This is a genomic window from Roseivirga sp. YIW32 (assembly GCF_057219245.1).
Genome location: NZ_JBXVVG010000002.1, coordinates 115,343 through 230,685 on the forward strand (window position 1 = coordinate 115,343; position 115,343 = coordinate 230,685).

The following is a 115,343-nucleotide window of genomic DNA, read 5'->3' on the forward strand; positions in this document are numbered from 1 at the left end:
AGTTTGATCGCCAAGGAGGTCCAAAAATTTTTCGAGAAATTTATCAGGCACTTAGGCAGAAAATCTCAGGGCTTTTAGGGGGGGGGTAAATTTTGTATGTGATCTTAGATAAATATTCAATAGACATATTTTCAAGCTCAATGGTTGCTCGAGTATTTGTTCAAGGAAATAGCAACCCATTTATTATAAGCACCATTTACGGCTACTTCAACGCATCCATAATCTTTTGAGCAAATCCTCTCTTCTGATCATCATCGAAACCAGCAAAATAGTTATGGGTCATTCGTATAGTCTGATGGCCGAGACTATCTTGGGCTACCTCCATGGATCCACCAAGGCGAACTAGATTAGTTGCGAATGAATGTCTGGCCCAATTGAAACTTAAGGCGTCTGTTATACCGCAGTCTTGCGCTAGCACTTTAATATGCTGATTGACAAATCTCGTAAGATTCTTAACCTTTCGGCTTATTTGAGCCTCGTCATCACTAGTACTAATAAAGTTGAATAAGTAAATGGACGTTTCTCCTTGTCCATACTTCTCAATAAAATATTTCGAGAAATCAGTAAGGTAAACAGTAATGGGTCTTAGGTTTCCTTTTGAGGTATTTTTTGTTTTTCCTCTGTAGAAGACAATGGTTCCATTAATAGAGTCTAAATCTGTTTTTTGTAATCTAACAAGATCATTCATGTTAATTCCATTGCATACATAGGAGAAAAACCACAGGTCTTTTGCTTTTTGTTGCTGATCCGTTTTTGGTCTAGATCCAAAAAGTATATTTAATTCGGAGTTGTTCAGTGCTTTTTTCTTGCCACTTTGATAAGGGATTTGGTATTTATATCTACCAAATGGGAAAATCTCTGAATTAATATCCTTGCTGTGTATTGCGTGATTGAATGCAGTTCTTAAGTCCCTCAAATAAACACCAACCGTATTTTTCTTAAGGCCTCTTTCATTTATCATAAATGATTCATAGCGATTTAAAAAAGCAACTGTAATTTCTTGAAATAAGAATGTATGAAAAGGTCTTCTTAATTTTTTAGTGGTAAAATCATTTAAGCTTTTGATAGATGACTTATATCCCTGAATTGTTCTATGACTACTGCCTCTTTCAAGTTTTTCACTGATCATATTTTCAAAATGATAAACTACGTTAGTACCTTGGTCTCTTTTCCGAAAAAGCCTCTTTTCAAACTCATCAAATGTGAAGGGGTCAATGCTATTAGCGACTTCTATAGCTCTCGTTTCTATGTACGTTAGCTTATATCTTAATTCCTTGTATTCTGACCTGGTCTTTTTAGATTGATAAGACTGAAAGTACTCGTTCTCATCCAGATCCAGATTAGTGCCAATTTGCTTTTGCCTACCCGAAAATGAATCATATACCGTAAGCTTTAAAGGATACTTACCGCTTTTCTTCCGTCTTCGTTTATCAAGGTATAAAGAGATACTGATCTGTGACATAAAATTATTTGCATACAATTTGCATAAATTGGTTGTTATTACCTAACAACAGTTGATAATAAACATTAAATTAATCCTTGTTTTTAGCCTTTAATGGGCTTTTTTGTTATTACTTACAAATGCTTATTAGTGAAATATTCTGACTGTTAATCAGAGGGTCCTTGGTTCGAGCCCAAGAGGAGGAGCAACTTATAATGACAAAACCGTTATACTATTATAGTGTAACGGTTTTTTGTTTACGTCGATTGAACTAAGGAATTATACATTTAATTGTTTTCCTTTAATTCATCCTATATATCATGGGAGTCATAAATAATATTTAATTTTGCAACATAACGAAAGAGTTTAATTACAAAATTACTTTTACGCTATTAGAAATACCTTTGAACAATTTCTTCTATGTTATTGAAGGTTATTTTAAAAGATATCTATCAGAATTATCTATGAAATTAAGATCAAACTGCCCTTTAAATATTTTTTTAGATCTCGTTGGAGATAAATGGTCTTTATTGATTATCCGAGACATTTTTATGGGAGCAAATACCTATTCTCAGTTTCTGAAATCTCCCGAGAAAATAGCATCAAATTTACTTGTTGATCGACTTAAAAAGCTTCAATCATACGGTATTCTGAATGTTATTGCAGACAAACAAGATTCCAAAATAAAACACTACTATCTTACTGAGAAGGGCATTGACCTGTACCCTATTTTGGCTGAAATGATGAATTGGACCCAAAAGCATATAAAGGTTGACTTTCATTCTTTATCTGAGGAAATGCTAAGTGAGATAAAGCAATTGGAAGCCCCCAAACATTCCGAAAATTATAGAAAAAAATATCGGGTTAAATTGGAAAAATTACTGACCGAAAATCAATAAATAAGCTATCCTAATCCTGCGCAGATTCAATTTGACTTTCTAATTTCCACTACTTATTAAAAGGAATTTTAATAAATCAATTATGGTAAGAAGGAATGTCTAAGAATATAATGTTGCATATTTAAATAATAAATGTTAATCTTACATACAACTTCTAACCATCACTTTCTCATGAACAATTTACCCTTTTCAAGTATTGGACCCTACTCCGATTCGTTTACCTCTACTACCGTATTATCTCGAATGATTGAAGGCATAGGTTTTAGATTTTATTGGGCAACCGAAGGCCTTCGACAAATTGATTTGGATTATAAGCCTTGTGAAGATGGGAGGTCCAGCTATGAAAACATTGAACATATATCCATGTTAACCGATGCTATCTCAGATGCATTCGAAGGAAGAATTTATGATTTCTCAAACCAGAAATCTGGATTTGAAGATTATCGCAAAAATACTTTAAACAATTTGGATGCAATTTTTAAGGCCCTTAAGGAAAACTCTGATCTCTCAAAAGTGAGTGTGCGATTAAATATGAATGGTGAGGAAGTTGTCACCCCCTTTTGGAATCTTATCAATGGACCATTCTCGGATATAATTTATCACACAGGACAGGTAGTTGCCTTTCGTAGAATTAGTGGTAATCCTATAAATCCAGGTGTAAATGTCTTTGTAGGACAAGTTATGTTGTAAGCTGTCTTATTGATATTTAAATAATTACTAACTAAAAAATTAAAACTATGAGTATTAAAAGAGGAAACATTGGTTTTCATGTATCATTTGTAGTGCCAAACGATGCTACAGAAAGAATGGATCAGTTTATAGCAACACATGAACAGTTTATGCGGGAGACTCATCACCTGTCTGGTGATCAAGAACCCGTTATTTTATCTTATTCTGTATTTAAATCCCCAGAATTCAACAATCCTTTCGATCCCTATAGTGGTGAAACAGGAAACACTCTTTATGGTTTAACTGAAATATACAGTGGGCCCGAAGGTGTACAAGCACATATGACTTTAGGTCAGCAACGCGAAGCAATGTTTGCCGAGCTAGTGGATTTAACAAACACTTACTGTGTTGCCGGTCTTTTAGGGGCACCAGTTATTGCGGCAATGGAATAATTATATAGCAATGAACTTAGTAATAAAAGGAAAATGTACATCAAGTTATGCTGCTGTGCATAAAGACTTTATCAAACTCTCAGAAACAAGAACTCAATGTTGTGACGAATCGAAAACTACAATCAGTAAAATAGATGAAAATAATTTCATTGTTCTCATGTTTGATGTGGACATGAGTAAGTTGAAAGAATTATTATCTACTCCTGAAAGAGATGAAGTAATAAAACTTAATGGAATCTCAAATGAGATGTTTCAATTTTCACCTTTAAGTTAGCCTCTAAATAATTCATATCAAACCTTATAAAACCATATAATTATGAAAGTAACTGTACTTTATCCTCAGCCGCTTAATCAAGAAAAATTTGAATCAGATTATAATGCTCATCTGAAATTTCTCCATGAAAAAACAGGGATACCAACTGATGTAAAGCCGTACAGCGTTACTAGATTTTTATCTGGTCCTGAAGGCAAAGCACCGTTCCATCTAATGTTCATCATGCCATTTGAATCGCAAGAACAACTTGAAAAAACAATGTCTTCCACTGGTATGCAGGAAGTAGCCGCAGATGCAACTAGAATTTCAACCGGAGGTGCACCCACAATTTTGATAGGAGAAAGTATTTAAATCACTGCAGGTTAGGTTTAATGTTATACTCTTCAATGGTAGTAAATTTTAGTATTTCTCATTAGGAAAAACCAACTTCAATTAGCCAAAAGAATAAATAAATATGGAAAAAAATGTTACTAAAGTAAGAGCACATGATGCTATTGTGGGAATCTTGTATTTAATCAGTGCTGGCTTAACCCTATACACTTCTAACTTGAACTTTGTGTGGATCGCGGTAGCAGTTGGTGGACTTCAACTTATCAGTCCAATAACAAAATTCTGCCCAGTGTATTTCATCCTTAATAAACTAATGCCAAATACTGAACCTATTCAGAATGGTAAGTAAAACTTAAGTCACAAATAGAAGAAGTTGTGCTGCAACTTTGAATAATAGGGGGAGCAACTTATAATGACAAAACCGTTATACTGTTATAGTGTAGCGGTTTTTTTATTGATTTAGCCCCAATGTTTCTTGGATTAGGCTTCGATAATTATCCTGAATACCGGCGGTTAAAGCTGACTTGTCACCAATGTCACCGAGTTGAGATATCGAAGGCATTTCAGGGTTTTGGCCTCTTAAGTTCTTATCGCTCCAAATAATCAACTCCATAATGATAGGTGCTAATTCAATTCCTTTCTCAGTGAGTAAATAGATGTTCTCCTTTTGATTTTGAGGTAATTTCTGCTTTGTCATCAACCTATTTTCCTCCAACCACTTCAATCGAGAGGATAGAATGCCCGGAGCTATTCCCTCTTTAGATTCAGAAAATTCCTTAAAGGTCTTCTTACCTCTTGTTAGCATATCCCTCATAATTAACAAAGACCATTTATCTCCTATAATATCCAACGCAGATGCAATCGGACATGTTGATCGAAATTCACTTCTCATAATATTACTACTATTTTGGTAGTTAAATTAAGATTGCCTATATTTACTACTTAATTAATAGTAAAAATAAGAACTTTAAATGAAACTATCCAAACAGAGGGTACTTATAACGGGTGGTAGTTCAGGAATTGGACTGGCACTGGCAAAAAAGTTTTTGGAAAACGACAATACTGTAATTGTTACAGGGAGGGACGCGACCAAACTTGAGAATATAAAATCGTCTCATCCACAAATACATACTTTCCAAAGCGATGTTACCGATGACGCAGATGTTAGATTACTTACAGATGACATTCAAGAAAAATTTGGAGGTATTGATATCCTTATCAACAATGCGGGAATAATGAACTTGGTAGATACCGGGAATGAACTCAACGATCTTAGCAAACAAATGCAAGAAATTGAAATCAATTACAATTCACCTATTAGAGTCTTACACTACTTCCTTCCACAACTTAAAAAAAGTAAAAATGCTGTATTGGTGAATGTTTCTTCGGGTTTGGCGTACGTTCCCTTTGCACAAGCTCCTGTCTATTCTGGCACCAAATCGGCTTTGCACTTTTGGACTTTAGGCATTAGACCGCAGCTCAGACAGCATAATATCAAGGTAGTTGAGTTATTACCCCCTGTTGTAGATACTCCTTTAGCTCATGGGGCAGACATAGCAGATGACGATAACTTAAAACCAATGCCTCCCAAAAAATTAGCTGATATTTTTTGGAGAGACTTTGTAAACGGTAAGGAAGAAATTACCCCGGGTATTTCCAAACAGCTCAAATTAATGAGTAGACTCGGCCCCAAGTTCATATTTAACCAATTAAATAAAATTCCAATACCAAGAAAGAAGTAAAATCAATTATAAAAATTACAGAATGGACAATTTCACAATCATTAACCTTCAAGCATTAGTCGGCACAATCGCCATTATATTAGGATTTAGATATTGGATACACCCACGTATCACGAAGCTGCCCATCAATCAAGCGCTCCTTCCATTAGTTTTTCTCAATACATTCAGATACCTCGGTCTCTCCTTTATGGTCAAAGAGCAGTTCTACGATGGTTTTCCTCAGGATTTTCTAACAACTGTAGGGCTACTTGATTTTACAACGGCTATTCTGGCGATTATCTCATTAGTTGCATTGAAGAATAAATGGCGTTTTGCCATTTTGTTGGTGTGGATCTTTAATGTCGTTGGTTTTGGTGATTTGATTACCGCTTTCCCACAATTTTTCGGATTAAAGCTTTACGATCAAGACTTGGGCTTCATATGGCTGATGTTTATTACCTATGGCTTAGCCGCATTCTTGAGTCACATTTATATTTTTATCAGACTTTTCAAAAACCTTAAAACGAAATGATTCTTTAACCTAATTCACTAAAAGATATAGTTGTGCTGCAACTTCTATCAACAGGAGGAGCAACAGAAAAGCCCAGCACTAAGTGTCGGGCTTTTTGTTTTTCTTAGCCCATACACCGATAAATAGTGCGGGTTATATGATAATGTTGCTGGTAGACGTTTTAATAACTTAGGTACCCAAACCCTTAGTTAAGATGATTTCTGATTTTAAACTGATTACTCTATCCTCAATAATACTATTAACGGCGTTCTCTTGTCAAAAAACGAATGATTATAGAACCGCTCTTGATCATGCCTATGCTTGTCAAGATGTCTTAGGCCCTCTGCCCAATTTCAGTTGTGCTGATGCTATTATAGTACCGACCACCAAAAACGGAACCCCTGTAACCTTTGGGCCAGCTGGAGACGAAGGAGCCGGTAGTGCCAACCCGAACGATTGCGACTGTCCTTGGGCATTCGGTTTGGCTTGTCAAACAGGCAATAAAGTGGGTCGTTATTCCGGGCTCAATGCAAATGGATCAGAAAACAGCGATGTAGTTTTTATCACCTTTTGTAGGGATGGAGGATTGGGTGTAATTGGGCACAAATATTCCACCGGCGAAACCTGCTTCTTCTCCATACTTGATGGGCAAGACAACAACAACCCTCCTGGCGTTAATGACGCCAATTATAATGATGGGTGGATGTCTCCCTCCATAGTAGCGCAGGACAATTGTCAGAACTGTCATATGGCGAGTCCATTTTTGCATACTCCTGCAGTTGATCAACTAAGAAATCCAAACGACACCTCCGAACTGTTGGTTCCAATGACCGGTAACGGTCCCTACTCTATAATAGGCCAAGAGTTTTCACAACCACACGCTACATCTATACAAAACTCGTGCACATCGTGCCATCGGCCTCAGTGTACGCAACACTTCGAAAACTACCCTCTTGATGAATTAGTAATGCCCCCTCCGTTTGAAAACGCTACTGACTTTGACCATAGCTCAATTTCTAAGGCAGATCGTCAAGCACTCAGAGATTGGTGTCAAACCTTGAACTTATAATCGTGCTCCAACTGTAAACAATAGAGAGAGCAGGTAGAACAAAGCAATTAACAGAACCTAAGTCTTATTCCCTACTTAAAAAGCTTGTTTTAAAGGGTTCTTAAACCCACTCTTTAGTCTCAGTTTAGGAAGGCGTTATATTCGATTATTTAGTACGCTTTATCTCCTTTCTAAAGTAAGCGTATAATTCCCTGAAATTCCAGCCCTTACTCCACCGTCTGTGTAGGTAAAGGTAAATACCAAGCGACTAGATGATTGTGATTGAATGTTCAGTGTTTTTCCTTCGGATAAGACCAGGCTATTCTTACTTTCGGAGCCCCAGCCCCAAGTACCACTGGCACTAAATAAGTCCCCCGCATTACTCGTGCGGTATATTTTGTCCTGACCATTGGTATCACTGTCAAGGCTAATCTTAAAACCAACAAAGTTCAAAGAACGGTCTACCCCGTCAACTATAATCCCTCCTCCTGCAGCTGGCAAGTACCAATCGCCATTCAAAGCCAAAGCTTCTTCGTCTACAGGAATAGGATCAGAGCCTCCACATGCTGATAGCATGACTAGTCCTATCAATACTATAATAGAATGCTTCATCATTGACTTCATTATTTATTGATTATAATTTTCTTGATTTGCCTACCCTTGGAGCTGTCTATGAGTAACAAATAAATACCCGTTTTATAGTTACTTACATTGACGGACAACTGTTTTTCTTTAACCTCTTTGCGCTGCCAGAACAGGCTCCCTCCCATATCTACCAAGCGCAGCTTCGCTACTGCTGCAGGTGAATTAGAAAGATCAATGTTGAGCACATCACTAGCTGGGTTAGGATAAACCTTCACCTCTTCAGCATCTAGATAAGCATCGTCTATGCTTGTGACCAATAGTCCTGCACCTGTTAGGTTGATCTCTTCCACTCCGTTATTTGAAGTGATTGTCATTACCCCTTCATAGCTCTTAGCCTCAACAGGGGTAAAAGTAATTGCTAGTGATTCTGACGATCCGGCCGCTACACTTATGGCGCTCTGGTCGATGCTGTATCCTTCAGGCATGGTGATTCCCTCAATATTCAAGGTACCACTTCCAGTGTTTTCCAATAATAAACTCTTCACCTGTTCATCTCCCAAAATAAGTTCATCGAAGTTTATAGTTTCAGGTAGTGTGTAAACAGGGCCTATCACGGTAATAGTTCTAGATACTTCAACTGCAGCATTGCCACTAGCATCACTCACGTTGTAAGTAACAGTATACGTACCTATAGTTGAAGTATCGACATTATTAACAGTTACAATATCATCTGTAATATCACCATCATAGTTATCAGATGCAGTTGCCCCAGCATCATTGTAAGTTGTTCCTACTTCAATATCAACGGTAGCACTTCCAGTTAAGGTAATCACAGGAACCGTGGTGTCTACTACATTGACAGTTCTTGTAATCTCAACAGCATCATTTCCTGATGAGTCTCTGACATCATAGGTGATAGTGTAGGTTCCTACAGTTGAAGTATCAACATTATTAACTGTTACGATCTCATCTGTAATATCCCCATCATAATTATCAGATGCAGTAGCCCCCGCATCATTGTAAGTTGTTCCTACTTCAATATCAACGGTTGCATCTCCTAATAGTGAAATAACTGGTAGTGCAGTATCAACTACTTGAACGGTTAGTATAGACGAAATTTCCGTTCCGGAGTTATCGATAGCAATATAAGTAATGGCGTACTCACCAAGCCTACTCGAATCAACAGTTCCCAAATATGATACATCTAGATCGGTGTAAGCATCAGATGCTGTCGCGCTCGGGTAATTAAACTCATCACCTACTTCAATTTGAACTGTATTTCCACCAGAGATTTTTATCGTAGCATAACACTCTTTAGAATCGCCAGATATATTCCAACCTAAATTACTTATGATGAAGCCTCTTTCTGACGTGGCTATACAATACTTTAAACCAGACACAGCAAAAGATTGATTCTTAGGTAGAGCTTCGCCGTTATTGATTTTTTTAGAGAAACCAATTAAAAAATTATCATAGTTAATAAGAGACATTCCCGAAGAAGTTAGAAAACCACTCATATCTGTTGCGCTTGAGAAATCCCAATTACTTATATCTTGATCGAATACGTCTGCGCCAGAAAATGATTGATTAAAATTTGAGACATTTGCTACATCCCAAGAGGAGATATCAGAATTAAATAAATCTGCATTGTCAAACATTCTGTACATGTCTGTATTACTAGATACATCCCATGATGAAAGGTCTTGATCAAAAACGCGTGCCTGCAAAAACATTTCTCTCATATTTCTTACATTGGAAACACGCCATGCTGATATGTCTTGGTTAAAGTTCCAGTTTGTATGAAACATAAAAGACATATCCTCAACATTAGATGTGTTCCAAGTTGAAATATCTCCGTCAAAATTATTGGCTTCTCTAAACATGCTACCCATGCTTGTGACATTAGATGTATTCCAACTATTTAAATCTTGGTTAAAACTTAAAGCATGAAAAAACATACCAGCCATGTTCGTGACATTTGATACATCCCAACTATTTAAAGGTTGATTAAAGGATTCGGCACTCCTAAATGCACTGCTCATGTTAGAAACATTTGAAACATTCCAAGAGGAAATATCTTGATTAAAGGATTTGGCCAAATAAAACATTTCTCTCATTGACGTAACTTTTGAAACATCCCATGAACTAATATCCCCATTGAAATTTTTAGCTCCAGAAAAAACGAATTCCATATTGGTAATATTAGAAGTATTCCAATTATCTAAATCTTGATTGAAGGAATCTGCACCAACAAACACATTCTTTAGACTAATTACCTTAGAAATATCCCAATCATTTAATGGCTGATTAAATGAATCTGCATTGTAAAAAATCTCTTCAATATCTGTAACATTCGAAATATCCCAATCACCAATCGGTTGATTAAAAATATCTGTTCCCGAAACAAAACCCTTTAGAGATGTAACATTTGAAACATCCCACTTTGAAATATCAGAATTAAATGAATTCGCATTAGTAAACATAGAGTTCATTGTGGTAACAGATGATACGTCCCAATTACTAACATCTCCACTAAAGGCTTCAGCTGAGGCAAAAGTGTAAGACATGTCACTAACACTAGAAACATCCCATTTACTAATGTCTTGATCAAATTCAAGCGCAATCATAAAAAGTCTAGACATATCAGTCACATTAGAAGTGTTCCAATTATCCAATGGCTGATTGAATACTTTTGCCTCGTAAAACATGTGCGTCAGAGAAGTGGCTCTAGATATATCCCAATTATTTAATGGCTGATTAAATGAAATTGCCGTTGCAAACAATAGATTAAAATATTTGATGTTACTTACATCCCAATCTTTTAAAGGTTGATTAAATGCAATTGCGTTATTAAAAAAACCACCAATTCCAGGTGCAAAATTTAAACTGCCATATCCTCTTTGCTTATAAACTGCATCATTATCAACCCTTGATATATCCCATGAATTTACCTTTTGATTAAAATATCTTTGGTTACTAAACATTCCAGTAAAGTCTTTTACATTAGAGACATCCCAAGAGGAAACATCCTGATTAAAATTCCCACCGCAACCATTACATAAAGGGTCAATCAAAGATGTTGAGATTCCGGGAGTGTATTCAGCTGAAGCACTAAACATATATCTCATATTAGTGACATTGGAAACATCCCAGTTAGAAACATTACCATTAAATGCATCTGCATCTCGAAACATATAAAACATATCGGTTACCTTAGACACATCCCAGGCGGTGTAGGTTACCCCATCTGAATTTGTCACTTGCTGTGTATTAATATCTTGATTAAAAACAGAAGCTCTAGCAAACATTTCTTGCATGGATATAACATTTGAGGTATTCCATTTGTCTAGTGGCTGATTAAAACTCGTCGCAAAATTAAATAGACGATACATATCAGTAACATTTGAAACATCCCAGTCATTTATGTCATCATTAAATGTGGATTTTTTATAAAATAATTCTGACATATCAGTAACCTGTGAAACATCCCAGTCTGAAATATGCCCATAATAAGGGTTATTATCGGCGTCAGTAAATTGAGCTTGGTTAGGATTTGCTATCCACTGATCAACAGCTTCATAAATACTATTATTGGTTAATGCATCCTGAGAATACATTACGTAGGGGATCAAAATAAATAGAACCAGCAGATTTTTCATGAAAACAGTGTTTGATCAAAAGTATTAAAGTTGAGGTCTTTTGAGTTATGTAGTTGAGCCAATAATAATTGCTAATGATACAACAATTTCGATGTAGTTAAGCACTCTCCAATGAATAGACTCAATACACCAACATATAATTTTAATTATTGATTTTGATTTGTGCTGCCTTTTTTCAAAAATATATTCATCGAGTTATTCGTTTTTGGTGTGATGTGCTTTTTAATTATTATTCACTATATGTGCTTTAATCCTCTGCAAATGCTCCGATTCGTTAATTGAAGAAGACAGCTGGGGGGTAAGTAGTATTTTATTTACTTCCATCCTGAAGCTATTCATTTCTAACTTCACTTGAGATTCTGCCAAATACGTAGCTATTGATTTCTTTGAATAGAACCTACCGCTTAAAAATGACCCATCAAACCTTAGAATAGTGCTGCAGTTTCTTTCAAAACGGGAGTAAGTAAAATGATAAAAATGTTCTGCTATTATAGAGTAGCCTATTTTTTGAAATATTTCTATCAACCTAATACTATCAATACAGTGCATACTCGCTTTCCCCTCAAAATCCAGTTTCAATTGTGTTGATAATCAATTAATTGTAAGGACCTAAAACAATTTATTGTACCTTGATAGAAACAACTTAATTCAATTATACAATGAAACATTTCTTAATTATCATCACTTTAGTTTGGTCAAACCTTTCCATCGGGCAGGTTGCAACCTTAATGTACGTGGAGGTTTCAAACGACAACCAATCACGATTTGAAAGACTTGAAAAAGATTATTGGTCACAGATCGCTAAAAAAGGAATCGAAGAAGGAAAAATGATTGCATGGGGCATGCTCAAAGAAGTTTCTGTGCCGGGAGTTCACAGATATGTATTTGTGAATCTTTACAAGGATCTTAATCAATTAACAAATGGATCTTCAATTTGGAACCCTGAGGTTATTGGCATGAATTTCGAAGACATTGATACCAACGCGATTAAGACGATTCTTAAGGTTGACTATCATCAATTAGAAGGGGAAATTGTTGGAGATATGAAATACGTTATACACAACCATGCATCACCAAATGATCTTGAAGGTTTCGTGACAGAAAACCTTGAATTGTGGAAGCCTTGGTTTGAGGATAACATGAAGAAAAATAGAACGACACAAAAAAACTGGGGCATTGCAACAAAGATTTATCCCAGTGGAGATCAAGCAGGAAGTACCGCGATGACCCGAGATGGATTTGAAAATCTTGCTGATGCAATGAATGCTCTTCGTTATCAACCCGAAAATAACAGTACGTACGCTGCCATATTGGCTAAATCAAAGATGAGCGATTATCTACCCAATGGGTTTGACAAGAGAGTTATTTACGAATCGTTAATGTGGGTAAATTAAAGCATCACTTAATTCATTAATGGATTTACTTGTGTTGTACAACCTGACAGATTTGGGGAGCCATTGTAAAAAAGAGGTCAAAAATGACTTCTTTTTTATTTTGCCCCCTCTTTAAAATACATGAATTGCCTTCATGATAGATTTAATCCTTCGATTGAAAATATGTTTGCAACTCTCAAAATCGAATTTCATGAAGATGTAATCGGAATTTTTTTTATTTTGGGACAAATCCAATATTTATGAATCGATTGCCTCTTTTCTTGTTTTTAATACTCTTTTCTTGTGCTAAAGAGGAACCTGATGTCACACCTAGTGAAACTATTAAATATACCGTTTCTATAACAGCAAGTGAGGGTGGGACCGTAAATACAAACGGAGGTGAATATGAAAAAGGAACTTCTTTAACCATTAGTGCAACAGCCAATACAGGTTACGAATTTCAAATGTGGTCCGATGACAATTCTGATAATCCACGAGATCTCTTGATTAACTCCGATGTTGATTTAACTGCAAACTTTACTCCTGATGCTCCTCCTGAGTTTTACACTTCGTTTACCACGGAGCTTGATTTCGACTTAGGGGATCTGTCTACTGAAGATAAAGTGACAGGTTTGAATGGAGCACTCAACGGCACAATATCTGTGGTAAAGGGAGACTATCAACATTTACTTGTTGGAGGAACACTCTTTTTTCGCTACCCTAATGTCCCCTATGCACATTTTAGAAAAAAACGCAATGCATCAGAATGGGAATTTGTTGGCAGTCACGATATTGGATCAGGCGCACCAAGGTCAGTTGAAATTCTTAACTCAAACAAAGACCTAATTATCTCAGACTTTGGCCAAGAGCTTTCGAATGAACCATGGCCGGGCAACTATGTTTGGAAAGCAGAACTATCTGAGGAAAATGTGGTATTCAGTAAAGTCTCTGAAGACAAAGCTAAGTATCATTCTCTAAGCGTAGGTGATATTAATGGAGATGGTTTAAATGATTTAGCTGCCGCCTCTTGGGACGTTGAGCTAGCGGATTATGATTTCACTTACAGTGCTTGGTTAAATGAGACGAATAGCTTTCAAAGAATTTCAAACTTTATTGAGCCAAGCACAGGCCAATTACAAGCAGGAACTGCTGAGATTGGAGATTTTGACAATGATGGAGAAAATGAAGTTTTGGTGGCTCGATATGGTGGCAACGACCAAAATGGGGTCACGAACTTTAGTGTGGCAGCATATGAGCTTAACGAATCTTCAAACAACTATGAAATAGTTTACCTTGAAGGACCAGTAAATGGATTTTCAGATAATGACATGGGTTGCCCAGAAATGAAAATTGCAGATATAAATAACGATGGGATCAACGATTTCATTTTTTTTCTAGAAACAGCCACATCGGGAGCTATTGAAATATGGAAGGGCACTGGGAACAACAAATTTGATTTTCACAAGCACTTTGATTTAGCTGGTAAAATTACAACTTCGGGCTTTATATTAGAAGATCTAGACTATGATGGGGACTTAGATTTATTATATAATTATCACAGTTTTTACTCAGGAGAATCTGATGTCTTTACTGAGGTTGTCAATAATGGGGGGCACGGTAGAGTAAATTTAGATAAGTTAATGTGGTTCAATGATGGGAATGGAAATTTTGAGCCAAAAGATTTAGGGATAAATTTCTATGAGGAAGATGTTATGGGTTATGGATTTTGTCGACCTTTTATTCATGAGGACAAAATACATTTTATATTTCTTAAAGGCGGAGGAGGCCCAAACAATAACACCTACATTAAGGAGATAATTATTGATAGAAATCAATTGTAAATTAAAAATCTCGAAACCACCCAGAGAGGTTATGCATTTTGCAGTGAACAATTGAAAAGCGACTCATAAGCGATAACAAAAAGTGAGACGAAAAGCAAAACCCCAAGAAGACCCTTAAGATTTATATTGTGTGAAAACTACTTAGTGGAATCAGATGCCCGTAGAAGGGAAAAGTATTTTAAAATAACTGCGGGAAAGAAGGCACTCAAACTCATGTTAAGAGACACCCAGGAGATAATTGGATATAAAACAAAAAACTAATAATCAGATTATAAATCAGAGGTCAGCAGAAATGCTGACCTTTTTTCGTTTAAATTGATTCAAAATTAAATCTCATGAGAAAACTAGCACTTGCGATATTTATCATCCTACCTATCTACACCTTTGCTCAATCATCGAGCTATGAAGTCAAATCATATCTGGAAGAAGGAAATAAAGCACCAAACACGCATTACATCGGAGAAGCTTCGCTAAATAGTTTACTCAGAGCTGAGGGTGATCTTAATTATAATATCACCAAAGCTACGTTTAAAGCAAACTCAACGCTCGACTGGCATAAACATACTTCTCCCCAAGTACTGATCGTTGTCGATGGACTCGGCTATTATCAGGAAAGAGGAAAGGCGCCTTTAAAGATGAAAGTTGGAGATATAATCAAGTGCCAACCGGACACAGAACACTGGCATGCCTCGTCAAAAGAAAGCGATGTAACCTACCTGGCCATCTACAGCGGTGAAACGGTTTGGACAGAAGTGCTTTCTCAAAAAAATTATGATGCCGTAGCCAAAGAACTTAAGGGTAATTAACAAAATGGCTAGCAGAATTACGTGCACTTAAAGAAAAGGCCCATCTTCTGATGAGCCTTTTTTAAAGCTATTAAATTCCGCATCTATTCTCATTTTCCATTTGCAGCCTGTTTCGTTTTACTCGAAAGACTTTTAAAAAGAACAACTACTAGAAATAACCATGGGCTACCATGCAACAATACATCAAAGTAATCCATGGCTTCCATACCGACTCCACCACCAGCTAACCACTTGATCTTACCCCAAATGTGGGGCTCGGGGAAAAATGGGGCTAAACCCAGTGTAAGACACAGCAAAATGGCAAATCGCAATTGTGATTTCATAAATTCAATTTAAGCGTTTTTCAACTGGGCCTGATATTGGTTCCAGCCAAAAATACCACCTTTTAGGTTGTACAGCTTTTCAAAACCTTTCTTTGCCATAAGCGAACAAGCCGATTTACTTCTGTTACCACTTCTGCAAAAAACGATATACGTTTTATCTCTATCTAAGGCGTCTATATTTTGGGCGAAGGATGGATCGAACAGATTGATCAATTGACTCCCAGGGATGTCACCATCGGCCTTTTCTTCTGGCGATCGAATATCTAACAACACTGGCGATTCATTCTCCATCATTGTTGCGCAATGTACTGCATCGATATTATCGTATTCCTTTGAATTTGTAAATATTCCAAACATAATTTCTTCTTTATGAAAAAGAGAAGACCAAGGACCTTCTCTCTTCCTATACTCTAATTGTCTATTCTATAACTCTTTTTTGGCCAGATAAAAATCAACTCTTTCAATCGAATCATCGGCTAACCTTTCTTCCATTTCTTCCAAAGTCTTTGGCGGAGGAACAATAACCTTATCTCCTTTCTTCCAATCCAACGGCAGAGCCACTTTGAATTTATCTGATGTCTGAAGCGCTTCCAAAGCCCTCAAGATCTCATCCATATTTCGACCTACATTCAATGGGTAGTACATGACTAACCTTACTTTTTTCGCAGGATCAATAAAGAATACTGCACGAACGGCTGCAGTTTCGCTTTCATTAGGTTGAAGCATACCGTATAGCTTGGATACTTTCATATCGAGGTCTGCAATAATCGGAAAGTCAAAATACACACCAGTATTCTTCCTGACATTATCTACCCAACCTAAATGCGCATGAATGCTGTCGATACTTAAACCGACCAGTTCGGTGTTCAATGCATCGAACTCAGCTTTTCTGGTCGCAAAACCACTCATCTCTGTTGTACATACTGGTGTAAAATCAGCTGGATGCGAGAACATTACGACCCACTTGTCTTTGGCATAATCAGAAAATTTGATCATCCCTTTTGTGGTCATTGCCTCAAAGTCAGGCGCCATATCACCAATTCTTGGCATTTGTGTTGCGTTGTTTTCTATATTTGATTCCATTTGTTGTTGTTTTTTTGATACAAAATAAATGATCACTGTCCTTGCATGAGGTAACATTTGTTACGGAAGAAATCCTACAAAGAACATACTTCAGTCATTTATAAATCGTTGATGAGCATATGAAGCGCGTCGCTTTTTTCATTCTGATCTTTCTTTCTGCCGCATGCGCCAGTGTGCCAGACTTTATGGGACTGAATCAACCCGAGGTAGATAAATATGCTCCAGACATTTCATATGAAGAAGAGGTAACAGATACGCTTGCTGATGTTGACTTGAAGCAAAAAAAGAATGTCTATTACGGAGAACGGACAAGAAAAGCCTTTACCTCGCCCAACCCGAGCACCTACGAACTTTTCAACACCCTGAGAGAGCCCGTACAAGTAGATAATTATGTACAGGAGATCTTTTATCACGACCGTCAAGGCGACCGCATCGTATCGGTTGTAGGAAAGGGCCAAGTCTTGGAGAATGTACTTCATGGTCCTTATACCAAAGAGGTAAATGAGACTGTGGTGGAAAAAGGAATGTTCTACAAAGGCATGAAACATGAGATCTGGCTCATCCAAAACCGGGACTCCACTTTAGCCGATAAAGTACATTATCATATGGGCTGGTACCGTGACGCTGAACTCAGCTATTACGACGAGGCCAGCAAGAAAAAGCTGAAAGAGGTCGTTCCTATCCGCTATGGTAAAAAAGAAGGCACCTATTATTGCTTTTTTGAAAATGGAAAGATCGCAGTGAGGGGAAATTACTACTTCGATCAGAAGGTTGGCGTTTGGGAAGAGTTTTACAACATGGCCGTAACTGCCGTCAAACGAGAGATCCAATTCAAGCCTCAATTCTACATGGAGGATTTCTCACCCTACATTCGACGAGAATGGTCAAGAGCAGCACGCATGACCTATGAATCACCGAAAATCGGTCAATAAAAAGCATCCTTGAAATGGCTGATCTCCAGTCGGCCTTTTTGCTCCAAAATGGCGATCACATCAAATCGGATGTCACCAGTCCAATTTATTTCCTCTATGTATTGTTCGGCACCACGAATGATGGATTGTTGTTGGCCTTCAGAGACGAAGGATTCGGGTTGACCATAGGCAGCAGAAGTTCTGGTCTTTACTTCAACAAAAATAAGCAGATCTTGCTGTTGACAGATCAAATCGATCTCCGCCCTCTTGTATCGGTAGTTTCGATTCAACACATGATAGCCCTGTTCTTTCAGGAACGCCGCAGCATGGTTTTCCCCTTTTTTTCCAATCGATTGCATATGATGTGTGCCTTGAACACCTAATTTAGGGAATTAAATCTGCTAAATTCGACAGCTCATAACGAACCAACCATGCTAAACTCGATCAACCCCACTCAAACTAATGAGTGGAAAGAACTAAGCGCTCACTTCGAGCAAATGAAGAGTGTCCACATGAAATCACTCTTTCAGACTGACCCTACTAGATTTCAACAATTCTCTCAGTCCTTCAACGACCTCTTCGTTGATTACTCTAAAAACATCATCACCCAAGAAACAATGACACTTCTCTTAGACCTGGCCAAGGCCTGTAAGGTGCCTGAGAGTATTGACTTGATGTTTACTGGCAATGCCATCAATGAAACGGAAAAGAGAGCCGTTTTGCATACGGCCTTACGCAATAGGTCTGACCGACCTGTAATGGTGGATGGCCAAAATGTGATGCCCGATGTGCAAGAGGCCCTTTCCAAAATGAAAAAATTTGCAGACAAGGTCACAAGCGGTCAATGGACAGGCCATACCGGCAAGCCGATCAAAAACATCGTCAACATTGGGATCGGTGGTTCTGACCTTGGGCCTGTTATGGTGACAGAAGCACTTAAACCCTATGCAACACATGGCATCACTCCTTATTTTGTATCGAATGTAGACGGTACACACCTGGCCGAAACCTTGAAGCAAGTTGATGCAGAGGAAACTCTTTTCATGATCGCTTCAAAAACGTTCACTACACAAGAAACCATGACCAATGCAGAATCTGCAAAGGAATGGTTCTTAGCCTCAGGAGCTCAAGAAAAGGATGTGGCCTTGCACTTTGTGGCCCTATCCACCAATGCCAGCGCTGTTGCCGCATTCGGTATTGACACACAAAACATGTTCGAGTTATGGGATTGGGTTGGAGGACGATACAGCTTGTGGTCGTCGATTGGTCTAAGCATTGCCTGCACTATTGGCTACGACAACTTCGAAGAACTTCTCACCGGAGCTTTCGAGATGGACGAACACTTCCGAACAGCAGCGCTCGAAAAGAACATTCCAGTGATCTTAGCACTGCTTGGACTCTGGTATGGCAATTTCTTTGGTAGTGAATCAGAAGCTATCCTTCCCTATGACCAATACATGCATCGCTTTGCAGCCTATTTTCAACAAGGAAACATGGAAAGCAATGGGAAATACGTTGACCGATCAGGGGAAAAAGTAACCTACCAGACAGGACCTATTGTCTGGGGTGAACCGGGAACCAATGGACAGCATGCTTTTTATCAACTCATCCATCAAGGCACCAAATTGATCCCTTGTGATTTTATTGCGCCAGCCAAGAGCCACAATCCTTTAGGCGACCATCACCAGAAATTACTGTCCAATTTTTTCGCTCAGACAGAGGCCCTGATGAATGGGAAAACGAAAGAAGAAGTCTTGGCAGAGTTGAAGACCTCCGACTTACCTCCTGAAGAGATCCAAGCCCTGGCACCCTTCAAAGTCTTCGAGGGCAACCGGCCAACCAACAGCATCTTATTCAAACAGCTTACCCCAAGAGTTCTTGGCAGCTTGATCGCGATGTACGAACATAAGATCTTCGTCCAAGGTGTGATTTGGAATATTTATTCTTTTGATCAATGGGGCGTGGAGCTAGGCAAAGTGTTGGCAAAAAAGATCTTGCCTGAACTTACAGATGAGTCGGAAGTTCGTTCACACGACGCTTCGACCAACGGATTGATCAACATGTACAAAAAAATGAGAGCATAATGTCAGCGCAACTTTATCCATTAACATTCGACACCATCTACAAAGAAAAGATCTGGGGAGGTCAAAAAATAAAGACTGTTCTTGGCAAGGACTTTTCCCCTTTGAAAAATTGTGGAGAAACATGGGAGATCTCAGGCGTTCCCGGCAACCTCAGCAAAGTAGCAGAAGGCCCATTAAAAGGGCAAACCCTGCCTGAATTGATCGATCAATTCAAAGGGCAGTTGGTGGGCGAAAAGGTTTACGAGCAATACGGGAATGAATTTCCATTGCTGGTCAAGTTCATCGATGCTGCACAAGACCTTTCCATTCAGGTGCATCCTGACGATAAATTGGCTAAAGAAAGACACAACTCACTTGGTAAATCAGAAATGTGGTATGTTTTTCAAGCAGACGAGGAGGCCAAGCTCATCTCAGGTTTTAACAAGAACACCTCCAAAGAGGAATACCTGGCGTACTTGAATTCCGGTCGGTTGACCGAGCTTTTAAACGAAGAGGAAGTCGAAGCCGGTGATTGTTTCTACCTCCCGGCAGGCCGCGTCCATACCATTGGAGCAGGTCTTTTACTAGCAGAAATTCAACAATCGTCAGACGTCACCTACCGCATTTACGATTTTGACCGCACAGATGACCAGGGCAACAAACGAGAATTGCACACCGAAGAAGCGCTTGATGCCCTGGATTACAAACATCATTCGCAGTATAAAACAAGCTACGATCACAGCTTGAATGAAGCGGTACCATTAGTGAAATCACAGTACTTTCAAACCAATTTACTGGAATATACTACTGGCATTATCCGAGAACACTACCGCAAGGACTCCTTCGTGATCTATACCTGCTTTGAAGGAGAGGCAGAGATCCAAGCAATGGGGCAAACGACAAAAATACGAATGGGAAATGCAGTTTTAATACCACGAATTGCAGCAGATATTCATATTCGGACAAATTCTGGCTTTAAAATGTTGGAAACCTTTATGGCTTAATCTACTTTTAGTGCATGGCTGGAAAGAAGAATATGAAGAACTTCGAGGCCACGTTCTTAAATATGAAAGACGATAGCGTGGTCAAGAAGGAGTTTCTAGCACGAAATCATACTTCGGCCCTCCGAAAAGCGAACCGACAGATCACGAAATACGTTCGTGTGTTGAATGTTGAGCAAGTTGGAGATGGTCTGAAGGAAGCCTAATTTTGCGTGTGTTTAGGCGATGAGTGTTAGTGTATGAATTTTCATAGAAATAAGTCAGTTCAGGTAATTCATCTTGGCGAAGATGATTATCAGCGTGTGTGGGATTATCAAGAAGAGCTATTCAAAAAAACGGTAGATCGCAAGATCGCGAACCGTAAAATCGAAGACCCTCAAGGTCATTCTGTTACCGAGAACTACTTACTATTCTGTGAACATCCCCATGTCTATACCTTGGGGAAAAGTGGTGCGTTAGAAAACCTGCTCCTCGACGAGCAAGGTCTCAAAGCGCATGCCGCACAATTTTATAAGATCAATCGAGGCGGTGATATCACTTATCATGGCCCTGGTCAACTTGTGGCCTATCCGATCCTGGATCTAGAAAATTTCTTTACCGATATCCACCTCTATTTGCGCAACTTAGAAGAAGCTGTCATTCTCACTTTAGCGGATTACGGGCTCTCAGCTGGGCGTATTCCCGGACTGACCGGTGTATGGATCGATTTCGAAGAAGGCGCTGACAACCCGAGAAAGATCTGTGCCATGGGCGTTAAAAGCAGCCGCTGGGTCACCATGCATGGCTTAGCCTTAAATGTCAATACAGACCTCAGCTATTTTGGACACATCGTACCTTGTGGCATCGACGACAAAGCAGTGACTTCACTGCACAAAGAACTAGGAGAAAATGTCGCAATGTCTGAAGTTCAAGCTAAATTGACTCAGCATATCGCAGAGGTTTTCGATATGGACATCCACTATGAAGTCGAATAGATCCTTCATTATTCTTATCCCCCTTTTTCTTTTCCTGCTTTGGTATGGATTTAGTCCAACTCATTCTGATCCTGCGGTTTCTTTTCCATTGCACGAGAAGCATCACGGCATCTGTTGGGTAGCAGGCAGAGAAATGGTGACCGTCGAGGAATTACAAAAAGCAGCAGACCTCGGTGTCAATTGGATCTCACAAACGCCATTTGGATGGCAGCGCGGGCACGACAACCCCAGCATTGGCAATCAGATCGGCAGTACACAGGGCTGGTGGGGTGAACGAGACGAAGGCTTACGTGCTACCACTCAAATGGCCAAACAATTGGGCATTAAAACCATTTTGAAACCCCATATCTGGCTGAGAGACCAAGCTGGCAAATGGCGAGGGGAAATCGAAATGAAAACTGAGGAGGATTGGCTAGAATGGTTTGCCAACTACGAAACGTTTATCCTCCATTATGCCCAATTGGCAGAAGAAGAAAATATTGAGATGCTCTGCATCGGTACCGAATTGCACCGCACTTGTGTGGAAAGAGAAATGGACTGGCGTCAGCTCATTGCAAAGATCAGAGCCGTTTATTCAGGACAATTGACCTATGCTGCCAACTTTGCCGACGAATACGAAGAAGTCGCTTTCTGGGATGAATTGGACATGATCGGTATCCAAGGCTATTTCCCTGTAAGCACCAAGGAAAACCCTTCTGTTGAAGAAGTCAAAAATGGCTGGGAACAACATATCGCTCAGCTCGAAGCCTTCTCAAACCGATACCAAAAACCCATTCTCTTCACCGAGATCGGATACAAAAGCACGAAAGATTCGGGCATTGAACCTTGGCAGTGGCCTCAGCGGCTACCTTACGAAGAAAGAGAAGCCTTGCAGAGTGAAGAAACCCAAGCTAACCTTTACGAAGGCATGTTTGCCAGTTTGTACAACAAAGACTTTATCGCCGGTTTTCACCTTTGGAAATGGTTTCCGTATTATGAAGAGCGCATACAACGCTTCCGAGAAAGGTATCCAGAGCAGCAATACGTGGATATCGATTTTACCCCACAAGGAAAACAAGCAGAAGCTGTCATCTCAAAGTGGTATACTGCCGATCAATAAATTAAATTTGTGACATGAAGAAGGACATCGATATGCCCAAAGTGGCTGGCGTAAAGATCTGTATTGCCAAAAGCCATAATGACAAAGGCGAAAGCGATTGGGGCGTTTTCCTGATCAATAACAACCTCATCGCATTGGAGAACGTCATGATCGTCTCAAAAGGCTACGAGTCGAAAGAGGCCGATGCTCGTCAAACCTCGACCCTCCGTCATATGATCGAGAAGATAGAAGGCCAATCCATAGCCAAGGTAGAGTCCATCACACCGGAAGTGTTTGCATTCTTCAATGAGTTTTGGGTGAGTTATTATATACTCAATGAGCTCTTTGATAAAAAATTCATGATCACTCCTTTCAATGAATTTGAGCTCGAAGAGATTCCTGAACTTGAGCTAAATGGGCGACTAGCCAAATAACTCAATATTCCTTATCTTGAGGCATGCACACAAAACACCTCGAAAAACTACTGTTTCTCGACATCGAAACCGTAGCTGAACATGCGTCCTTTGCAGATCTCTCAGAACGCAAGCAACAATTATGGACCAAGAAGGCCTCCTTTTTAAAAGACAATGAAGGCCAAAGCCCTGAAGCTCTCTACAATCGGGCAGGGATCTATGCCGAATTCGGAAAGATCGTCTGCATTGCCGTTGGCTATTTTCATATCCAGGAAGCACGACTCGAGCTACGCGTTAAAGCCATTGCCAATGAAGACGAAAACGCCTTATTGACTGAATTCACGGCATTGATTGAGCAGCACTTCAACTCAACTGAAACTATTCTATGTGCCCATAACGGCAAAGAGTTTGACTTCCCCTACATTGCCAGGCGCTTGCTGGTAAATCAACTTCCGTTGCCTATCCCATTTCAACTCTCTGGAAAAAAGCCTTGGGAGGTGAAGCATCAAGACACCATGGAACTTTGGAAATTCGGGGATTATAAAAACTTCACTTCGTTAGACCTTTTAGCTGAGCTTTTTGATGTCAAGAGCAGTAAATCGGACATCGACGGTAGTATGGTCAACCAGGTTTTTTATCAAGAAGGGGACTTGGACCGCATCGCAACCTATTGCCAACGAGATGTGGCGGTACTCGCTCAGGTGTACCTGAAACTCACGCAAACCCCATTAACGGAGTCCTTGACAATTGAGCTCTTGTAAATAATGGCTTACTGCCCCTGTTCTTGTCTCTTTTCTTCCTAATTTTAACCATATCCAATCATTGAATGGGCCGAAAGAGAAAGCAACAACATCAGAAAAAAGAAGTAACCAATAAAGGATTTGATCAAATCAGTGCTGTTGTACTGGCCTTTCTTCAAGAAAACCCTGGCAGAGGGTATCAAATCAAGCAAATTCTAAAATCTGTTGGCGTCCGAGATGCCATTTCTAAGGGCAAAGTCACGGACGTGATCTTTTCCATGGCCGACCGTGGTATCATCAAGCGCCTGCGTAACGGAGCCTTTACTTCAGAAAAAGAATTAGAAACACTTATCGGTGTGGTCGATTCTGTCAATGCCCGTTTTGCATACGTTGTTCTTGAAAGGAAAGAAGGCGAAGAAGAAACCGAAGACATCTGGGTGGCCAAAGAAGACTTGCTCGGTGCCATGGACGATGATGAAGTGAAAGTAGTACTGAAGGCGAAACGACATGGCAAGCACCCTGAAGGAAAGGTTGTCGAGATCTTAACCCGCTACCGCGATGAATTCGTCGGACGTTTGGAAATGTCTACTCGCTATGGCTTTGTGATTCCTGATTTCAAAAAGATGTTTCACGACATCTACATTCATCATAACGATCTCAACGGAGCCAAGCACAACGACAAGGTGCTCGTTAAGATCACCCAATGGCCAGAACGCGATAAGAAACCGGAAGGCATCATAACGCGCGTTCTAGGCAAAGCCGGCGAGCACAATGCCGAGATCCATTCCATCATTGCCGAGTTCGGTTTGCCTTTGGAGTTCCCTAAAGAAGTAGAGCAAGAAGCCGAAACCATTCCCGACAAGATCAGTGCACAAGAGATCAAGAAAAGAAAAGACTTTAGGGACGTCACCACTTTCACCATCGATCCTTTCGATGCCAAGGACTTTGATGATGCCCTCTCGTTAAGAACACTGGCCAATGGGAACTTCGAGGTGGGGATTCACATTGCAGACGTCACCCATTATGTGGATACTAAAGGCATTTTGGAGGAAGAAGCACAAGACCGTGCCACGTCGGTCTACCTTGTCGATCGCACCATCCCTATGCTACCGGAGCGACTATCTAATGGCCTCTGCTCACTACGCCCCAAAGAAGAAAAACTGACCTTCTCTGCGGTATTTGAACTGACAGCAGAAGGAGAGGTCAAGAGCGAGTGGTTTGGAAGAACCATCATTTATTCAGACAGAAGATTTACCTACGAAGAAGCGCAAGAACGATTAGAGAGCGGTGAAGGCGACTTCCATGAAGAGATCAAGCAATTGGACGACCTCGCTAAAAAACTGCGGGCCAAGCGCTTCAAAGCCGGCGCCGTCAATTTTGAAACCGTCGAAGTCAAATTCAACTTGGCAGAAGACGGCACTCCGCTAGGGGTCATTCCAAAAGAGCGTAAAGATGCGCACATGCTCATTGAAGAATTCATGCTGCTTGCCAATAAAAAGGTGGCAGAATTCATCCATCACAAAGGAACGGAAGCACATCCCATGACCTTTGTTTACCGAACGCATGACAACCCCGACCCTGAAAAAATTGGCACCTTTGCCACTTTTGCCCAACGGTTCGGTCATAAAATGAATGTAGAAGGTTCGGGTGTTTCGCGCTCACTGAATAAGCTGATCGCAGAGATCGAAGGAAAGCCAGAACAGAATGTTCTGCAACAGCTTGCCATTCGTACGATGGCTAAGGCCAAATACACGACCGATCCTAAAGGTCACTTTGGCTTGGCTTTCGCTCATTACACACATTTCACTTCTCCTATTAGGCGTTACCCAGACATGATGGTGCATCGCTTATTGCAACATTATTTGAATAAAGGAAAGTCAGCCAACAAGGAAGACTACGAAGAGCTCTGTTTGCATTCTTCAGACAGAGAAAAACGAGCGGCTGACGCAGAGCGTGCTTCCATTAAGTACAAGCAAGTGGAATTTATGTCGATGGTAGAAGACAAGGCCTTTGCTGGTATAGTGAGTGGCGTGACCGAATGGGGCATCTTTGTTGAGATCACCGAAACCAAATGTGAAGGCATGGTGCGCATGACCGACATGACCGATGACTATTACGAGTTTGATGAACAAAACTACCGTGTCATTGGTAAAAGAAATAAGCGCATGATCTCTTTGGGAGATAATGTATTCGTTCGCGTGAAGGCTACCGATATCGACAGGCGAACCATTGACCTAATGTTTACCGAGAATGACGAAGGAGCTGACGCAGCTGATTGAGCTGATCAATACACGACTAGAAGAACTTTCTTACGGAGAAGAGCCTAAAGAACTTTACGATCCCATTTCCTACATCATGCGACTTGGCGGTAAACGGATGCGCCCGCTTTTGGTGTTACTGGCCTATCGTCTCTTTAAAGATGATGTGGAGTCGGTATTGGACGAAGCCATTGCAGTGGAGGTCTTCCACAATTTCACGCTCATGCACGACGACATCATGGATGAAGCGCCCATTCGTAGGGGACAACCGACAGTGCACGAAAAATGGAATGCCAACGTCGCCATTCTCTCTGGGGATGTGATGCTAGTCAAGGCCTATGACCTGTTACTCGAGGCGCCAGGCGATTTAAAACAGATCATCAAAGACTTTAACGCCTGTGCCGCAGGCGTATGTGAAGGGCAACAGCTCGACATGAATTTTGAGGGCTTGCCAACCGTGCCTGAAGAAGTCTACATCAACATGATTCGTTTAAAGACGGCAGTGTTGCTGGGCTATAGCTTGAAATTAGGTGCTATGCTGGCAGAGGCCTCTGCCGAGCAAGCCCAAAAACTCTATGATTTTGGCGTGCAGATCGGTATTGGTTTTCAGTTAAAGGATGATTTGCTTGATGTCTATGCCGACCAAGCCAAATTTGGCAAGCAGGTGGGTGGCGACATCATCGCTAACAAAAAAACCTTCTTGCTACTGAAAGCCCTAGAACTAGCCGATAGTCAGCAGCTCTCCGAACTCAATAGATGGCTACAAGCTGAAACCTTTGATAGCAGCGAAAAGGTCAAAGCAGTGACTGCGATCTATGATGAGATCGGTATCCGCGAATTGACCTTGGCTAAAATGGACGAATACTTTAGCAAGGGATTTAATGCCCTAGAGGACATCTCGGCGAATGAAGAACAAAAGAAGACATTGGTCGACTTTACCCATTACCTGATCAACCGAGAAAAATAATGCAGATCACCTATGCCTTGATGGCCCTCATTGGCATAGTGACCTATTATGCCTGGCAAAAGCCACTGGTACATCAACGCTTGATGCTCAACCCCTACACGGTATTTCATCAAAAACAGTACGATCGATTGATCACTTCGGGCTTTGTGCACAACAACGGCATCCACCTCTTTCTCAACCTCTTTACCCTTTACTTTTTTGGCGGTGCCATCGAGAAGATATTTGTCATTTATTTTGGAACGCTAGGCAACGTCTATTATGTCGGGCTGTTTTTATCCGCCGTAGCCGTTGCCAACCTGCCCACCTTCATTAAACATCGTCATCATCCGAATTACAATTCGCTCGGTGCTTCGGGTGGCGTTTCGGCCTTGGTGTTGGCTTTTATTTTATTCGATCCGCTACGCGACCTGTGCTTGTATGCAGTGCTCTGTTTACCCGGTTACATCTTGGGTGCTGTTTTCATCGCCTACTCCATCATCATGGGGAAGCGTGGCCAAGACAACATCAACCACGATGCCCACTTGTTCGGTGCCCTGTATGGCGTGTTATTTATCATTGTATTACGACCATCTACATTACAAAGCTTTATACAGACATTATTCTAAGCTTTTTAAGCGTTCATCGAAGCCCCATGATCATTAGGACCTATTCATGAATAGCTCATTAACATACAATTTCTTGCTTCTTAAATACAAAAGCTAAAATCTACTTTGATAATTCCCATCCTAGTTTTATTCTTGAAGCATATTATGAGAAAAGCGCTAGTACTCCCTTTCCTTATTTGCTGTTTGCAAGCATTTGCACAATCAACAAATCGGGCAATTATTTATGAGGAAGAATTCCTTGGAAAAGGCTTTATCGAAACCAATTTCATTGGTGGATATGAAGGTTATGCTTCCTTTTTCGAAAAGCGACTGATTTTCCCCGAAGCCTCATACAAAGACCAAACCGAAGGGCTTCTACTATTTCATTTCACCTTTAACCCGGTCAAAAAAACAATCAAGTACCAATTCCTCACTTTACTCGATAAAGAGATAGAGAACCAAGTAGCAGATGTTTTGAGTCAAATTGTATCGCAATGGAAACTATCTGAAGACAAGGAGTACAAGATCTATCAACCCATTGTTTATTCGATGCTACCCTATTACCCGGAAGCCTTCGAAGGCGAAGTGCCTGAAATACCTGTAGACCTGCCCTTGAAGTTTTTACAACCCTTCGTTCTGATCAAATCAAAACGAATTCCTGACAATCTCACGCTAGAGCTCTTAGCGGAACAAGAGGTAAGTGATAACAAGAAATCATATTATCAAAGAGCAGAAAGTGCGTTCAAACAATTTATCGAACGTGGCGAACATGAATCAGCCTATAAAGTACTGAATCAAATCATTCGCTACAATCCGTTAAATCGGGATTATTTATTGGCTCGAATTGCATTAGAAAAAAAGCTCAATATCAGACGATTCCAAGCCTACGATGCGGTGTTGCTCAAAGATTTTGTTGATCAAGCTGCCAACGAATACCTCTCAATAACGGGTAATTCAATGGTAAGCGCCTCATTTGTTGAACAAATAGAAAGTCCAACCCCTAGCCCAATGCCCAGCATCAGCAATACGACAGTCATTGAGGAGAATTATACGGGTGGCTTAGACGGTTTCGTTTATGATTTTACCTTCTATATTAAACCACCTGCCAAAAGATCCATCAATGGTGTGAGTTTTTTCAAAATCAATATCCCTATTGAAGGAGAAGCCAACTTGGAATTTTTAACCGACATAGATAAAGAAGTTGAGGACAACATCACCAAGGCATTTCAAGGAGGCAAGCAGGGTTGGCTAAAGCGAGACAGTGCCTATCACCAATATGTGGCTTGCTTTTACACGGACCTTCCCAAGTTTACCACCGCATTTGAAGAAGAGAACCCTGCTTATCGGGCAGTATTATTTTCAGGAAAAGTATTTAAGGTATACCTCAATAAGCCTGAAGAGGTATCCACCTTCATTTCTACTGGAATGGGTCCTGTTGAAAGAGAACAAAAGCTCAACGAATTCTTCAAACGTAAAAGAGAGTTAAGAGACTCATTGGAAAAGGCAGTTGATTACCGAGTTTACAATAACTACACAAGCGGCATTGAAGAGTACAGAGCACTTATTGCCGATGGCAAGACTAAAAAGGCCTTTAAAGCGCTGAACGCATTGATTCGACTCAATCCTTTCGAACGCTTCTTGGTAACAGAACGCATTCGTTTGGCTGAAGAAAACCCCAAACTAAATGAACACTTGGAGAAAGATAGAAAACTGCTAACAGCCATTAATGAAATATACAAGAATGCAGAAAGTAATGTTAAAATAGATAATTAATAACGCTCATGATCACAAAAAAGACCATAACCACTTTTCTATTCTTCCTAGCCCTTCTTATTCAATTCGATGTCAATGCTCAGGATCTTACATTAGATGATCTTTATGCCGGAGGTTCAAGCACATATAATGAAGTCACGAGAAGAACCTTAAAGTATCCAAGAACTCAATTCGGATCCGATGAGTTTGGTATTGTCATCTATGAAATCTCTGTGGATACTACAGGAAAGGTTACAGCTAAGATGTTGACTTATGTTAATGATGACTACGAGCAAAGTGTAGTAGACGCTATTCAAAAAACGGCAAGTGGCTGGATCGCACAGGACGAGGCCTACTCTGTTTATCAACCCGTTTTATTCAATCGAACTTTGCCTGAGGGCGGAACGCTTTATCCAGAAATCTCCACTTATCTCGAAAGTTTTGAGATGCCATTACTTGATATCATTCAGCTCTATGTTGTTGGAATCGTCCGTGAATCCATAAGAATTTCTTCTGTTTCCAGTACGTCAAGCAATGGAGAGGTGAGGAATAGCAGTTCGATCAGTCAAGGTCCCTCTTCATCAAAGATGACACAACTAAAAAGCCTTGAGGATGAAATAAAGAATTATCAGAAGCTAGAGAAACAACTTGAGAAGGCAGTGCAGAAAGAAAATGACAAGAAAGCATTTAAAGCATTGAATGAGATGATATTGATCAATCCTTTCGATAAAGACCTCATTTACCAAAGAATGTCCATTGCCATGAAATTAGGAGATGAAACTTATCGAGCTTATGACATTCCGTGGTTGAAAGCTTTAACCATCATGGAGATGGCTAAGTGAGCCTACTCTAATGAGGGAAAAAAGCAACTGCTATCGCGCGCCTGCCTTCCGCTGGCAGGCGCGCGATAACTGGAGTGAGAAAGCTTGTGAATAAAACCTTGAAGACCATAACGCTATTACTGATCATTTTCGTGGTTTACGGCTGCTCACATCAATCTGATGAAGAGCAAATCATAACGCTAATTTTGGATAAATCAAAGAACCCCAAGCTCATTAATCAAGTCACAAAATACCATGGGTCCGTGAATATTGCTTCATTATTCAATGACGACATTGCTAATAGCATCATTCAGGATTATGGAATTAACAATTACTTGACTGAAGAGGAGGTCGTGTATTTGACTTCACCCGAAACATTAGACTTTTTGTCCTCAAAAAATGTAAACAGGGGCCTTTGGACAGAAATTTTACAAAATGAATTGACCTTCGAAATTATTGATAGAAGTGCTGTCAATAACATTGCCCCTGACAAAAATCTCTACCCTCTTTATGCTATTGCATATCCAAGGTTTGACAAGAAAAAAAGTTATGCCTTTGTTTATGTAGGTTGGACAGAAGCTTTTGATGTGAGTGGTTCTATTATTTACTTCTTCAAAAATGAAAAAGGCAAATGGACACTTGTAAAGAGTTTTGAACAAGGTTTTAGTTAAGCCTAGGCTGGGGCGCGTTGGCAACGCGTGCGATTAACTTCGATATTACCTTCAGCCCTTGTTGGTGTTGTCACCAACAAGCATGCAGGGCTGAGAACCACTCTTTCTTTGAAACCTTAGGTTCTATCAAAACAAAAAACCCTGATCTCGAGAACTCGGGACCAGGGTTTTTCTATTAAGTACGTTATCAATTAAGCTTCAGCTACTTTACCTTCAAAAGGAACTACTGAAACGAAAGATCTGTCTTGTCTCCCTTTTTTGAACTCCACAACACCATCAGTCAAAGCAAACAAGGTGTGGTCTTTGCCCATACCTACATTCTTACCTGGGTGGTGAGTGGTTCCTCTTTGTCTTACAATGATGTTGCCGGCAATGGCAGCCTGGCCACCATAGATCTTGACGCCTAGTCGTTTACTTTCCGACTCTCTACCGTTCTTCGAACTACCGACTCCTTTTTTATGTGCCATGGTATTTTCTTATTTAGAGATTTTTTCGATCAATACTTTAGTGAATTGCTGACGGTGACCGTTCTTCACTTTGTAACCTTTTCTTCTCTTCTTCTTGAAGACGATCACTTTGTCACCTTTTACGTGTCCGATGATCTTACCAGACACTTTCGCACCCTTAACCTTTGGTGCACCTACTTCAACTTTACCTTCGTTGTCGATCAACATCACGTTGTCGAACTCTACGGAAGCGCCTTCTTCGCCCTCCATTAATGGAGCATAAACGAATTGGTCTTGCGTTACTTTGAACTGCTTTCCTGCTATATCTACAATTGCGTACATTTGAATGTTTTTTCAAAAACGGACTGCAAAGGTAAAACAATAGTTGCGAAAAACAAACCAAATCATCACCACAAAAGCAAGTACTTCAGGAAAATTAAATTTTCATTTTTTTTCGCCCGTTCATACGCCGAAAATTTCGACAAGTTTTCATCTAAGCGACCTACTGCATCTTTCTTGATTTCAACAACTTAAACGAACGTATGAAATCGTTTTCATATACTATATTATCAAATTTTTACCATTGATTTTTCAGGTGCTTTTTGTAATATTTGTTTCAGGTTACGCTACTAAAACAACCTAACCTTCTAGCTCAATTGCTCTCTTGCAAGAGAATCAAGCAATTAGCCGGAAACCCTAATAAATATAGGATAAATCTCAAGCCCTTTTAAAGTGGATTGAGGTGTGTTTTTTGAAAAACTGACGTTTTTCAGCGTGGCTTTTTTGTATCAACCCCAAACAACAAAAAAAGTAACATGAGTGAACTAACTACCGCAGTAGAAGAACCCTTATTGAAAGACAACAAGAATCGTTTTGTGCTTTTCCCTATACAGCACGATGACATCTGGCAATTCTACAAAAAAGAGGAAGCGAGCTTCTGGACAGCAGAAGAGATCGATCTTCACCAAGACCTCACAGACTGGAATGACAAGTTGAACGATGATGAACGTTACTTCATCAAGCATATCTTGGCCTTCTTTGCTGCCTCTGATGGCATTGTGAACGAAAACTTGGCCGAAAACTTCGTAAACGAAGTACAATACACTGAGGCTAAATTCTTCTATGGCTTTCAGATCATGATGGAGAACATCCATTCTGAAACCTACTCTTTATTAATAGACACCTACATCAAAGATCCTGTAGAAGCGGATAAGCTATTCCATGCGATCGAAACCTTCGATGCCATCAAGAAAAAAGCAGACTGGGCCTTGCGTTGGATCGAATCACCTTCATTTGCAGAGCGATTGATCGCCTTTGCCGCTGTGGAAGGTATCTTCTTCTCAGGTAGTTTCTGCTCTATTTTCTGGTTAAAGAAAAGAGGCTTGATGCCGGGCTTGACCTTCTCAAATGAGTTGATCTCTAGAGATGAAGGACTACACTGTGATTTTGCCGTGCACTTGCACAATAACCACTTGATCAACAAGGTACCGGAAGAAAGAATTAGAGAGATCATTCTAAATGCGCTTGAAATCGAAAGAGAATTCATTACAGAGTCACTCCCTGTACGACTCATTGGAATGAACTCTGACTTGATGGCGCAATACCTGGAATTTGTTACTGACAGGTTATTGACTGAACTCAATTGTGAAAAAGAATTTAACTCAACCAATCCGTTCGACTTTATGGAAATGATCTCGCTTCAAGGCAAGACCAACTTCTTTGAGAAGCGAGTGGCTGAGTACCAGAAAGCTGGCGTTATGCAGGAGAAGAGTGAAGATGGAAGCAGTAACCGAGCGCTTTCTTTTGATGATGATTTTTAATTAACCCTATTTACAGATACCCCCAAACCCCAAACCCATATGTTAGTAGTCAAAAGAGACGGCAGACGAGAGTCTGTCAAATTCGACAAGATCACTGCTAGGATAGAAAAACTCTCCTACGGCTTAGATTCCAACTTTGTAGAACCCGTCAACGTTGCCATGAAGGTGATTGAAGGCCTTTATGACGGTGTGAGCACGCAAGACCTTGATAATCTTGCTGCTGAGATCGCGGCTACCATGACGGTGAAGCACCCGGATTATGCCAAACTAGCGGCAAGAATCGCCATTTCTAACCTGCACAAGACAACAAGTAAGTCCTTCTCTAATACCATGAAGCGACTGTATACCTATGTTGACCCTAAGACAGGTGAAAATGCTCCATTGATCTCGACAGAGACTTATGGCATCATCAAAAAGAACGCGGCACAGCTCGACTCTACCATTATTTATGATAGAGACTTTAGCTACGATTACTTTGGCTTTAAAACCTTAGAGCGCTCCTACCTAATGAAGTTGGATGGTAAGATCGTCGAACGTCCTCAGCACATGCTAATGCGTGTGTCAGTGGGCATCCACGGCGACGACATGGAAAAGGTAGTAGAAACGTACAACCTGCTTTCAGAAAAGTGGTTTACACATGCTACACCAACCTTGTTCAATGCGGGTACACCAAAACCACAGCTTTCCTCATGCTTCTTGTTGACCATGAAGGACGATAGCATTGATGGTATTTACGATACCTTGAAGCAGTGTGCGAAGATCTCACAATCTGCCGGAGGTATTGGACTAAGCATTCATAACGTAAGAGCCAAAGGATCATACATCAAAGGAACTGGAGGGGTATCAAATGGGATCGTTCCGATGTTGAGAAACTTTGACATGACTGCACGTTATGTGGACCAAGGGGGAGGTAAAAGAAAGGGTTCGTTCGCGATCTATCTTGAGCCTTGGCATGCAGACATCTTCGATTTCTTAGACTTAAAGAAAAACCACGGTAAAGAAGAAATGCGTGCGCGTGATTTGTTCTATGCGCTTTGGATCTCCGATCTCTTCATGAAGAGAGTGGAGGCCAACGAAGAGTGGACCTTGTTCTGTCCGAATGAGTGCCCTGGTTTGGCCGAGGCTTATGGCGATGATTTCGAAAAACTTTACGAGAAGTACGAGAAAGAAGGCAAAGGCCGTAAAACCGTAAAAGCTCAAGACCTATGGTTTGAAGTGCTTGAAGCACAGATCGAAACCGGTACGCCTTACATGCTCTTCAAAGATGCGGCGAACAAAAAGTCGAATCAGAAGAACTTGGGTACTATCAAATCGTCCAACTTGTGTACTGAGATCATCGAATACACAGCACCTGATGAAGTAGCGGTCTGTAATTTGGCCTCTATCGCATTGCCAATGTATGTGAACGATGAAACTGGTGAATACGACTTCCAACGTTTATACGATGTGACCTACGTCGCCACCAAGAACTTGAATAAGGTGATTGACGTGAACTACTATCCTGTGGAGGAAGCGCGCAACTCGAACATGCGTCACCGACCAATAGGACTAGGCGTTCAAGGACTGGCCGATGCCTTCATCAAAATGCGCATGCCGTTCGATTCTCCTGAGGCGAGAAAACTGAACAAAGACATCTTTGAGACCATCTATTTCGCAGCCATGACGGCCTCAAAAGACTTGGCCAAAGTGGAAGGCACTTACGAAACCTTTAAAGGTTCGCCTGTTTCAAAAGGCATTTTCCAATACGACATGTGGGGCGTTACCCCAGAGTCTGGCCTTTGGGACTGGGATAGCTTGAAAAAAGAAGTGAAGAAACACGGTGTGAGAAACTCGTTGCTTGTTGCTCCAATGCCAACAGCTTCTACCTCTCAGATCTTGGGTAATAACGAGTGTTTTGAGCCTTACACGTCGAACATCTATACCAGAAGAACATTGTCTGGTGAGTTTGTGATCGTGAACAAGCACTTGATGAAAGACTTGATCGAGCTCGGGTTATGGAATGATGACATGAAGAATAAGCTCATCGCAGCGAAAGGTTCAGTTCAGGCAATTCCTGACATTCCGGAGAACATCAAAGAACTGTACAAGACCGTTTGGGAAATTTCTCAAAAAGCCATCATTGACATGTCTGCCGATAGAGGCGCATACATCTGTCAGTCACAGAGTTTGAACATCCACATTCAGGACCCAAACTTTGGTAAGATGACATCCATGCACTTCTACGCCTGGAAGAAAGGCTTGAAGACCGGTATGTACTACTTGAGATCAAGAGCTGCGGCAGATGCCATCCAGTTCACGGTAGATAAGAAAGCAGCGGCTACCCCAACCGCTAAAGAATTAGAGCAAAAAGCCGCAGACATGGCCTGCTCTTTAGATAATCCGGATGCCTGTGAGGCATGTGGTAGTTAGTATGTATAGGGGTTGATTACTACTAGCGATAGAACCCTGATGGAAACATCAGGGTTTTTTTATGTCTAAATTATACCCTGAGTTAGTAATCAGTAGTAGATTTGCATCATGAAGAAGTTTGTGCTCCTTTTTAGTCTCGTTTCCACGGTTTTGCTAGGTCAAAATACACTTCGGGTACAAGTACTTGATGCCGAAACCGAGGAACCCTTGGTAGGAGCCACTGTCCAGCTTGATGAAAGACGAGGAGCCATTGCTGATGCCGATGGTATCGCCACCATCACTAACATCAACGAAAACAGCGTAACTGCCCGGGTTTCTTTCGTCGGCTATGAAGCCCAAGAGGTGACCTATACCCTCCCCCTCTCTGCCATTCAGATCGTCAGACTCGAACATGAGCATGAACATGAAGAGGTGATCGTGACCTCCACACGTACTGCAGATGTCATTGAAGCCGTTCCCACGCGCATTGAAGTGTTGGGAGGAGAAGAAATGGAGGAAAAAGCCTTTATGCGTTCTTCTAACATTGCGATGCTCTTAAGGGAAACCTCGGGCATTCAAATGCAACAGACCTCGCCTTCGGCAGCCAATCAAAGCATTAGAATTCAAGGCTTGGACGGGCGCTATACCCAGCTTTTAAAGGATGGATTCCCCCTATTTGGAAATTTTGCCGGCGGATTGAGCATCATGCAGATCCCTCCGCTAGACCTGCAACAGGTCGAAATCATCAAAGGGGCCAACTCTACCCTCTTCGGAGGTGGCGCTATTGCCGGTTTGGTCAACCTGACAACCATTGTTCCTCAAGAAGAGAGAAAACTCAAATTCATGCTTGATCAAACCTCAGCAGGAGGAAGCACCCTCAACGGATTTTATGCGGAGCATTTTGGGAAATGGGGGGTCTCCATGTATGCTTCAGGAAACCGACAAACCGCCTATGATGTGAACAATGACCAATTCAGCGACATCCCTGAGATCAATTCATTGACCATCAACCCATCGGTTTTCTATTATCCAAATGACCAATCCTACTTCAGGGCTACCTTCAATGGCACGTTCGAAGATCGTTTAGGAGGTGATATGAATCTGATCGATGGAGAAAACCAAGGACTCTTTAATTTTACTCAGGAGAATCTATCGAACCGCTACTCTGTTCAACTGACCTACAAGAATCAGTTCTCCGATTTTTCCGGGCTGACCATTAAGCACAGCACCAACTTTTTTGAGCGCAGCATCAACGAACCGAGTTATGGTTTTCAGGGCGAACAATGGTCTACTTTTAGCGAAGCCTCGTACAATTTCGGAAGCGCCAATTCACGCTGGGTCGGTGGACTCAATGTTTACACAGACGATTTTAACGACTTGAATAGCGCTACGGAAGATCGCAGCTTCGAACAGCAAACCACAGGCCTTTTTATCCAGAATACCGCAAAGCTAAATGACCGTTTTAGTCTAGAGTCTGGCCTTCGGTTAGATTATAATGCGACCTACGGCACCTTTCCTTTGCCTAAGTTGGCTTTGCTGACGAAAGTCAATGAAAAGCTTACGCTTCGATTGGGTGGTAGCTTGGGCTATAAATTGCCTACCATTTTTACAGAAGATGCAGAAAACCTCGCCTTTGAAGGTATATGGCCAATCGCAGACAACATCAATGTAGAAAGAGCCCAAGGCGCAAATTTTGATTTCAATTATGCCACAACCTTTGGCAGTGACTGGAGCATCAACTGGAATCAACTGTTCTTTTATACCAACCTTGACGAATCCTTGGTTTTACTTCCTGCTGGAAACAACACCTTTGGTTTTGTGAACTCAGATACCCCTGTGATCAGTCAAGGAATGGAAACCAATGTGAAAATCGGCTACAAAGACTTTAAGCTATTCTTAAACTACACGCTCATCGATACTGAATTAGAAGACTTCAGGGGAGAACGATTCCAGAAACCACTCACGCCTAAGCATAATGCCGCATTTGTGCTGGTTTACGAAGAGCATGAAAAATGGCGTATCGGATATGAATTGTACTACACCGGAAAACAATTAAGAAATGACCTCACCGAAACTTCCGATTTCTGGATCATGGGGTTAATGATGATGCGCAAATTCAATAAGATCGGGCTGTTCATCAACTTTGAAAATTTCACAGACACACGCCAACACCGCCTGGAAAGCTTCAATATGAACGATCAACTCAAACCCAATTTGCCTAACCTTTGGGCACCAGTTGATGGCTTCATTGTCAATGGCGGATTGATTTTTGACCTATAAGGCAACGAATACCTGAGCTTCCCGTTGATCGTATTGAAATGAAGTACCCCATCGCGGTTTTATTGGTCTTTCTATTCCAGCTGCCATTCAGTGCATATTCCCAAAATGTAAAAATCGAAAGCGAAACGCGCATTAAAGCAACTGATGCCCCAATAGATAGATAAAACAAGCTTAGGCTATTTCATCAATAGCAAAACAAATTTGAAATCGGAATTGACTACCGTGCCGGCGATGTATTTGACGTATTGAATGTGCACCAAACCTGGCTTTCGTTGAATTACTTCTTGAACCTTTAACGACTAACATCCTTCACAATCTTCTCCTAATTGCTCAAATTCCAAGGTAGAATGATGAACATGATGCTCATGAAGCAAGGCCTTGACTGTTTTTTTCATCTCAGCTAACTCAGCCAATCCATGGTCATCTTTCAGCACCACATGGGCCGATAGTACGTGATACTCCCCATCCATAGACCAAACATGACAATCGTGGATGTCCGTTACAAAAGGCAATTCTCGAATAGAAGACTCAATTGCTTCCATGTTAACATCCTCAGGCGTTGACTGCAGCATAATATCAAGGGCGGAACGGAGGTTCTTGAGGACATTGTAAATGATAAAGACGGAAATCAGTAATGACAACAAGGGGTCGATGATGTACCAATCGAAATACATGATGAGTACGGAGCCGATCAACACGGCGATCCAGCCAAGTACATCTTCGAGCAAATGAAGGCTGATGACCTTCTCGTTCAACGAATTCCCTTGTTTTAGTTTTAAGACAGCTGCACCGTTCACCACTACGCCAAAAATGGCGATGATGAGCATTCCCTGCTCATTGACTTCCTCAGGATTCAGTAGGGCGGGTGCTGCTTCTGCAATGATATAAATGGAACCCACCAATAAGATCACGGCATTGATCAAGGCACCGAGCACAGAGAATCGGCGGTAGCCATAGCTGAATTTATGGTCACGCTTTCTTTTGGATAGGCCTTGAAAATACCATGACAGTCCGATACTTAGGCTATCCCCAAGATCGTGCAATGCATCAGACAGTATGGCAAGACTACCCGTATAAATGCCTCCTACAATCTCAATGATGGTAAAGGACAGGTTAAGGAAAAAAGCAGTTTTAATATTCCCTGCCCCGTTGTCGTGATGATGGTGATGGTGATGAGCCATGAAGACAATATAAGCATTCACTCTATGCAACAGGGAATCAACAGAATCAATTCTGAGAGGAAACTAAACGAAGAGTTGTGCCATCACCGCCAAGCCCGCGCCCAGCACGGCAATGGCAAATCGTTGCCAGTCAAGTTTATGTTGAGGATCAGATTCGATGAAAATCGTAGTAGAGATCTGAAGAAAACCACCCGCTACAATGGCAAAAAAGACCGTGAGGTCTCCTTGTTCAATAAAACTCTGGTGACTGACATATTCTGCCATGAGTAAACCAGATGGAGAAGCCAAAGCAAAAACAAAAAGCATGACCACAGCTCGTTTTTTACTCTTGAATGCCGCAAGTAACAGTGCCATTAAGGCGATCGCAGCAGGAATCTTATGCATCACAATACCAAGTAAAATTTTTGGAGAACTTCCATGGGCATATGCTGCTTCTGGCGAATGGTTGATATGAACAGAATCCGCCATGATGCTACCCTCCAAAAAGGAATGAATTCCAAGAGCGACTAATAGATAGAAAATACTGGCAGCCGTTCTTTTCTCATGGGTATGGGCATGACCGTGCTCTACCCCACTAGTAAAGTTTTCGAGTATTTTCTGTAAGAAGAATCCTACGAGAATCCACAACCCAATCATGAAAGGGTCCATTTCAGAGAGAAAGAGATCGGGAATCAAGTGGATAATGGTAATGGCAAAGAGATACGACCCTGCGAAGACCAAAAAATAGATCATGCGTCGGTACGAGATCTGAGGGATGCTCAACAGCAACAGACCAGGAATGGCCGCTGCCAGAAATAGTATGATGGCATTAATGATCAAAGAAATCGTGCTTTCTGCAACAAGATTGCAAATATCGGAAAGATAATTCGATTTAAACGACTTTAGTTCCCTTATTGAGCATCTTCGCCAAGCGTCCGATCCTTCAAGCCCGGAGAAATATAGGTTTCTAATGCGCCATTTGTGCCCGCATAAATGAAATAGGCTTCCAAGTCAGGATCGTTTGCTATCAAGGCTTTTGCCCCCTCGTACCCCATGACCATACAAGCCGTAGCATAAGCATCTGCAAGCATACAGGTCGGAGCCAAAACGGTTGCACTCAAGAGTGTCTGCATTTTTGGGAAACCCGTCTTTGGATCGATGGTATGGGCCACCTTTTGACCATTGACCATCCGGAAATTGCGATAGTTTCCAGAGGTTGCCATGCCCTGATCTTGCAGTTGGATGGCATCGAACAATCCTCCAATTCGGCTTTCATCGGGTGTTTCAATACCAATAGTCCACCACTCGCCTTCTAGGTTCTTACCCAAGGTTCTCACCTCTCCTCCAATTTCAACCATATAATTTTCGATGCCTTGCGCTGCCAACCAATCACCCACCACGTCGATCGCTTGCCCTTTGGCGATGGCAGAAAAATTCAGTTTCATGCCTTTGACCTCAGTTGAAGCCCCTTGTGCGCTAAAATTGATCTTCGGAAAACCCACAAAGAGCAACAAAGAATCCACCCCAGCAGAATCAGGGCCGATCAGCTCTCCATCGCCAAAACCCCATGCATCGATCAAAGGACCAACAGTAGGGTCGAATGCACCGTCGGTTTGTGCGTATACTTCCTTACTCGCTTTCAACACCTCATAGAAATAGGGAAAAGCAAAGGTGATTTCGCCTTGCCTGTTGAAAATGGAAATCTCAGAATCTGGAATGTAGGTAGACAGTGATTGATTAAAATCAACCAGCAGAGAATCGATCTGCTGTTTGAATACACGCTGGTCCTTGTCGAGGTATTTTACATTGTAAGCAATGGTCCCCATAGTAGTACCCGTAATGTGCACTTCCCTGGGTTGATTTTGTCGATAGGTATAAACGACGAAAATCGCGATCACCAAAAAGATTAAGTAAATCCTTGACTTCTTATTCCTATCCATACGTTCCATTAGGAGCGAAGATAACCTAGTAATTTATTTTGGCAATCAAGGATAACTACGTAAAATCTGAAAATAGGAAATCATCTTTTAATGAAACGATCAATTCCTATGTACTAGAGTTGTCGATCTACGTTGATTCTAGCGATTGCTTTCTTTTCTTTACATCAACCAAATAACCTATGGAGTAAATTAGAAAGCATAAAAACCAAAATATCTCGGTTGCCAACAGAGCAGACATTGTAAACTCAGCATTGTACACTCCCATGACTAAATCATAACCTAAAATAATTACACCTGCCAAGCACCAAGCTAGTAAGAAGATGTTATATGGGATTTTGATAATCATAGCATCATATTTTCTTGATAATTAGCGATTCATGCACCACGTAAATTCGCCTACAATAATGGCAAGTCCGATTACACCTAAAGCTCTTTTTCCAACTACCTTCGCCATTTTCTTAACTGCTGCCAACAGTTTGGTTTTTGTTAAAGCTGCACCAGTGAAAGCACCAACAAGCGCGATACCAGCAGATACACCAGTCGCCTCCAAAAAGCAATTTACAGTCTTATTATCCGTTTGAGCTTGAGCTTGATTGAACATAAAAGTGCTTATCTCAATTTCATTATTCAACGCTTGACTTTGAGATTCAAAATACGCGTCTAAAAGTGCCATACCGATGAGAGCAATCGTGGGATCATCTTGACTCTTGAACTCTTGAATATATTCATCTTCTGGTATACCTAAGCTAGACAGCAAACTCTTGGTACCATCAATCAATGGTTGAACAACTTCAATCATTTCATTCTCTATTTGTTGTTGAGACTTAATTTTCTCAATTTGAGAAGGATGTGAGAGAAAAGTACCGTTTAATTGATTCTCTTGCATATCACTTGCCACTCTTTGGAGGACATTTTCAAATTTCAAGAATTCTTCATGAATCACGTTTGTTTCCTGATCTATTTCATTTTCACAAGATTGAAGAGAAAGCAGTGTGACAAAAAGAACTAATTTAAGAAGGTACAAACCGTAAATACCTCTAATTAAAGAATTAACTGTTTTTTTGCGTGTGTTTAAAGTTCTCATTTTACTTAATTTAGAATTTTACATAAAACTATATTAATGTTATAATGTTAATATATATTGGAATAATTAAAATTATTAAAAATTTTGAATTAGACAAAAATTCACGGCAGGTATGATTATTTTTTTTGACCTTTGAGAAATGCGCGAAGACTATCTTGATGCCAATGGAGAGGAGATGGACTCCACTGAAAAGGACATTGAGCGGGCATTACGTCCCCTCAGCTTTGAAGACTTTTCTGGTCAGGATAAGGTTGTGGCGAACATTAAAATTTTTGTGCAGGCTGCCAAACAGCGGCAAGAGCCGCTCGACCATGTCTTGCTACATGGGCCGCCCGGTTTGGGGAAAACCACGCTATCGCACATCATTGCCAATGAATTGGAATCTGACATCAAAGTAACTTCAGGTCCTGTGCTCGACAAACCGAGCGATTTGGCAGGCCTGCTTACCAATCTAGAAGAAGGAGATGTCCTGTTCATCGATGAGATTCACCGCCTTAACCCCATCGTGGAAGAATACCTCTATTCTGCCATGGAAGATTACAAGATCGACATCATGTTGGATTCGGGTCCAAATGCTCGCACAGTACAAATTGGACTAAATCCTTTTACCTTGGTTGGAGCAACCACTCGTTCGGGTCTACTCACTTCGCCTTTAAGGGCTCGTTTTGGCATCAACGCCCGACTGGAATACTATGACTCTAAATTATTAACCCGCATAGTGCAGCGGTCGTCGGATATTCTGAACACTCCGATCAACGATGACGCCGCTTACGAAATTGCCAGAAGAAGCAGGGGCACGCCACGGATCGCCAATAATTTATTAAGAAGAACACGAGATTTTGCTCAAGTAAAAGGCACCGGAACCATTACGCAGGAAATCAGCGAGATCGCGCTCAACGCACTCGATGTGGATGCGCATGGTTTAGATGATATGGATAACCGAATTCTCTCAACCATCATCGAAAAGTTTAAAGGTGGTCCTGTCGGCATTTCTACAATTGCTACTGCTGTCGGGGAAGAAGCCGAAACCATAGAAGAAGTGTATGAACCGTTTTTGATTCAGGAAGGCTTTTTGAAACGTACTTCTAGAGGACGAGAGGCCACACACTTGGCGTATGAGCACTTGAAAGTCAAAAAACCAGGCGAAAGTGGTACGCTGTTTGGGTAAATTCAGTGTTTTGACACTCCCCTAGCCCCTCTTGGAGAGGGGAACAAATGTTTTGTTAAATGACATAGTCCTTTAACAGTCTTTATTATCTCAAGTCAACGGTCATAATTCGGCAATTTTTCAGAGGCCAAACCAGCAGGCTCTGTTTTTCAAAAGATTTAATAATCTTATTAGATTGGTTGAAAAACACACACTTATGCATAAAATCAAAATTATCTATGATGCAGGACTAAAAGAGAAAGCTCGTTTCCTTAGAAATAATAGCACTTTGACTGAAGTACTATTATGGAATGAACTGAAAAGAAATAGGATTAGAGGATATGATTTCCATAGACAAAAGCCCATACTCCATTGGATTGTGGATTTTTTCTCCTATGACTTGATGCTCGCCATAGAAGTAGATGGAGATTACCATCAAAATGAAGAGGTTAAAAAGCAAGATGCGTACCGTCAGGAATGTATCGAAGCATTAGGTATTTCATTTCTTCGCTTTTCAGATGACTTGATTAAGTACGACATTTTCTCTGCACTCAATGATATTCATGAATACATTGATAATTTCGAGGAGAAGAACAACCTCAAATCTACCAAGTGATCAATTCCCTCCTTAAAGGAGGGATAAGGGAGGTGTCTGACAAGCCAAAATGAAAAACACGATCTCACATCATACCCAAGTCATCAAAAAAAAAGCCAAAACATTAGGCTTTGACTTCTGCGGAATTTCCAAAGCCGAATTTTTGGCAAAAGAAGCTCCCCGTCTTGAGGCCTGGCTTCACAAAAAAGCGCATGGCAAAATGAGTTACCTTGAAAACCATTTCGACAAGCGTCTTGACCCTACAAAACTGGTCCCCGGGGCGAAATCAGTAGTTTCACTACTTTACAATTACTATCCAGAGAAAGACTTGGCTACTGAAAAGCCCGATCATCACAAATTGGCTAAGTACGCTTATGGTAAAGACTACCATTTTGTGATCAAGGACAAACTGAAAGAACTACTCAAAGACCTGCAACAAGAGATTGGAGCGATCGAAGGGCGAGTTTTTGTGGACTCTGCTCCGGTCATGGAAAGGCAATGGGCGGAAAGATCGGGCCTAGGCTGGGTTGGCAAGCATACCTTGCTCATCAACAAAGAAAGCGGCAGTTTTTTCTTTCTAGCAGAATTGATCATCGACCTTGAACTTGAACCTGACGGTCCTATCAAAGACTATTGTGGCACCTGTACGCGTTGCATCGATGCATGTCCGACAGACGCCATTACGCCCTATCAGCTGGACGCAAGCAAATGCATTTCCTATTTGACGATTGAGTTAAAAGATGAAATCCCCTCTGAATTCAAAGACCAAATGGAGGGCTGGGCTTTTGGTTGTGATATTTGTCAAGATGTATGCCCTTGGAATCGCTTTGCGAAACCTCATCATGAACCCGAGTTTAGTCCGAAAAAGGAGCTGCTCGAACTTTTTAACAATAATTGGGAAGATTTAACAGAGGAAGTTTTTCGTGAAGTCTTTAAGCATTCAGCCGTCAAAAGAACCAAGCTGGATGGGCTAAAACGCAATTTGGAATTCCTTCAAAAAAATTAAGCCCGCTCATAGAACGGGCTGATGATACATACTTTAGGTTTGTGCAAGCACGAACTGCCGGTCGATAACCGGACCATAGATGTGGCCAAATTTATCGTAACACCACTTTTTGAGATCCTCCACCTCATTGTTTACGAGTGTCTTAATGGCCTTTCTTAACTCTTTTTCAAATAGCCTTCTGTCGAAGCTTACCTTCGCGAGGATTGTTTTGAAGTATTCCAACATGTTAAGAACGTTTAAGGTTATGAATCTATTTAAAGAATCGGTCGTATGGATATACGCGCGTTCACATAAACAGGTTATACCTTTTTGAAAATTGAATCTATATTTGATTATCATTTTCAAAAGGCTAGTGAATATACGAAATGTTGAAGATAAAATCCAGTAGTATTCTTGTCATCTTGATGCTCTGCCTAGGCATGGTTCCGCAGGTCCGTGCACAGGAAATTTCCGTGCAGTTAGGGAAAGATGAAGTGGGTCTAAATGAGCTCTTCACAATTACCATTACCATTGAAAATGGCTCGATCAAAAGCTATACAAATTTTCCTGAGATCGACGGTTTTGCTAAGCGCGGTACTTCATCTTCAAGCAAGACGAACATCGTCAATGGACAGATCACCTCATCGCAGAGTATCACACAACGCTACCTACCTTTGGAAGAAGGCAGGTATACCCTAGCCCCTTTTAGCATTGACGTCAACGGCACGACCATTGAATCGCAAGGAAAGTCCATTCAGGTAACCAAACCTGTTGATAGGCCCCAAAATTCGAGAAGAAGGAGATACGATCCTTTCGATGACCTTTTCGGCAACAGAAACGAGCCCGAATTTGTTGATGTGAAAGAAGATGCCTTCTTGGCCCTGACCACAGACAAAGATGAAGTCTTTGTCGGAGAGGGTTTCACGACCACCTTTGCCTTCTATGTGGCAGATGCCAATCGAGCACCCTTGCAGTTCACTGAGGCGGGTAAACAGCTCTCAGAAGTGCTGAAGAAAATTCGTCCGGAAAACTGCTGGGAAGAGAATTTCAACATTGAGAATATTTATGGTGAGCGGGTTCAGATCAATGGTAAAACCTATACACGCTATAAGATCTACCAAGCCACTTATTATCCCCTGAACCTTGAGCCCATTGTTTTTCCTTCGGTTCCATTTGAAATGATCAAGTACCGTGTGGCAAAATCACCTTCCTTCTTTGGGCGAGATCGTCAAGAGGACTACAAAACCTTCTACAGTACAGAAAAAACTGTAAGGGTTAGACCGCTTCCTCCACATCCAATGAAAGACATGGTGGCAGTAGGCGAGTTTGAATTGGATGAGCAAATTGATAAAACGACGGTTGAAACTGGTGAAAGCTTCCAATATCAATTCAATATTTTCGGTGAGGGCAATATTTCAGGCATCAACGATCCTGTCATTCCTTCGAATAAAAACTTGGACGTATACCCCCCAAACATTAGCCAAGACATCAACCGTGGTGGTGGTCGTGTAACGGGCTCCAAGAATTACAGTTTCTTTGGTATTCCTAATGAACCGGGTACTTACGACTTAAAAGATTATTTCAACTGGGTTTACTTCGATCCAAACCGAGAGGTTTACGATACTTTACAAGCCTCAGTAAGCCTTACCGTAACCGGAGAAAGCAAAAAGAACGTGTCCATATCTTCAACTGACCTCGGCTCTTTCTACGATAACATCGAAACCACAAGCAATGAATTAAGAGACTTAGCAGATGATAAGACGCCCCTTATTCTTGCCAATATTCTTTTATTGGTTATGTTAGGTGCTGCTGGTTTCTTTTACTTCAAAAAATGATGGGAAATACATTCGGAAAACTCTTTAGCATTCACACCTACGGAGAATCCCATGGCCCTGCCCTCGGGGTAATCATTGAAGGTTGTCCTGCCGGTTTAACCATTGACGAGGCATTTATTCAAGAAGAGCTGAATCGCAGAAAACCTGGCCAATCAAAAATCACGACGCAACGCAAAGAAGCAGATGAATTTGAGATCTTATCAGGAGTATTCGAAGGAAAATCAACAGGTACCCCCATCAGCATTTTGATCAGAAACGAAGATCAACGGAGTAAAGACTATTCACACATTGCCGATAAATTCAGGCCCTCACATGCCGATTACACCTTTCAGGCAAAATACGGCCATCGCGATTATCGCGGAGGGGGCAGAAGTTCGGCAAGAGAAACTGTTGCACGGGTAGCGGCCGGGGCAATTGCTAAGCTATTTTTAAAACATCATGGAATTCAATGTCAATCGTATGTGTCTCAAGTTGGTACACTGAAGATCGAAGAACCGTACCATGCATTAGATTTAAGCCGTATTGACGACAACATTCTTCGCTGTCCCCATCCGGATAAAGCAGAAGAAATGATCGCATTGATCAATCAAACGCGCAAAAATAGAGACACCATAGGTGGAGTAATCACCGGAGTGATCACTGGAGTGCCGGCAGGTTTAGGTGAACCCGTATTTGATAAGCTGCATGCCGAATTAGGTAAAGCCATGTTGAGCATCAATGCCGTTAAAGGCTTTGAGTACGGCAGTGGTTTTGAAGGCGTACAAATGAATGGCTCTCAGCACAATGATGCCTTTTTCAAGGAAGGAGAAGAAGTAAAAACACGAACGAATCATTCGGGTGGCATACAGGGCGGCATCAGCAACGGACAAGATATTTATTTCAATGTGGCGTTTAAACCGGTTGCTACCATTATGGCTGACCAGGAAAGCATAAACGAAGCCGGAGAAGCGGTCACCGTATCTGGAAAAGGGCGCCATGACCCCTGCGTTGTGCCCCGAGCAGTACCGATCGTTGATGCAATGTCAGCTTTGGTTATTGCCGATTATTTGCTAATTAGCAAATCAAATCGACTGTAGATAATCCTAAACTTTTATGAAGAAGCTCCCTTTGCATGTTAAGATCATGTTAGGCCTTGTTGCCGGAGTGATCTGGGCATTTGTCTCTAGCTACTTAGGTTGGAACCAATTCACTATTGATTGGATAGATCCTTTCGGACAAATTTTCATCCGCATGTTGAAGTACATCGCTGTGCCTTTGGTGCTGTTTTCCATCATCAGTGGGGTATCGAGCTTAAAAGACATGTCGCAATTGGGGCGTATGGGTGGTAAAACCTTAGGCTTTTACATGATCACTACAGTGACTGCTGTGGGAATTGGCCTTCTTTTGGTGAACGTCCTGCAACCGGGTAAATTCATTGACCTAGATTCGCGCATCAAGAACCGTCTCAAATATGAACGCTGGGTGGCAGCAACCGACGGTGTGGAGATCTTGGATGGAAAGAATTACTTGAGCGACCCACGTTACAACACCGTTGAGGCAACAGAAGAAGAACTTGACGACAAAACCAAAGCAGACCTAGAAGCCAAGTTGAAAGCTGCCGAAGCTTCAAAAGGTGCAGGTCCTCTTCAGTTCATTGTAGACATGGTGCCTGAAAATATCGTGCTCTCTTTATCGAATCAACAGTTGATGCTCCAGGTTATTTTCTTTGCCATCTTCTTTGGCATTACCATGGCCATGCTTCCGGAAGAAAAAGTCAGTGGGCTTTCGGCCTTCATCAATGGGTCGAATGAGGTCTTCCTCAAGATGGTTGACCTGGTCATGAAAGCTGCTCCTTTCTTCGTTTTTGCCCTGCTTGCCGGTATCATTGCGAAAATGGCCGATACCCCTGGCGAAGTGATCGAAGTGTTCAAGGGGCTTGCGAGCTATTCCGGCACTTTAGTCCTTGGACTACTTTTCTTGATCTTCGTTTTCTATCCACTCATCATCAAATTGACGGTGAACATGGGTTACCGGACCTTCTTTAAAAACATGAGCCCAGCACAGCTCATGGCCTTTTCCACAAGTTCAAGTGCGGCGACACTCCCGGTTACCATGGAGTGCGTTGAAGACAACATGGGTGTGTCTAAGAAAGTGGCCAGTTTTGTCTTGCCTGTCGGCGCAACCGTCAACATGGATGGAACAAGTTTATACCAGGCGGTTGCCGTTGTTTTTCTTGCGCAAATGCACATGGTGGACCTCACAGGTGTTCAACAACTGACCATTGTGTTGACAGCAACCTTGGCCTCGATTGGCTCAGCCGCTGTGCCTAGTGCCGGACTGATCATGATGATCTTGGTCTTGCAATCGGTCGGGTTAAACCCAGCCTGGGTGGCCATTCTATTCCCAGTGGACAGACCTCTCGACATGTTGCGAACTGTCGTCAATGTGACCGGTGATGCGTCGGTCTCTACCATTGTAGCCAAAACTGAGGGAGAATTAAGCACGAACTAAGAACTATTCGCATAGCTTTGCAGTTGTTCAAGAAATCTATTAGGATATGAAAGCAGTGAATATTTACATGGAAGCGAACCCTAACCCTAACTCAATGAAGTTTGTGGTTAATTTCATGTTACTTCAAGACGGCGTTAGCTTTGATTTTCCAGACAAAGCATCAGCCGATAACTCCGCATTGGCACAGGCCCTTTTCGATCTACCGCACGTTGAGCGTGTATTCTTCATGAGCAATTTCGTGACAGTAACCAAGTCGGCATCTGTTGATTGGATCGAAATTCAAGATCCCATAAGAGACTGTATCAAGGCATACTTAGAGGCAGAAAAACCGCTGATCGATCAAGCTCCTGATAAAGATCCCCTCTTCGATGAAAATGATTCAGAGGTTGTGAAAAAAATTAAAGGCATATTGGACGAGTACATAAGACCTGCAGTTGAACAAGACGGAGGTGCCATCACGTTTGCTTCATTCAATGAAGGCACTGTCAAAGTAGAACTTCAAGGCTCATGCTCCGGCTGTCCTGCCTCAACTGTCACATTGAAACAAGGGATAGAGAACCTTCTCAAAACCATGTTGCCCAATGAGGTCAATGAAGTAGTTGCCGAAGGCGTTTAAAAGAAAGACAATGCTCAAAAAAAGCCAATTCGAAAGACTTGGCTTTTTTTATGCAACAAACGTTTGCTCAAGTATAGTGATGCTCTACGAGCAATAATGTCAGCTAAACCATTATTTTTGATTACTTAACCATCACTTATGGTACCTGATATTAAAAAAATTGGTGTGCTCACCTCTGGAGGTGATGCCCCGGGTATGAATGCGGCTGTTCGTGCCGTTGTGCGAGCTTGTATATATTATGATATTGACGTTTTCGGCATTTATAAAGGCTATGACGGTCTTATCGCAGACAACATGGAACAGCTCTATGTGCGCTCCGTTTCCAATATCCTGAGTAGAGGTGGCACCTTTTTACTTTCCGCCAGATCGGCAGAGTTTCGCACACCGGAAGGCCGCAAAAAAGCATACAACAATTTTAGGAAACGTGGACTAGACGCATTGGTCGTGATTGGTGGCGATGGGTCCTTCACAGGAGCTTCCATTTTTAGTGAGGAATTTAATGTTCCTGTCATTGGAATCCCAGGTACCATTGATAACGATTTAGCCGGAACGGACTTTACCATTGGCTTTGACACGGCGTGTAATACAGCGCGTGAAGCTATTGATAAAATTAGAGACACGGCATCTTCGCATGACCGTCTATTCTTTGTGGAAGTCATGGGACGTGACGCTGGTTTTATTGCCGTAAATTCTGCCATCGGTGGTGGTGCTGTTGCCATGATCGTACCTGAACACCAATGGAGTATTGATGCCTTGATCAAAAGACTACGTAAAGGAGCGGCAAGTCAAAAAAGTTCTAATGTTGTCGTGGTGGCAGAAGGTTGTCATTTGGGCTCCGCTTACGACATAGCTGCGCAAGTGAAAGAACAGTTGGATTATTTTGATATTCGAGTGACGGTTCTAGGCCACCTGCAACGTGGGGGCTCTCCAACCACATTAGACCGTGTGTTGGCAAGCCGATTAGGTGTTGCTGCCGTTGAAGGCCTCCGCGAAGGAAAATCGGACGTGATGGTGGGCATGGTCAAAAATGAAATTAAGTACACCCCAATTCACGAAGCCATAAAAATTGAAAAGCGCCTAGACGACGAAGAGTTTAGGATTGCAAAGATCTTATCGATATAAAAAAAGGAGGCGCGTGCCTCCTTTTTTTGGTTTGTCTTTGTCAATTAATTTCTGTTGTTACAATTGAGCTCAGTGAATGCTCGCTCCAACCTTGTCACGATTGATTCTTCTGCCTTTCTCAACCAAGCCCTAGGATCGTAGTATTTTTTATTTGGTGAATCTTCGCCATCCGGGTTGCCGATCTGGCCTTGCAAATAGTCCTTTTTGTCCTTGTAGTATCCATGAACACCGTCCCAACATGCCCATTGCACGTCTGTATCAATATTCATTTTGATGGAACCGTAAGAGGTCGCTTGCTTAATTTTCTCTGGTTCTGAACCGGAGCCGCCATGGAACACAAACCAAACTGGTTTCTCTTCCGTCCCGAATTTCTCTTGGATAAAATCTTGAGAATTCTTCAAGATCTCTGGGCGCAACTCTACATTACCTGGCTTGTACACACCGTGTACATTACCGAAAGAAGCAGCAACAGTAAAGATCTTACCCACTTTTCTTAACGCATCCCAAGCTTGAGCAACCTCTTCAGGCTGAGTATACAAACGAGATGAATCTACATCGGTATTGTCAACTCCATCCTCTTCACCACCAGTGATGCCTAGCTCGATCTCAATGCCCATTTCAATGGCATTCATTCGTTCGAAATACGCACAACTGATCTCGATATTCTCTTCCAAACTTTCTTCTGAAAGGTCGAGCATGTGAGTACTGAACAAGGGCTGACCTTTTTCTTTATAGAACTTTTCGCCTGCTTCAAGAAGCCCGTCAATCCAAGGAAGTAATTTTTTAGCGGCATGGTCGGTATGAAGAATCACTGGAACGTCATAGTGTTCCGCAAGGAGATGGACGTGCTGAGCGCCTGCTATGGCTCCGGCAATTGAGGCTTTGTACCCATCGTTATTCAATGATTTTCCTGCGTAAAACGCTGCTCCACTCACTGAAAACTGCACAATTACAGGTGAATTCACCTTCTTTGCCGTCTCTAAAACGGCATTGATGGTTGTGGTTCCCACCACATTCACTGCCGGAATGGCAAACTCATTCTCCTTAGCGTAATTCAAGCAATCGATCAACTCCTGACCGTATAGCACTCCGCTTCTAAATTTTCCCATTTTTGTTGATTTAGGTCGATAAATTTCAAGTGTAAAGAAAACAAAATTACTGTCGATTAGAAAGGTAAAAGTCAATTCCCTAGAAAGACTTATAGCGCCTGGAAAAGCGCTATAAGCAAAGTAAACTATAATAGAAATGGAGGAAATTACCGTCTAATGAAAACCTAACCGAGGTTAAGTTCGTGTCATAAGACATTGGAAAAGTAGGGAATAGAAAAGTAATATTCAATCCAACTTGCTTGTTGACAGGGGCTTCCATCTATTTTGCAAACGATTGAAACTGCCCAAACAATAAAATTTCGAAGAAAAATTTTTTTCAAAAAAATTTTGTGTATCTATATCAACACCGAAGATAACAGGTGCTTTTGATGAGCTTTCAATAGAATATTTTAGGGAAGGATATGAAGAAAAGTGGACAGGTAACGATCAAGGACATTGCGAAGGAATTGAATATCTCGTGTTCCACTGTTTCCAGAGCCTTAAAAGACTTCCCGGGAATCAGTCCTGCTACAAAGAAGGCTGTCACGGAGCTCGCCAATAAATACAACTATCGCCCCAATGCGATCGCTTTAAGTCTTCGAAATCAAAAAACCAATGTCATCGGGGTTGTCATACCAGAGACCGTTCATTTCTTTTTCTCAACCGTGATCAGTGGTATTGAAGACGAAGCCATGAAAGAAGGGTATAACGTCATGATCTGTCAGTCGAACGAAAATTTTGAGCGTGAAGCCGACTGCATTGATGCCCTCATGAGTGCCCGGGTAGATGGTCTGCTGGTTTCCATTTCCAGGGAAACAGAAGACTTGGCGCATTTGCGTAAGGTAGCAGATGACGGGACCCCTATGGTTTTTTTCGATCGTTTGGTAGAAGGCATGAACGCACCGAGTGTGATCATTGATGACTACCAAGGTGCCTACGACGCGGTAGAGCATCTGATCACCCAAGACTGTCGGCATATCGTACACCTTTCTGGTCCGAATAACCTGATCATCAGCCGCAAAAGAACGGAAGGTTACTTATCAGCGCTCGAAGACCATGAGATCCCGCATCGGCAAGACCATATTGTTGAATGCAGGAATGGAACACCTGAAGAAGCAGAACGAGTCATGACCCACTTGCTGGAGCAAGGTCTTCCGATCGACGGCGTCTTTGCTAACAACGACATGGCCGCACTGGGCGCCTTGAAAGCCGTTCAAAAAGCTGGGCTCGACTCACCGAAAGACATTGCCATCATTGGCTTTAGCGATTGGCAATTTTCTTCCATGCTCAACCCGAGCTTGAGCAGCGTCTCACAGCCGGGATATGAAATTGGAAGAGAAGCCGCCCGTTTGATCCTCGATGAGATCAATTCCAAAGGAAAAAACAAGGGACATGTCAGCATACTCGACACTTCATTGGTGATACGGGAATCGTCTGATCGGTCAAAGGTACTGATCTCCTAATGCAAACGTTTGGGGTTCTTGGGGCTGCTTTTCCTCATTTAAATTGAGTAATATAGGGGTTCTATAATTTGTCTTTATGAACCTAAGAAATGAAAGCATCGGCCCGGTCATTGAACACGCTTACCGCAACGATCAATTGACCGGAAAAACGCAGAACGCCAACTTTGCCATTACCCCATACAATGAGAACATCATACGAATTCAAGTTTCAAAAGAAAATAAATTTGAGGTATACCCTTTCTCTGTTGTGATGGATCCTTCGCCCGTTGGAGTGTCCTTTGATGAACGTCCCGAGAGCCTCATACTTTCAACATCAGCAGTCACCTTGCACATTCAACGCTCTCCGTTTCGCCTTTCCTTTTATGACTCCACCGATCATCTGATCAATGCCGATGACCCTTCTTTTGGCATTAGCTGGCTCGGTAATAAAGTAACGAATTACAAGCAGCTCAGCGCAGATGAGAAATTCATTGGTTTGGGTGAAAAAGGGGGAGGTCTGAATCGTAGAGGAAGTTCTTACGACAATTGGAATTCTGATGCCTTTGGCTTTAACAACGACACGGATCCTCTATATGTGTCTACCCCATTTTTTATTGGCATAAGAGAAGGAAGGCCTTATGGGATCTTTTTCGATAACACCCACAAAACACATTTCAATTTTGGAACATCGAATAATGACCGCTTTAGTTATTTCAGCGCCGAAGCTGGAGACCTCAACTACTACTTCATTCAAGGTGAGAATGTGGCGAGCATCATTCAGTCCTATGCCAAATTAACGGGGACCATTAACCTTCCGCCTAAATGGAGTTTGGGTTTCCAACAATGTAGATTCAGCTATTATCCGGATCACGAGATCAAGAACATTGCGGATACATTTCGCGCAAAAAAAATCCCCGCTGATGTTATCTATTTTGACATCCATTACATGAAAGACTACAAAGCCTTCACCTTTGATGAAGAGCGCTTTCCGGATCCAAAAGGCCTGATCGACCGCCTTGCTGATCAAGGATTCAAAACAGTGGTTATTCTTGATCCTGGCATCGCCACAGAGAAAGGCTACGGCACCTATGATCGAGGAGTTGAACGAGATGTCTTTGTCAAGTATCCCGATGGCTCCAAGCTCGAAGCATCGGTATGGCCAGGCAACAGTCATTTCACCGATTTCACCAGCCAAAACGGACGTGATTGGTGGGCGGATGAACTCAAATTCTACACCGACCTCGGCCTTGAAGGCTTTTGGAACGACATGAACGAACCGGCATGCTGGGGTCAGGACATTGCTGAAATGGTCGAATTTGATTACGAAGACCAACAGGTGTCCTATCTCAAGGCAAGAAATGTCTACGGATATCAAATGGTGCGGGCCACTTACGAAGGTGCCAGAATACAGCTGGGCAATAAGCGCCCCTTTGCACTCACACGATCAGGCTTTAGCGGAGTGCAGCGGTATTCTGCCGTCTGGACAGGTGACAACGTTGCCGGAGATGACCACATGTTATTGGGCGTTCGATTAGTCAATTCACTTGGCCTGACCGGTATTCCTGTTGGCGGTTATGATATCGGTGGATTTGTCGATGAATGTTCTCCTGCCCTATTTGCCCGCTGGCTCGCAGTTGCTTCTTTTGCTCCGTTTTTTCGTGTTCACAGCATGGTAAACTCGAGAGATTCAGAACCTTGGGCCTATGGTGAAGAAGTGGAAGAGATCACCAGAAATTACATCAACCTGCGCTATCAACTGCTCCCTTACCTCTATACTTGTTTCTATGAAGCACATCAAACCGGTGTACCGATCAACAGGTCCTTAGCTGTAGATTATTTCAACGATGAGCACATCTACGGAGGAAATGCCCAAAACGCCTTCACGCTAGGCAAGTGGTTATTGGTGAGCCCAACGGTAAGTACGCAGGAGTATGCAGAGATCTATCTCCCTGAAGGGAATTGGTACAACTTCTTTACTGACGAACAATTCGCGGGCAATCAGCACCATATCGTGCACACGAGTATGGAAGATCTTCCGGTTTTTGCTAAAGAGGGAGCTATTATTCCCCTGCAGAACGTTGTGCAGCATACGCAAGAACCGCATGATGGCGAATTGAAATTGCATGTTTATTTTGGTGAAGTAGCGACATCACAACTGCTCTACGAGGATGATGGGCAAACATTTGATTATGAAGCAGGCGCATTCTGTAAGCATTTGATCCAGTTCAATGGAAAAGAAGGGCATTTAGAGATCGCTAAAATAGATGGTTCGCAACAAAGCAGTTTTGACCGACTCAAGGTATATCTACACGGCTTCCCTGCTGCTGACTATCATGTGAATGATCAAGCCATTTCCGTCGAAAAAGAAACCATTCGTTTGATCGATCCGGTGACCGAATTCGATCCTTTGCCTCAAAGACAAAAGAAAAATTATTTGATTAGCGATTTAATGACGATACGCACTAATTTGAATCAAGATTCACTTAAAATTACTTGGAAATGAAAACACAAAAGCACCTTTTACCCTTTCTCAGCCTTTTCGTGTTGATCACATTTTTTGGCTGTTCAAGTGACCAAAAGGAAGAAAAAAACACCGTCACAAATGAAGCATTGACTTCTTCTGTGAATCATCCTTCCTGGAGCAAAGATGCCGTTATTTACGAAGTCAATATTCGCCAGCATACCCCGGAAGGCACCTTTGCCGCTTTTGAAAAGGACATCCCACGTTTGAAAGATTTAGGGATTGACATCTTATGGTTGATGCCGATACATCCCGTAGGTGAAGAAAACCGAAAAGGCAGCTTGGGTAGCTATTATGCGGTAAAAGACTACCTCGCCATTAATCCGGAGTTTGGCAATGCCGAAGACCTACGGAGTTTAATAGAGACGGCCCATGCCAACGACATGAAGGTCATCATTGATTGGGTGGCCAACCATACCGCATGGGACCATGTCTGGACAAAAGAACACAAGAAATGGTACAACCTGACAGAGGACGGAGGATTTATGCCTCCGGTAGAGGATTGGTCGGATGTGATTGACCTGAATTACATGAACGCCGAAATGAGAGCCGCGATGCTAGATGCGTTGAAATACTGGGTAGCAGAGTTCGACATTGATGGATACCGTTGCGATGTGGCTGAAATGGTACCTATGGATTTTTGGGATGAAGTAAGAAAAGAGCTCGATGCCATCAAGCCCGTTTTCATGTTGGCAGAAGGAGAAGACCCCGAACTCCATGTAAACGCGTTTGACATGACCTATTCGTGGGAACTGATGCACCTCATGCGCAAAGTTGCTTCAGGTGAAGAGACAATCTCTGCCATTAAGGCGATGTACGAGCGTGATTTTGCGCGCTATCCAAAAGGCTACTATAAAATGAACATCGTCACCAATCACGACGAAAATTCATGGAACGGAACAGCAGATGAGTTTTTCGGCCCTGCCCAAGAGGCATGGACTGTTTTTGCAGCCACCACCTATGGCATGCCGCTGGTTTATTCAGGGCAAGAAGCAAACAATACCAAACGGCTTGAATTCTTTGAGAAAGATCCGATCGATTGGTCTGGCGGCTACGTTTTTGAATACTTAATGCAAACGCTTTTCATCCTCAAGCAGCAAAATCCAGCCTTATGGAACGGACAAGGAAGTTTGGAATGGATTCCCACCATGCACGACGACAAGCTCATGGTGTTTAAACGAATCTATGATGAAAATGAAGTACTTGTCATGATCAATATTTCGAACGAGGAGGTAAGTTTTGAGATAGACCGAGACTACCCGGCCATGGTTCGAGTCTTTGGGGGTGGTGTAGTCACCGCCACTCAGCAGCAGAAAATTGCACCCTTTGGATACAAGGTGTACGCTAAATAATTTTTTATGGAAAAGACACCTCGCCTAAATTTTTTGCAGATCTGGAACATGAGTTTCGGATTTCTGGGCATTCAAATGGGTTTTGCTTTGCAGAATGCCAACACCAGTAGGATTTTTGAAACCCTCGGAGCAGATACAAAGAATCTCGCCATCTATTGGCTGGCTGCACCGGTAACCGGACTCATAATGCAGCCGATTATTGGCTATTACTCAGACCGTACCTGGCTACCAAAATGGGGACGTAGACGTCCTTATTTTGCCCTGGGTGCAGTGGCTGGCAGCATTGCCATACTCTTGATGCCCAATTCGCCTACCCTATGGATGGCGGTGGGGGTTTTGTGGATCATGGATGCGTCGATCAACATTACGATGGAACCCTTTAGAGCTTTCGTCGGTGACCTTTTGCCAGACGATCAACGCACGTCGGGTTTCGCCATGCAGAGCTTCTTCATTGGTATTGGGGCACTGATCGCTTCCTTTATGCCTTGGATCTTTGCCAACTGGCTGAACATCCCAAATACAGCACCGGATGGAGAGATCCCGCCATCGGTTAAGTATTCCTTCTACATTGGCGCCGCCACCTATTTTGTCACGGTGATGTGGACGGTTTTCAGTACAAAAGAATACCCACCGGAAGAAGGAGAACAACACGATGAACCTGCCATGACTGAGAGTGAAGCGCCCGTTTTTGCTGGAAAATTCTCAAAGGTCGGTGGGCTATTGACCTTCGCTGGACTTGCCTTTTCTGCCTTTGTGGTAGCAACCAAGACAGACCCTCAATTGCATGTACTCGGTGGTGGCCTGGTCTTTTTTGGGCTTGTTCACTTGCTCGGATCATCCTGGACAAAAGCCGGGAAAACGAAAAGCGCATTGGTTCATATCGTGAAAGATTTCAATACCATGCCGAAGACCATGATGCAATTGGCTATTGTTCAGTTCTTCTCCTGGTTTGCCTTATTCTCGATGTGGATCTACACGACACCGGCTGTGACATCGCATATTTACGGTACCTCCGATACCACTTCGAAATTATACAATGAAGGTGCAGACATGGTCAGTAACCTCTTTGGAGGCTATAACGGCATCGCTGCCTTGGCTGCTATCGCCATTCCATGGATCGCCCGAAAAACCAACAGAAAGATCACTCACTTATTGGCTTTGGTCTTGGGCGGGCTTGGCTTGATCTCCATTTATTTCATTACCGAACCCAGCATGTTATGGTTGAGTATGGTGGGCGTGGGAATCGCTTGGGCAAGTATCCTTTCCGTCCCTTATGCGATCCTATCTGGTTCACTACCCGCTGAAAAAATGGGATACTACATGGGGGTTTTCAATTTCTTTATCGTTATCCCACAGATCGTGGCAGCCTCTCTTTTGGGTTTTATCTTGGACACCTTCTTTGGCGGCGAAACGATCTTGATCCTGGTTTTAGGTGGAGTCTCCATGATCATATCAGGTTTGATCACGTTGAATGTGGACGATACACAGTAACAAACAATAAATCTGGACTACAGAAGCAGTCAACTGACTGCTTTTTTCTTTTTATCTTCACCCCATAACATTCTTTCGTATGAGACCATCATCACTACTTTTTTTAGCCGCCCTACTCATTTTTGGCTGTACTACACAAAAAGAGGATCAAGCGACAATCTTTAATAAAATCAATCAAGAAGCGTTGGCCAACTCCAAAGCCTATGAGACCCTGGAAGAAGCGACCAAAACCATTGGCCACCGGTTAACAGGCTCAGAGGAAGGGGCGAAAGCAGAAGAATACACCTATAATTTATTGAAGAGTTATGGATTGAATGTGGCCTATCAACCCTTTGAGGTGGAATCTTGGTCGAGGGGCGATATTGACGTGAAGATCGGCAGCAGAAATAACATGATCGATGTGCCTGCTGTCACCTTGGCCCACTCACCCGTTGAGGCAGAGGTAACTGGTGAAATTGTTGATATGGGCAATGGGCTGGAAGCAGACTATGCCGCCAAACCCGGAGCCGTAAAAGGCAAAATTGCCTTGGTCTATATTGGAGTATTGCCTGGAAGTCCCGAAGGCACTCAAAACCTGCATCGTTCTGAGAAAACAGCACTTGCCATTCAGAATGGGGCAAAAGGAATCATCATCATCAACCAAGTGGATGGCGGTGTTTTACTCACCGGTACGGCCTCCGTTACGGGCAGCCTTATTTCTATCCCTGCTGTGTGCATAGGCAAGGAAGATGGCCTGGCATTGAAAGAAACTCTAGCGAAAACCAAGCAGTACTCATCCATCCGCATGACCAATCAGTCTGGACTGATCAATGCAAGAAATGTGATCGCGACGATCGAAGGAAGTGAGCTTCCGGAAGAAAAGATCATTGTGGGAGGACACCTCGACTCATGGGATTTGGCCACCGGAGCTATTGATAACGGCATCGGTTCATTTGCTGTACTCGATATGGCGAGAACATTTGCCGCACTTGATCTTAAACCCAAGAGAACAGTGCAGTTCGTGATGTTCATGGGTGAAGAGGAAGGCCTCTTAAGTTCTAGATACATGGTTGATGAAGCCATCAAAAATGGCACGATTGATCAGATAAAATATGTCATGAATCAAGACATGGCAGGAAATCCCGTAGGCTTTGGAACCGGTGGAAGACCCGAGGCTGAAGCCTTTTTCAAAGCAATTGGAGAGCAGATCATGGCGGTGGATTCAACCACCTTTAAAAACCGAATAAGCAATGGCGCCGGTTTGCATAGCGACCATCAGCCCTTTATGCTGCAAGGGGTACCATATACCTCACCCGCTTCTAATCTAGACCGTTCGATCTATGGCTGCTACCATTCCGATTGCGACGATTTCGATTTAGTCAACAAAGAGCATATGGTCAATAATGTGCGCTTCAGTTCTATGATGCTTTATGCCTTAGCTGATGCGGACGAACTTCCGGCAAAAAAGCTCACGGATTCGGAAACGAAGGCCTTTTTAGAGGGCCATGACCTAAAGCTAAAACTTCAAATCGGCGGCGATTGGAGATGGGGTGAGTGAACCCCATCATAAAACGACCATTGGTTCGCCCTATTTTCAAGATACTCAGATAAACGCCAGACGGCTTCCAAGAAAGTGGACAATTCACTAGAACTACTTCTGCTATTCGTTGTCGGACTAATCGCCGGCATTCTCAATACCTTGGCGGGAGGCGGATCTCTTCTTTCGTTGCCGGTGCTTATTTTTTTGGGGCTTCCACCGAACATGGCCAATGCCACCAACCGAGTGGCTATCATCTTACAGAATATCTTTGCCGTAAGGGGTTTTAAGAGCAAAGGGATATCCGTTTACCCATTCAATCTTTGGCTAGGCTTTTCGGCTTTTGCGGGGGCAATCGTTGGAGCCTCATTGGCGGTCGATATCAATGAAGACGTCTTCAATAGGATCCTTGCTGTTGTGATCATCGGGGTAGTCATTTACATGGGATGGAACCCCTTTAAAAACTACCACAAGGGGGAAGACACCTCTCAAAAAGCAACCGCAATTTCGGTCATTGTATTCTTTTTTATTGGCGTTTATGGTGGGTTCATTCAAGCGGGTGTCGGTTACTTAATGATCACCGCCTTGACACTTATCAATGGTTTTAGCCTTGTCAAAACCAACAGTATCAAGGTTTTTGTCGCCTTAACCTACACGCTTGTGGCCCTGGGTATTTTCATATTTTATGGCATTGTCAATTGGACCTTTGGTATTCCTTTGGCGATCGGCAATGCCACTGGTGGATGGCTGGCAAGCCGCTGGTCGGTAGGTGTGGATGAAAAATGGATCCGTTATTTTGTGATGTTCACCGCCTTGGCCTTTGCGATCAAACTTTTCTTTTTTTAAAACAGTGAGCACTCGTACAGAGGGGTAAGAGGCTTTGGTCATAAATCAATACCTTCGTTAAGCAAATGGATAAAAAAGAACCCAAACGACCCAGAGGCTTAGGAATGGCAACAGGCATCAGCCTGGGGGCTGGAATTGGCATTATCCTAGATAACCTGGCCATTGGTATTGCCGTTGGTGTCGCCATGGGCCTTGGTTTTGAATTCATCAACTCCAAAAAGAACCAAGAGGATTGAGCAAGTCTTATAATTTGTTTTTCGCGTCAATTTTAGCCGCTTTATAGCGTGAAATTTGTGTTTCCCATACTGTTTTTCGCCATTTGCTTCGTTAATCCCTTCCCTTCTGAAGCGCAAGACGATGTGAAGATCGTGACCCTCAATTTGCGCTACGGCACACCGGCTGATCGCGAAAACTCGTGGCGTGAAAGAAGAAAACGAGTACATGCGGTATTCAAAAGTTACAGTGACGGCATCATCGCAACGCAGGAAGCCCTACCCTTACAAATCAAAGACATCTTAAATGCCGTGCCTCGACTGGATGTGGTCTACAGAAGTCGAACTAAAGCCCAAGATGATGCCCCTGCAAACGCCATCTTTTACGATAAGAAAAAATGGAAAGTCGCAAGTCATGACACCTTTTGGTTCTCAGATACCCCTGATGTACCAGCGTCAAAGAGCTGGGGCAACACCTTACCGAGAACAGGCAATTTGACCATCTTCGAAGACATCGAAACAGGCCGACAGATCAAAGTGATGAACATTCATTTAGACCACCGATCGGAAAATAGTCGTGAAAACACCATCGAATTGGTACTAAGAAAACTGATTGCGGAAGCAGACCCCATGCCTACTTTTGTAGTAGGGGATTTCAACGTACGGCCAACGAATCCGATCATTAAGCGGATGGAAGAGTTCTTTGTCGATACTTTTTAAGGAGACGTCCTGTCTGGGTGCACCTATCACGACTACCATGGAGGAAGCCATTGCCCACGATATGATTATATCTTCTTTTTGGACGATCATGGCGTTGTAAAGACCAGCTACAAAATTGATAAATGGAAGTCAAAAGGATTTTATCCGCAAGACCACTACCCTGTTTTAGCGACCTTCCGCTTCGATGAAGGGAATTGAACTTTTCGTTTCCTATTCGTAATGAATACCCCTACCAAGATCGTCAAAATGCCTGCCAACTGACCATTATTCAAGGTTTCTCCATCCCAAATACCCCAGCCCAAGGCAACTACCGGGATCAAATAGGTGACCGTACTAGTGAAAATAGGCGTTGTGATTTGAACCAGCTTATTAAAAATGATCAAGGCCAATGCGGTCCCCATAATCCCAAGAAGGGAAATGTAACCGAAGGCCAACACTGCGCCGTCAACCTCAACCAATTTCTGATCGAACTCCGTAGCGGTCAATAAATAAATACCGGCAAAAGGACCCACCAACAGAATACTCACACTGGTAATGACCACCGGGTTGAGATCAGCCAAATAGTTCTTGATCACATTAAGGTTGGTACCATAGCATATGGTGGCAAAAACGATAAAAAAAGCGTAGAAATTAATGGTTCCAAGTCCTCCTTCGCTTCCAGCCAAGAGTAAAACTGTTGTACCGACAAAAGCAAGTGCAATGCCTGCATAATTGGCCTTCGTGAATTTTTGGTTAAAAAATACGCCACCCATGATGAGCGTAAAAATTGGCGTTAAGGCATTCAATACTCCTGTAATGCCGCTGTCCAATTTCGTTTGGCCCCATGCGAATAAAAAGGCAGGAATAAAGGTGCCCACCATACCGATCAAAAAGAGTAGCTTGATGTGATAAGCGCTCAACTTCCGAAGTTTGGGAATGCTCACTGGCACCAGAAACAAACAGGCCGCTAGAATACGAATGGCTCCCACCTCACCTGGTGAAAAAACGGTAAGCCCTCTTTTGATCAGGATAAAGCTACTGCCCCAAACAAGCGCAAGAATAACCAATATTGCCCAAGCCAGGACATTGTTGTTTTTCATCTCAAAATGGAAAAGCCCAAAGGTAGAACAATTCTCGATTGCCCATCACCTAGGCCATAGCAAAAGCGTCAGAAAACTCGCTGCGAATTTCATCTAGGGTGTCGAAAAGGAATTGAGGATCATCGGATTCCACAAGCCGAGTCCGGTACGGTTTAAAGTCGCGAATACCTCGGAAGTAATTGGTGTAATGCCTCCTCATTTCATAAATGCCTTGACGTTCCCCTTTCCATTCCAAAGAGAATTCCAAGTGTCGTTTGGCCACTTTGACGCGCTCATCCATACTGGGTGGAGGCAGCAATTCTCCCGTTTTCATGAAATGTTTGATCTCATTGAAGATCCAAGGATACCCTATGGCCGCTCTGCCGATCATGATACCATCCACACCAAATGTTTTTTTGTATTCCAGTGCCTTTTCCGGCGAATCAATGTCGCCATTACCGAATATCGGAATATGAATGTCCGGATGATGTTTTACCTCAGCGATCTTCGTCCAATCAGCACTGCCCTTATACATTTGCTGGCGTGTGCGGCCGTGAATGGTCAAGGCCTGAACACCCACATCTTGCAGTCTCTTGGCTACTTCTACAATGCGTATGGTGCTATCATCCCAGCCCAGTCGAGTTTTAACCGTTACCGGTAGACTCACTTGTTTGACGATCTCGGCCGTCATTTCCTGCATCTTTGGAATGTCCAATAGAATCCCTGCACCAGCACCCTTGCAGGCCACTTTCTTCACAGGGCAGCCATAATTAATGTCGATGATCTCGGGTTGTGCTTCTTCGGCTATGGTCGCTGCCTCGCGCATGGAGTCGATCTTATCACCAAAGATCTGAATGCCAATAGGCCGTTCATAATCGTAGATATCGAGCTTTTGTACACTTTTCGCGGCATTCCGAATCAATCCTTCAGAAGAAATGAACTCCGTATACATCAAATCAGCACCATTTTCCTTGCATACCGCTCTAAATGGTGGATCGCTTACGTCCTCCATCGGAGCCAATAAAAGCGGAAAATCCGCGACCTCTATGTTTGCTATCTTAACCAAACCCTTCTCAAAATTTCGCGTAAATTTACGCCATAATGTTGAGAATCGATAATGGCATAGACCTCTCCGGAGGCAGATCGGAGCGGGCTACCTTTTGGGTCGTTTTTGGAGTTGTTCTAGTAGGTATTTTCGTCGGACAGTTTTTGGCCGGGTTTGCGACCATTTTAATGGCCGTCATTAACGGACTTTCGTTGGAAGAAAGCATGTCAAATCCTACCCTCATTTATGAGTACTTGAGCTTGGAAGAAGTGCTCGGTGGACAATCTCTTTACACACTATTCTTTACCTTTTTTATTCCTTGGTTTTTCCTGAAGGTAATTGCGAAAAAGTCCTTTCAAGACTTAAGCCCTGTCCCTCAGACCAATCCAATCATGATCGGACTTGCTTTTCTCGCGACAGTGGCCTTTATGTTTGTGAATTCCTATCTGGTAGAATGGAACCAGAGTTGGCACTTCCCGGAAGCACTCTCAGGATTGGAGAACTACTTACGGAATTTAGAGGAAGAGCTAGCCAGGACAACAGAACAGTTCACCAACTTTCAAACTTTTGGTCAATTCATGGTGGGCTTGATCGTGATCTCTGTTTTACCAGGAATTGGTGAAGAACTCTTGTTCAGAGGGATCGTCCAGAATAGCATACATCGTTGGACAAAAAATCATCATGTGGCTATTTGGGTGGCTGCATTCTTTTTCAGCTTCATCCATTTTCAGTTTTTCGGTCTTGTACCACGAATGGTTCTAGGGGCCATCTTTGGCTATCTTTACGTATGGTCAGGAAACATTTGGTATCCGATCGCTGCGCACATGACCAACAATGGCATCAGTGTTTTAGTGATTTACCTCGCCAATGTCGGTGTGATTGATCTTGACATTGACAGTGCAGAATCCATACCGCTTTCAGTAAGTTTGATAGGTTTAGTGGCATTTAGTGGATTTATGCTTTTATTCAAGAAAAATTTCTCGCAAACAACACATCCTTGAGCACCTGGCAAACTGTTTATACCACGAGCAACCCATACCGGGCCGAAATTGTAAAAGACATTCTGAACAATGCGGCTCTTCATGCCACCGTGGTGAACTTAAAGGATAGCTCATATCAATTGGGTATACTAGAAGTCCGGGTGTCTCCGGATACCGTGCTAAAGGCCATTAAAATCATCAAAGAAGAAATTAAGTTTGATGATGAGTAATTTAATGGCCCGTATCATTACTTCTGTGATTGGCGTCGCGATTTTGCTGAGCGCCATTTTGTATGATCAATGGACCTATCTTGCTGTTTTCTTGGTCATTACGCTTTTGTCACTTCTCGAATTTTTCCAATTAGGAAGAAGGTCGGGCAAAAAACCTTTCATGATCTGGGGCCTGCTCAATACAGGCATTCTGTTTGCCCTGACCTTTTTGTTCAGCTCGGGTTCTTTTGACATCCTTTATCTCCTGATCTATTTGGCTTGGTCTAGCTCTATACTAGGACTGGCTATTTTTAGAAGAAATAAAGACGAGGCCATTGGCAGTGTAGCCTTCAGCACATTAGGTATCGTGTACATTGCGGTGCCCATGTCTCTACTGAATATCATTGCCTTATACGGAGGAAGCTACAGACCTGAATTGGTCATCGGATTACTCTTTTGTTTGTGGGCCAATGACGTAGGCGGCTATGTGATCGGACGTTGGTTGGGCAAAACAAAGCTTTACGAAAGTGTTTCTCCGAAGAAAACCATAGAAGGAAGTGTGGGAGGTATTCTTTTGGCACTACTCATTGGCTTTGGCTTGAGTACACTCTTCGACCAGTTATCCCTGATCGAATGGCTTGGACTGGCTTTAATTGTCTCGGTCTTTGGCAGTATTGGCGATTTAGCGGAATCCCTTTTTAAGCGAAATCTTGCCATTAAGGACTCCGGAAGTAGTTTACCCGGCCATGGAGGCTTCTTAGATCGCTTTGACGGTTTATTCCTTGCTTTACCGTTCGCAACACTCTACATTCATCTTATCATTTGAGGTGGAAATAAGCGGCATTTATTTGCCATTTGTGCTTCAAATTTTGCTTAATTTTGGCACCATCTTAAAACAACAGAGTCCCTATGGGTTACATTGAACCGGCTCCAATTACGGACAAGGCAAATCCGTTCGAGTCAATGATGTCCAGATTTAACATTGCTACTGAAGCATTGGGTTTGGACGAACAAGTGTATAACGTATTAAAATCACCTTCAAAACAAGTTTCTGTATCACTTCCTGTCACTATGGATGACGGCTCCATCAAAGTATTTGAGGGGCATCGCGTCATTCACTCGAATATCCTAGGCCCGTCAAAAGGTGGGGTTCGGTATGCGATGGACGTGAACATCGACGAAGTTAAGGCCTTGGCCGCTTGGATGACCTGGAAATGTGCCGTTGTGGACATTCCCTATGGAGGTGCGAAAGGTGGAATCAAGTGTAATCCACGAGAAATGTCAGCTGGTGAAATGGAACGTCTGACCAGAGCCTACACCAACTCTATGTTGGGCGTGTTCGGTCCTGATCGCGACATCCCTGCCCCTGATATGGGAACCGGACCGCGTGAGATGGCCTGGTTAATGGATGAGTATTCTCGTTCTGAAGGTACGACGGTGAACGCCGTTGTGACTGGGAAACCCCTTGTACTTGGTGGTTCACTTGGACGAGTAGAGGCAACAGGTCGTGGCGTGATGGTATCGGCATTGGCTGCGATGGAGAAACTAAAAATCAATCCTTACCACGCTACTGTAGCGGTACAAGGCTTTGGAAATGTGGGTTCTTATGCGGCTTTGCTTTTGGCTGAACGTGGATGTACAGTGGTTGCAGTTAGCGACATTAGCGGTGCCTACTACAATGAATCCGGTATTGACATTGCCAAAGCGATCGGCTACAGAAACAATAACAATGGAACATTGGAGGGCTTTGACGGCGCAACTGTCATGGACGATTCCAATGAACTACTCACACTAGATGTGGATGTCCTTGTTCCTGCAGCAGTTGAAGATGTGATCCATAAAGGCAACGTCAATGACGTAAAAGCGAAATTGATCGTTGAAGGGGCAAATGGCCCGACATCAGCGGAGGCAGATGCGATCATCAATGAAAAGGGCATCATGGTTGCTCCTGATATTTTGGCCAATGCCGGTGGCGTAACCGTCTCTTACTTTGAGTGGGTTCAAAACCGATTGGGTTATAAATGGACGAGAGAACGCGTGAATAGAAGATCTGATCGGATCATGAAGGATGCCTTTGATAAGGTGTATAGCGCTTCTCAAAAATACAAAGTGCCAATGCGTATCGCAGCCTATATTGTTGCGATCGATAAAGTGGCCGAAACTTATAAATACAGAGGAGGATTTTAAACCAAACCTCATGATTAAAATACACAAGGAAGGAAGAGTATTCTTGTCAATACTCTTCCTTATCTTTTTACTGCTGAATTTGGCCTTGTTCTTCTTGAAAGTAGAGCAACAGTGGTTTGCTGTAAGCTTGGCCATCAGCTCCTTTATCTTTCTGTTCTTTCTGCAGTTCTTTCGTAACCCGAAAAGACATATCGAAGTCAATGAAAAGCAGATCATTGCTCCAGCGGACGGTAAGATCGTTGTGATCGAAAAAACGACAGAAGATGAATACTTCAAGGGTGCCGAACGCATGCAAGTTTCTATTTTCATGTCCCCTTTCAATGTGCATGTGAATCGAAACCCTGTCACCGGTTTAGTCAAATACTTTAAGTATCACCCAGGGAAATACTTGGTCGCCTGGCACCCCAAGTCAAGCACCGAAAATGAACGCACCACGCTGGTATATGAGATCCATAAAGGTGTGGAGATCCTTACCCGCCAAATCGCAGGAGCAGCGGCAAGACGAATCAAGTGGTACGTCAAAGAAGGACAGAGTGTAATTCAGGGCAGAGAGTTTGGCTTCATTAAGTTCGGCTCAAGAGTAGATCTATTCCTCCCTCTCGATGCCAAGATCAAGGTCACCAATGGTCAAAAAACCAAAGGCGGGGAAACCATTATTGCGGAGATTGACTAGTGACACTGTCGATTGCGCCATTTAGAGCATTTTTTCTATAATCTGCATCAATTGCTCCAAATAGCGTTGATCGACCTCATCAAAATCATTCAGCTGATCGGAATCCACATCCAGGACCATGGCCACTTCACCGTTCTTAAACGCTGGAAGAACAATCTCTGATTTAGAATCTGAACTGCAGGCAATATGCCCTGGAAACTCATCTACATTGGGCACAACGATCGTCTGACCTTCTGACCAAGTGGTTCCGCATACCCCTTTTCCTTTGGCTATTCGGGTACAGGCGATTGGCCCCTGAAAAGGACCTAAAACCATCTCATCTTCTTTGACCAAGTAAAAACCAACCCAAAAAAAGCCCATTCCATACTTGAGCGCAGCAGCAATATTAGCTAGGTTGGCTGTCAGATCAGGCTCTCCGGTAACCAATGCTTCGATCTGTGGGATTAACGACTTATACCGTTCTTCTTTTGTTGCGGTAGTTTCTATGATCAGTTCTTCGGCCATGTTTTTAGATTTCGAATGCAAAGTTAACAGAGGGGGTCAATTGATGGTTCAAAGTAGATCGCTTTTAATGATCAATTGAGGATTTGGGTTATTGTTACTAGTTATTCGTTATCGGTTATTCTTAATTCCTTATCCTTAACCCTTAACCCTTAACCCTTAATTGTACACTATCACCAACTCGTCACCAGCAATATCCAATTTCTCTTTCTCTTTCCCCTTGATCTTTGGTGCGGCAATTCCTTCTCCAAAACTAGTTGCGGCGGTAAAAATCCTTGCCTCATCCCACATCCCTTGTTGAATGAAAGCACTGAGTGTTGCTGATCCTCCTTCAATGATCAGCGATTGAATTTTCCGATGATGTAAATCCGCAAGTATTGCATTAACAAATGAGTCTTTTTCGATTTTTACCCATTCAAGATGTTCCTGTTCTTCTGTTTTCAGTTCGTTATAGATGATCGTAGGTTGCAATCGATCAAAAAGCTTCAGGTCAGCGGAAAGATTGAGGTTGCGATCGATCACGATACGGATAGGTTCCTTCCCCTCTACCCCTCTTACATTCAATCTGGGATCGTCATACTTCGCTGTGTTGGTACCCACAAGAATTGCATCCTCTTCTGCCCGCCATTGATGGACAAGCTGGCGGGATTGTTCATTGCTGATCCATTTAGAATCAAAATTTTTTCTTGCCACAAAGCCATCTGCCGTTTGTGCCCATTTAAGAATGATGTAGGGTCGCTTTTTCTCCATTGCAGTGAAAAACCTCTTATTGAGGGCCCGGCACTGCTGCTCTAGCACACCGGAAACTACTTCAATTCCTCCTTTTTTGAGTTTTTCAATTCCCTTACCTCCTACCAATGGATTGGTATCTACCGCTCCGATCACAACTTTTTTCACCTGATGTTTCACGAGCAGATCTGCACAGGGAGGGGTTTGCCCATAATGTGCGCATGGCTCGAGCGTGACATAAACTATCGATTGTGATAACAACAAAGGATCTTTTACGGCATGGACAGCATTTACCTCTGCATGTGCTTGGCCATATTGTTGATGCCATCCTTCCCCTATGATACGTCCGTCATGCACAATGACACAGCCCACCATGGGGTTCGGACTTACAGCACCACGACCCATAGCAGCCAATTCCAGTGCTCGCTGCATATAGAAATCATCGGTTATTTCATTTCTTTGTGTCATGTCCGAAGTCAATGCTAACATTTTGCTTGGCCAAGTTATCAATGAATTGGCAAACTTATACGATGAAGTCGAGGCGAATGCCATTGGCTTGGCCTATTTACACGACCGCTTTCACATCGATCGAATGAAAGTCACCTTGAAAACTTCGATCCGTATTGACCAAAAACTACTCAACCATGACTTGGAATTACTCAAAACTGGCACACCACTGCAACATGTCGTAGGCTTCACCGAGTTTTACGGACATCGTTTCAAGTGCAACCCAAATGCCCTGATCCCACGACCCGAAACAGAAGAGCTAGTCGGTTGGGTTCTTGAAGTGTTGAAGGAATCAAGTGATGAAGCAAAGACATCAGAGCGTCATCCTGAACTTGTTTCAGGAGCTCGTATTCTTGATATAGGTACAGGAACAGGCTGTATCCCGATCAGTATTTCTTTAGCATATCCGGCATTGGAAGTTTGGGGCTATGACGTATCCAAGGAAGCCCTTAGTTTGGCTCAAGAGAACAGCAAGACATTCAAGGCCAATACGAAGTTTCAACAGCACGACATTCTTGCTCAGGATCTGGTCAAGGATACTTTCGACATCGTTGTCAGCAATCCTCCTTATATCCCTTGGAAAGAGAGAGCAGCAATGCATACCAATGTGGTAGGGCATGATCCTGAGCTGGCATTATTTGTTCCGGATGATGATCCGCTACTGTTTTATCGCGTGATCGCAAAAAAGGCGCAGGTTGGGTTGAAAGACAAAGGAGTATTGCTCTTTGAGATTCATGAGGAATTTGGTGAGGCTGTGATCAACTTATTGCGTGATATGAGCTATCAAGACATCACCCTTCGACAAGACATCAATGGGAAAGACCGCATGATCAAAGCAAAAAAATGAAAGACCTCATCTTATTACACGGCGCCTTGGGCAGCACGCATTCACTTGACCCACTAAAGCTCAAGTTGTCCGAGCATTACAACTGCTATACGCTCAACTTCAGTGGCCACGGCAATACAACATTCAACCCGGAAGGCTTTGGCATAGAATACTTTGCCGAAGAACTGAATGCCTTTATCAAAGAAAACGGTCTATCACAACCGAATATCTTTGGTTACAGCAAGGGGGGATATGTCGCCTTATATTTGGCCCATCGAGAACCATCCCTCATGGGCAAGATCATTACGCTAGGCACAAAATTCGGCTGGTCACCAGAAGCGGCGGATAAAGAGGTGAGTCGAATGAACCCGGAAGTTATGGAAGAAAAAATCCCTGCCTATACCCAAAAACTAGCATCGGTTCATGGAAAGCAATGGAAGGAATTGGTTTGGCAAACCGCTGGCATGATGATGGAATTGGGTGAAGAACCTCTCATAACCATTGAAGTTTTGAAAAACATTCAAAATGAAGTACTCATTTTGCGTGGCTCCGAAGACGAAATGGTGAGTGATGTTGAAAGCAAATGGGCAGTTGCGCATTTACCGAATGGACAATTTAAGGAACTGACAGATCAACCACATCAGATCGACAAGGTTGACCAAGGCCTATTGATAAAGACACTGATGAATTATTTATAAGTATCAGTTTCCACTTCTTCGATTAGCCAAAAAGGTTTTTGATTGGTTTGGATGGTCACCTTACCCGAACTTTCCGCCACCAGTTCATCGGGTTCGATGAGTGGCTCGTCTGCTTTCTCAGTATAAAACCCTTGCGTCTTAATGAATGTATTTTCCACTATGGGATGGATTCCGAATACATGGCCGCTTCGTACCCACTTTTGGTAATATCCTCGGTGTGCGTAGATCCATTTTTGGTTGTTGTAGAAAAGTACAACGTCCATTTCTTTACTCAGCTCCCTGATCTGATCGAGCACCTGGGTTTGAAAAATATCTGCCAGCACATTCACGGCCTTCCGCCCCATATCCAAAAGAAAGATAAAACCTGCATTCAATAGGTCAGGAGTTTCAAACGCATACAAGTCGATCGGTTGTTGGTCTTGGAGTCGTGGTTTGATCTCCTCCACTTGATCCGCACGAGCCAAGACAACATCTACTTTAATTCCCCAATGCAGGACTTCGTCCAGGGCATTGGCGGTAACGATCACAGTAGGCGACCATTCAAGCAATAACTCAACAAATTCTAGTTGTAAGGCAAAGGGATCATCGATCAGAATGGCAGGCTCCTGCTCGTCACGGACGACATGATGTGAAGACATTAGGCGACAACTTTTGATCGCTGTGGCACTTTGATCTGATCGCTGCCTGCGATCTCACTCCAGACCAAGGCAGAAGCACCCAATACAGCAGCATTCTTATCCATCAATTCGGAGAGTTTGATCTTGATCTTCCCCTTATAGCCCGGATAGAGGTATTTTTCGAAGGATTTTTTCGTTGCATCCACTAAGATATCTCCGGCCTTGGCCAATCCTCCAAAAAGGAAGATACACTCCGGGCTCGTCACCGCTGCAGCATCAGCTAACTTCAACCCAAGAATATCAGAGGTGTACTCATAGGCTTCTAAGGCAATCGGATCTCCCTGGAGCGCCATTTCGGTGATCTTTTTAGCAGATAGCGATTCGTAAGTGTAGTTTCTCAAAGGAGTTTCCACTTTATTGGTGGCCAATAGTTTAAATACTGTCCTTTTGATACCTGAAGCAGACGCATAAGTCTCTAAGCAACCGCGCTTACCGCAGTTACATTCTCGTCCATCGAATGCCACATTGATATGACCCAGCTCTCCGGCTAAGCCATCATGTCCGTAGATCAACTTGCCACGGGTTACAATCCCTGAACCAAGGCCTGTCCCTAATGTCACTACAATGAAGTGCTCCATGTCCTTGGCTCCTCCAAATACTTTTTCTCCGATAGCCGCAGCATTGGCATCGTTGGTCATGATCATGGGCAGGTCAAAGTGTTCTTGAAAAAGATCAAGAAACGGAATGATGCCTTTCCAGTGTAAGTTAGGGGCATGCTCAATCGTCCCTTTATAATAATTCCCATTGGGTGCGCCAATTCCGATGCCGATCACATTGATCGGTTCCGTTATCGCATCCAATTCTTTCTTGATCTCATGACTGAGTGCATTTAAAAAGTCGCCAATTTCCTTGTAGGTATAGGTTGGGATGGATCCTTCCATTAAAATGTTTCCATCAATATCACTCAAGCCGAACTTGGTGAAGGTCCCTCCGATATCAATACCCAATGCTGTTTGTTTCATGGCTGTTGTTTTAAAAAATGCAAGACCTCAATCTTACATAAAAATACCCTACAATATCTTGATTTTGAAATAGCTCGCGCGAAGATGGAGAAACAAATTCTGAAATCGATTGCAAGAAAACATAAAAAACAGGGGCTAAGCCCCTGTTATCGTGTTAAAACTGCATGGTTAAACTAAGCAGGAAATTGGTGCCTGCTTGAGGATAAAAATAGTTCTCGCGTACCTCAAAATCAGCCCCACCAAAATAACCAAAGGTGTAGCCATTAGATTCATACATTTCGTTGAGTACGTTATTCACCAAAAGGCTGAGTGTCATTCCCTTCACTCCTTGCACCGGCAACGCATAATTCAAACGAATGTCATTGGTGAAAAAGGCATCGATCTTCCTGTCCTCATTTGACGTGTTGTCGAGGTATTGCTCACCAACATATTTAGAAAGCAAGGCAACTTCCAAGTCTGCGAAAGGTCTAAAGCTCAATTGACTACCCATGATCAGGCTTGGTGAAAAAGAGATGTCCGTATTTTCGTATTGATTACGAATGAAGTTGAATTCGTCGAAATTGACGCCGTAATCAATGATCACTTCTTCAAAAGCCCGGATCTTGTTCTCACTTACCGTCGCATTCACATTCCAGTTCAGCTTTTCTGTAAGGTTCCAACTAGCAGAAGCTTCTAACCCCATGCGGTAACTGTCCGGAACATTGGTTCTGATGGAGGCCCCTACATCGTTAACATCTCCCGTCAATACCAGCTGATTGTTGTAATCCATGTAGTAGTAATTCAGCTCAAAGGCCAATTCACCTGTTCGTTTTCTAAGACCAACTTCCAAATTATTCAAGGTCTCGTGCTCTGGCGATGTCCCTGGAGGAGCATCAATGATATCCGATCGATTAGGTTCTTTATTCCCAACAGCAAATGAGGCGTAGAATTGAGTGGATGGATTTGCCTGGTAGATGGCACCTAATTTCGGATTGAAGAATGTCCAACTTTCATCAAAGTCAATCAAACGCAAGTCGTTGTCTTGTCCTGCGCCCACATAATCAACGGCTCGTACCTGGAGGTCGCCATAAACATTCAGTTTCTCGCTGATCTGATAATTGAGCTTGAAATAGCTGTTCATGTCAAGCTTTTGCGAGGTGCTCTCATACCAACGATAACGAATGTCGCTTCCACCGGTAAATTCTGCCCAAATGATCTCACCAAAATGATCACCATCGTACTGATTGATCGCGCCTCCCCAAGTAGCCAGGATTTTGTTGGAGGCATAATTAAGGTCAAAGGTCCCACCATAGAAGTCGTTTGCTAACCACCTTCTTCTGATCAGATCAGTTGAACTGATGGTTTGCCCGCCGATGGTGACATCACTCAGTCCATAATCGGCAAAGTCATCGTCCTCCCTGAACTCTTCAAAATAGCCTTCTCCTCGAGTGTAATGCAAGGCCGAATTCAACGACCAGGCCTGATCAAAGGCATGCGAAAAATGCAATTGGTAATGATCTTGCCCGTAGTTGTCTGTCTGATTATCGTAGAGGTAGTAATTAAAGGTTCTTCCGCTGTTCAACAGATTGTCTGCCTGCTCCTGCGTGTAGCCATTGTTGGCGATCACCTCCTGCATACCGGCTACATCATTGGTCAACCGTGCTTCAGGAGTACCCCACCACGACTGATAGGTCTGTTCGTCTCCACTGAAGGTGATGAACTTAATGGTCGACTTTTTACCATAATAACCTCCCGCAGCATACCAAGAAGACAGATCTGAAAAGGCCCGATCGATATACCCGTCCGATTTGATCTGTGAAAGACGCGCCTCAAAGGCAAAATTGTTAGAAAGTAACCCGGTAGAGAAGATGCCATTCACTCGTTGGGTGTTGAATGATCCCGTACCCAAGGTAATTGAGCCTCCGGCCTCGCTTGAAATTCCTTCTGTTAGAATATTGAGTGAGGCACCAAAGGCTCCTGCTCCATTGGTAGAAGTACCCACTCCTCGCTGGATCTGGATATCAGATACAGAAGAAGAGAAGTCTGGCATATTCACCCAAAATACTCCTTGAGACTCAGGGTCATTCAGCGGGATACCGTTGATGGTCACATTGATCCGCGTCGGGTCGCTCCCTCTAATGCGTATGCCGGTATACCCAATACCTGCACCGGCATCTGAAGTGGTCACTACTGATGGTGTGAAATTGAGCAAAACGGGCAGATCTTGTCCCAAATTCTGTTTCTCAATCGCCTCTTTCGAAACGTTCTGATAGGTTGTTGGTGACTTTTCGTTTGCCCTGGTTCCTGTCACGATCACATCTTCTAAACCGACAATGGCTTCTTGAAGCGCTACGTCAACACTTCGGTTTCCGTTGATCACAACTTCTTGATTGAAGTCCTCAAATCCTACAAAAGAAACGGTGAGCTGATAGGTTCCATTTGCCAAATCATTGAAGACATACTGACCCTGTGCATTGCTTTGCACACCTTTTCTCAGTGCATCATTCCGTAACAGCACGGTTGCTCCTGCGATCAGATCTCCGGTACTTTTGTCCGTTACTACTCCCTTGACTTGGGATTGCGCCCATGCTGCCGTAGTGCCTAGCACTAGCATCATGGTCAAAACTACTTTTTTCATAAATGATTATTAATGGTCTAACATCGGTGAGCCAAAGGGGTAGCTTCCCGTTTTTTAGTTTTACCATACCTCCCTGCGGCAGCATTACCTGCATCAGGTTCAATGGGTATAATCTCAGCCTGTTTTTCATTCCGATCGATCGGAAAAAGGCACCCCTTCATTAACTGGTTGCAAAGGTAGCAACCTAATCTATACAACCTAACCCAAACTAGGCTTTCTTGTTTAACGCGGCACAGGCTTGTGCCAATCGCTCTTCTCGAGCCCCCCGAACAATGCGATACTGCAAACCTGCAACCTTCAATTCATTTTCATAAATGGCAAAAAGCTCCGGTCGGTCATTGGGGTTTTCGCGTAGTGGATCCTCTTCAAATGGGACATCATAGAAAGGTAAAATGTAGAAGTCTGCGCGATGGGTTTTCCAGGCGTCAAGAATAAAGGAATTCACTCGTCCATACTTGAACTCACTCCAAACCTTAAGGACCAAAAGATCAGTATCAAAGACAATCAATTCCTTAGCTGAGCCCATGGCATTCTTCTGTTGATGAAGCTGACCTTTGGCGATCTCTACCAGATCCTCCTCCTGATAAGGCCTCCCCAGCTGATCGAGGTATGTTCTGGCAAATTCCGGTACCCAAAGGCCATCCAACTTCGTTGCTATAGCCTGTGAAAGCTCCGTTTTGCCAGTACTCTCTACCCCTACTAATGCCACACTCCTCATTGACTGATCAAGGTTTTTTTCCATGCACGATAACCCGCCACGGCCATGCCAATATACAGCAGGTACAAGAGCGCATAAAAGTACAAGCCCTTGTAGAAATAGATGCCTGAGGCCAGCACATCGATCGCGAACCAATAGTACCAATTGTCAATTCGTTTTCTAGCCGTTAGCCACATCGCTGTGACACTGAGCATCGACGTTGTGCTATCCCAATAGGGTAAACTAGCGGGTTCTATTCCTTCGATCCAATTGGGTAGGTTGATCAGAAACTGACCGAAAATAAATATGAACATGCCCGAAATGCCTAAGTAAAACAAGGCTGGCTTCAAGGCTAAACGAGTGACCGGTAGCTCCTCATTTGCCTTCGACTTTCCCTTTACCCAGTGTATCCAACCATAAATATTCAATACGAGAAAAAAGACGTGCAGCATCAGGTCTCCGTAAAGCTGAGATTCATAAAAGACCACCAATGAAATAATGGTGTAGAGAATGCCAAAAGGCCAGGTCCAGATATTTTCTTTGATGAGAAAAACGACTGCCAAGATACCCGAAACAAAGGCGATCAATCCCCAAAAATCGAAAGCTTGTACGTTTGCAATAATGTCGTTCCAGACGTCGTTCAGCTGCATAGCGCCAAAGATAGGATTAATTGATATATTGAAACCGTTTATGGATATCCTCAAAGCAATCATCGTCTTGACCATTTTGATGGTTATTTTTCCTCTAGCGACAAGTGCGCAGGAAAAAGAATTCAACAACGAAACAGAAAGTGTTTCCGAGTACGTCGACAAGATCCTGAACGGTCCCATTACCAAGGAAGGGCTTCAACAAATGCCTTACAAAACCTGGTTCAATACCAATTTCAAAACGTATTTGATCGATCAGAATAGCCTGAAAAGCATCAAAAAGCGCAAACTGAAAAACCTGAAGATCCTGGCATTCATGGGTACTTGGTGTCATGACAGTAACCGCGAAATTCCTAGACTCATGCGGGTTACGGAAGAATTAGGGATCGCCAGTCAATTAGAGTTGTACGGTGTGGACGTGAACAAGAAAAGCCTCTTGGGAAAAGAAGCCAACTATGACGTAAGAAAAACGCCGACCATCATTTTTCTTTTAGAAGGCAAAGAGATCGGTCGTATTCTTGAAGAACCTGACATATCGTTTGAAGCCTATTTGGCTGAACTCTTAAAATAATGCTAGAACATCAACGCCCCCTGTTCAATCTCCCAAACGACATTACGTATTTGAATTGTAGCTACATGTCGCCCATGCTAAAGGCAGTAGCAGAAGTGGGAGTAAAAGGAATCTATGGAAAAGAAGACCCTACGGTGGTAAAGCCAGAAGACTTTTTTACAAATACCCAAAGAGCAAGGACTCAATTTGGGCAACTGATCAATGCCCCTGCTGAGCAATGCGTGATCGTCCCTTCCGTGTCTTATGGAATGGCGAACGTAGCAAAAAATCTACGGGTTGGTAAAGGCGACAACATTGTGGTAGCGGACGAACAGTTCCCAAGCAATGTATATGCCTGGATGGCGCTCAGGGAAGAAAAGGGTGTAGAGATCAAATTTGTGGCGCCCCCAAAGATGAAGGAAGGCCGTGGCAAAAAATGGAATGAGCTGATCTTGGATGCCATTGATGCCAACACAAAACTTGTCGCTACAGGACATGTACATTGGGCCGATGGCACCCTATTCGATCTGAAGGCGATTCGTGAACGCACCCGCGCTGTGGGAGCACTCATGGTCATCGATGGCACACAATCCATCGGTGCCCTACCTTTTGATGTGGAAGAATTTCAGCCCGATGCATTAGTTGCTGCAGGCTACAAATGGTTGATGGGGCCTTATTCTACGGCAATGGCCTACTATGGTGAATATTTCGCCGATGGCCGTCCTATTGAGAATAACTGGATGAACCGACTGCACAGTGAGGACTTTGGCAATCTGATCAATTACCAAGAAGACTACCAGCCCGGTATGGTCCGGTATGAAGTCGGTGAAAGTGCGAATTTTATTTTGACACCGATGCTCACAAAAGCCATGGAACAAGTGAATACCTGGGGGCCGCAAGCCATTCAAGACTACACACAATCCCTGGCCTCACCTTTTCTCCCTGCCTTAAAAGCGGCAGGCTATTGGATCGAAGAGGACGCACATCGGGCGCATCATCTCATCGGGCTTCGGTTACCCGAGCATTTAGCTTTAGAAGAGATCAAACAAAAGTTACAAGAGCAACGCGTTTTTGTCTCTGTGAGAGGCAATTCCATCCGTGTTTCACCGCATTTGTACAACACGTCTGCCGACTTTGAGTATTTACTGCATGTGCTCGGGGTAAAAGAGCCAAACTAAGCAGCTAAGGCCTGCTTTTTTCGACTGTCGTAAATAATCTGAAAGTGATTTTTTTGAATGGGTGAATCTCCGTAATTTTGTCCGGCAAATAAAACCAGATTTTATTTGCTATGGCGATCGACTCAGAAAAATTCCTCTTCGAAGCACTGACATACGACGATGTCCTTTTGCTTCCCGGTTACTCCGAAGTACTTCCAAGAAACACTGTTACTAAAACACTGCTCACTCGAAACATCGAGCTGAATATTCCTTTGGTATCGGCGGCGATGGACACCGTTACGGAATCACAATTGGCCATTGCGATGGCACTGGAAGGAGGCCTAGGCTTCATCCACAAAAACATGACTGTAGAGCAGCAAGCCCTACAAGTCAGAAAGGTGAAACGATCGCAAAGTGGGATGATCCTCGACCCCATCACCCTGAACATCAACAGTACAGCGCGTGAAGCAGAAAACATCATGCGGGAGAATAAGATCGGTGGTATTCCGGTCATCGATAGCGAGAAAAACCTGATCGGAATTGTCACCAACCGCGACATGCGTTTCATCAAGAACTTTGATACGCCGGTTGAGAACATCATGACCAAAGAAAACCTCATCACTGCCCAGATGGGCATTACGCTTGATGAAGCGGAAGAGGTACTCAAACAATACAAAATTGAAAAGCTGCCCATCGTTGATGACAAAGGGATGCTTACTGGGCTGATCACCTACAAGGACATTCTGAAGAATCGCAACAGACCGAATGCTTGTAAAGATGAGTTCGGTCGTTTAAGAGCAGGAGCCGCTGTTGGGGTAACTCCTGATATCGAAGAGCGCATTGAAGCACTAAAAAATGCAGGTGTTGATGTCGTCAGTATCGACACGGCACATGGCCACTCCAAGGGAGTGATCGATACAGCCAAGCGGATCAAAAAGATGTACGGTGACCTGGACGTGATCGTCGGAAACGTAGCGACTGCTGATGCGGCCAAGGCCTTGGTCGATGCCGGAGCAGACGCCATCAAAGTGGGTGTTGGACCGGGCTCTATTTGTACAACCCGTATCATTGCCGGGGTGGGGATGCCTCAATTATCAGCCGTTTATGAATCAGCTAAAGCCATTAAAGGTTCTGGCATTCCGATCATTGCGGATGGTGGTGTACGTTATTCAGGTGATATTGTAAAAGCCATCGCGGCTGGAGCAAACACGGTCATGATTGGTTCTTTATTGGCAGGTACAGAAGAAGCTCCCGGAGAAGTCATCCTTTATGAGGGCCGAAAATTCAAATCGTACCGCGGCATGGGTTCAGTAGAAGCCATGGAAGACGGCTCGAAAGACCGCTATTTCCAGGATGCTGAAGATGACATCAAAAAACTAGTGCCTGAAGGCATTGTGGGTAGAGTGCCATTCAAAGGATCGGTACAGGAAGTACTTTATCAGATCACAGGAGGCCTGCAAGCCGGTATGGGCTATTGTGGTGCTGCAACCATCGAAGACTTGAAGAACGCTAAGTTTGTAAAGATCACAGGTGCTGGGGCTAGAGAAAGCCATCCGCATGATATCTTTATTACGCGCGAGGCTCCTAATTATAGTAGATAAACTAGCCTAAAGAATATTTAAAAAGGAGCTCATCTGAGCTCCTTTTTATATGCATTATTGTTTGTCCTGTGAGGCTTTAGGACCTGATGAATCAATCAAGCTGAATTCAACTCCTCAAAGTTAGCGCGCGTTTGTAACGCGGGCGGGCGGGGGCTGGTTTAGGTAACTCTCACTGCAATACTTATTTTTGTAATCTCATTCTTTTTATTTGTTTCAATACTTAAAGAAACAAACTCACAGTTACTCTTTTTATTAAGTTGATAGATCTCTTCTTTTAATTCCTGAGTCACTTTTTGATGAATCCTGAGTTTAAATTTATCATTTATTTTTAGTTCATGGTTTGGAGATTTAAGTTCAAAATTTGTTAGAAGAAACCCCTCTGAGCCCTTGTCATAGTACCTTAGGTACAAGCCTTCCCCTTCGATTTTTAAGGCATCTCCAACGATGCTTTTTTCTATCGTTACGGTCATCTCTAAATCCAATCTTTCTAAGACATTTGAAGAACTTTCCACTTTGAATAATGGACTTATATCAGTCCTATTAAGAGTCAAGCTTTCAAAACAGTGGTTTTGACCTAAGCAACCGAAGGATTGTAGGATAAATAGTGCTATTATTAATTTATTTACTTTCATGATTTTTTATTAAGAACAAGGGTTATTTGTAGGATTTCCTGTATTGCCGAATTGTGTCGCTAAAAATATTTCAGGATCAATAGCTTCAAAATCGTTATAATTTATTCCGTTTTGAGGTATTCTAAATTCAATATGAACATGAGGTGTTACAGGATTATTGTTATTCATCTCATCGGAGGCATTACCCGTTTTACCAGTTAAGCCAATAAAATCACCTTTTGAAACAAGTTGGCCCTCTTGGATGGTAATAGCATTTAAATGTGCATATAAATTCCAATATTTAACTCCATCTATTGTTGTTTGAATTATAATATAATTTCCAAAGTCTCCACCATTGCTCATACTATTTGGAGAAACACCATCCACTGTTGCCAGAACCATTCCATCTACAATTGAGAACAGTTCTGTGTTTTCTTCTGCGAAAATATCTAAACCTTTATGTATTCCCGAACCATCTTCTCCTCTAGCAGAACCGAATCTCCCACCTTCTACTCCTTGTCCATCTGTCGGAGCAATTAATGGGTTCTTTACTGGGTCACCAGGACATGGTGGATCTAAATCATTGATAGGAATCTCACCATCATCAGGATTGTCACAAGTTGTATTGGCTGTGCTCAATAAATTGAAATCTTCATTACATATCATTTCCGTTCTTGATACGGCCAAATCATAATACTCCGCTTCACATTGACTTATCATTTCATCACCATCATCACCTGAACAGTTGATCATTCTACCTGTATAAACCCTCTCAATCGTAACAACGACTTCATATCGGCAACCTGTCGTAGGTGAATAGCCTCCCCCACCGGTAGCGGGAAGATCAGGCTGACCTTCTCCTCCAAGCCCAGCACTATCACTGCACGATGTATTAGTAGCCGTGCTCAAGGCCATATTGGCCACATTTTCATTTTGTCTAATCTGATCCGGATCTAAATACACACGGTCTATTGTTCCCTCAAAGCCTTCCAGAAGTCCTGTTTGCAAATATGTCTGATAAAAAGCATCAGACATGGTATAGGTAAATATCATTGGTCGTTGGTATTCATCATCCAATCCTTTACCAACCACCAAATTTTGTATGATGTTCGGTTGATCATTTCGGATCAACATAGACATATAAGTTTGTCCACTTTCATCCAAACGTGCCATTACCCTATCGAAATCTACCCTTTCAATAATTGGATCAACGCCTCCAGCATTTAATTCATTACTTGGTTCGATTCGATCAACCTTGTTGCCTACATATCTTGTCAAAAAAGAACTCAATCCTGGAAATTGATCAATTGGTGCTAGTTTATTTTTTGGTGTATGAATCTCAGGATTTCTATCAATATCCTCTGTACACGAAACTATTGATAATGCCACGAATAAGCAGGCAAGGATCCTTAGATGCTGTGTTCTCATGTTTATTGTTTTAGTATAAATCTTAGTATCTAATTACTTAGTGATTTTAGGGGGGGGGAAGTCACCCATTGGAGATAACTTTTTTATCAAAAAAGAATTTCACTCGTCCGAATAACAAATAGAGACTCGCATCTTTTTAATTGATACCTGACTTATATCACCTCTCGGGTAGGATTTTGTGGCTAATCTTATGAACTTATTTCTTACGCATGGGAGACTTAAACGTACGTGTGGTCAATACACAAAAGCAGCTCAATGACTTTACCAAATGTTTATTGCGCGATGTCTATTTACTCGAACAAATGCTGGAAGAACAGTGGTTCGAAACCGAACAAATGCATATCGGCGCTGAGCAAGAGATCTGCCTAATCGACAAACACGGCAAACCCATCGGATTGGCCATGGAGGTACTGAATGACCTTAACAATCCTGACTTCACTACGGAACTAGCCAAATTCAATGTGGAATGCAACTTGCAGCCCAAGCCATTTCATGGCCACTGTTTGCGTGACCTTGAATCAGAATTACGTGATCAATTGGCCAAGCTCGACAGCGTTTGCCAAACCTATGACATCGACTTTCTGCTGACCGGGATTCTTCCCACCCTCAGAAAATTCGACCTCGACATCGAAAACATTACGCCCCTCAAACGCTATGAGGCCTTGGGGAAAGCGATCATGAAATTAAGAGGTAAAGAATACGAATTACGTCTTTCGGGATATGATGAGCTCAACCTCAAATTCGATTCGGTGATGCTAGAGGCCTGCAACACCAGCTTTCAGGTGCACCTGCAAGTGACTCCCGATGATTTTGTGACCAAGTACAACAGCTCCCTTTTCTTGGCGGCACCGACCATGGCGCTCTCTTCCAACAGCCCCCTTTTGTTTGGCAAACGACTTTGGCACGAAACACGCATCGCGCTATTTGAGCAATCGGTAGATACCCGAATCACGAGTGAGCATTTGCGCGACCGATCACCCCGTGTGATGTTCGGCAACCAATGGCTCAAAAACTCTGTGGTCGACCTCTTTAAAGAAGACATCAGCCGATTCCGCGTGATGCTGATGACCACCGCCACTGACATGTGCGAAAATGACTTTAAGAATGGCATAGCACCAAAGCTTAGGGCATTGAATATTCATAATTCTACGGTTTACCGCTGGATGCGTCCCTGCTACGGAATCAGTCCAAATGGAAAACCCCATTTGCGCATCGAAAATCGGATCATCCCTTCGGGGCCTACCGTGGTAGACGAAATGGCCAACTCCGCTTTCTGGCTAGGGGCCATGACTGCCTTCGACGACCACTATGAGAACATCACTGAACTCATCGAATTCGATCAGGTAAAATCTAATTTCTACGACTCGGCTCGCAATAGCTTGAACGCCAAGTTCCGCTGGATCGATGGGAAGAAGTACTCCATCACCGACATGCTCAAACAAGAATTTATCCCATTGGCTCGTGAAGGCTTGCGAATGCGCAATGTGAATGAAGAGGACATTTCCAAGTACATTGGCATTGCTGAGGAGCGCGTCGAGGCCAATCAAAACGGCACCTACTGGACGCTCAATTCGTTCAACAAATTAATTAAGGAATCAAATAAGGAAGAAGCGCTATTATCTATTTCCACCAGTATGGAAAGCCGCATGCGCTCTGGGCTTCCTGTACACCTCTGGAAACTTGCCGACCATGAAGGCATCAAGAAGATCCATCCATCCAGCATCTTAGTGGAAGAATTCATGACCACCGACCTGTTTACTGTTCGCAAAGAGGATATTTTGGAATTTGTTGCCGATATGATGGACTGGCAACGCATCCGCTTCACTCCAGTGGAAGATGATAAAGGTCGATTATTGGGCTTGGTGAGTTCGCGCATGATCCTCCGCCACTTTCGCAAAAACATTGGTAGAAAAGAAGGTGAAACTACGGTAGCTGATATCATGATCCAAGACCCCGTGATCATTGCTCCTGAAAAATCCATTTGGGAGGCCATGCGTATGATGAAAGAGAATCGAGTAAGCTGTTTACCTGTTGTAAAAAACGAGAAGCTCATTGGCATTGTCAGCGAGGGCGATTTCTTAGAGATCACCTCCACACTTATCAAAATTTTAAACTCAACAAAGCCGGCCCATGAATAGGATTATCGGTGAGCGACAGGGCGATGCGAACAAGGTGTTGATCGTTCTGATTGGTGCCATCCATGGCAATGAACTGGAGGGTGTCAAAGCCATTGAGCATATCTTAAGAACAATTGACGAACATGGCCTTCAGCTCAACGGGAAAGTCATTGGCATTGCAGGTAATCTACAAGCCATCGCGGCCAACAGACGTTTTTTAGATCAGGACCTGAACCGACTCTGGACGCCTAACCTGAAAAGCCAGCTCCAATCACGCGATGCCTCAGGTTATTCGGCAGAAGAAGAGGAGGCCGCAGAACTTCTTGGGCTATTGGAAACCTTAGCGAACGAGCCTTATGAGAGAAAAATACTGATCGATCTCCATACCACCTCAGCCGAAAACGGGAACTTTTTAGTTTACCCGGGAGCAGCACTTAATGACCCGATCGTACAATCGCTTAAGCTACCTGTGGTGGTTAACCTAGAAGAGTACATTCAAGGAACGCTAATGCTGTATAGCCGACGGTTAGGTTTCAATTCTATCGTATTTGAGGGTGGTCTCATTGGATCTGACAAGGCGGTTGAACTCCATACCTATGGTCTTTGGCAAGTCATGACAAGTGCAGCGCTTATCGATGAGCCGCACGACATCGGTTTGCACATCCATTATGAGGAATTGGTGGGCTCATTGCACAGCCATTTGCCGAGAACGGTTCGTGTCTTGCATCGCCACGAGGTTAGTCCAACCGACTACTTTCACATGAAACCCGGCTTTGATAATTTTCAACGGATCAGCCGTGGCCAACTTTTGGCAGAAGACAAAAAAGGATTGATCCACTCTCCCATGAATGGCTACATCTTTATGCCCCTTTACCAAAATACAGGAAATGACGGCTTCTTCATTGTGGAAGAAGTCTAGTAAGCTTTAAGGAACAAGCTAAAAGCAAAAAGCCATTCCGTTTCCGGAATGGCTTTTTACTATATACCATGTACTATGTACTAATATCTAAAGACTTTCACGCTTGCTGTGCAGTAGCCTCAGCCTTTGCCGCAGCCCTAGCTCTTGCACTTGCTTGCTCTTTATCAGCAGCAGCACCCAAGGTTTTCTTAGTCAAGTCGACTACTGTTGGTGTTGCGATAAAGATCGATGAGTAAGTACCCACCAAAATACCGATCAACAAGGCAAAAGAGAATCCTCTTAGCACTTCACCACCAAAGATGAACAAGATCAAGACCACAATGAAGGTCGTCATTGAAGTGATCAAGGTACGGCTGATGGTAGAGTTGATCGACTCATTGAATGTTCCGATCAGGTCTTTTGAGCCTCTCAACTGGAGGTTCTCTCTGATCCGGTCAAATACTACCACGGTATCGTTGATCGAATAACCAATGATCGTCAGCAACGCAGCGATGAACACTTGATCGATCTCGAAGCTGATGCCAAAAAGACCTGCGATCGCAAAGGCAGAAAGGACGATGATCGAATCATGCACCAAGGCCAAGATCGCTCCCAAAGAGAACTGCCATCTTCTAAAACGTACCAAGATGTACAAAAAGATCGCGATAATCGAAATGGCAAATGCTCTAATGGATGAGTTCTTAATGTCATCGGCAATGGTGGCGCCAACCTTTGATGAACCACTGATCGTAAACTGACCATCTCCTAAGGTCAGCGTGCCATCAATAAAGGTCTTCCCGGTAATCTCCGTTAAGCCAGCAACCAATGTTTTCTTTACTTCTTCATCAGCCTCTAAGGATTCTTGTTCCACAAGATAAGAGGTAGTGATCTTCAGCACATTGCTTGCGTTGTATTCCTTCACTTCAACACCAGACTCACTCAGGGCACCACTAGAAAATGCTGTTTTTACATCAGATGCAACCATCGGTTCATCAAACTGTACCACATACGAGCGTCCACCTTTGAAATCAACGCCTAGACGCAAGCCCGTAGTCACCAATGAAACGATACCCACTGTGATCACTAGACCAGAGATCAAATAAGCTAGTCTTCTTTTACCTAAGAAGTCAATATTCAAGTTTTGAAGCTTGCCTTTCGCCAAACCGGTTTCAAATGACAAGTTGCTTTCGTTGCCTTTCTTGGTCATCCAAGTAACGATCACTCTTGTGATAAAGACCGCTGAGAAGAATGAACAGATGATACCGATCATTAGCGTTACCGCGAAACCTTTTACCGGTCCTTGTCCTAAGACGTAAAGAATAACACCGGTCAAAAAGGTAGTCACGTTCGCATCGATGATCGAGCTATATGCCTTCTGATAACCTGAATTGATGGCCTGAAGCAATGGCACATCGTTGCGTAGCTCTTCTCTTATTCTTTCAAAGATCAGCACGTTGGCATCAATTGACATACCAATTGTCAACACAATACCAGCAATACCAGGAAGTGTTAGTGCAGCACCTAGGTTGGCTAGAATACCCAAAATAAAGAAGATGTTAAACAAGAGCGCCACATTGGCAACAACACCACCCTTAGCATAGTAGGCGATCATAAACAACACCACGATCACCAAACCGGCTAAAATGGATGTGATCCCCTGCTTTTGTGCCTCTACGCCCAAAGTAGGTCCAACTACGGCCTCTTCTACGATTCGAGTTGGAGCAGGTAGAGAACCCGCTTTTAAGATGTTGGCCAAATCTTCTGCTTCTTCAACCGTGAAGTTTCCACTGATAGATGATGAACCATTTGGTATTTCTCCCATTACATTGGGCGCTGTGTAGACGTAGTTGTCCAGAACAATGGCAATCTGTCTGTTAATGTTTTGCCCTGTAAGGTTTCTCCATTTTTTAGCACCAATCGCATTCATTTGCATACTTACCGCTGGTCGTGCTCTTTCGTCTAAGCTTTGACGAGCATCCGTGATCACCTCACCCGTTAAAGGGGCTTCTCCACCTCTGGCGATTCGGATAGGGAAAAGCTCAAGTAATTCTGTTCCTTCCGCTGGCTTCACCGCCCATTTGAAATCTAAGTTGGCCGGAATCAAGCGCTGAATGCGCTCGTTCTTCAAGGCTCTGTTGATGCGTGACGTATCCGCGAGATCATAGTAGAAGCCAGGAAAAGGTCCTTGCTGTTGCAATGCGAAAAAGCTTGACACACCTGAGTTTTCCAAAGACGTTGAGTCACCTGAAGCTGCATCCTCTTGTGCAATTTGCGCCTCTAAAGGATTCTCAATATCAGTAGCAGATTGTGTTTCTGTAGAAGTTAAGGCAGCTTCTTCAGCCTCTTCGATCTTCAGCAACTCATCGTTCATGGCTGACAGGGTCTGACCAATTTCATTTGGCTCATGTACTTCCCAAAACTCCAATTTTGCAACACCAGACAAGAGTTTTCTTACCCTTGCCGGGTTATCAACACCGGGTAGCTCGATCTGAATTCTACCTGTACCTTGTAAACGCTGAATGTTCGGCTGTGATGTACCAAAACGGTCAACCCTTGTTCTCAAGATCTGGAACGCACGATCGATAGACTGCTCAACTTCCTCGTTGATCATTTCCATCACTTCCGCATTGGTTGATTCAAAACTGATTCGACCCCTATTGGCTGCGTTGGCAAAAATCCTGCTCAGTTGGCCATTTTCGCTTACTTCGTTGAAAGCCTCTTCAAAAAGATTGGTAAAAGAAGCTTGTGAATTGACCTGTCGTTCATTCGCCAATTCGAGTGCACGCAAGAAATCTGCATTTTGGCTATTTGCTGAAAGTCCCTTGATGATCTCTACCGGTGAAACTTCGAGCGTTACGTGCATTCCCCCTTGTAAGTCGAGTCCAAGGTTTAGCTCGATGTCTTTGATCTCCTTATAGGTAAACTCCGCTCCTAAAAGATTTAACACAGGCTCCATCCAAATGGAATCGAGGTAGGCCTGCTTTTTGGTTTGATCAACAATTCCAGCTTCGTCTTGGGAGAATTCAATAGCGTCTTTCTGAATTCCCCTTGAAAAGAAGGTAATCGACAAGTAGTAGATGCACAACACGGTGACCACCACTGTTAGTAAAATAATTGTATTCTTGTTTTTCATTGATTTATAGGTTGCAGCGCATCAGCGCAAACATGAATTAATAGTGATTAAATGAAACGGTAGCGGGTGCCCTGACTAGGGCGCATTAGGCGATTGGATCTGCCTAAAAAGTGTCTTGAATAAGTGTGTGTCTTCTAAGGGAACATTTGCAATAAATGGCAAAGGTTCTTGAGTTTCAATGAAAAGCTCTCGGATAAAAAAGGCCTCAAAAGGTTCCAATTCTATCGATACTGCGGGAAGCATTTGAAGGCTCAGCATTTGAACCATAGGCTCTTCTTGTTGACCCTCGTTGCTATCAGTTTCTTCTGTCAATTCCAAATTACCCTGTACAGCTTGACCTTCACTTGCTTCTTGTGTCAGCACATAAGCGGCAATCAAAAGGCCCATCACTACAATTAAGCCTTTTCTTACTCTTGATATGTTTGTAAACCACTGCATTAGGGGCGTCAAATGTAGCAAAAGGATTGAATAAATAACACTAAAAGCCCTTGATTTTGGAATGGATAAATGCTTTGACCACGTCCAAGGCATTTGTGAAACTCTCGTTGTTCGGCACAACGATGTCTGCCTCTTCCTTATGAGGTTCAATGTACTTTTGAAAAGAAGGCATGATGTGATTCTCGTATTTGTACAAGACATCCTCTGCATCGTAGCCTCTTTCTTCTCTGTCGCGCTTCAGTCTTCTTCTCAGCTTGATATGCTCTCGGGCTTCGATGAAGACTTTTAAGTCGATGAGTGCATTCACTTTTGTGTAATGAAAAATGAAAATACCCTCAACCAAGATAACCGGTGCCGGGAAACGTGTGATGGTTTTTGGTGTTGCTGCCGGATTGTTGAACGTATATTCTAGCTTGCTGACCTTTCTACCTTCGCTCAATTCCTTTAAATCGGCTGCAAAATGCTCAAAGTCAATGGACTCAGGTCGATCAAAATTCAACTCTCCATTTTTATCGACCAGTTGATGCTCTCTGGGTAAATAGTAGTCGTCTTGTGAAATACAGGTAATGTCTTGTTCACCAAAACTCTCCAGAATAGCACTCAAAAAGCTTGTCTTGCCGGAGCCTGTTCCACCAGTAATCCCAATAACGTACGGTTTCATATTTGCCAGAGGTTGCTAAGCAGATGCAAAAATAGGAAGGCTATTGAAAATCAGTTCAATGTGTGTAAAAAATCGGCTAATTTTTCCACAGCTCTTTTACGGTGACTCATGGTATTTTTCAACTCAGCACTCATTTCGGCAAATGTGTGCTGATGCCCTTCAGGAATAAAAATAGGGTCATAGCCAAAACCATCAGCACCTACTACCTCCTCCGCGAGACTTCCTTTGATCACTCCTTCAAATTGCTCGGTTTGGCTGCCATCACAATAGGTGATCACAGCCCGAAATTGCCCCTTTCGATCTGTTATCCCTTGCAATTCATCCAGCACTTTCTGCATATTGACTGTCGCATCTCGAGTGCCGGCATAATGCGCCGAGTGCACCCCAGGCTTGCCATTCAAGGCTTCTATTTCCAAGCCGGAGTCGTCTGAGAAAACAGGCAGTTGAATTCGTTCAAAGACGTAAGCTGCCTTTTCAAGAGAATTCTCCTCTAACGTTTCATGTGTCTCTGGAATATCTCCATCGAAGCCGGCCTCTTTGAGCGAGATGACCTGAAATCGATCTCCCAAAATTTGCTGAACCTCTTGGAGCTTATGCGCATTATTCGTGGCAAAACAGATCTTCATCCTACCTGATGTTCAGAACATTTATTTCAAAGACCAAGACGGAGTTGGGTGGAATAATGCCTTGCCCCCGGTTTCCATAGCCGTATTGTGAAGGCACAAAAACCGTTGCTCTTCCTCCTTTACCCAATTGCCTGATGGCGATCTCCCATCCTTGGATCACATCCCCTTTGCCCACAATAAACCATAACGGATCTCTTCCCTCGCTTGAATCAAACTCGGTTCCATCCAGTAAATATCCTCTGTAACGCGTTTCCACAGAGTCGCCGAATCGCGCTTTGGGCTCTTGTCCCGGATCGTCTGTAATGATTCGGATACCACTGGGCAAAAGGGTATCTGCCTCCAACCCGTTATCAGCCAAGAATTCTTCGATCAGCATAATATCTGTCTCTAATTGAGCCCCCTCGTCAAAGATCACATCATTGCCTCCGCAAGAAAGTAGCCCTAGACTGAACACTAATCCTATCAAGAAAATGTAATGCTTCATTTATTGTATTTCTATTATTTCTAAATCGTAAATCACCGGCGTATTGGGTGGAATTACACCACCAGCGCCCTTATCTCCAAAAGCATAACGCGACGGAATAAGCAAGGTTCCTTCGCTTCCTTTTTTGAATTTTGGCATGCCGATCAACCATCCCTCCAAACTCGCCTCTTTCAGACGGAAAGGATAGGGTTGATAAATATTGGCTTCATCATGTAGCCCCTTGGCTTTTGCAAGTTCCTCGTCGGTAGTTGACAAAACTGAACCATCGAGCAACCTAAGGGTAAAGTTCGCTAGCACATCACTGTCCTTTTCAATAAAGTCACCTTCCCCTTGCTTCGAAATTATGTAAAAGACGCCTTCGGGTGTGCGCTGAGCCTCTAAATTATTGTTAATCAAATACGCTTCGATCAAATCGGTCTCAAAACGAAGCTGTTCGCGTACCATTTTATCGATCAAGCTCGCCTCATTGTCCACGTCAAGTACTCTTAAGCTCATGGTTACCCTCAAGGTAGAATCTTTCAAAGGCAAGGTTCGACCTTCCAATTTGGCATACTCGGGTAAGGACATGGTGACTTGAACGGAATCTCCATTGCCAATGCGCTTTAGCACATCCTTAAATTCAGGCCACATGTTATTCATGGCCAAACGTCTACCCAATGGGAAAAACTCCCTGGAATCGACGATCAATGAATCCTCCAGCTCAATTTGAACATGGGCTTTGATGGCATCAGATTCAGTGGGTTTAGTTCCATCCTTAGACTCAACGACCCGAAGCAAATAACCAGATGGAAGTTCTTCAAGCTTCTGCTGACAAGCACCAAGCGTGAAAACTGCTAAACCACAGATCAATAACTTCTTCAAATTCATTAACGTACTTCTTTTTCCAATTGATCTTTATACTCCACTAAGATCGCTTTGAAGCGTTCCACTGTCTCTTCCAGTCCATCAAACACCCTGCCACCGGCAGCATTGCGATGCCCTCCACCATTGAAAAAACGACTTGCGATTTCATTTGCCGGAAATGCACCCGTTGAACGCAGTGAGATCTTAACACCTTCGTCAGTCTCTTTAAAGAGAGCACCAAGGGTAATTCCCTCGATGGATAAAGCATAATTGACCAAACCTTCGGTATCACCCGTCTTCGAACTGAAGCGCTGAAGGTCTTTCTCTTTGAGGGCAAAAAATGCCGTATGAAACTCCTCGATCACTTGTAGATTCTCACCCAAGGCAAAGCCGAGAAACCTTAACCGACTAAGTGTACTTTTGTCGTAAATATTCTTTGCTACTTGACTATTGTTGGCACCTAAGCTGATCAGTTTTGCTACCACTTCGTGCACATTTTGTGTAGTGTTTGGGTGGCGAAAGCCTCCCGTATCGGTCATGATGCCCGCATAAAGACAATTGGCAATGTCCTCATCAATCAGTCCTTCATCTCCTAAGGCAACAATGAGTTCGTAACACAGCTCGCAAGTGGCAGCTGCATTGGTATCCCAAAGTTGAAAATCTGCAAAATCTTCCGGAGCCAGGTGGTGATCGACATTGACCTTATAAGCGGATGCTTCCCGCACCATCTCCCCCATCTCATTAATTCTACTCAACACAGAAAAATCGAGGGTTAAGATAAGGTCTGCTCCCTGAATCGCTTCCGCGACTGCTGCCTTTGTTTCATCTCCAAAAACCAAGACGTCTTCATCACCCTTCATCCACTTCAGAAAATCAGGATAATCAGAAGGCGTGATCACCAACACGTCGTGGCCTTTCTTCAATAGATAATTGGCCATTCCGAGAGAAGAACCTAATGCATCCGCATCAGGCTTATGGTGCGTGGTGATGACAATTTTTTGGGATTGTTCAAGTTGTCGCTTGAATGAATCTAAGTTTTGCATAAAAAGGCACCATTCGGCGCTTCGATCAAGTCGCAAAGTTGCCAAGAAAAGACATAGAAAACAATGAATGCAGATTGAATCCACCCGAACCCAATTGACTTAAAAGATTCATATACAGGCAACATAGGTTTCAAAATATGTGCTAATTTTGCACCCGCATTTGAGCAACAGAACTATAATTACTAAGATATGGCAACAAATAGAACCTTTACGATGATCAAACCTGACGCTGTTCAAGACGGCAATTCAGGCGCAATATTGAAGATGATCGAGGATGCAGGCTTTAAGATTATCGCAATGAAATACACCCGATTGACTCCAGAGTTGGCCGGTAAATTCTATGAAGTACACAAAGAAAGACCATTTTATGGAGAGCTTTGTGACTATATGTCTTCAGGACCGATCTTCGCAGCGATCCTTGAAAAAGAAAATGCTGTTGCGGACTTCAGGACATTGATCGGCGCCACCAACCCTGCAGAAGCAGCTGAAGGCACCATCAGAAAACTGTATGCAAAATCAATCGGCGAGAACGCTGTTCACGGATCTGACTCTGACGAGAACGCAGCCATCGAGGGCAACTTCTATTTCTCTATGCAAGAGAGATTCTAAGTCAAGAATTTTAATTTGATCAAGAAAGCCGCAAATGCGGCTTTTTTTGTTGCCTGACATTAGAGAAATCACGCGTTCTTTCTCGTGAGCCAACGTGGTAATAAAAGGGCTCCTAATATCAGATAGGGGTAATAGGTGATGAAACGCCAGACCAAACTGGAAGCGAAGGTATAACTCCCAAGTTCTTCCCCATAGAACACTGGAAAGACAAATTCAGCTGTACCAGCATTCCCTGGAGAAGGCGACACCAGCAAAGCCACCCAAAAGATGAGGTGTTTACCGATAGCCAATAAGTGTTCAGACAAACTCATTGCAACAAAACCTGAGCCTACTATAGACAAGACCGCATACTTAAATAGCCAAATCAAATAAGTAATACCGATCAATTTCAGCCAAAACCATCCACTCTTTCCTTTCAATTGCTTGGATGCCTCGAACAAATGATGGCTTTGTTCTATGGCCATGGGCTCAAACCGTTTCAGCCATGAAAACTTCAAGAGCTTCATGGTCATTTGATTGATAAATTTAGGCATCAGCACAATGGCGGAGAGCATGAACATGGTGAAACCGAGGATCATCAAATAGCTCAACCAAAACAAATAGTAGATCTTTGTATCAGGTTGATCAGGAAATAACGCAACATCGGGAATTACTGCCCCACCAGACCACCAAATGGCGAGGGGAGTCGCTGTGATAAAAAAGAGATTATCAAGCGATGCCGCCAGTAGCGCATAGGCCAATGCTTTTCCCAAAGGCACTCCTTCTCGATTGATGACAAAGATCAACACAGTGGTTGCCCCAACCAAGGGTGGAGCAACCGCTACGGTAAACTCCCAAAGCATGACGATATAAAAGGCTGATCGAAGACTGAGCTCCCCTTCGCTCATCACCCGAAAGCGTAGCATATTCAAGCCATCTTTGGTAAACAAGGTGATAATGGCTATGACAAGAGAACCCAGTGAGATGGCCGTTATGGCAGATAGACTTTCTTGATTCAACTGATCATCGCGCCAAAACATGAACCCTAAAATGGCAATGGATAGCAGAATTGGAAGAATGGCACTTTTTGAATTGAGTGTTTTTAAGGCCTTTTGGTCATCCATTATTGTTCAACGAGTTCTTCGTCAGCTTTTTCTATCCAGAAATTGTTAAACCCTTCTCCTAAATGCATGGTGATCTGTCGCATCTGAAGCAGATCGAGAATGGAAAGAAAATTGAAAATTACAGCGATCTTATTCGGTTCAAAACTGATGAGTTCAGTAAAACTCAAGCGTGGTTTTTCCATGAGTTTATTCAGCACAAATGTACGTTGGGCAGATATGGTGTAGGGGTACTGCACCACTTCATGCTTCGGTTTATTTTGCTCGATTTCATAGCGCGCCAGTACCTGCTGAAAAACCTTTAATAACTTATAAAGATCTACATGTTGCAGCTCCGCTTCGACATTATTGCCTTCAGCGATCTTCTTGATCTCTTTGACAATATTTCCTCTACGCTCTTTTTGGGACCGATCGAACTCCATCTGACTTAGCTCTTCGATCACTGATTTGTACTTCTTGTACTCCAGCAAATGCCTCACCAATTCCTCTCTTGGATCGATCTCATTTCCCTCTTCATCAATCACCGGTCGAGGCAAAAGCATTTTGGCCTTGATCCGCATCAAAGTGGCCGCTACCAAGATAAACTCGCTAGCCACCTCCACATTCATCTGTTCCAGGTGATGCAAGTAGTCTAGAAAGTCTTTCGTGATTTGGTTGATAGGGATATCATGGATATCAAGTTCATCCCGCTGAATAAAAAAAAGTAGCAGGTCGAAAGGACCTTCGAAGAGAGGTAACTTGATTTCGAAACTTTGCTCCATAACAGTAGACAACCAAATATAAGAGTTTGTATTATCTAAGGAGGTCACTCAAGAATTATTTACTTTTGTACCTTGTCCACTGAAGACTTGAAACATTTGACTATGCTCAGAGTTCTTTAGGCATTAGTTTTTATCGAGATGTTAATAGAAGCCGGCCCACTTTTAAAGGAGATCAATTCCCCTGACGACCTAAAAAAGCTTAATCAAGATCAGCTAACGCAGGTTTGTGATGAATTAAGACAATTCATAGTAGACAATGTTTCTGTCTACGGCGGGCACTTTGGTGCGTCACTTGGCGTAGTTGAACTCACCGTTGCGCTACACTACATATTCGATACCCCAAAAGATCAATTGGTTTGGGACGTGGGACACCAAGCTTATGGACACAAGATCCTTACCGGAAGAAAAGAGTCCTTTCATACGAATCGCTTGTACGGTGGCATCTCTGGTTTTCCGAAAAGAAAAGAAAGTGAGTATGACACCTTCGGTGTAGGGCATTCATCGACATCTATTTCTGGTGCATTGGGAATGGCCATAGCCAATCAATACAAAAAAGACAATCGCCAGCATATCGCTGTTATTGGTGATGGCGCCATGACAGGCGGCTTGGCTTTTGAAGGAATGAATCATGCTGGCGACACCAATGCCAACTTGTTGATCATTTTGAACGACAACTGCATGTCGATCGACCCGAATGTGGGTGCATTGAAAGACTATTTGACCGACGTAACGACATCACATACCTATAATCAGGTTAAAGAAGACGTCTGGAATATCCTCAGCAAATTCTCCAAATTTGGTAAGAGCGCCCAAGAGGTGATATCAAAAGTGGAGCACTCGATGAAATCGCTTTTGCTGAAGCAAAGCAATCTATTTGAAGCGCTCAACTTGCGTTATTTTGGTCCTGTGGATGGACACGACGTGCATCATCTAACGCATGTGCTGAACGACCTAAAAGATATTCCGGGTCCGAAAATATTACATTGTGTAACCGTTAAAGGCAAAGGATACAAACCAGCGGAAGAAGGCAATGCCACTAAATGGCACGCTCCGGGTAAATTCGACAAAGTCACGGGCGAGGTATTTAAGAAGGTACCTGAAAAGCCACAAGCCCCGAAATACCAAGATGTCTTTGGTCATACCCTAGTGGAATTAGCCGAGCAAAATGAAAAAATCATGGGGGTAACCCCGGCCATGCCTTCCGGCTCGTCCATGAACATCATGATGAAAGCCATGCCGGATCGTGCCTTCGATGTAGGCATTGCTGAACAACATGCCGTAACCTTTTCTGCAGGATTAGCTACTCAAGGGTTGATCCCTTTTTGTAACATCTACAGCACCTTTATGCAACGGGCATACGATCAGGTAATCCATGATGTCTGCATACAAGACCTTCCTGTAAATTTCTGTCTTGACCGTGCTGGTTTTGCCGGGGCGGATGGCCCTACCCACCATGGGGCTTATGACATTGCCTACATGCGCAGCATTCCAAACATGATCGTCGCCGCTCCGATGAACGAGGCAGAATTACGGAATATGATGTTCACCGCTCAGCTTCCACGCGAAGGACAAGCCTTCAGTATTCGATATCCAAGAGGACAAGGTGTAATGCCTGAATGGAGAACTGAAATGAAAAAAATGACCATCGGCACCGGTAGAAAAATTTCTGAAGGTGAAGAGGTAGCCATTCTGACCATCGGCCATATTGGTAATTATGTGGTCGAGGCAAAAGAACTATTGGCCAAGGAAGCGCTCAATCCAGCTCATTACGACATGCGTTTTGTCAAACCTCTGGACGAGGAGCTGCTACATGATATCTTCCGTAATTTCAAAAAAGTCGTTACTGTGGAAGATGGCTGTTTACCTGGTGGTTTTGGTTCTGCCATTTTGGAATTCATGGCCGACAATGGCTATGCTGCTCAAATCACCAGATTAGGTATTCCAGACCGGATTGTAGAACATGGAACGCAAGAAGAGCTGCATGCGGAATGTCAATTTGATGCAATGGGCATCAGCAAAGCTGTAAAGGCACTTGCACTTCAATCCGTGAAAGCTGTCTGATCAGAGCTCTTGCTCAATCATTTGTTTTAAATCTCTTTTTGTGAGTACGCCAGCCCGATTGGCTTGAATTTCACCATTCTTAAAAAGAATCAATTTGGGTATTGAACGCACACCAAAACGTTGGGCAATGGGCTGATTTTTATCCACATCTACCTTTATGATGCGCACTTGATCGCCAAATTCGTCAGCAACTTCTTTCAATATAGGCGCCATCATTTGGCATGGCCCACACCAGTCCGCATAAAAATCAACTAATACCGGTTTATCTTGTGAAATCAGCTCTTGAAATTTCCCTTTCATACACGCAATAATTTAAATCAGAACAGAATCTCGAAATCCTTAGTTCCTTTCCTATTACCTTTGCCACCCATGAAGGAATTTGACTTTTTGGCACCTCAGAATTTCGCCGCCCTCACAGGGATCTTCTTTATTCTAGTGGTCTTTCGATATGTATTGATCGCGGGTGCATTTTATGTCATCTTCTACATGGTGAACCCCAAGAACTTCAGAAGAAGAAAAATTTTCGATGGACCAAAACAGTATCCTCAGTACAAAAAAGAGTTTCTCTGGTCTGTATTTACATCCTTTCTATTTGCTCTGGCAGGCACTGGAATGGTCATTCTGTGGCAGCTCGGTTATACCGCCATTTATGAGGATTTGTCCGATTTTCCGTTGTGGTACATCCCCATCAGCTTTTTGATTGCCGCCTTTATCCATGAGACCTATTATTACTGGCTCCATCGTTGGATGCACCTGCCGAAGGTTTACAAGGCCATCCACAAAGTTCATCATGACAGCCACATCACGTCTCCATGGACGAGTTTTTCATTTCACCCGGTCGAAGGCGTTCTACAATCGATCATTATTCCAATCACAATCCTCTTCCTTCCGATGCACTATTGGACCATTATTGCCCTACTTACCTTCATGACCTTAACCAGTGCGATCAATCATTCCAATGTGGAGGTGTATCCAAGAGGTTTTTATAAACATTGGCTTGGCAAATGGTTCATTGGTGCAACCCATCACAGTTTACATCACACGCAATACAAAAGGAATTATGGTTTGTATTTCACTTTTTGGGATAAATGGATGAACACAGAAAGTGAAAAATATGAGGCAAATTTCGAAAAGCACACAAATCAAATAGGGGTAAAATAAAAGAGTCACTCCCGTTGGAGCGACTCCCTTTCACCTAAACACCTGGGTAACTAACTACTCATAGTGAACCTTTCGGTCCCTACACCCAGACTTATCTTTAATCGCGGATGCGAATTTTGTCTTGAGGAACGAGGCATTTGTTTCCTCGTGTGAAATCAAAGTTAATAGGATTTTTCGTAAAAAGAAATTTGGTCTTTCAATAATCCTAATTTTCTTATCTGCACTTCAATTAATGATTAGATACGTATACATACACAAAAATGTTGCTAGCATGCAACTACAGTTTTATGCAGACATTCTTCTTTTCTGTAAAGAAACCAAGAGCATCCCAGCCTCCCTCTCTGCCCATTCCGCTGTTTTTCATGCCTCCAAAAGGAGTACGAAGGTCTCGATTCAGCCATGTATTGACCCAAACAATTCCTGCTTCTAGGGCTTTGCTCACTCTAGTAGCCTTATTCAAATCATTGGTCCAAAGCGTAGCAGAAAGTCCATAAGGTGTACTATTGGCCATTTGAATGACCTCTTCCACATCATCGAATGGCGTTAAGGTGACGACGGGTCCAAAAATCTCTTCTTGGTTCATCCGACAATCAAAGGCCAGGCCTTCAAAAACCGTAGGCTGTATAAAATATCCGTCCGCATGTTCGTTTGGCAAATGAATGCGCACACCACCGCAGAGGAGTGTACCTCCTTCTTCTTTCCCCAATTCAATATAGCCCAAAATCTTTTCCATATGGGCCGAGGAAACGACGGCACCCACCTGCGTTGTTTCAACCTTAGGGTCACCCACTCGAAGCGCTTGGACACGCTCAACGAATTCGTCGCGGAATTTTTCATAGATCGGGCGCTCGATGAAGACCCTCGATCCACAGAGGCAGATCTGACCTTGATTGGCGAAGCTAGAATGTACGGTGGTTTTTAATGCCTGTTCAAAATCGCAATCGGCAAAGATGATGTTGGGGTTTTTCCCTCCCAGCTCCAGAGAGAGTTTCTTAAACATCGGAGCAGCAGTAGCAGCAATCTGTTTTCCTGTTTGCGTTCCCCCAGTAAAAGAAACTGCCTTGATGCCAGGATGTGCTGAGATCGCTTGCCCCACCTCTTGTCCTAATCCGTGTACAATATTTAAAACACCTGCAGGAAGTCCCGCTTCTAAGCAGAGCTCCGCTAGTAAGAATGCCGTCATCGGGGTAATTTCCGAGGGCTTCGCAACCACCGTGTTCCCCGCTGCCAAAGCAGGGGCTATCTTCCACGTAAATAAATACAAGGGTAAATTCCATGGCGAAATACAGCCCACCACACCGATCGGCGTCCTCAATGTCATGTTGATGGCGTCCTCATCAGACTCATGCAGTTCACTGGATTCGTGTAAGATGGCAGTGGCAAAGAACCTAAAATTTGCTGATGCCCTGGGAATATCAACTTGTCTGGCAAGTTTTACCGGTTTCCCATTGTCCCTAGATTCTGCAAGTGACAATCGTTCAAGATTGTTATCGATCAAATCGGCAATTCTCAACAAAACGACAGACCGCTCTTTTCTACTCGTCTTTGCCCATTCGTGAAATGCTCCCTCTGCAGCTTCTACAGCAGCATCAATATCTGTCGCGTTGGAGTTCGGGATTTCTCCATAAACAAGTCCTTTTGCTGGTTCAATATTATCAAGAAAAGCGCCTGAAACCGGGGGGACTAACTGGCCATTGATGTAATTCAGAATTCTTTCCATGACTTATAACGAAGGGGTTCTTCCACCATCAACCGGCACATTAATCCCATTGATATAACCAGCAGAAGGTGTTGCCAAAAAAGCAGCAGCAGCTGCAACCTCCTCAGGCAAAGCAAATCGACGTGCTGGAATTTCAGCCTTCATCGCTTCTTCCACCTCATCAATGGATTGCCCCGTCTTGTTGGCTTTATTTTCAATAATACTTGTTAGTCTTTGCGTTGCCGTTGCACCCGGCAGTATGTTATTTACCGTAATACCAAAAGGCCCTAATTCATTCGCTAAGGTTTTAGACCAGTTGCCCACTGCGCCTCGTATGGTATTCGACACACCTAAGCCCGGAATAGGGCTTTTAACAGAGGTTGAGATCACATTGATAATTCTACCATAGTGCTCCTCTTTCATGAAGGGAACGGTAGCTTGTGCAAGGAGTTGATTGCAGATCAAATGCTGGTTAAAAGCAATTCGAAAGGCTTCGATATCGGCTTCAATGGCTTGACCAGCCGGAGGCCCTCCGGTATTATTGACCAATATGTGGTATTGGTTTTCGACAATATGCGCCTCAAGTACTGACTTTAAGTCGTTCGGCTTGGCAAAATCCGCAACCAGTACCTGGTGCATTTGTCCAGCCGCCTGAAATAGCGTGTCCTTTACTTCATGGAGTTTTGCTTCATTTCTAGCCAAAAGCGTCACACTTGCACCTAAATTAGCCAGCTCCGCTGCAATGGCTTTTCCAATCCCCTGAGTGCTTCCAGCCACTAAAGCTCTTTTTCCTTTTAAATTAAGATCCATCGGTTTTCTGTCTTCTCGTAAAGTTATAAAAATCAGTTAGAGCCCTTTTTCGAATTTCTGTAATTTAGGGAAGTAAACTTGATAGCTATGGCAATTCGTAGACCTTTTAACCTGACGCAGTGGATCGAGGAAAACCGAGACCTGCTTAAACCTCCTGTCGGCAATAAAAACCTATACCCTGAAGGGACCGATTACATCGTGATGATCGTTGCTGGTCCAAATGCGCGGAAAGACTACCATTACAACGAGACCGAAGAGCTTTTTTACCAGCTGGAAGGTAACATTACCGTCAGAATTCAAGAAGACGGAAAGGCGGTCGATATTCCTCTTGGACCAGGCGACATGTACCTTCATCCACCTAAAGTACCTCATTCCCCTATTCGATCGGAGGGCTCTTTGGGCTTGGTGATTGAACGCGTGCGGAAACCAGAACATCAAGACGGCTTGCTATGGTTTTGTGACCATTGCAACAACAAACTGCACGACACTTACTTCCCATTGACGAACATTGAAAAAGATTTTTTACCTCGCTTCAAGGAGTTTTATGGATCCGAGGAATTAAGAAGCTGTTCAAATTGCGGCCATACAATGGAAACAGATCCTCGTTTTGTGAGCTAAATCATCCGAAGGACGATATTAAGCGCCTATTTTTTGATCAACTGTTAACCGATAACTGAATGCTAAAGATCGACATGCATACCCACATCATACCAAAGCATCTGCCCAAGTGGACAGAGAAGTTTGGTTATGGAGATTTCATTCATTTGCAGCATCATAAAGAAGGAGCAGCCATGATGATGAAAGGGAGCAAGTTCTTTAGAGAGATTCAGGCCAATTGCTGGGACCCGGAGGTTAGAATTGAGGAGTATGCCAAACACGGTACTCAAGTGCAAGTAATATCAACCATCCCGGTCATGTTCTCCTATGATGCCAAGCCCCATGATGGCCTTGCCGTTTCACAGTTTTTGAACGACCACATCGCTCAAATCTGCCGAGATTATCCAAGGCATTACATTGGTCTCGGTTCCATCCCAATGCAAGATGAAGAGTTAGCGATCCAAGAGCTTCATCGGCTAAAAACACTAGGCCTCCCGGGTATTCAGATCGGATCAAACATCAATGACAAGAATTTAAGCTCAGAGCGGTTCTTCCCCATCTTCCAAGCCTGTGAAGAATTAGACCTCGCCGTAATGATCCACCCTTGGAACATGATGGGCTTCCATAGCATGGAGCGCTATTGGTTGCCTTGGCTCGTAGGAATGCCGGCAGAAACAAGTCGAGCAGCCTGTTCTTTGATCTTTGGAGGGGTATTGGAAAGATTACCCAAGCTTCGGGTAAATTTCTCGCATGCAGGAGGTTCCTTCATTCCAACCTTGGGTAGAATTGAGCATGGTTTCAATTGCCGACCAGATCTGGTTGCCATCGACAATAAGGTAAACCCAAGGGACTATCTAGGAAAGTTTTGGGTCGACAGCATTACACATGATCCTCAGCTGCTCAGCTACATTCTGGAGCACCAAGGGAGTAAACGAATTACCTTAGGATCTGATTACCCCTTCCCTCTTGGAGATCTTGAAATTGGAGCCTATATCGAACAAATGGAGTTAAACGCTGGCGTAGTTGAGGATATTTTTTGTCATGCCACTTTGGAATGGCTCAACTTGGAAAAAACTCCTTTTGAATAGTGCGTCATTCGGCCATTACCTTTTTAGAAACACCCATAGGACTACTAAAGATCGTTGGAGATGAAGAGGCCATTAAATTGGTCACATTTACGGAGGAGGTGCTAAGGTCAACCGATGGAAAAGTACCCAATGTGGTGAGAACGGCTAAATTTCAGCTAAAAGAATACTTCGAAGGGAAACGAATTGCCTTTGACCTACAATTGGCTCCTGAAGGCACTGTATTTCAACGTCAAGTTTGGAAAGGGCTGGAAGAAATTCCTTTTGGAAAAACCTCAACATATGCCAAACAAGCCGTAAAATTGGGGGATCAAAAGAAACTGAGGGCCGTCGGAGCAGCCAATGGAAGAAACCCTATCGCCATCATCATTCCCTGCCATAGAATCATTGGCTCAGATGGGAGCCTAACAGGATATGCTGGTGGAATCGAAAGAAAGCGCTGGTTATTAAAACATGAGGGCTCAATCCCCGGTTTCAATCAACTCAAACTATTCTAATGAAATACGAAAATACGCTTGAATTTGCCCAAAATGCCGATAAAACCGACCCATTAAGAAAATGGAGAAGTGAATTTCATATTCCGATCATCAAAGGGAAAGAGGCATACTATTTTACCGGTAACTCTCTTGGCTGCCAACCCAAGCGTACCCGTAGCTTTGTCGAAAGTGAAATGAAGAAATGGGAAGAATATGGCGTTGAAGGACATTTCGTTCCTAAAGACAAACCTTGGATGCACTACCATAAGGTGACGAAAAATGCACTGGCTAAAATTGTCGGTGCTCAGCCGATTGAAGTGGTAGCAATGAATAATCTTTCGGTCAATCTGCATTTATTGATGGTCTCTTTTTACCGACCTACTAAAGATAGATACAAGATCATTTGCGAAGCAGGTGCTTTTCCTTCCGATCAATACATGTTCGAAACACAGCTTAGGCATCATGGATTAGAACCTTCGGAGGCCTTGATCGAAATCGAGCCAAGAACGGGTGAGTACACCCTTCGGACGGAAGACATCTTGCAAACGATAGAAGAGACTGGAAATGAACTCGCACTAATCCTAATTGGCGGATTACAATATTATACAGGACAGCTCTTTGACATGGAAAAGATCACGGCAGCAGGTCATCAGGTAGGTGCACGCGTAGGTTTTGATCTGGCCCATGGGATTGGCAATGTTCCTTTGCATTTACACGATTGGAATGTTGATTTTGCTACCTGGTGCTCATATAAATACTTGAATTCAGGCCCCGGAAATGTCTCCGGCATCTTTGTCCACGAACGCCATGCCCATGACACAAGCATCAACCGATTCGCCGGATGGTGGGGCCACGATGAGAGTGAGCGCTTCCTTATGCAAAAAGGATTCAAGCCGATGCCTGGAGCCAATGGTTGGCAACTCAGCAATGGCAACATTCTGGCCAATGCTGCCCACGCCGCCTCCCTCGAGATCTTTGAAGAAGTCGGTATGAAAGCCCTTCGAGAGAAGAGCCAAAAACTAACCGGCTTTCTGGAATTCATTATCGATGAGCTGAATAAAGCCAATGGCTCTTTTGAGATCATTACCCCTAGAGACCCAGAACAGCGAGGGGCACAATTGTCCATTTTCTTTCACAAAAAAGGGAAAGAACTTTTCGATTATTTAGTCGAAAATGGTGTCATCGGTGATTGGCGAGAGCCCAATGTCATTAGAATTGCCCCTGTTCCCCTATACAACAGTTTTGAAGATGTATATCATTTCGGTAGATTGCTAAAGGAAGCCCTTGCCAAGCACTAGATTTTTTAATTGATGGGTGAAAAGATCACCATATTAGGAGCGGGACTTGTTGGTTCTTTGCTCTCCATATTTTTAGCCAAACGTGGTTATGAGGTCACTATTTACGAAAGCAGAGCAGATATGCGGAAGCATTCGTTGGCTGGTGGCCGTTCGATCAATTTGGCCTTAAGCCATAGAGGACTTAAAGCTCTGGCCGCTGTTGGTCTGGCTGAGAAGGTTGCAGAGGAGTGCATTCCCATGCACGGTCGAATGATTCATGACCTCGCGGGAAATCAAGAACTTCAACCTTATGGAAAGAAAGGAGAATACATCAATTCTGTTTCTCGTTCAGGATTGAACATGATTTTGATGGATGAAGCCGAAAGAGTCGGTGTTCAGCTGGAATTTAATAAGAAGTGTCACAGAGTAGATGTAGAACAGGCGATCGCGGTTTTCGAGAAAGAAACGGAGCAAGCCAATTGGCTTTTTGGGGCCGATGGGGCTTTTTCAGCGATGAGAAACTCCTTAATGAAAACACCGCTTTTTAATTATTCGCAACATTACATTTCTGCAGGGTATAAGGAACTCTGCATACCTGCCAAAGCAGCTGATTTTGCCATCGCTCCTCATGCCTTACACATTTGGCCTCGAGGTGATTACATGCTGATCGCTTTACCGAACCTGGACAAAAGTTTCACTTGTACGCTCTTTTACCCAATGGAGGGAGAGCGCTCTTTTGAGCAATTGACCAATCAACAAGCGATTAATGAGCTATTTGATCATTCTTTTCCAGATGCCAAGGCATTGATGCCCACACTTTTCGATGACTTTCAGCAAAACCCAACCTCTGGTTTGGTAACGGTTCGTTGTTCTCCTTGGGTGAAAGGCAAGAGTGCTCTCATTGGGGATGCTGCTCATGCCATCGTTCCTTTTTATGGTCAAGGCATGAACGCGGGCTTTGAAGATTGTCATGTCTTTGACCAATTGCTTGACAGCTTCGGATCGATTAGTCCTAAAATGCTGAAAGAGTATGAACGCCTACGCAAACCCGATGCAGATGCCATCGCTGATCTTGCACTTTACAACTTTATCGAAATGCGCGATAAGGTCGCCGATCCGAAATTCATACTTCAAAAAAAGATAGAGAAAAGGCTTCATGAAAATTACCCAGACCAATGGATGCCACTCTATTCGATGGTCACCTTCAGCGATCTACGGTATTCAGAAGCCTTGGCTCAAGGATCAAAACAGCAAGCCATCATGGATAAGCTCTTAAATCAAGAGGGTATCGAAGGGCAATGGGAAAGTCTAGACCTCAGTCAGATCATTTCTGAACTTAACGAAGCCGATGGCGATATGCCTTAGGCGTACAATTCATCACTTTTTTAAACTGCCGATTGAAATTCGAGATGTTGTTAAAGCCTACTTCCAAGGCTATTTCAACCACCGACTTCTCACTCTGTACCAATAATCGACAAGCCTGCTGTACTCTGAACTCATTCAAAAATGTGATGTAAGATTTTCTTGTATGCAACTTAAAATAACGGCAAAAAGCACTTTCATTCATATGAGCAACAGCAGCTATCGTTGCCAGCGAAATGGGTTCAGCGAAATGTGCCAACGTATAGTCGAAGACTTGATCGAGTCGTCTCCCTTGAAATTCATTTAACCTGCGCCTTGGCAAGCCTTCAAAAGAACGCCATTCATGACTACTCAATAATGTCTGCAACAGCTCAAAAAAGGAATGCAATCTCACCAATCCCTCTGTTGCAAAGACGGATTGTATCAAAATGGCACTATTGGTCGCGAGCTGACCAAACGCTCGACCACCTTTTTCTGCCAGCCCTCTTTTCTCTTGAAAAAAAGCATACTCTGAAAAAGCACCTAAATGCTGTTCCATGAATTGCCAACTAAAGAATATTGAACTCGATAGAGCTCCTTCGGCGGCATCAATATCAGATCGAAACAAATGTGGTGTGTTACCCGCAACTAAAAAGACATCTCCTGGGGCAAAAGGACCAACATAGGCACCGTGAATAAAGGTTCCTTTCCCTTTTTGAATCATGGTCAATTGATATTCATCGTGTTGATGCAGTTTATCGTAAAAGCGCTTGTCATCATCAACCTGCAAATGAAGCGTCGTGGAATTGTCCTTAGGAATTTTAAAGGGTAAGACTTTCACTTGTGATATAATTACCTATTACCTAAATTAATTAATAGTATAGTGCAAATATAGTATTAGTAATTAGCAAAATCACAGAAGACTATCCTATCCTCCTGGTGTAGTTTTGTAGAAAAACAATTACCATGTCAATCAATTGGAAAGGGGTATTCCCCGCCGTTACCACAAAGTTCACCTCAGACGACCAACTTGACCTAGTTACTTTTGAGCGCAACATTAACGCTCAGCTTGATGCAGGGGTTGATGGCATTATTTTAGGTGGAACCTTGGGAGAAGCCAGTTCTTTGGCTGATGAAGAAAAAGAAGTCTTGGTCAGAACGACCGTTGCTATTGTCAACGGCAGGGTTCCCGTCATCTTGAACATTGCGGAGCAGACCACAAAAGGGGCTATCCAAGCCGCACAAAAAGCACAGGCGCATGGTGCACGAGGATTAATGATGCTTCCGCCCATGCGTTACAAGGCTGACGACCGTGAGACAGTGACCTATTTCAAAGCGGTTGCAATGAGTACAGACCTCCCCATTATGGTGTACAACAATCCCGTTGACTACAAGATCGAGGTCACCCTGGACATGTTTGACGAGCTGGCGGATTGTGCAAACATTCAGGCCGTGAAAGAATCAACACGGGACATTTCCAACATCACTAGAATGAAAAACCGATTTGGTGATCGGTTTAGCATCTTAAGTGGAGTGGATACACTGGCGTTGGAAAGCCTCCTGATGGGAGCAGATGGCTGGGTCGCAGGTTTGGTTTGTGCTTTTCCTAAAGAAACCGTTGCCATTTATCGATTACAAAAAGCAGGAAAGATCAAAGAAGCTGTCGACATCTACCGATGGTTTTTACCGCTCCTTGAGTTGGACATAAACCCTAAATTGGTACAAAATATCAAATTGGCAGAAGTAGCGACAGGTTTAGGAACTGAACATGTGCGTGCGCCTAGATTGCCATTAGAGGGGAAAGAAAGAGAAGAGGTGATTAAAATTATTGAAACCGGGTTAGCCAATAGACCACAACTGCCCGATTACTTAACTTTATAAGATGATCATAGGAAAAAACCACATTGGCCAAACGGCAAGTGCTGATGGAGATAAAAAACTCATCTCCTTCAATCCCGCAACAGGAGAATCACACCCGGAGGTATTCAAGGCAGCAACAACAGAAGAAGTCACCCAAGCAATCGCCTTAGCGTCCAAAGCCTATAAACCCTACCGCCAACTGCCTGCTCGTTCACGGGCGCAGTTCTTGCGTACGATAGCCGACAACATCATGGCCTTGGACATGGAACTCGTCGAGAGAACTATGGCTGAAACAGGTTTGCCTGAAGCCAGGATAAAAGGAGAAAGAGGTCGAACCTGTAATCAATTGCGCTCCTTTGCCGCCATAATAGAAGAAGGCTCCTGGTGTAATGCAAGAATCGACACGGCAATACCCGACCGCTCGCCTGCTCCAAAACCAGACCTGCGTAAATTCGACATGGCAATCGGGCCGGTAGCTGTTTTTGGTGCCAGCAATTTCCCTTTGGCGTATTCAACAGCAGGCGGAGACACGGCCTCAGCACTCGCAGCTGGCTGCCCCGTAATTGTCAAAGGACACGAATCGCATTTAGGAACGAACGACTTGGTTAGTCAAGCGATCCTGAAAGCTGCAGCCTCCACGAACATGCCTGATGGCGTTTTTTCGATGGTCAATGGCGGCATAGAAGTAGGTCAACAGCTTGTTAAAGACACAAGCATTAAGGCGGTAGGCTTTACCGGTTCATTAAAAGGTGGAAGAGCCCTCATGGACAGTGCCGCTCAACGGTCAACACCAATTCCAGTCTATGCCGAAATGGGCAGTACGAATCCAATTCTTTTTTTCCCGGAAAAGCTCCAAGAAGAAACTGAAGAACTTGCAGAAACATTGGCCTCTTCGATAACGCTTGGGGTTGGCCAGTTTTGTACGAGCCCAGGTCTTTTAATTGGAATTAATTCACCTGCCCTAGATCGTTTCAGCGAACAACTCACTCAAAAGTTAGCACAAACTCAAGCTGGTGTGATGCTGAATGAAAGCATTGGAGCATCTTATGTTAGCAACGCTAATCGAGCACAGGCTTTGGCCTCAACGACACAAGGTGAAATTGTCGAAACAGCGGGTCAGCCTGCGGCCGTTACCGTTTCGGGTACAACCTTTATCAAGAATCCGACACTTCACCATGAGGTATTTGGTCCCTTCACCATTATCATCAAATGCGAAGACAAGGACGAAATGTTGGCTGTGGTTGAGGCCTTAGAAGGACAGTTGACGGGGTCATTTATGGCAACACCACAGGACATCGCATCACATGCCGATATCATCGATGCCCTTAGAGAGCGTGTAGGTCGTGTGATTTGCAATGGTGTTCCGACAGGCGTTGAAGTATGTCCTTCCATGCAGCATGGAGGCCCGTACCCTGCCAGCAGCAATGGACGTTACACCTCTGTTGGAAGAGATGCCATCGTTCGGTTTACCCGACCAGTCGCTTTTCAAAGCTGGCCGAACGAGCACCTTCCTGATGAGCTCAAAAATGACAACCCGCTGGGCATCTGGCGTCTAGTAAATGATCAGTGGACACAATCAGCAATTGAATGAAAAAGCGCTTTTTTTGTATCGACGCACACACTTGTGGTAACCCTGTGCGTGTTGTCGCTGGTGGAGGCCCACCGCTGGAAGGAAAAAATATTCAAGAAAAACGGCAACACTTTATGCGTGCATTCGATTGGATCAGAACTGGCCTAATGTTCGAACCACGTGGGCATGACATGATGTCTGGCAGCATACTATACCCAGCCAGTGATCCCAAGAATGATACAGCTGTCCTGTATATTGAAACCAGTGGCTGCCTGCCTATGTGTGGCCATGGCACCATCGGTACGGTGACGGTCATGATCGAAGAAGGGCTGGTCATTCCCAAAACACCGGGTCACCTGCGGCTGGAAACTCCTGCTGGACTCGTTTTAGTTGATTATGTACAAGAGGGTAAAAAAGTCAAAAGTGTCAAGCTGACCAATGTCCCTTCTTTCCTCGCGGCAGAGCATTTGGAGGTGAATTGCCCAGTACTAGGTCAGCTGCACGTAGACGTAGCCTATGGAGGCAACTTCTATGCGATCATAGAGGCACAGTCCAATTACACTGACCTCGCAGATTACGCTACCAGTGATCTCATCTCTTGGAGTAGATCCATCAGAGAGCAGTTGAATCAATCACATGAATTCGTACATCCACTCAATGCAGCCATTCGAGGCTTAAGCCATATCCAATGGACGGGAAAACCAACACGGCCAGATTCACATGCACGAAATGCTGTATTCTACGGAGAAAAAGCCATTGACCGTTCACCCTGTGGTACGGGAACTTCAGCACGAATGGCACAATTAGCAGCAAAAGGAAAGCTGGCCGTTGGTGACCATTTTGTTCATGAAAGTATCATTGGAAGTCAATTCACCGGTCGTGTTGAGCGCAAAGAACTAGTAGGTGCTATAGATGCCATCGTGCCCAGTATTGAAGGTTGGGCGAAGATCACCGGTTATAACACTATTCTGATTGATGATGAGGACGACCCTTATGCACACGGATTTCACGTTATCTAGATGAATACAAAGAAAGTCGTCATCGTAGGAGCGGGCATTGTAGGCCTTTCAACCGCTTATTACTTGAACAAAAAAGGACTTCAAGTAGAGGTCATTGACCAATCCGAGGGTAATGACAATTGCTCTTTTGGCAATGCAGGCTATGTCGCGCCAAGTCACCTGATTCCTCTGGCATCACCAGGTATCATAAGCCAAGGCTTAAAATGGATGCTCAACAGCAAAAGTCCCTTTTATATCAAACCAAGACTCGATGTTGATTTGCTTAAATGGGGCTGGCTGTTCAAGAAAGCTTCGACCTCAAAAAGAGTGAGAGAAGCTGTACCCGTCCTTTATCAACTCACCACGCAAAGCCAATTGCTCTACGAGCAAATCATACAAGAGGAAGGTCTTGATGCGGGATACCAAAAACCAGGCCTCTTGATGGTCTGCCAGACGCATAAAGGTCTTGAACATGAAATGGAGCTCTTAGAGTTTGCGAAAAATATGGGCTTACCTGCAGAAAAGCTGACAACTCATGAAACGGAACGAATTGAGCCACACATCAAGTACGACTCAGTAGGCTCACTCTTTTTTGAGTGTGATGCCTGGATGACCCCTCATGTTTTCATGAAGGCCTTCGAAAACATATTGAAGCAAAAAGGTGTCGTGATCCGGCACCAGACTGTTGTAGAAGATTTTCTTCAAAAGAACCAGCAAATCGTTGGCCTTAATACGTCCGATGGAATGCTCAAGGGTGACCATTACGTAATAACTGCCGGGGCATGGACCTCTTCCCTTATGAAGAAACTAGGGGTTTCAGTTCCTTTACAAGGCGGCAAAGGCTACAGCTTTATGATGGCTCCTTCGCAAAGCCCATCATTCCCTTCCATCTTGGTCGAAGGGCGCATTGCGACAAGCCCCATGCTCGATGGCCTCAGGATTGCCGGCACCATGGAGCTTTCAGGCATCAACCATACGATCGGTCAGCAACGCGTCGAAGGCATTATCGAAAATGTCAAAAAGGCCATTCCACAGTATCAATCGTATGATTTTTCATCCATAAAACCTTGGGCTGGATTAAGACCGTGTTCGCCTGATGGTCTCCCTTACATTGGTAAAACAAGGGCTGCCAACAACTTGACCGTTGGAACAGGACACGCCATGCTGGGATGGACACTAGGCCCTATTACGGGTCAGTTAATCGCCCAGAGCCTACTGAACGAACCATTGGCCATCAACTCTCCATTGCTGGCTGTTGATCGTTACAATTGAAGCCTTAGCCAAAGAAAAAGCTGAATTGTCTGACCTTGAGGTTTGCGAAAAACAGTTCAATGCGCCATCTTGTTGTCAAGCTAAATCAGTCAAATTGTTGCCTTAAAATTTCATGGGAAAATCCGTTGCAATCATTGGTTCAGGTATTGCGGGAATCGCTTCAGCTATTCGCTTAGCTCAAGCGGGTCACCAGGTCACCGTCTATGAGTCCAATGCCTACCCTGGTGGCAAGCTGACTGAATTGACAAGGAAGGGCTATCGCTTTGATGCGGGGCCTTCGCTCTTTACACTTCCTGAGCAAATCGAAGAACTGTTTAAGCTGTGTGGTGAGAACCCTGAAGAGCACTTTAGCTACAAAAAATTACCGAGTACCTGCAAATATTTCTATCCAGATGGAACAGTGGTCAATGCTTGGGCTGATCAAGAAAAACTACTCGAAGAGTTTGAAACAAAGCTAGACGAACCAAGAGCGCACGTTCAAAAAGCACTACAAAAAAGCGCTTTCCTTTATGAAGAGCTCGCTCCTCTTTTCATGCACAGTTCGCTCCATAAAATGAGTACGTGGCTAGGCTCCTCAGCCTTTAAAGCCTATGCGAGTATCAACAAATTCGATTTCAATAGAAGCATGAACAAGGCGAATAGCAGCTTGTTCAACAACCCAAAAACGGTACAACTCTTCAATCGATATGCCACCTACAATGGCTCTGATCCCTATCAAACACCGGCAACGCTTAACATCATTCCGCACTTGGAGTTTGGTATTGGAGCTTATTTTCCAACCCGCGGTATGCACGACATCACGCAGAGTCTGTTCCAGTTGGCTAAACGACAAGGTGTTGAATTCGTGTTTGAAACCAAGGTTGAACGCATTGTGGTCCATGAAGATAAAGCCAAGGGCATAGAAACGAGCATGGGTTTTCATAAAGCACAGCGTGTGATTAGCAACATGGACATTATGGGCACCTATCGTCAGCTTTTAAAGGGGCACAAGGCACCGAAAAAAGTGCTCAACCAACCACGCTCTAGTTCAGCACTGATTTTTTACTGGGGAATCAAAAAAGACTTCAAGGCACTCGACCTCCACAATATTTTCTTTTCTGCAGATTACAAAGCAGAGTTTGAACATATCTTCAAGCAGGGCACCATCTACCATGACCCGACGGTTTATGTCAACATCACCAGCACTCAAAAGCCTGATGACGCACCAGAAGGCTGCCAGAACTGGTTCACCATGATCAATGTGCCTAACAATACTGGGCAAAATTGGGACATGCTCATCGAACAAGCACGGACCTCGATCATTAAAAAGCTTTCCTCTTCATTAGGAGAAGACCTTCAGCAACTCATTGAAGTAGAAGAAGTCCTCGACCCTCGCTTGATCGAATCGAAAACAAGCTCCATCGGAGGTTCACTTTATGGCAATAGCTCCAACAGCAAATTTGCCGCCTTTATGCGACACCCAAACTTCTCCAATCGGATCAAAAATTTGTACTTCGTAGGGGGTAGTGTACATCCAGGAGGAGGCATTCCTCTTTGCCTGCTATCGGCAAAGATCATGGCCGACCACTTTAGTTAGAGGGAGGTAATACTTGTGGCAGAAACCTCATCTGGATCAAAGAAGTTTTTGTACTCTTCAAACCTCTCTAAGATCTCCTTCACATACTTTGTAGGTTCTATTCCTTTGCAATAACCGTACCTCACGACCGGGTCTTGATGGTATTCCGGGTTTGATTTCAGCAAAAGGTATTTTTCAACGTTGCCATACCAAATAGATGGGTTTGCACCATACTTTTCAGCCAATCGCATGGCATCCGCCACGTGTGCATGGCCCGTATTGTACGACGCCAAAATGAACTTCATCCGCTCCTCTTCGTCGAGGATTTTATCTTTCCAGTAATCTTCCAACCAGAGTAGGTGACTGACACCCGCCTTGATATTCGGTTCCGGCTTGAATGGATTTTTGAGTCCGTTTTCTTCTTGCGTTGCTTTGGTCAATTGCATCAAGCCTTCCGCCCCTGCCCATGAGACGGTTTTGGGGTCAAATCGTGATTCCTGATAGATCTGAGAGGCTAGCAAGCGCCAATCCCAGCCAATGCGCTTCGATTCGGCTTTGATGATATCATCGTAAGGTGAGATATTCTTTCCCTTACTTGATGAAAACTCACTTTGTGAACGCTTCCTTTGACTTTTTGCATACTTGTAGTAACGATCATAAATGGTTTGAAAATCTGCCGATCTCTTCAATTCTGTTAACCATTCGTCTACAGCCGTTTTGAGTTCCGGAGAACCCTTTCTGATGGCCCATGCAATCTGCTGAGGAAAACTGATGGCCGTTTCAACATCTAGGTCAGGATGATAGGAAACATTGATCTTGGCCAGATCTTCATCAGCCACAGTGTAACTAATCTCTCCGTTGAGCACCTGTTCCATTAAATATTCTGAACTAACAGCCTCAACTTCCACAATGTCTATTTCTTCTCCGATCTCACTAGAAAGGTTCCTCAAGCGCTCAGCAAAAGCAGATCCTTTCCGAACGTGTATGGTTTTTCCTCCAAGATCTAGAACATCTCGTATCATGGTCTGCTCAATCTCGTGAAGCTTCATTTTCCGCCAGTTTTGCGGTTTACGTTGTACCAGTACTTGACGTATTCTTGTATGTGGAATGCTGAAGTCCACGCGTTCTTTTCGATCGAGGGTCACCGTCAAATGAAATGCCAGCAGATCCGCCCTACCGGTTTCCAGCAGATCAAAAGCTCCTGCCATGTCATCCGATACTCTGATCTTCAGGTCCAAGCCAAAGTCCTCGGCCATGCGATGCAAGAGCTCGTACTCAAAGCCCATTCTTCGACCCCGATAAATGAAATAACTTGTGGAACTATTGTCAACAACCACACGGATTTGACCACGCTTTTTGATGCCGCTGAGATCCACTATCTCAGCACTTTCTTCGTCGAAATGCCCATGATCATGAAAGTCAGAATCTTCATTGCTCACCAGCTCGGCTTGATAGTCATCAGATGTCGCTGACTCATTTTGTGCGCCACCACAGGCCAATAGACTTAAGAATAGTACTGTAAACGAAAGATATAAAACGCTCCTTTTCAATAACATATACCTGTTAATTTAAAAGAAAATAGCGAAAATACTAATCAGCGTTTTGATGAATGAAATCAATGGCTATTCGATTGAAGGCATTGGGCTGCTCAACATTGCATACATGGCCACAATCTGGAATGACGCTTAAGGTACTCGTATCATGCTGCTTGACAAGGTTCATGACTTGAGGCAAAAACATGTAATCCTCATCTCCCATCACGTAAAGCGTCGGTAGCTTTGTGTCGTTCTCGTTAAAGTATTTTAATAATGGGTTCAGTTTGTAGGTCAAATTGAACCATTTAATAAACTCCGACTGACATAACTTTTTCGCTTGCTGCGCAAAAAGAATTCTGGACTCTGCGTTCCGCTTTCTTGGCATGATGATCCAAGCAAACAATTTGTAGAGCCACATATAAGGAACAAAGCGCTTGGTCGCGTTGCCCAAAGCCACTAAGATCTTAGACCGAACATTCATTCGAGTCACGGCACCGCCCATGGTCAATGACTTCACACGATCAGGGGCTATCTCGCAAATAGTGCGCATTAAGATGGTCCCCAATGAAATGCCAACAAAGTGAGATTGCTTGATCTTCAAATGATCGAGCACTTCGATCACATCTCGA

At 43.3% G+C, this 115,343-nt stretch carries 112 protein-coding genes and 1 riboswitch (1 of these 113 cut by a window edge); of the genes, 70 read left to right on the top strand and 42 right to left on the bottom strand.

What is annotated here, in order from left to right:
* Window positions 1-202 precede the first annotated feature (202 nt).
* A complete protein-coding gene (locus AC2D6U_RS09240) occupies window positions 203-1,462 on the bottom strand; it encodes a tyrosine-type recombinase/integrase (RefSeq protein WP_484720691.1) in 1,260 nt (419 codons plus the stop codon).
* A gap of 443 nt (window positions 1,463-1,905) precedes the next feature.
* On the opposite strand from AC2D6U_RS09240, the gene AC2D6U_RS09245 reads away from it, so the two are divergent.
* From AC2D6U_RS09245 to AC2D6U_RS09270, 6 genes are all read left to right on the top strand, one after another.
* Window positions 1,906-2,340, top strand: a complete 435-nt coding sequence (locus AC2D6U_RS09245) for a winged helix-turn-helix transcriptional regulator (protein WP_484720692.1) — start codon at window positions 1,906-1,908, stop codon at window positions 2,338-2,340.
* A 171-nt stretch (window positions 2,341-2,511) separates the two neighbouring features.
* Window positions 2,512-3,030, top strand: a complete 519-nt coding sequence (locus AC2D6U_RS09250) for a hypothetical protein (RefSeq protein WP_484720693.1) — start codon at window positions 2,512-2,514, stop codon at window positions 3,028-3,030.
* 47 nt (window positions 3,031-3,077) lie between these two features.
* The gene (locus AC2D6U_RS09255) at window positions 3,078-3,461 is read left to right on the top strand and encodes a hypothetical protein (RefSeq protein WP_484720694.1); all 384 of its coding nucleotides are present in this window, start codon (window positions 3,078-3,080) and stop codon (window positions 3,459-3,461) included.
* A gap of 10 nt (window positions 3,462-3,471) precedes the next feature.
* On the top strand, window positions 3,472-3,735 hold the full coding sequence (locus tag AC2D6U_RS09260) for a hypothetical protein (RefSeq protein WP_484720695.1): 264 nt from the start codon (window positions 3,472-3,474) through the stop codon (window positions 3,733-3,735).
* Window positions 3,736-3,777: 42 nt separating this feature from the next.
* Window positions 3,778-4,086: an EthD family reductase gene (locus AC2D6U_RS09265; protein ID WP_484720696.1), complete on the top strand. Its 309-nt coding sequence runs from the start codon at window positions 3,778-3,780 to the stop codon at window positions 4,084-4,086.
* 103 nt (window positions 4,087-4,189) lie between these two features.
* Window positions 4,190-4,414 (top strand): YgaP family membrane protein, encoded by a 225-nt coding sequence (locus AC2D6U_RS09270; RefSeq protein ID WP_484720697.1) that lies wholly within the window; start codon window positions 4,190-4,192, stop codon window positions 4,412-4,414.
* A 102-nt stretch (window positions 4,415-4,516) separates the two neighbouring features.
* Here AC2D6U_RS09270 and AC2D6U_RS09275 read toward each other — a convergent pair whose 3' ends face one another.
* A complete protein-coding gene (locus AC2D6U_RS09275; RefSeq protein WP_484720698.1) occupies window positions 4,517-4,957 on the bottom strand; it encodes a winged helix-turn-helix transcriptional regulator in 441 nt (146 codons plus the stop codon).
* 79 nt (window positions 4,958-5,036) lie between these two features.
* Between AC2D6U_RS09275 and AC2D6U_RS09280 the strand changes: the two genes are divergently transcribed.
* The 3 genes from AC2D6U_RS09280 to AC2D6U_RS09290 all read left to right on the top strand — a co-directional run bounded on the left by AC2D6U_RS09280 (window position 5,037) and on the right by AC2D6U_RS09290 (window position 7,366).
* Window positions 5,037-5,807, top strand: a complete 771-nt coding sequence (locus AC2D6U_RS09280) for an SDR family oxidoreductase (RefSeq protein WP_484720699.1) — start codon at window positions 5,037-5,039, stop codon at window positions 5,805-5,807.
* 22 nt (window positions 5,808-5,829) lie between these two features.
* Entirely contained in the window at window positions 5,830-6,318 is a 489-nt protein-coding gene (locus tag AC2D6U_RS09285; RefSeq protein ID WP_484720700.1) for a hypothetical protein, read from the top strand.
* A gap of 193 nt (window positions 6,319-6,511) precedes the next feature.
* Window positions 6,512-7,366, top strand: a complete 855-nt coding sequence (locus AC2D6U_RS09290) for a hypothetical protein (protein WP_484720701.1) — start codon at window positions 6,512-6,514, stop codon at window positions 7,364-7,366.
* A 159-nt stretch (window positions 7,367-7,525) separates the two neighbouring features.
* On the opposite strand, the gene AC2D6U_RS09295 is transcribed toward AC2D6U_RS09290, so the two are convergent.
* Window positions 7,526-7,921 (bottom strand): hypothetical protein, encoded by a 396-nt coding sequence (locus AC2D6U_RS09295; RefSeq protein ID WP_484720702.1) that lies wholly within the window; start codon window positions 7,919-7,921, stop codon window positions 7,526-7,528.
* A gap of 47 nt (window positions 7,922-7,968) precedes the next feature.
* On the bottom strand, window positions 7,969-11,589 hold the full coding sequence (locus AC2D6U_RS09300; RefSeq protein WP_484720703.1) for a BspA family leucine-rich repeat surface protein: 3,621 nt from the start codon (window positions 11,587-11,589) through the stop codon (window positions 7,969-7,971).
* A gap of 659 nt (window positions 11,590-12,248) precedes the next feature.
* Here AC2D6U_RS09300 and AC2D6U_RS09305 point away from each other — a divergent pair.
* The 3 genes from AC2D6U_RS09305 (at window position 12,249) to AC2D6U_RS09315 (ending at window position 15,609) form a co-directional block, all read left to right on the top strand.
* Window positions 12,249-12,983, top strand: coding sequence for a hypothetical protein (locus AC2D6U_RS09305; RefSeq protein ID WP_484720704.1), 735 nt, complete (start codon window positions 12,249-12,251; stop codon window positions 12,981-12,983).
* 239 nt (window positions 12,984-13,222) lie between these two features.
* Complete coding sequence (locus AC2D6U_RS09310; RefSeq protein WP_484720705.1) at window positions 13,223-14,803, top strand: InlB B-repeat-containing protein; 1,581 nt, start codon at window positions 13,223-13,225, stop codon at window positions 14,801-14,803.
* A gap of 335 nt (window positions 14,804-15,138) precedes the next feature.
* Entirely contained in the window at window positions 15,139-15,609 is a 471-nt protein-coding gene (locus AC2D6U_RS09315; RefSeq protein ID WP_484720706.1) for a cupin domain-containing protein, read from the top strand.
* Between the two features lie 89 nt (window positions 15,610-15,698).
* Here AC2D6U_RS09315 and AC2D6U_RS09320 read toward each other — a convergent pair whose 3' ends face one another.
* From AC2D6U_RS09320 to AC2D6U_RS09330, 3 genes are all read right to left on the bottom strand, one after another.
* Window positions 15,699-15,932, bottom strand: coding sequence for a hypothetical protein (locus tag AC2D6U_RS09320; protein WP_484720707.1), 234 nt, complete (start codon window positions 15,930-15,932; stop codon window positions 15,699-15,701).
* A gap of 9 nt (window positions 15,933-15,941) precedes the next feature.
* Window positions 15,942-16,289 carry a rhodanese-like domain-containing protein gene (locus AC2D6U_RS09325; protein ID WP_484720708.1) on the bottom strand — a complete coding sequence of 116 codons (348 nt, stop codon included), beginning with the start codon at window positions 16,287-16,289 and terminating at the stop codon, window positions 15,942-15,944.
* Between the two features lie 66 nt (window positions 16,290-16,355).
* On the bottom strand, window positions 16,356-17,015 hold the full coding sequence (locus tag AC2D6U_RS09330) for a peroxiredoxin (protein ID WP_484720709.1): 660 nt from the start codon (window positions 17,013-17,015) through the stop codon (window positions 16,356-16,358).
* A gap of 119 nt (window positions 17,016-17,134) precedes the next feature.
* Between AC2D6U_RS09330 and AC2D6U_RS09335 the strand changes: the two genes are divergently transcribed.
* Complete coding sequence (locus tag AC2D6U_RS09335; protein ID WP_484720710.1) at window positions 17,135-17,947, top strand: toxin-antitoxin system YwqK family antitoxin; 813 nt, start codon at window positions 17,135-17,137, stop codon at window positions 17,945-17,947.
* Here the strand turns inward: AC2D6U_RS09335 and AC2D6U_RS09340 are convergent.
* Window positions 17,941-18,285: a YraN family protein gene (locus AC2D6U_RS09340; RefSeq protein WP_484720711.1), complete on the bottom strand. Its 345-nt coding sequence runs from the start codon at window positions 18,283-18,285 to the stop codon at window positions 17,941-17,943. The two genes, AC2D6U_RS09335 and AC2D6U_RS09340, sit on opposite strands and share 7 nt — an antisense overlap.
* A 72-nt stretch (window positions 18,286-18,357) precedes the next feature.
* Between AC2D6U_RS09340 and pgi the strand changes: the two genes are divergently transcribed.
* From pgi to AC2D6U_RS09405, 13 genes are all read left to right on the top strand, one after another.
* Window positions 18,358-20,010 carry a glucose-6-phosphate isomerase gene (gene pgi / locus AC2D6U_RS09345; RefSeq protein WP_484720712.1) on the top strand — a complete coding sequence of 551 codons (1,653 nt, stop codon included), beginning with the start codon at window positions 18,358-18,360 and terminating at the stop codon, window positions 20,008-20,010.
* Complete coding sequence (locus tag AC2D6U_RS09350; RefSeq protein WP_484720713.1) at window positions 20,010-20,993, top strand: type I phosphomannose isomerase catalytic subunit; 984 nt, start codon at window positions 20,010-20,012, stop codon at window positions 20,991-20,993. Before pgi ends, AC2D6U_RS09350 begins: the two co-directional genes overlap by 1 nt.
* A gap of 14 nt (window positions 20,994-21,007) precedes the next feature.
* A complete protein-coding gene (locus AC2D6U_RS09355; RefSeq protein ID WP_484720714.1) occupies window positions 21,008-21,196 on the top strand; it encodes a hypothetical protein in 189 nt (62 codons plus the stop codon).
* Between the two features lie 33 nt (window positions 21,197-21,229).
* Entirely contained in the window at window positions 21,230-21,964 is a 735-nt protein-coding gene (gene lipB / locus AC2D6U_RS09360) for a lipoyl(octanoyl) transferase LipB (RefSeq protein WP_484720715.1), read from the top strand.
* Window positions 21,951-23,063, top strand: a complete 1,113-nt coding sequence (locus tag AC2D6U_RS09365) for a glycoside hydrolase family 113 (protein ID WP_484720716.1) — start codon at window positions 21,951-21,953, stop codon at window positions 23,061-23,063. The genes lipB and AC2D6U_RS09365 overlap by 14 nt, the downstream gene beginning before the upstream one ends.
* Window positions 23,064-23,077: 14 nt before the next feature.
* Complete coding sequence (locus tag AC2D6U_RS09370; RefSeq protein ID WP_484720717.1) at window positions 23,078-23,476, top strand: hypothetical protein; 399 nt, start codon at window positions 23,078-23,080, stop codon at window positions 23,474-23,476.
* Window positions 23,477-23,499: 23 nt separating this feature from the next.
* Window positions 23,500-24,216 carry a 3'-5' exonuclease gene (locus AC2D6U_RS09375; RefSeq protein WP_484720718.1) on the top strand — a complete coding sequence of 239 codons (717 nt, stop codon included), beginning with the start codon at window positions 23,500-23,502 and terminating at the stop codon, window positions 24,214-24,216.
* 65 nt (window positions 24,217-24,281) lie between these two features.
* Window positions 24,282-26,474 carry a ribonuclease R gene (gene rnr / locus AC2D6U_RS09380; RefSeq protein WP_484720719.1) on the top strand — a complete coding sequence of 731 codons (2,193 nt, stop codon included), beginning with the start codon at window positions 24,282-24,284 and terminating at the stop codon, window positions 26,472-26,474.
* Window positions 26,446-27,420, top strand: a complete 975-nt coding sequence (locus tag AC2D6U_RS09385) for a polyprenyl synthetase family protein (protein WP_484720720.1) — start codon at window positions 26,446-26,448, stop codon at window positions 27,418-27,420. The genes rnr and AC2D6U_RS09385 overlap by 29 nt, the downstream gene beginning before the upstream one ends.
* Complete coding sequence (locus AC2D6U_RS09390; RefSeq protein ID WP_484720721.1) at window positions 27,420-28,025, top strand: rhomboid family intramembrane serine protease; 606 nt, start codon at window positions 27,420-27,422, stop codon at window positions 28,023-28,025. The genes AC2D6U_RS09385 and AC2D6U_RS09390 overlap by 1 nt, the downstream gene beginning before the upstream one ends.
* A 144-nt stretch (window positions 28,026-28,169) precedes the next feature.
* Entirely contained in the window at window positions 28,170-29,777 is a 1,608-nt protein-coding gene (locus AC2D6U_RS09395; protein ID WP_484720722.1) for a hypothetical protein, read from the top strand.
* A gap of 8 nt (window positions 29,778-29,785) precedes the next feature.
* A complete protein-coding gene (locus tag AC2D6U_RS09400; protein WP_484720723.1) occupies window positions 29,786-30,598 on the top strand; it encodes a hypothetical protein in 813 nt (270 codons plus the stop codon).
* An 86-nt stretch (window positions 30,599-30,684) separates the two neighbouring features.
* Window positions 30,685-31,248 carry a hypothetical protein gene (locus tag AC2D6U_RS09405; protein ID WP_484720724.1) on the top strand — a complete coding sequence of 188 codons (564 nt, stop codon included), beginning with the start codon at window positions 30,685-30,687 and terminating at the stop codon, window positions 31,246-31,248.
* Between the two features lie 191 nt (window positions 31,249-31,439).
* Here the strand turns inward: AC2D6U_RS09405 and rpmA are convergent, their stop codons facing one another.
* Window positions 31,440-31,715 carry a 50S ribosomal protein L27 gene (gene rpmA / locus AC2D6U_RS09410; RefSeq protein ID WP_484720725.1) on the bottom strand — a complete coding sequence of 92 codons (276 nt, stop codon included), beginning with the start codon at window positions 31,713-31,715 and terminating at the stop codon, window positions 31,440-31,442.
* A 9-nt stretch (window positions 31,716-31,724) separates the two neighbouring features.
* The gene (gene rplU / locus AC2D6U_RS09415; RefSeq protein ID WP_484720726.1) at window positions 31,725-32,036 is read right to left on the bottom strand and encodes a 50S ribosomal protein L21; all 312 of its coding nucleotides are present in this window, start codon (window positions 32,034-32,036) and stop codon (window positions 31,725-31,727) included.
* A 473-nt stretch (window positions 32,037-32,509) separates the two neighbouring features.
* Between rplU and AC2D6U_RS09420 the strand changes: the two genes are divergently transcribed.
* The 3 genes from AC2D6U_RS09420 (at window position 32,510) to AC2D6U_RS09430 (ending at window position 38,182) form a co-directional block, all read left to right on the top strand.
* Window positions 32,510-33,514 (top strand): ribonucleotide-diphosphate reductase subunit beta, encoded by a 1,005-nt coding sequence (locus AC2D6U_RS09420; RefSeq protein ID WP_484720727.1) that lies wholly within the window; start codon window positions 32,510-32,512, stop codon window positions 33,512-33,514.
* Window positions 33,515-33,553: 39 nt separating this feature from the next.
* Window positions 33,554-35,923 carry a ribonucleoside-diphosphate reductase subunit alpha gene (locus AC2D6U_RS09425; RefSeq protein ID WP_484720728.1) on the top strand — a complete coding sequence of 790 codons (2,370 nt, stop codon included), beginning with the start codon at window positions 33,554-33,556 and terminating at the stop codon, window positions 35,921-35,923.
* 108 nt (window positions 35,924-36,031) lie between these two features.
* A complete protein-coding gene (locus tag AC2D6U_RS09430) occupies window positions 36,032-38,182 on the top strand; it encodes a TonB-dependent receptor (RefSeq protein WP_484720729.1) in 2,151 nt (716 codons plus the stop codon).
* Between the two features lie 299 nt (window positions 38,183-38,481).
* Here AC2D6U_RS09430 and AC2D6U_RS09435 read toward each other — a convergent pair whose 3' ends face one another.
* The 4 genes from AC2D6U_RS09435 to AC2D6U_RS09450 form a co-directional block, all read right to left on the bottom strand.
* Window positions 38,482-39,363 (bottom strand): cation diffusion facilitator family transporter, encoded by an 882-nt coding sequence (locus AC2D6U_RS09435; RefSeq protein WP_484720730.1) that lies wholly within the window; start codon window positions 39,361-39,363, stop codon window positions 38,482-38,484.
* A 63-nt stretch (window positions 39,364-39,426) separates the two neighbouring features.
* Entirely contained in the window at window positions 39,427-40,182 is a 756-nt protein-coding gene (locus tag AC2D6U_RS09440; RefSeq protein ID WP_484720731.1) for a ZIP family metal transporter, read from the bottom strand.
* A 71-nt stretch (window positions 40,183-40,253) separates the two neighbouring features.
* The gene (locus tag AC2D6U_RS09445; protein WP_484720732.1) at window positions 40,254-41,282 is read right to left on the bottom strand and encodes an FAD:protein FMN transferase; all 1,029 of its coding nucleotides are present in this window, start codon (window positions 41,280-41,282) and stop codon (window positions 40,254-40,256) included.
* Between the two features lie 367 nt (window positions 41,283-41,649).
* Window positions 41,650-42,366 carry a hypothetical protein gene (locus AC2D6U_RS09450; protein WP_484720733.1) on the bottom strand — a complete coding sequence of 239 codons (717 nt, stop codon included), beginning with the start codon at window positions 42,364-42,366 and terminating at the stop codon, window positions 41,650-41,652.
* 139 nt (window positions 42,367-42,505) lie between these two features.
* Between AC2D6U_RS09450 and ruvB the strand changes: the two genes are divergently transcribed.
* The 3 genes from ruvB (at window position 42,506) to queG (ending at window position 45,114) form a co-directional block, all read left to right on the top strand.
* Window positions 42,506-43,534, top strand: a complete 1,029-nt coding sequence (gene ruvB, locus AC2D6U_RS09455) for a Holliday junction branch migration DNA helicase RuvB (protein WP_484720734.1) — start codon at window positions 42,506-42,508, stop codon at window positions 43,532-43,534.
* Window positions 43,535-43,730: 196 nt separating this feature from the next.
* Complete coding sequence (locus AC2D6U_RS09460) at window positions 43,731-44,129, top strand: endonuclease domain-containing protein (RefSeq protein ID WP_484720735.1); 399 nt, start codon at window positions 43,731-43,733, stop codon at window positions 44,127-44,129.
* A 49-nt stretch (window positions 44,130-44,178) separates the two neighbouring features.
* Window positions 44,179-45,114 carry a tRNA epoxyqueuosine(34) reductase QueG gene (gene queG, locus AC2D6U_RS09465; RefSeq protein ID WP_484720736.1) on the top strand — a complete coding sequence of 312 codons (936 nt, stop codon included), beginning with the start codon at window positions 44,179-44,181 and terminating at the stop codon, window positions 45,112-45,114.
* Between the two features lie 33 nt (window positions 45,115-45,147).
* Here queG and AC2D6U_RS09470 read toward each other — a convergent pair whose 3' ends face one another.
* A complete protein-coding gene (locus AC2D6U_RS09470; protein ID WP_484720737.1) occupies window positions 45,148-45,339 on the bottom strand; it encodes a hypothetical protein in 192 nt (63 codons plus the stop codon).
* Between the two features lie 140 nt (window positions 45,340-45,479).
* On the opposite strand from AC2D6U_RS09470, the gene AC2D6U_RS09475 reads away from it, so the two are divergent.
* The 5 genes from AC2D6U_RS09475 to pfkA all read left to right on the top strand — a co-directional run bounded on the left by AC2D6U_RS09475 (window position 45,480) and on the right by pfkA (window position 51,156).
* A complete protein-coding gene (locus AC2D6U_RS09475) occupies window positions 45,480-46,928 on the top strand; it encodes a BatD family protein (RefSeq protein WP_484720738.1) in 1,449 nt (482 codons plus the stop codon).
* Window positions 46,928-48,004, top strand: coding sequence for a chorismate synthase (gene aroC, locus AC2D6U_RS09480; protein ID WP_484721761.1), 1,077 nt, complete (start codon window positions 46,928-46,930; stop codon window positions 48,002-48,004). The genes AC2D6U_RS09475 and aroC overlap by 1 nt, the downstream gene beginning before the upstream one ends.
* Before the next feature lie 16 nt (window positions 48,005-48,020).
* Window positions 48,021-49,418 (top strand): dicarboxylate/amino acid:cation symporter, encoded by a 1,398-nt coding sequence (locus tag AC2D6U_RS09485; protein ID WP_484720739.1) that lies wholly within the window; start codon window positions 48,021-48,023, stop codon window positions 49,416-49,418.
* A 46-nt stretch (window positions 49,419-49,464) separates the two neighbouring features.
* A complete protein-coding gene (locus AC2D6U_RS09490; protein ID WP_484720740.1) occupies window positions 49,465-50,034 on the top strand; it encodes a NifU family protein in 570 nt (189 codons plus the stop codon).
* 138 nt (window positions 50,035-50,172) lie between these two features.
* Complete coding sequence (gene pfkA / locus AC2D6U_RS09495) at window positions 50,173-51,156, top strand: 6-phosphofructokinase (RefSeq protein ID WP_484720741.1); 984 nt, start codon at window positions 50,173-50,175, stop codon at window positions 51,154-51,156.
* Between the two features lie 44 nt (window positions 51,157-51,200).
* Here pfkA and fbaA read toward each other — a convergent pair whose 3' ends face one another.
* Window positions 51,201-52,265, bottom strand: coding sequence for a class II fructose-bisphosphate aldolase (fbaA, locus tag AC2D6U_RS09500; protein ID WP_484720742.1), 1,065 nt, complete (start codon window positions 52,263-52,265; stop codon window positions 51,201-51,203).
* 401 nt (window positions 52,266-52,666) lie between these two features.
* On the opposite strand from fbaA, the gene AC2D6U_RS09505 reads away from it, so the two are divergent.
* The 8 genes from AC2D6U_RS09505 to AC2D6U_RS09540 all read left to right on the top strand — a co-directional run bounded on the left by AC2D6U_RS09505 (window position 52,667) and on the right by AC2D6U_RS09540 (window position 62,344).
* Entirely contained in the window at window positions 52,667-53,707 is a 1,041-nt protein-coding gene (locus AC2D6U_RS09505; protein ID WP_484720743.1) for a LacI family DNA-binding transcriptional regulator, read from the top strand.
* A gap of 76 nt (window positions 53,708-53,783) precedes the next feature.
* A complete protein-coding gene (locus tag AC2D6U_RS09510) occupies window positions 53,784-56,189 on the top strand; it encodes a glycoside hydrolase family 31 protein (RefSeq protein ID WP_484720744.1) in 2,406 nt (801 codons plus the stop codon).
* Window positions 56,186-57,559 (top strand): alpha-amylase family glycosyl hydrolase, encoded by a 1,374-nt coding sequence (locus AC2D6U_RS09515; RefSeq protein ID WP_484720745.1) that lies wholly within the window; start codon window positions 56,186-56,188, stop codon window positions 57,557-57,559. The genes AC2D6U_RS09510 and AC2D6U_RS09515 overlap by 4 nt, the downstream gene beginning before the upstream one ends.
* 6 nt (window positions 57,560-57,565) lie before the next feature.
* The gene (locus AC2D6U_RS09520; RefSeq protein WP_484720746.1) at window positions 57,566-59,050 is read left to right on the top strand and encodes an MFS transporter; all 1,485 of its coding nucleotides are present in this window, start codon (window positions 57,566-57,568) and stop codon (window positions 59,048-59,050) included.
* Window positions 59,051-59,129: 79 nt separating this feature from the next.
* The gene (locus tag AC2D6U_RS09525; protein ID WP_484720747.1) at window positions 59,130-60,587 is read left to right on the top strand and encodes a M28 family peptidase; all 1,458 of its coding nucleotides are present in this window, start codon (window positions 59,130-59,132) and stop codon (window positions 60,585-60,587) included.
* A 75-nt stretch (window positions 60,588-60,662) separates the two neighbouring features.
* The gene (locus AC2D6U_RS09530) at window positions 60,663-61,412 is read left to right on the top strand and encodes a sulfite exporter TauE/SafE family protein (protein ID WP_484720748.1); all 750 of its coding nucleotides are present in this window, start codon (window positions 60,663-60,665) and stop codon (window positions 61,410-61,412) included.
* A 65-nt stretch (window positions 61,413-61,477) separates the two neighbouring features.
* The gene (locus AC2D6U_RS09535; RefSeq protein ID WP_484720749.1) at window positions 61,478-61,648 is read left to right on the top strand and encodes a glycine zipper domain-containing protein; all 171 of its coding nucleotides are present in this window, start codon (window positions 61,478-61,480) and stop codon (window positions 61,646-61,648) included.
* 48 nt (window positions 61,649-61,696) lie between these two features.
* Window positions 61,697-62,344, top strand: a complete 648-nt coding sequence (locus tag AC2D6U_RS09540) for an endonuclease/exonuclease/phosphatase family protein (protein WP_484720750.1) — start codon at window positions 61,697-61,699, stop codon at window positions 62,342-62,344.
* A gap of 155 nt (window positions 62,345-62,499) precedes the next feature.
* Here AC2D6U_RS09540 and AC2D6U_RS09545 read toward each other — a convergent pair whose 3' ends face one another.
* Together AC2D6U_RS09545 and dusB are read right to left on the bottom strand one after the other, a co-directional pair.
* Window positions 62,500-63,423: a DMT family transporter gene (locus AC2D6U_RS09545; protein ID WP_484720751.1), complete on the bottom strand. Its 924-nt coding sequence runs from the start codon at window positions 63,421-63,423 to the stop codon at window positions 62,500-62,502.
* Between the two features lie 49 nt (window positions 63,424-63,472).
* Complete coding sequence (gene dusB / locus AC2D6U_RS09550) at window positions 63,473-64,468, bottom strand: tRNA dihydrouridine synthase DusB (RefSeq protein ID WP_484720752.1); 996 nt, start codon at window positions 64,466-64,468, stop codon at window positions 63,473-63,475.
* Window positions 64,469-64,503: 35 nt separating this feature from the next.
* Between dusB and AC2D6U_RS09555 the strand changes: the two genes are divergently transcribed.
* The 5 genes from AC2D6U_RS09555 to AC2D6U_RS09575 all read left to right on the top strand — a co-directional run bounded on the left by AC2D6U_RS09555 (window position 64,504) and on the right by AC2D6U_RS09575 (window position 68,496).
* Complete coding sequence (locus AC2D6U_RS09555; RefSeq protein WP_484720753.1) at window positions 64,504-65,448, top strand: CPBP family intramembrane glutamic endopeptidase; 945 nt, start codon at window positions 64,504-64,506, stop codon at window positions 65,446-65,448.
* On the top strand, window positions 65,445-65,657 hold the full coding sequence (locus AC2D6U_RS09560; protein ID WP_484720754.1) for a putative signal transducing protein: 213 nt from the start codon (window positions 65,445-65,447) through the stop codon (window positions 65,655-65,657). Before AC2D6U_RS09555 ends, AC2D6U_RS09560 begins: the two co-directional genes overlap by 4 nt.
* Complete coding sequence (locus tag AC2D6U_RS09565; RefSeq protein WP_484720755.1) at window positions 65,647-66,462, top strand: phosphatidate cytidylyltransferase; 816 nt, start codon at window positions 65,647-65,649, stop codon at window positions 66,460-66,462. The genes AC2D6U_RS09560 and AC2D6U_RS09565 overlap by 11 nt, the downstream gene beginning before the upstream one ends.
* 83 nt (window positions 66,463-66,545) lie before the next feature.
* Window positions 66,546-67,823, top strand: a complete 1,278-nt coding sequence (locus AC2D6U_RS09570) for a Glu/Leu/Phe/Val family dehydrogenase (protein ID WP_484720756.1) — start codon at window positions 66,546-66,548, stop codon at window positions 67,821-67,823.
* A gap of 13 nt (window positions 67,824-67,836) precedes the next feature.
* Window positions 67,837-68,496, top strand: a complete 660-nt coding sequence (locus tag AC2D6U_RS09575) for a phosphatidylserine decarboxylase family protein (RefSeq protein ID WP_484721762.1) — start codon at window positions 67,837-67,839, stop codon at window positions 68,494-68,496.
* A gap of 21 nt (window positions 68,497-68,517) precedes the next feature.
* Here AC2D6U_RS09575 and AC2D6U_RS09580 read toward each other — a convergent pair whose 3' ends face one another.
* Window positions 68,518-69,000 carry a GAF domain-containing protein gene (locus AC2D6U_RS09580; protein WP_484720757.1) on the bottom strand — a complete coding sequence of 161 codons (483 nt, stop codon included), beginning with the start codon at window positions 68,998-69,000 and terminating at the stop codon, window positions 68,518-68,520.
* 156 nt (window positions 69,001-69,156) lie between these two features.
* On the bottom strand, window positions 69,157-70,194 hold the full coding sequence (gene ribD, locus AC2D6U_RS09585; protein ID WP_484720758.1) for a bifunctional diaminohydroxyphosphoribosylaminopyrimidine deaminase/5-amino-6-(5-phosphoribosylamino)uracil reductase RibD: 1,038 nt from the start codon (window positions 70,192-70,194) through the stop codon (window positions 69,157-69,159).
* Between ribD and prmC the strand changes: the two genes are divergently transcribed.
* Entirely contained in the window at window positions 70,193-71,080 is an 888-nt protein-coding gene (gene prmC, locus AC2D6U_RS09590) for a peptide chain release factor N(5)-glutamine methyltransferase (RefSeq protein ID WP_484720759.1), read from the top strand. The two genes, ribD and prmC, sit on opposite strands and share 2 nt — an antisense overlap.
* Window positions 71,077-71,757, top strand: a complete 681-nt coding sequence (locus tag AC2D6U_RS09595) for an alpha/beta fold hydrolase (protein ID WP_484720760.1) — start codon at window positions 71,077-71,079, stop codon at window positions 71,755-71,757. Before prmC ends, AC2D6U_RS09595 begins: the two co-directional genes overlap by 4 nt.
* On the opposite strand, the gene AC2D6U_RS09600 is transcribed toward AC2D6U_RS09595, so the two are convergent.
* From AC2D6U_RS09600 to pnuC, 5 genes are all read right to left on the bottom strand, one after another.
* Window positions 71,748-72,395 (bottom strand): hypothetical protein, encoded by a 648-nt coding sequence (locus tag AC2D6U_RS09600; RefSeq protein ID WP_484720761.1) that lies wholly within the window; start codon window positions 72,393-72,395, stop codon window positions 71,748-71,750. The genes AC2D6U_RS09595 and AC2D6U_RS09600 overlap by 10 nt on opposite strands.
* Window positions 72,395-73,396, bottom strand: coding sequence for an ROK family protein (locus AC2D6U_RS09605; protein ID WP_484720762.1), 1,002 nt, complete (start codon window positions 73,394-73,396; stop codon window positions 72,395-72,397). The genes AC2D6U_RS09600 and AC2D6U_RS09605 overlap by 1 nt, the downstream gene beginning before the upstream one ends.
* Window positions 73,397-73,550: 154 nt before the next feature.
* Complete coding sequence (locus AC2D6U_RS09610) at window positions 73,551-76,013, bottom strand: TonB-dependent receptor (protein WP_484720763.1); 2,463 nt, start codon at window positions 76,011-76,013, stop codon at window positions 73,551-73,553.
* Between the two features lie 52 nt (window positions 76,014-76,065).
* A riboswitch (TPP riboswitch) is annotated at window positions 76,066-76,180 on the bottom strand.
* 41 nt (window positions 76,181-76,221) lie between these two features.
* Window positions 76,222-76,755, bottom strand: a complete 534-nt coding sequence (locus AC2D6U_RS09615; RefSeq protein WP_484720764.1) for an AAA family ATPase — start codon at window positions 76,753-76,755, stop codon at window positions 76,222-76,224.
* On the bottom strand, window positions 76,728-77,360 hold the full coding sequence (gene pnuC / locus AC2D6U_RS09620) for a nicotinamide riboside transporter PnuC (RefSeq protein ID WP_484720765.1): 633 nt from the start codon (window positions 77,358-77,360) through the stop codon (window positions 76,728-76,730). Before pnuC ends, AC2D6U_RS09615 begins: the two co-directional genes overlap by 28 nt.
* A gap of 40 nt (window positions 77,361-77,400) precedes the next feature.
* On the opposite strand from pnuC, the gene AC2D6U_RS09625 reads away from it, so the two are divergent.
* The 3 genes from AC2D6U_RS09625 (at window position 77,401) to guaB (ending at window position 80,665) form a co-directional block, all read left to right on the top strand.
* Entirely contained in the window at window positions 77,401-77,928 is a 528-nt protein-coding gene (locus AC2D6U_RS09625; RefSeq protein WP_484720766.1) for a TlpA family protein disulfide reductase, read from the top strand.
* Window positions 77,928-79,085 (top strand): aminotransferase class V-fold PLP-dependent enzyme, encoded by a 1,158-nt coding sequence (locus AC2D6U_RS09630; protein ID WP_484720767.1) that lies wholly within the window; start codon window positions 77,928-77,930, stop codon window positions 79,083-79,085. The genes AC2D6U_RS09625 and AC2D6U_RS09630 overlap by 1 nt, the downstream gene beginning before the upstream one ends.
* Window positions 79,086-79,195: 110 nt before the next feature.
* Entirely contained in the window at window positions 79,196-80,665 is a 1,470-nt protein-coding gene (gene guaB / locus AC2D6U_RS09635) for an IMP dehydrogenase (protein WP_484720768.1), read from the top strand.
* Between the two features lie 158 nt (window positions 80,666-80,823).
* Here guaB and AC2D6U_RS09640 read toward each other — a convergent pair whose 3' ends face one another.
* The gene (locus AC2D6U_RS09640) at window positions 80,824-81,297 is read right to left on the bottom strand and encodes a hypothetical protein (RefSeq protein ID WP_484720769.1); all 474 of its coding nucleotides are present in this window, start codon (window positions 81,295-81,297) and stop codon (window positions 80,824-80,826) included.
* A gap of 9 nt (window positions 81,298-81,306) precedes the next feature.
* A complete protein-coding gene (locus AC2D6U_RS09645; RefSeq protein WP_484720770.1) occupies window positions 81,307-82,704 on the bottom strand; it encodes a M23 family metallopeptidase in 1,398 nt (465 codons plus the stop codon).
* 209 nt (window positions 82,705-82,913) lie between these two features.
* Here AC2D6U_RS09645 and AC2D6U_RS09650 point away from each other — a divergent pair, with 209 nt between their 5' ends.
* Complete coding sequence (locus tag AC2D6U_RS09650; RefSeq protein ID WP_484720771.1) at window positions 82,914-84,842, top strand: glutamate-cysteine ligase family protein; 1,929 nt, start codon at window positions 82,914-82,916, stop codon at window positions 84,840-84,842.
* Complete coding sequence (locus tag AC2D6U_RS09655; protein WP_484720772.1) at window positions 84,835-85,740, top strand: succinylglutamate desuccinylase/aspartoacylase family protein; 906 nt, start codon at window positions 84,835-84,837, stop codon at window positions 85,738-85,740. Before AC2D6U_RS09650 ends, AC2D6U_RS09655 begins: the two co-directional genes overlap by 8 nt.
* Window positions 85,741-85,837: 97 nt before the next feature.
* On the opposite strand, the gene secDF is transcribed toward AC2D6U_RS09655, so the two are convergent.
* The 7 genes from secDF to AC2D6U_RS09690 all read right to left on the bottom strand — a co-directional run bounded on the left by secDF (window position 85,838) and on the right by AC2D6U_RS09690 (window position 92,947).
* Window positions 85,838-88,852: a protein translocase subunit SecDF gene (gene secDF, locus AC2D6U_RS09660; RefSeq protein ID WP_484720773.1), complete on the bottom strand. Its 3,015-nt coding sequence runs from the start codon at window positions 88,850-88,852 to the stop codon at window positions 85,838-85,840.
* A 75-nt stretch (window positions 88,853-88,927) separates the two neighbouring features.
* Window positions 88,928-89,290 carry a hypothetical protein gene (locus AC2D6U_RS09665; protein WP_484720774.1) on the bottom strand — a complete coding sequence of 121 codons (363 nt, stop codon included), beginning with the start codon at window positions 89,288-89,290 and terminating at the stop codon, window positions 88,928-88,930.
* 40 nt (window positions 89,291-89,330) lie between these two features.
* Window positions 89,331-89,951 carry a uridine kinase gene (gene udk / locus AC2D6U_RS09670; protein WP_484720775.1) on the bottom strand — a complete coding sequence of 207 codons (621 nt, stop codon included), beginning with the start codon at window positions 89,949-89,951 and terminating at the stop codon, window positions 89,331-89,333.
* 50 nt (window positions 89,952-90,001) lie between these two features.
* Window positions 90,002-90,577 carry an RdgB/HAM1 family non-canonical purine NTP pyrophosphatase gene (rdgB, locus tag AC2D6U_RS09675; protein WP_484720776.1) on the bottom strand — a complete coding sequence of 192 codons (576 nt, stop codon included), beginning with the start codon at window positions 90,575-90,577 and terminating at the stop codon, window positions 90,002-90,004.
* A gap of 1 nt (window position 90,578) precedes the next feature.
* Window positions 90,579-91,061, bottom strand: coding sequence for an FKBP-type peptidyl-prolyl cis-trans isomerase (locus AC2D6U_RS09680; protein ID WP_484720777.1), 483 nt, complete (start codon window positions 91,059-91,061; stop codon window positions 90,579-90,581).
* Window positions 91,062-91,928 (bottom strand): FKBP-type peptidyl-prolyl cis-trans isomerase, encoded by an 867-nt coding sequence (locus tag AC2D6U_RS09685; RefSeq protein ID WP_484720778.1) that lies wholly within the window; start codon window positions 91,926-91,928, stop codon window positions 91,062-91,064. It abuts the gene before it with no gap.
* A complete protein-coding gene (locus AC2D6U_RS09690) occupies window positions 91,928-92,947 on the bottom strand; it encodes a DHH family phosphoesterase (RefSeq protein ID WP_484720779.1) in 1,020 nt (339 codons plus the stop codon). The genes AC2D6U_RS09685 and AC2D6U_RS09690 overlap by 1 nt, the downstream gene beginning before the upstream one ends.
* A gap of 189 nt (window positions 92,948-93,136) precedes the next feature.
* Here AC2D6U_RS09690 and AC2D6U_RS09695 point away from each other — a divergent pair, with 189 nt between their 5' ends.
* Window positions 93,137-93,556: a nucleoside-diphosphate kinase gene (locus AC2D6U_RS09695; protein ID WP_484720780.1), complete on the top strand. Its 420-nt coding sequence runs from the start codon at window positions 93,137-93,139 to the stop codon at window positions 93,554-93,556.
* A 68-nt stretch (window positions 93,557-93,624) separates the two neighbouring features.
* On the opposite strand, the gene AC2D6U_RS09700 is transcribed toward AC2D6U_RS09695, so the two are convergent.
* On the bottom strand, window positions 93,625-94,659 hold the full coding sequence (locus AC2D6U_RS09700; RefSeq protein WP_484720781.1) for a lysylphosphatidylglycerol synthase transmembrane domain-containing protein: 1,035 nt from the start codon (window positions 94,657-94,659) through the stop codon (window positions 93,625-93,627).
* On the bottom strand, window positions 94,659-95,417 hold the full coding sequence (locus AC2D6U_RS09705; RefSeq protein ID WP_484720782.1) for a segregation and condensation protein A: 759 nt from the start codon (window positions 95,415-95,417) through the stop codon (window positions 94,659-94,661). The genes AC2D6U_RS09700 and AC2D6U_RS09705 overlap by 1 nt, the downstream gene beginning before the upstream one ends.
* Window positions 95,418-95,555: 138 nt before the next feature.
* Between AC2D6U_RS09705 and dxs the strand changes: the two genes are divergently transcribed.
* Complete coding sequence (dxs, locus tag AC2D6U_RS09710; protein WP_484720783.1) at window positions 95,556-97,478, top strand: 1-deoxy-D-xylulose-5-phosphate synthase; 1,923 nt, start codon at window positions 95,556-95,558, stop codon at window positions 97,476-97,478.
* Here dxs and trxA read toward each other — a convergent pair whose 3' ends face one another.
* On the bottom strand, window positions 97,479-97,778 hold the full coding sequence (gene trxA / locus AC2D6U_RS09715; protein WP_484720784.1) for a thioredoxin: 300 nt from the start codon (window positions 97,776-97,778) through the stop codon (window positions 97,479-97,481).
* 69 nt (window positions 97,779-97,847) lie between these two features.
* Here trxA and AC2D6U_RS09720 point away from each other — a divergent pair, with 69 nt between their 5' ends.
* Window positions 97,848-98,639: a sterol desaturase family protein gene (locus AC2D6U_RS09720; RefSeq protein ID WP_484720785.1), complete on the top strand. Its 792-nt coding sequence runs from the start codon at window positions 97,848-97,850 to the stop codon at window positions 98,637-98,639.
* Window positions 98,640-98,916: 277 nt separating this feature from the next.
* Here the strand turns inward: AC2D6U_RS09720 and AC2D6U_RS09725 are convergent, their stop codons facing one another.
* Together AC2D6U_RS09725 and AC2D6U_RS09730 are read right to left on the bottom strand one after the other, a co-directional pair.
* A complete protein-coding gene (locus AC2D6U_RS09725; RefSeq protein ID WP_484720786.1) occupies window positions 98,917-100,359 on the bottom strand; it encodes an aldehyde dehydrogenase in 1,443 nt (480 codons plus the stop codon).
* Window positions 100,360-100,362: 3 nt separating this feature from the next.
* On the bottom strand, window positions 100,363-101,148 hold the full coding sequence (locus tag AC2D6U_RS09730; protein ID WP_484720787.1) for an SDR family oxidoreductase: 786 nt from the start codon (window positions 101,146-101,148) through the stop codon (window positions 100,363-100,365).
* An 87-nt stretch (window positions 101,149-101,235) separates the two neighbouring features.
* On the opposite strand from AC2D6U_RS09730, the gene AC2D6U_RS09735 reads away from it, so the two are divergent.
* Genes AC2D6U_RS09735 through AC2D6U_RS09755 form a run of 5 tightly spaced genes read left to right on the top strand, consistent with a single transcriptional unit; the run spans window position 101,236 to window position 105,948 of the window.
* Window positions 101,236-101,766: a 3-hydroxyanthranilate 3,4-dioxygenase gene (locus AC2D6U_RS09735; protein WP_484720788.1), complete on the top strand. Its 531-nt coding sequence runs from the start codon at window positions 101,236-101,238 to the stop codon at window positions 101,764-101,766.
* Window positions 101,767-101,825: 59 nt separating this feature from the next.
* On the top strand, window positions 101,826-102,833 hold the full coding sequence (locus AC2D6U_RS09740) for an amidohydrolase family protein (protein ID WP_484720789.1): 1,008 nt from the start codon (window positions 101,826-101,828) through the stop codon (window positions 102,831-102,833).
* Entirely contained in the window at window positions 102,833-103,327 is a 495-nt protein-coding gene (locus AC2D6U_RS09745) for a methylated-DNA--[protein]-cysteine S-methyltransferase (RefSeq protein WP_484720790.1), read from the top strand. The genes AC2D6U_RS09740 and AC2D6U_RS09745 overlap by 1 nt, the downstream gene beginning before the upstream one ends.
* Window positions 103,327-104,604 carry a kynureninase gene (gene kynU / locus AC2D6U_RS09750; RefSeq protein WP_484720791.1) on the top strand — a complete coding sequence of 426 codons (1,278 nt, stop codon included), beginning with the start codon at window positions 103,327-103,329 and terminating at the stop codon, window positions 104,602-104,604. Before AC2D6U_RS09745 ends, kynU begins: the two co-directional genes overlap by 1 nt.
* Before the next feature lie 12 nt (window positions 104,605-104,616).
* The gene (locus AC2D6U_RS09755; protein WP_484720792.1) at window positions 104,617-105,948 is read left to right on the top strand and encodes an FAD-dependent oxidoreductase; all 1,332 of its coding nucleotides are present in this window, start codon (window positions 104,617-104,619) and stop codon (window positions 105,946-105,948) included.
* On the opposite strand, the gene AC2D6U_RS09760 is transcribed toward AC2D6U_RS09755, so the two are convergent.
* Complete coding sequence (locus AC2D6U_RS09760; RefSeq protein ID WP_484720793.1) at window positions 105,920-106,765, bottom strand: helix-turn-helix domain-containing protein; 846 nt, start codon at window positions 106,763-106,765, stop codon at window positions 105,920-105,922. The genes AC2D6U_RS09755 and AC2D6U_RS09760 overlap by 29 nt on opposite strands.
* Window positions 106,766-106,890: 125 nt before the next feature.
* Between AC2D6U_RS09760 and AC2D6U_RS09765 the strand changes: the two genes are divergently transcribed.
* From AC2D6U_RS09765 to crtD, 5 genes are all read left to right on the top strand, one after another.
* Window positions 106,891-107,805: a dihydrodipicolinate synthase family protein gene (locus AC2D6U_RS09765; RefSeq protein ID WP_484720794.1), complete on the top strand. Its 915-nt coding sequence runs from the start codon at window positions 106,891-106,893 to the stop codon at window positions 107,803-107,805.
* Window position 107,806: 1 nt separating this feature from the next.
* A complete protein-coding gene (locus AC2D6U_RS09770) occupies window positions 107,807-109,375 on the top strand; it encodes an aldehyde dehydrogenase (NADP(+)) (protein ID WP_484720795.1) in 1,569 nt (522 codons plus the stop codon).
* Window positions 109,372-110,373 (top strand): 4-hydroxyproline epimerase, encoded by a 1,002-nt coding sequence (locus tag AC2D6U_RS09775; RefSeq protein WP_484720796.1) that lies wholly within the window; start codon window positions 109,372-109,374, stop codon window positions 110,371-110,373. The genes AC2D6U_RS09770 and AC2D6U_RS09775 overlap by 4 nt, the downstream gene beginning before the upstream one ends.
* Window positions 110,374-111,624, top strand: coding sequence for an NAD(P)/FAD-dependent oxidoreductase (locus AC2D6U_RS09780; protein WP_484720797.1), 1,251 nt, complete (start codon window positions 110,374-110,376; stop codon window positions 111,622-111,624).
* Window positions 111,625-111,736: 112 nt separating this feature from the next.
* Window positions 111,737-113,200 (top strand): 1-hydroxycarotenoid 3,4-desaturase CrtD, encoded by a 1,464-nt coding sequence (gene crtD, locus AC2D6U_RS09785; protein WP_484720798.1) that lies wholly within the window; start codon window positions 111,737-111,739, stop codon window positions 113,198-113,200.
* Here the strand turns inward: crtD and AC2D6U_RS09790 are convergent.
* Together AC2D6U_RS09790 and AC2D6U_RS09795 are read right to left on the bottom strand one after the other, a co-directional pair.
* A complete protein-coding gene (locus AC2D6U_RS09790; protein ID WP_484720799.1) occupies window positions 113,197-114,735 on the bottom strand; it encodes an MltF family protein in 1,539 nt (512 codons plus the stop codon). The genes crtD and AC2D6U_RS09790 overlap by 4 nt on opposite strands.
* A gap of 34 nt (window positions 114,736-114,769) precedes the next feature.
* On the bottom strand, window positions 114,770-115,343 hold the 3' portion of the coding sequence (locus AC2D6U_RS09795) for an alpha/beta fold hydrolase (protein WP_484720800.1). It continues 212 nt past the right edge of the window; the window shows 574 of its 786 coding nt (coding positions 213-786); its start codon lies off the right edge, out of view; its stop codon occupies window positions 114,770-114,772.

What these genes read in the sequence shown, in the direction of transcription:
- AC2D6U_RS09740 (WP_484720789.1), top strand. Translation starts at nt 101,826, where the DNA reads ATGCTAAAGATCGACATGCATACCCACATCATACCAAAGCATCTGCCC.
- AC2D6U_RS09265 (WP_484720696.1), top strand. Translation starts at nt 3,778, where the DNA reads ATGAAAGTAACTGTACTTTATCCTCAGCCGCTTAATCAAGAAAAATTT.
- AC2D6U_RS09555 (WP_484720753.1), top strand. Translation starts at nt 64,504, where the DNA reads ATGTTGAGAATCGATAATGGCATAGACCTCTCCGGAGGCAGATCGGAG.
- AC2D6U_RS09630 (WP_484720767.1), top strand. Translation starts at nt 77,928, where the DNA reads ATGCTAGAACATCAACGCCCCCTGTTCAATCTCCCAAACGACATTACG.
- AC2D6U_RS09775 (WP_484720796.1), top strand. Translation starts at nt 109,372, where the DNA reads ATGAAAAAGCGCTTTTTTTGTATCGACGCACACACTTGTGGTAACCCT.
- AC2D6U_RS09755 (WP_484720792.1), top strand. Translation starts at nt 104,617, where the DNA reads ATGGGTGAAAAGATCACCATATTAGGAGCGGGACTTGTTGGTTCTTTG.
- AC2D6U_RS09655 (WP_484720772.1), top strand. Translation starts at nt 84,835, where the DNA reads ATGAATAGGATTATCGGTGAGCGACAGGGCGATGCGAACAAGGTGTTG.
- pnuC (WP_484720765.1), bottom strand. Translation starts at nt 77,360, where the DNA reads ATGCAGCTGAACGACGTCTGGAACGACATTATTGCAAACGTACAAGCT.
- AC2D6U_RS09605 (WP_484720762.1), bottom strand. Translation starts at nt 73,396, where the DNA reads ATGAAACAAACAGCATTGGGTATTGATATCGGAGGGACCTTCACCAAG.
- AC2D6U_RS09505 (WP_484720743.1), top strand. Translation starts at nt 52,667, where the DNA reads ATGAAGAAAAGTGGACAGGTAACGATCAAGGACATTGCGAAGGAATTG.
- AC2D6U_RS09445 (WP_484720732.1), bottom strand. Translation starts at nt 41,282, where the DNA reads ATGGATAGGAATAAGAAGTCAAGGATTTACTTAATCTTTTTGGTGATC.
- AC2D6U_RS09435 (WP_484720730.1), bottom strand. Translation starts at nt 39,363, where the DNA reads ATGGCTCATCACCATCACCATCATCACGACAACGGGGCAGGGAATATT.
- AC2D6U_RS09685 (WP_484720778.1), bottom strand. Translation starts at nt 91,928, where the DNA reads ATGAATTTGAAGAAGTTATTGATCTGTGGTTTAGCAGTTTTCACGCTT.
- AC2D6U_RS09665 (WP_484720774.1), bottom strand. Translation starts at nt 89,290, where the DNA reads ATGCAGTGGTTTACAAACATATCAAGAGTAAGAAAAGGCTTAATTGTA.
- AC2D6U_RS09525 (WP_484720747.1), top strand. Translation starts at nt 59,130, where the DNA reads ATGAGACCATCATCACTACTTTTTTTAGCCGCCCTACTCATTTTTGGC.
- AC2D6U_RS09735 (WP_484720788.1), top strand. Translation starts at nt 101,236, where the DNA reads ATGGCAATTCGTAGACCTTTTAACCTGACGCAGTGGATCGAGGAAAAC.
- AC2D6U_RS09355 (WP_484720714.1), top strand. Translation starts at nt 21,008, where the DNA reads ATGGCTGGAAAGAAGAATATGAAGAACTTCGAGGCCACGTTCTTAAAT.
- aroC (WP_484721761.1), top strand. Translation starts at nt 46,928, where the DNA reads ATGGGAAATACATTCGGAAAACTCTTTAGCATTCACACCTACGGAGAA.
- AC2D6U_RS09285 (WP_484720700.1), top strand. Translation starts at nt 5,830, where the DNA reads ATGGACAATTTCACAATCATTAACCTTCAAGCATTAGTCGGCACAATC.
- AC2D6U_RS09350 (WP_484720713.1), top strand. Translation starts at nt 20,010, where the DNA reads ATGTCAGCGCAACTTTATCCATTAACATTCGACACCATCTACAAAGAA.
- queG (WP_484720736.1), top strand. Translation starts at nt 44,179, where the DNA reads ATGAAAAACACGATCTCACATCATACCCAAGTCATCAAAAAAAAAGCC.
- AC2D6U_RS09325 (WP_484720708.1), bottom strand. Translation starts at nt 16,289, where the DNA reads ATGTTTGGAATATTTACAAATTCAAAGGAATACGATAATATCGATGCA.
- AC2D6U_RS09535 (WP_484720749.1), top strand. Translation starts at nt 61,478, where the DNA reads ATGGATAAAAAAGAACCCAAACGACCCAGAGGCTTAGGAATGGCAACA.
- AC2D6U_RS09615 (WP_484720764.1), bottom strand. Translation starts at nt 76,755, where the DNA reads ATGGAAAAAAACCTTGATCAGTCAATGAGGAGTGTGGCATTAGTAGGG.
- AC2D6U_RS09295 (WP_484720702.1), bottom strand. Translation starts at nt 7,921, where the DNA reads ATGCTATCAGCATGTGGAGGCTCTGATCCTATTCCTGTAGACGAAGAA.
- ruvB (WP_484720734.1), top strand. Translation starts at nt 42,506, where the DNA reads ATGCGCGAAGACTATCTTGATGCCAATGGAGAGGAGATGGACTCCACT.
- fbaA (WP_484720742.1), bottom strand. Translation starts at nt 52,265, where the DNA reads ATGGGAAAATTTAGAAGCGGAGTGCTATACGGTCAGGAGTTGATCGAT.
- AC2D6U_RS09475 (WP_484720738.1), top strand. Translation starts at nt 45,480, where the DNA reads ATGTTGAAGATAAAATCCAGTAGTATTCTTGTCATCTTGATGCTCTGC.
- AC2D6U_RS09395 (WP_484720722.1), top strand. Translation starts at nt 28,170, where the DNA reads ATGAGAAAAGCGCTAGTACTCCCTTTCCTTATTTGCTGTTTGCAAGCA.
- AC2D6U_RS09610 (WP_484720763.1), bottom strand. Translation starts at nt 76,013, where the DNA reads ATGAAAAAAGTAGTTTTGACCATGATGCTAGTGCTAGGCACTACGGCA.
- AC2D6U_RS09290 (WP_484720701.1), top strand. Translation starts at nt 6,512, where the DNA reads ATGATTTCTGATTTTAAACTGATTACTCTATCCTCAATAATACTATTA.
- AC2D6U_RS09510 (WP_484720744.1), top strand. Translation starts at nt 53,784, where the DNA reads ATGAACCTAAGAAATGAAAGCATCGGCCCGGTCATTGAACACGCTTAC.
- AC2D6U_RS09770 (WP_484720795.1), top strand. Translation starts at nt 107,807, where the DNA reads ATGATCATAGGAAAAAACCACATTGGCCAAACGGCAAGTGCTGATGGA.
- AC2D6U_RS09255 (WP_484720694.1), top strand. Translation starts at nt 3,078, where the DNA reads ATGAGTATTAAAAGAGGAAACATTGGTTTTCATGTATCATTTGTAGTG.
- AC2D6U_RS09275 (WP_484720698.1), bottom strand. Translation starts at nt 4,957, where the DNA reads ATGAGAAGTGAATTTCGATCAACATGTCCGATTGCATCTGCGTTGGAT.
- AC2D6U_RS09430 (WP_484720729.1), top strand. Translation starts at nt 36,032, where the DNA reads ATGAAGAAGTTTGTGCTCCTTTTTAGTCTCGTTTCCACGGTTTTGCTA.
- AC2D6U_RS09260 (WP_484720695.1), top strand. Translation starts at nt 3,472, where the DNA reads ATGAACTTAGTAATAAAAGGAAAATGTACATCAAGTTATGCTGCTGTG.
- AC2D6U_RS09515 (WP_484720745.1), top strand. Translation starts at nt 56,186, where the DNA reads ATGAAAACACAAAAGCACCTTTTACCCTTTCTCAGCCTTTTCGTGTTG.
- AC2D6U_RS09565 (WP_484720755.1), top strand. Translation starts at nt 65,647, where the DNA reads ATGATGAGTAATTTAATGGCCCGTATCATTACTTCTGTGATTGGCGTC.
- AC2D6U_RS09250 (WP_484720693.1), top strand. Translation starts at nt 2,512, where the DNA reads ATGAACAATTTACCCTTTTCAAGTATTGGACCCTACTCCGATTCGTTT.
- AC2D6U_RS09300 (WP_484720703.1), bottom strand. Translation starts at nt 11,589, where the DNA reads ATGAAAAATCTGCTGGTTCTATTTATTTTGATCCCCTACGTAATGTAT.
- AC2D6U_RS09320 (WP_484720707.1), bottom strand. Translation starts at nt 15,932, where the DNA reads ATGAAATCACAATTGCGATTTGCCATTTTGCTGTGTCTTACACTGGGT.
- AC2D6U_RS09485 (WP_484720739.1), top strand. Translation starts at nt 48,021, where the DNA reads ATGAAGAAGCTCCCTTTGCATGTTAAGATCATGTTAGGCCTTGTTGCC.
- AC2D6U_RS09725 (WP_484720786.1), bottom strand. Translation starts at nt 100,359, where the DNA reads ATGGAAAGAATTCTGAATTACATCAATGGCCAGTTAGTCCCCCCGGTT.
- AC2D6U_RS09370 (WP_484720717.1), top strand. Translation starts at nt 23,078, where the DNA reads ATGAAGAAGGACATCGATATGCCCAAAGTGGCTGGCGTAAAGATCTGT.
- rplU (WP_484720726.1), bottom strand. Translation starts at nt 32,036, where the DNA reads ATGTACGCAATTGTAGATATAGCAGGAAAGCAGTTCAAAGTAACGCAA.
- AC2D6U_RS09335 (WP_484720710.1), top strand. Translation starts at nt 17,135, where the DNA reads ATGAAGCGCGTCGCTTTTTTCATTCTGATCTTTCTTTCTGCCGCATGC.
- AC2D6U_RS09490 (WP_484720740.1), top strand. Translation starts at nt 49,465, where the DNA reads ATGAAAGCAGTGAATATTTACATGGAAGCGAACCCTAACCCTAACTCA.
- AC2D6U_RS09695 (WP_484720780.1), top strand. Translation starts at nt 93,137, where the DNA reads ATGGCAACAAATAGAACCTTTACGATGATCAAACCTGACGCTGTTCAA.
- AC2D6U_RS09765 (WP_484720794.1), top strand. Translation starts at nt 106,891, where the DNA reads ATGTCAATCAATTGGAAAGGGGTATTCCCCGCCGTTACCACAAAGTTC.
- AC2D6U_RS09520 (WP_484720746.1), top strand. Translation starts at nt 57,566, where the DNA reads ATGGAAAAGACACCTCGCCTAAATTTTTTGCAGATCTGGAACATGAGT.
- AC2D6U_RS09690 (WP_484720779.1), bottom strand. Translation starts at nt 92,947, where the DNA reads ATGCAAAACTTAGATTCATTCAAGCGACAACTTGAACAATCCCAAAAA.
- pgi (WP_484720712.1), top strand. Translation starts at nt 18,358, where the DNA reads ATGCTAAACTCGATCAACCCCACTCAAACTAATGAGTGGAAAGAACTA.
- AC2D6U_RS09240 (WP_484720691.1), bottom strand. Translation starts at nt 1,462, where the DNA reads ATGTCACAGATCAGTATCTCTTTATACCTTGATAAACGAAGACGGAAG.
- AC2D6U_RS09730 (WP_484720787.1), bottom strand. Translation starts at nt 101,148, where the DNA reads ATGGATCTTAATTTAAAAGGAAAAAGAGCTTTAGTGGCTGGAAGCACT.
- AC2D6U_RS09375 (WP_484720718.1), top strand. Translation starts at nt 23,500, where the DNA reads ATGCACACAAAACACCTCGAAAAACTACTGTTTCTCGACATCGAAACC.
- AC2D6U_RS09365 (WP_484720716.1), top strand. Translation starts at nt 21,951, where the DNA reads ATGAAGTCGAATAGATCCTTCATTATTCTTATCCCCCTTTTTCTTTTC.
- AC2D6U_RS09570 (WP_484720756.1), top strand. Translation starts at nt 66,546, where the DNA reads ATGGGTTACATTGAACCGGCTCCAATTACGGACAAGGCAAATCCGTTC.
- AC2D6U_RS09330 (WP_484720709.1), bottom strand. Translation starts at nt 17,015, where the DNA reads ATGGAATCAAATATAGAAAACAACGCAACACAAATGCCAAGAATTGGT.
- dxs (WP_484720783.1), top strand. Translation starts at nt 95,556, where the DNA reads ATGTTAATAGAAGCCGGCCCACTTTTAAAGGAGATCAATTCCCCTGAC.
- AC2D6U_RS09680 (WP_484720777.1), bottom strand. Translation starts at nt 91,061, where the DNA reads ATGAAGCATTACATTTTCTTGATAGGATTAGTGTTCAGTCTAGGGCTA.
- lipB (WP_484720715.1), top strand. Translation starts at nt 21,230, where the DNA reads ATGAATTTTCATAGAAATAAGTCAGTTCAGGTAATTCATCTTGGCGAA.
- AC2D6U_RS09720 (WP_484720785.1), top strand. Translation starts at nt 97,848, where the DNA reads ATGAAGGAATTTGACTTTTTGGCACCTCAGAATTTCGCCGCCCTCACA.
- AC2D6U_RS09400 (WP_484720723.1), top strand. Translation starts at nt 29,786, where the DNA reads ATGATCACAAAAAAGACCATAACCACTTTTCTATTCTTCCTAGCCCTT.
- AC2D6U_RS09640 (WP_484720769.1), bottom strand. Translation starts at nt 81,297, where the DNA reads ATGAAAGTAAATAAATTAATAATAGCACTATTTATCCTACAATCCTTC.
- AC2D6U_RS09780 (WP_484720797.1), top strand. Translation starts at nt 110,374, where the DNA reads ATGAATACAAAGAAAGTCGTCATCGTAGGAGCGGGCATTGTAGGCCTT.
- prmC (WP_484720759.1), top strand. Translation starts at nt 70,193, where the DNA reads ATGTCCGAAGTCAATGCTAACATTTTGCTTGGCCAAGTTATCAATGAA.
- rpmA (WP_484720725.1), bottom strand. Translation starts at nt 31,715, where the DNA reads ATGGCACATAAAAAAGGAGTCGGTAGTTCGAAGAACGGTAGAGAGTCG.
- AC2D6U_RS09420 (WP_484720727.1), top strand. Translation starts at nt 32,510, where the DNA reads ATGAGTGAACTAACTACCGCAGTAGAAGAACCCTTATTGAAAGACAAC.
- AC2D6U_RS09385 (WP_484720720.1), top strand. Translation starts at nt 26,446, where the DNA reads ATGACGAAGGAGCTGACGCAGCTGATTGAGCTGATCAATACACGACTA.
- AC2D6U_RS09315 (WP_484720706.1), top strand. Translation starts at nt 15,139, where the DNA reads ATGAGAAAACTAGCACTTGCGATATTTATCATCCTACCTATCTACACC.
- AC2D6U_RS09460 (WP_484720735.1), top strand. Translation starts at nt 43,731, where the DNA reads ATGCATAAAATCAAAATTATCTATGATGCAGGACTAAAAGAGAAAGCT.
- AC2D6U_RS09580 (WP_484720757.1), bottom strand. Translation starts at nt 69,000, where the DNA reads ATGGCCGAAGAACTGATCATAGAAACTACCGCAACAAAAGAAGAACGG.
- AC2D6U_RS09340 (WP_484720711.1), bottom strand. Translation starts at nt 18,285, where the DNA reads ATGCAATCGATTGGAAAAAAAGGGGAAAACCATGCTGCGGCGTTCCTG.
- AC2D6U_RS09625 (WP_484720766.1), top strand. Translation starts at nt 77,401, where the DNA reads ATGGATATCCTCAAAGCAATCATCGTCTTGACCATTTTGATGGTTATT.
- rnr (WP_484720719.1), top strand. Translation starts at nt 24,282, where the DNA reads ATGGGCCGAAAGAGAAAGCAACAACATCAGAAAAAAGAAGTAACCAAT.
- AC2D6U_RS09790 (WP_484720799.1), bottom strand. Translation starts at nt 114,735, where the DNA reads ATGTTATTGAAAAGGAGCGTTTTATATCTTTCGTTTACAGTACTATTC.
- AC2D6U_RS09650 (WP_484720771.1), top strand. Translation starts at nt 82,914, where the DNA reads ATGGGAGACTTAAACGTACGTGTGGTCAATACACAAAAGCAGCTCAAT.
- ribD (WP_484720758.1), bottom strand. Translation starts at nt 70,194, where the DNA reads ATGACACAAAGAAATGAAATAACCGATGATTTCTATATGCAGCGAGCA.
- secDF (WP_484720773.1), bottom strand. Translation starts at nt 88,852, where the DNA reads ATGAAAAACAAGAATACAATTATTTTACTAACAGTGGTGGTCACCGTG.
- AC2D6U_RS09600 (WP_484720761.1), bottom strand. Translation starts at nt 72,395, where the DNA reads ATGTCTTCACATCATGTCGTCCGTGACGAGCAGGAGCCTGCCATTCTG.
- trxA (WP_484720784.1), bottom strand. Translation starts at nt 97,778, where the DNA reads ATGAAAGGGAAATTTCAAGAGCTGATTTCACAAGATAAACCGGTATTA.
- udk (WP_484720775.1), bottom strand. Translation starts at nt 89,951, where the DNA reads ATGAAACCGTACGTTATTGGGATTACTGGTGGAACAGGCTCCGGCAAG.
- AC2D6U_RS09545 (WP_484720751.1), bottom strand. Translation starts at nt 63,423, where the DNA reads ATGAAAAACAACAATGTCCTGGCTTGGGCAATATTGGTTATTCTTGCG.
- AC2D6U_RS09310 (WP_484720705.1), top strand. Translation starts at nt 13,223, where the DNA reads ATGAATCGATTGCCTCTTTTCTTGTTTTTAATACTCTTTTCTTGTGCT.
- AC2D6U_RS09245 (WP_484720692.1), top strand. Translation starts at nt 1,906, where the DNA reads ATGAAATTAAGATCAAACTGCCCTTTAAATATTTTTTTAGATCTCGTT.
- AC2D6U_RS09450 (WP_484720733.1), bottom strand. Translation starts at nt 42,366, where the DNA reads ATGAGAACTTTAAACACACGCAAAAAAACAGTTAATTCTTTAATTAGA.
- AC2D6U_RS09280 (WP_484720699.1), top strand. Translation starts at nt 5,037, where the DNA reads ATGAAACTATCCAAACAGAGGGTACTTATAACGGGTGGTAGTTCAGGA.
- AC2D6U_RS09470 (WP_484720737.1), bottom strand. Translation starts at nt 45,339, where the DNA reads ATGTTGGAATACTTCAAAACAATCCTCGCGAAGGTAAGCTTCGACAGA.
- AC2D6U_RS09595 (WP_484720760.1), top strand. Translation starts at nt 71,077, where the DNA reads ATGAAAGACCTCATCTTATTACACGGCGCCTTGGGCAGCACGCATTCA.
- AC2D6U_RS09700 (WP_484720781.1), bottom strand. Translation starts at nt 94,659, where the DNA reads ATGGATGACCAAAAGGCCTTAAAAACACTCAATTCAAAAAGTGCCATT.
- kynU (WP_484720791.1), top strand. Translation starts at nt 103,327, where the DNA reads ATGAAATACGAAAATACGCTTGAATTTGCCCAAAATGCCGATAAAACC.
- AC2D6U_RS09705 (WP_484720782.1), bottom strand. Translation starts at nt 95,417, where the DNA reads ATGGAGCAAAGTTTCGAAATCAAGTTACCTCTCTTCGAAGGTCCTTTC.
- crtD (WP_484720798.1), top strand. Translation starts at nt 111,737, where the DNA reads ATGGGAAAATCCGTTGCAATCATTGGTTCAGGTATTGCGGGAATCGCT.
- AC2D6U_RS09390 (WP_484720721.1), top strand. Translation starts at nt 27,420, where the DNA reads ATGCAGATCACCTATGCCTTGATGGCCCTCATTGGCATAGTGACCTAT.
- AC2D6U_RS09270 (WP_484720697.1), top strand. Translation starts at nt 4,190, where the DNA reads ATGGAAAAAAATGTTACTAAAGTAAGAGCACATGATGCTATTGTGGGA.
- AC2D6U_RS09305 (WP_484720704.1), top strand. Translation starts at nt 12,249, where the DNA reads ATGAAACATTTCTTAATTATCATCACTTTAGTTTGGTCAAACCTTTCC.
- AC2D6U_RS09425 (WP_484720728.1), top strand. Translation starts at nt 33,554, where the DNA reads ATGTTAGTAGTCAAAAGAGACGGCAGACGAGAGTCTGTCAAATTCGAC.
- pfkA (WP_484720741.1), top strand. Translation starts at nt 50,173, where the DNA reads ATGGTACCTGATATTAAAAAAATTGGTGTGCTCACCTCTGGAGGTGAT.
- guaB (WP_484720768.1), top strand. Translation starts at nt 79,196, where the DNA reads ATGGCGATCGACTCAGAAAAATTCCTCTTCGAAGCACTGACATACGAC.
- rdgB (WP_484720776.1), bottom strand. Translation starts at nt 90,577, where the DNA reads ATGAAGATCTGTTTTGCCACGAATAATGCGCATAAGCTCCAAGAGGTT.
- AC2D6U_RS09645 (WP_484720770.1), bottom strand. Translation starts at nt 82,704, where the DNA reads ATGAGAACACAGCATCTAAGGATCCTTGCCTGCTTATTCGTGGCATTA.